The following is a 112,922-nucleotide window of genomic DNA, read 5'->3' on the forward strand; positions in this document are numbered from 1 at the left end:
GCGGAACGATCCAGCAGCTCCTGGTGGGTACCGCAGTCGGTGTGCGGCCCGTCCATCACCAGGACGCGGCCGGCCCGGCGGGCGGAGGCGATCCGGTGCGCGACCACGATGAGCGTTCCCCCCGGGCGAGCGGCGAACGCCCGTTCCGCCCGCGCCTCGGCGGCCGGGTCGAGGTGGCAGGTGGCCTCGTCGAGAAGCACGACGGGGGCGGGTGAGAGGAACGCCCGTGCCAGCGCGATCAGTTGGCGTTCACCCGCCGCCAGCGCGGCCGGGTCGAGCGGCGCGTCCAGCCCGCCGAGCCGGTCGATCAGCCGGGCCGCGCCCACCGCCTCGGCCGCCGCCCGCGCCTCGTCGTCGGCCACCGGGTCCTCGCGCAGGTAGCCGAGGTTGTCGCGGACGGTCCCGGTGAACACGTACGCCTCCTGCGGGATGAGCACCCGGTGCGCGGGCGGACCGGGCGGCGCCCCGCACACCCGGATCCGTCCCGCGTCCGCCACCAGCACCCCGGCGATCAGCGCGGTCACCGTGGACTTGCCCACCCCGGACGGCCCGACCACGGCGAGGTGTCCGCCGTGCGGCACCGTCAGGTCCAGCCCGCGCACCACCGGCTCCGCCCCGGGGCCGTACCCGAAGGTGACCCCGCGCAGTTCGACGGCGGGGGCGCCGGGAGGCGGCCCGCCGGGGGGTACGGGGGCCGGGCGCGGGGACGCGTCCGCGCCGCGCAGCAGCCGGCGCAGCACCACGGTGAGCCGGGAGCCGCCGGTGCCCAGGCCGTGGGTGAGGGTCTGCAACGCGGGCTGGAGCGACTGCGTGAGGTAGGTCAGCGCGCCGACCAGGGCGCCCGGGGTGACCCCGCGTCCGGTCAGCCACGGCGCCAGGGCGAGCAGCAGCACCACCGGGAGGCGACCGCCGGCCACCGGGGCCGCCGCGCGCACCACCGACCACCAGGCCAGCCGGCGCGCGGCGCGGTACTCGGCGTCGATCAGCGCCCCGGCCCCGGCGGCCACCCGGTCCTCCGCGCCGGCCGCGGTGACGTCCCGCAACCCGCCGCTGACCAGGGCGAGTTCGGCCGCGATCGCCTCGTCCGCGGTGAGGAACGCCTCCTGCCGCCGGGCCATCGGCCGCAGGGTCGCCGCGAAGAGCGCCAGCCCCACCGCGAGCGGCGGCACGACGACCACCAGCAGTAGCGGATCGAGCAGCAGCAGACCGGTGAGGGCGCCCACCGCGGTGAAGACGAACGAACGAGCGAGCAGAACCAGCCCGGCGAACGTGTCCCGGGCGATCTCCACCTGATGGGTCAGCCGGGAGACCGCCGCCGCCTCGGCCCGCCGCACCCCGCGCGCGACGACCCGGCGCACCAGGGCGTCCCGCAGCGGTTCGGCGAGGGCGGCCACGTTGCGGTACACCCGGCCGGTGCCGTACGCGCCGGCCGGCACCGCCACCGCCGCCACCCCCAGCCACCCCAGCCCCGTCAGCGGCCGGTGCGCCAGGAACCCCGCGTCCAACGCCCGCGCCGGCGCGTACCCGGCGAGCAACGTCTGCCCCGCCTCCAGCACCGACCACGCCGCCAACCGCCCCACCACCCCCCGCCGCCGCCGAAAGAACCCCCACCCCTCCCGCACCCCCGCGAACCGTCCGCCGTCCACGCCTTCGTCGGCGTGTGACGCCCGGCTGGCCGCGCCCCCGGATACGTTCACCTCGCCGTTGAGGTGTGGCGCCCGTGACCCCCCGGAGGCGTGCGCCCCGCCCGAACGCCCCGCGTCCGAGCCGACATTGGGGTGGGGCGCCCCGGTGCCACCGCTCGGGACCGCGCCCGCAGACGCCCCGCCGTTGACCTGCGGCACCCCGACGGCAGCGCCCCCGGAGGCGTGCGCCGTGCCCGAACGCCCCACGCTCGCCCCGTCGTTGGGGTACGGCGCCCCGCCGCCAACGCTCGGAGCCGGCTCTCCGTCGACGTGCGGCACCCCGCCGCCACCGCTCGGGACCGCGTCCGCGGACGCCCCGCCGGAAAGCCCGACGCCCGCGCCGTCAGCCTCCGGCCCCGGACCCCCCTCGCCCCCCGCCACCCCGCCGTTGACCTGCGGCCCCCCGGCGGCATCGTCCGCGTCCGCGGACGCACCCGTCGCACCGGCCCCCCGGCGTTGCGCGGGGGCGGCGGGGCGGGCGGGGTCAGGGCGCATGGGGGGGGCTCCTGCGGGGTGGGGGGGTCGTCGGGGGCGAAGACGGCGCGGTAGTCGGGGTGGCGCCACAGGACGTGGTGGGGGGCGAGGCGGCGGAGGCGGCCGGAGTCGAGCCAGGCGACGAGGTCGGCGCCGGCGGCGGTGGTGGCGCGGTGGGCGACGACCAGGCGGGTACGGGCGCGTACGTCCCGCAGGAGGGCGTGGGTGACCTGGCGTTCGGTGACGGTGTCGAGGCTGGAGGTGGCGTCGTCGAGGATCAGCAGGCGTTGGGCGTGGGCGAACGCGCGGGCGAGGCCGAGGCGTTGGAGTTCGCCGCCGGAGAGCGGGGCGTCGGCGCAGGCGGTGGCGTAACCGGCGGGAAGGCGGCGGACGAAGTCGTCGGCGCGGGCGGCGCGGGCGGCGGTGCGGATCCGTTCCGGAGGGGGCTCGTCGGCGCCGAAGGCGATGGTGCCGGCGATCGTGCCGCCGAGCGGCGCGGGGCGGGCGAAGGCGTAGGCGACCTGGCGGCGCAGTTCGTCCCGGGTCAGTTCCGGCAGCGGGACGCCGTCGAGCACGGCGACCCCGCCGTCCGGGTCGATCAGCCGGCCGGCCACCGCGGCCAGGACGGACTTTCCGGCCCCGGAGCGGCCGACGACGGCCACCGTGCTGCCGCCGGGCACCAGCAGGTCGACGTCGCGCAGTACGGGGGCGCCGTCCCGCAGCACGGTCACCCCGCGCAGTTCCAACGCCCCGTCGCCGGGCGGCAGTTCGCGCGTTCCGTGGCGCGGGGCGGGACACGCCAGCACCTCGGCGAGGCGACGGCCGGCCGCCCGTCCGCGTACCACGGTGGACAACTGGCCGACCAGCACGCCGATCCCGGTGGCCAGCACCGCGTAGCGGGCCACCGCGAGCACCTCCCCCACCGTGAGCGCCCCCGCCGCGAGCCGGCAGCCGGCCACCGCGACCACGGCGAGCTGCAACAGCGGGACGACCAGCAGGGATTGCGCGGTGGAACGTCCCTGCACCCGCCACATCCGGTGGCCCTGCCGGGAGAGTTCGGGCAGCGGGGCGAGGATCCGGCGGGTCTCGCGGGTGGCGGTGCCGGCCGCCGCGATGGTACGGGCGCCGTCCACCGCCTCGATCAGCCGGGCGGCGATCCGCCCCTGCACCTGCTGGTAGCGGGCGGCGCAGTCACCGGCGGAACGGGCGAAGGCCCGCAGCACCACGGCGAGCACCGGCACCCCGCCCAGGAACGCGGCGGCGGTCCACGGGTCGATCAGCACCAGCGCGGTGATGGCGCCGGCCGGGACCACGACCGCCGACAGCGCGGTGGCGAGCGCGGCGGGCACCGCTCCGGCGTCGGCCGCGTTGCCCACCAGCCGGGTCACCAGGTCGCCGGAGGAGAACCGGGCGCCGGAGGGGCCGGCGGCGAGCACCTGGCGCAGCAGCCGGTGGCGCAGCGACGCCGTGCCGCGCGCGGTCACCGTGGCGGTCAGCCAGTCCTCCGCCGTCTCCAGCAGCGCCGAGACGGCGATCAGCACGGCGCAGCCGGCCGTCCACGACAGCGTCCGGCCGCCGGCGGCGCGGCCGAGCAGCAGGTCGAGGGTGTGGCCGAGCACCAGCGGCAGGGCGAGGGTCGCGCCGGCCGCGGCGGTGGCCACCGCCCAGGCCACGGCGGTCCGTCCGGCGGTGTGCCGCAGCAGCCACCGCAGCGGTTCGGCGGGGGCGGCACTCGGCGTGGCGGTCACCGGCGTCAGCTCCGTACGGATCGGTCGGGTCGGTCGGATCGGGGACGTGAGAAGGGCAAGGCGGGCCCTCCCGGAGGAGGGCCCGCCTTCCAGGTCATACCCGGAGCGTGGTCACACGCAGAGGATGACGCTGCCCGCGCTCACGCACGACAGCAGGCTCACGGTGCTGGCGCCGCCGCCGTTGAGCTCTTCGGACTCCATGTTCTGCAGGTCGAGGAGTGCCATGGTGTTTCCTTTCATCGTGGGGACGGGATTTTCCTGCTACGGCTCCACCACGTGGTGGGGCCGGTCGGTGGGCCGCGGTGGCGGCGGGAGGAACGGCAGGTGGGCCCCGGTGTCGCCGAGGGCCGCGCCCAGGGCGAGCAGGACGCCCGCGGTTCCGGTGCCGAGGTCGGTCGACAGGCGCATCATCTGGTGGCCGGGGAAGGCGATGTGCCCCTGGTAGGACATCCGGTACCAGTCGAGCGCGCGGACCTGCGCGGCGAGGTCGCCGGGCGTGGCGCCCGGCGCGGTGGTGCGGTTCAGGTGGAGGACCATTCCGGCGCGGCCCTGGAAGAGGCCGGGCTGGGCGTAGAACCGGGAGCGGGCGGCGAGCAGGATGCCGTCCCGGGCGCGGGCGAACCCCTCGTCCTGACGCGCCGTCAGGTAGTCGTCGAGCACCAATCCGACACCCACGCTGCCGTCACCGAGGTACGGCATGGTGCGCCAGCCCTCGTCCACCTCCACGGCGCCGGTGTCCCGGGTGACGCAGCGGGCCAGGTCGGCGCGGAGCGCGTGGGCGGCGAGGTCGAGCAGGGCGGGGTCGCCGGTGCGTTGGTGCAGGCGGAGGAAGAGCAGGGCGGGGCCGGTGACGCCGCGCATCAGTCCGGCGCGGCGGGCGGCGCGTTTGCCGGCCGGGACGTCGCCGGTGACCTCGGGGTCGGTGGTGATCCGGTCCGCGATGGTCTGGGCGGCCTCCATGGCCCGGGTGCGCAGTTCGGTCTCGCCGGTGGTGTGGGCCAGGTGGTCCAGGACGAGGCCGAGGCCGGCGAGTCCGCCGTGCAGATCGGAGCCGAGGCGCTGCCACTTCTCGCCGAGCACGGTCTCGGTCAGGTCGAGGGCGCGTTGCCGGTGGCCGAGGCGGTCGAGGAGGTAGGCGACGCCGGCCAGTCCGTCGTAGAGGCCGAGCGGGGTGCCGGGCGGCACCGGGTCGGTATGGCGCAGCAGCCATTCCTCGCCGTCCGGGTACCGGGGTGCCCCGCTGGCGTCGAGCGCGTAGAGCACTCCGGCGGCGCCGTACGCCAGCCCGAGGCCGCCGCCGTCGGAGAACTGGGCGATGTCGCCGGGGAAGAGCCGGTCGTCACGGCCGGGCGTGGCGGCGGCCAGGATGCCGGCCACCATGGAGTCCCGGCCGGCCGGCCACGCCTGCGGGGTGGCCGGGATCGCGGGCGCCGCCGGGGCCGGGACGAACGCCGCGCCCTCGGCCGGACCGCGGGTGATCTCCCGTACCGCCTCGTCCAGGAAGGCGGCCGGCACCGCCGGGAACTGGCCGGCGATCACCTCCGCGAGGTGGGCCGCCTTGCCCCGGTCGACCACCAGCAAGGTGGTGATCGGCAGGAAGAGGGCGAGCCGCAGACACGCCAGGGCGTAGCGGTCGACGTCGGCGCCGGTGCGGTCCGGCGGCGCGAAGAAGCCGGGATGGGCCACCACCTGCCGGCCGCGGTCGGCGGCGGGCGCGGCGGCCTCGAAGTCCAGCAGGGCGACCGAGGACTCGTCCGGGCCGACCATGATGTTGAACATGTGCAGGTCGTTGAAGACCAGCCCGCGGCCGTGCACCGCGGCCACCGCCTCCTCCACCGCCCGGTGGATGCGCAGCGCCCACTCGGTGTAGGCGGCCACCGCGTCCGGGTCCGGGTCGGCGGCCAGCAGCGGATGGCGTTCGGCGAAGAACGAGTTGAGGGTGCGCCCCTCCAGGAAGTCCATCACCAGGAAGCGGTGGTCGCCGAGGGTGAACCAGTCGCGTACCTCGGGGGCGACACCGAGCCCGGCGAGCCGGTCGAGGGCGGCCTTCTCCCGTTCCAGCCGGGTGACCGCGTCGGCGCCGTCGGCGGCGAGCCCGGCGTACGGGCGGCCCTCCTTGAGCACCACCTTGCGGCCGTCGCGGGTGTCGGTGCCCTGGTAGACGCCGCCGCCGTTGGAGAAGTGGAGCGCCTTCTCGATGCGGTACGGCAGGTCGCCCACGGTGGTGGCGTTGCGGGCGGCGAGCTGCGGGGCGAGGAAGTCGGGCAGGGTGACCCACGGCGGGGTGCGGAACGCCGGGTCGCGCGGGTCGGGCACCAGCCGGCCCTGGTCGTCCTCGATGGCGGGCACCAGCTTGCCGCGCTCGTTCACGCAGAAGCGGCGGGCGAAGGCGCCGTACCGCACGTACAGCGGGCCGTCCATCCAGCGCAGGTCGGTGAGGATGTAGGGGCCGGGCTGCCCGTCGAGCAGAGCGCCCAGTTCCCGCAGCACGGTGTGGAGTTGCTCCTCGTCGCGCGGGTAGACGGTGACGAACTTGCCGCTGCCGTCGCGTCCGGCGTACTTGTTGTTGCGCAGGTGCAGCAGGTGCGGCGCGGGAACGAACTTGAACGGCAGCGCCCTGGGCACGCAGTAGTCCCACACCTGGGCGGCGACCTTGTCGGCGTTCTCCCGGGTGGCCGAGACGTGGATCTTCCAGCCTTGCAGCGGTTGTCCCGGCAGCGGGTTGCCTTCGGCGTCCACCGGGTTGAGGTGGAGCCAGTCGCCGCTGCGGGCGGAGCGCCATCCGGCGGGGACCTCACGCCGTGCGGTGTCGAACTCCTGGGTCTCGCCGCCGCCCAGGCCGGCGATGCGGTCGGGCGTCTCGTAGAAGTGCCGGTCGGCGAGGCTGTAGACCTCGTACCGCTGATCCATCGGATGTCCCCCTCGGCAGCGCGTGGCTCAGAGATTTCCACGCGGCCCCCGAGGGGGAACAGTCATGACTGTCACGATGCGGCCGTGACGAACGCACGAGTTCGGCCGAGGGCACGGTTCCGTACCGACGGAGCGTCAGAGGCCGGGCCCGCCAGGCCCGTCCACAGCACGAACCCCCACCCGCTCCGGCCGCACGACAGCGCGCCCACCGCCACCACGGGCGGCTTCGCCGCACCCCGCCCCGCACCGAAGCCGACCCGTCCGCCGACGGCCCCGGCACGCCGGTGGCCCCACCGGCGGAGCCGACCCGCCCGACGCCGGAGGCGGCCCGCAGCACGAGGTGCCCAACCACCACAGCACCGCCCGCCGACGGCCCCGGCACGCCGGTGGCCCCACCGGCGGAGCCGCCCCGCCCCACGGCACGGCCGCCACGGCCCCGGGCGGGGCGGCTCCCGCTACTCCTCCGGAGGGAAAACCGGCTCGCCCGTCTCCGCCCGGGTGAGCCGGATCGCTTCCACCGGGCAGTGTTCGGCGGCGGTCAGGACGTCGGGGGCGGGGTCGGTGTGGGGGGGTCAGGGGGTGGGAGCGGCGGGTGGGGTCGAGGGCGAAGACGTGGGGGGCGTGGCCGGCGCACATGCCGGAGCCGACGCAGACGGCGGTGTCGACCTCGACCCGCCAGCGTCCGGCGGTCACGCGGCGCCCTCCCCGGCCGGCAGGTGGATCATCTTGTGCTCCAGGTATTCGGCGAACCCCTCGGGGCCGAACTCCCGTCCCAGGCCGGAGTTCTTGAAGCCGCCGAAGGGGCCGAGCATGTCGAGGCTGAAGGTGTTCACCGAGTAGGTGCCGGTACGGATCCGGCGGGCGATCTCGACGCCGCGTTCCACGTCGGCGGTCCACACGCTGCCGGAGAGCCCGTAGTCGGAGTCGTCGGCGATGCGGACCGCCTCCTCCTCGTCCTCGTAGGGCACCAGGCAGACGACCGGGCCGAAGATCTCCTCGCGGGCGACGCGCATGGTGTTGGCCACGTCGCCGAAGAGGGTCGGCTCGACGTACCAGCCCTTGGGCAGGCCGGCCGGGCGTCCGCCGCCGGTCAGGACGGTGGCGCCCTCGCGTCGGCCGAGTTCGACGTAGTCGAGGGAGCGCCGCTGCTGGCGGCGGGCGACCAGCGGGCCGACCTGGGTGGCCGGGTCCAGCGGGTCGCCGACCACCAGCGCGCGGGCGGCGGCCGTGAGGCGGTCGGCGATCTCGGCGTAGTGGCGGCGCGGCGCGAGGATGCGGGTCTGCGCGACGCACGCCTGGCCGTTGTTCATCCAGGCGTTGGGGACGATGCCGGCCACCGCGGCGTCCAGGTCGGCGTCGGGGAGGACGATCGCGGCGGACTTGCCGCCGAGTTCCAGCGTGACCCGGGTCAGGTTGCGGGCGGCGACCTCCATGACGCGTTTGCCGGTGGCGACCGAGCCGGTGAAGGAGACCTTGTCGACGCCGGGGTGGCCGACCAGGTACTCGCTGGTCTCCCGCCCGGCCGGCAGCACCGAGAGCACCCCGGGCGGCAGCCCGGCCTCGGCGGCGATCCCGGCCAGCAGATACGCGTCGAGCGGGGTCTCCGGGGAGGGCTTGAGGATCACCGGACAGCCGGCCAGCAGCGCGGGCGCGAGCTTGGCGGCGGCCACGAACTGCGGGACGTTCCACGGCACCACCGCGGCCACCACGCCCACCGGCTCCCGGCGCACCAGCAGCGGCCCGAGCACCCCGGCCCTCGGTTCCTCGGCCACGAAGTCGCGGGCCACGGTGAGCGCCGCGTCCCACACCAGCACCGCGCCGAGCGCCTGCGCGAAGACCCCCCAGCCGTACGGGGAGCCGTTCTCCGTGCTGATCAGCCGGGCGACCTCCTCGTGGCGCGCGGCGAGGGCGTCCTTGATCCGGGTCACCACCGCGATCCGCTCGCCGATCGGGGTACGCGGCCAGGGCCCGTGGTCGAACGCCTCGCGGGCGGCGGCCACCGCCCGGTCGACGTCGGCCGGGCAGGCCGCGGGGACCCGTCCGACGGCCTCCTCGGTGTGCGGCGAGATCACCTCGATCACCTCGCCGCCCGCGGGGTCGGTCAGCTCCCCGCCGATGTAGAGCTGCTTGTACTCCATGACGGCCGCTTCGGTCATCGCCCCTCCGCCTCACCAAAGTTTCTGACGACTAGTCAGAACTGTTACCAGTTCCGGTTATAGTGGGCAATGCGCGGGGCCCGCCCCCGGCCGGGCGCGAAGGGGGACCGCCGATGCCACCGCCGACGAACGGCAGCCCCGGCCCCGTCCCGCCCCCGCCCGGCGTCGTCGACCACCACGGCGGGGTGTGGAGCCTGCCGGTCCCCATCCCGGACAACCCGCTCGGCCACACCCTGGTGCACGTGGTGGCCACCGACCGCGGCCCGGTGCTGGTGGACACCGGCTGGGACGACCCGGCCTCCTGGGACGCGCTCACCGAGGGACTGCGGGCCTGCGGCACCCGCGTCGAGGACGTGTACGGGGTGCTGGTCACCCATCACCACCCCGACCACCACGGACTGTCGGCCCGGGTCCGGGATGCCTCCGGGGCGTGGATCGCCATGCACCCGGCCGACATCGAGGTGATCCGGCGTTCCCGGGCCACCGGGCCGAACCGGTGGCTGGAGTACGTGATCGCCCGGCTGGCCGCCGCCGGGGCCCCCGAAGCGCACCTGGCCCCGCTGCGTACCGCCCTCGCCGCCGGCACCTCCCGCGGCCCCGCCGCCGCCCGCGCCGCGCTCCCGGACCGCGAGCTGACCCCGGGCGAACTCGCCGACCTGCCCGGCCGCCGACTGCGGGTGGTCTGGACCCCCGGCCACACCCCCGGCCACGTCTGCCTCCACCTGGAGGAGGGCCGCCGGCTCTTCTCCGGCGACCACCTGCTGCCGGGGATCACCCCGCACATCGGGCTCTACGAAGACGACGACGGCCCCGAGCAGGATCCGCTGGGCGACTACCTCGCCTCGCTGGACACGGTGGCCGCCCTCGACCCGGCCGAGGTGCTCCCGGCCCACCAGTACGCGTTCCGCGACGCCCCGGCCCGGGTGCGGGCGATCCGGCGCCACCACGCCGCCCGGCTCGCCGGGGTACGGACGCTGCTCACCCCGGCCCCGCTGACCTGCTGGCAGCTGGCCGCCGCCATGGAGTGGAACCGGCCCTGGGAGAAGATCCCGTCCGGCTCCCGGACCATCGCCGTCTTCGAGGCCGCCGCCCATCTGCGACGACTGGTCAGGTCGGGGCTGGCGGCCCCCGTGCCCGGCACCGACCCGGTGGCCTACCGCGCCGTGTGACCGGTCACATCGGGGGCGCGGGACCGGGCCCGGTACGAGGGGCGCGGGCACAGCGACGACAATAGGGGGGCCGCGCACGCCGCTGCCGCCGCGCCGGCCGCCGCCGGCTTCCCGTTCGTCGAAAGGCTCCCCGCTCGCCATGGCTGTCCCGTTCGCCGTGACCACCCGCCGCGTGGCCGCGGCCCTGGCCACCGCCGTACTCGGCATGGCCACGGCCGCCAACGCCACCGCCGCCCCGGGCCTGTCCGCCGCCCCGCGAAAGCCCCCCGCCGCGCTCTACGGCTCCGCCGACCCGACGTACGACGGGGTGTGGCGGCAGTCCACCGCGCTGCTCGCGCTGCACGCCGCCGGGGTGACCCCGGCCCGCGAGGCGGTGGCGTGGCTGGCCGGACAGCAGTGCGCCGACGGCGGGTTCGCCGCCTACCGGGCCGACACCGGCAAGCCGTGCGACGCCAAGACCGAGGACGTCAACTCCACCGCGCTGGCCGTGCAGGCGCTCACCGCGCTCGGCGGCCACCAGGACACCGTGCACCGCGCCACCGGCTACCTCACCTCCATACGCCACGCCGACCACGGCTGGGGCTTCCAGCCGAAGGCGCCGACGGACGCCAACTCCACGGCCGTCGTCATCGGCGCGCTGGCCGCGGCCGGCGCCCCCGACCCGCGGGCGGTCACCGCGCTGCGCGCCTTCCAGATCGACTGCGACACCAAGGGCGCCCAGGCCGCCGACCGCGGCGCCTTCGCCTACCAGCCCGCCCCCTCCGGCGCCCTCGCCGCCAACGACAAGGCCACCGCGGACGCCGCCTTCGCCCTGCTCGGCAAGGGCTACCTGCTCACCGCCCCGGCCACCGACCGGGCGCCGAAGCCGTTCTCCTGCCCCGGCGGCCACGGTGACGCCTCCGCCGCCGCCGACGCCGCCTCGGCCTACCTCACGGACAAGCTCACCAAGGGCGGCGGCCATCTGACGGCCGCCCAGCCCGGCTCCGACCAGCGGACCCCCGACTACGGCACCACCGCCGACGCGGTGCTCGCCCTCGCCGCCGGCGGCCACCTGACGGCCGCCCGCACCACCTACGACTGGCTGGCGAAGAACGCCACCAGCTGGGCCAAGGGCAACCCCGCCGCCCTCGGCTCGCTGGTGCTGGCGGCCGGCGCGGTCGGCTCCAGCCCGCACGACGCCCACGGCACCGACCTGGTGCGGGAGCTGACCGCCCTCGGCCCGCGCCCGGCCGCCGCCACCCCCTCCGCCGCGCCCGAGCAGGCGTCCGCCAAGTCCGGCGGCGTGCCGGTGTGGTGGTTCGTCGGCGCCGGACTGGCGGCCGGCGCCGGCATCGGCTGGGTGCTCAGCTTCCGCAACCGGAAGCGGCGGTGACGGTGCGCGTACGGCACGCGGTCGCGGCGACCGCCCTGGCGACGGCGGCCCTGCCGGTCCTGGCCGCCCCCGCGCACGCCGCCGGCTACCGCTACTGGTCGTTCTGGGAACGCGACCACGCCACCTGGCGGTTCGCGCAGAGCGGCCCGGCGACCACCACCCCGAAGGACGGCGCGGTGGAGGGGTGGCGGTTCGCCGTCACCGCCGACTCGGCGAGCGCCGCCAAGCCGCGCGGCCCGGCCGACTTCGACACCATCTGCGCGGGCACCGCCGCCAAGGACGGCATGAAACGCGTCGCGCTGGTGCTGGACTTCGGGGTGCCCGAGGACGCCCCGGCCGGCGACACCCCGCCGCAGGAACACACCGCCTGCGCCCGGCTGCCCGTCGACGGCACGGCCGCCGAGGCGGTGGCGACGGTGGCCAAGCCGCTGCGTTACAACTCGGCCGGCATGCTGTGCGCCATCGCCGGCTATCCGCAGACCGGCTGCGGCGAACAGGTCTCCAGCCCGGCCCCGGCGCACCCCACCGCGTCGGCGGCCCCGCCCCGCCCGGGTGGCTCCGGCGGTCCGTCGGCCGGGCTGCTCGCCGGGATCGCGGTGGTCGTGGTGGTGGGCGGCGCGGCGGTGTGGCAGGCCCGCCGCAGGCGACCGTGACCGGCCGCCCGTCCGCCGGCCCGGCCCGCTCCGCGACGCACCCGGGCGCCTGGTGGCTGTGGGCGCTCGGGCTGGCCACCGCGGCCTCCCGCACCACCAACCCGGTGCTGCTCGCCGTGCTGGCGGCGGTGGCCGGGTACGTGGTCGCCGTCTGCCGCACCCGGGCGCCGTGGGCCCGCTCCTACGGTGCCTTCCTCAAGCTGGGGCTGGCGGTGCTGGTCCTGCGGCTGTTCTTCGCGGTGGTGCTCGGCTCGCCGATCCCGGGCACCCATGTGCTCTTCACGCTGCCGCACGTGCCGTTGCCCGGGTGGGCGCACGGGGTGCGGATCGGCGGCCAGGTCACCACCGAGGCGCTGGCCTTCGCCGGGTGCGACGGGATGCGGCTGGCCGTGCTGCTGGTGTGCGTGGGCGCGGCCAACGCGCTGGCGTCCCCGTCGCGGCTGCTGAAGTCGCTGCCGGGCGCGCTCTACGAGGCCGGGGTGGCGGTGGTGGTGGCGATGACGTTCGCCCCCAACCTCGTCGCGGACGTCCGGCGGCTGCGGGCCGCCCGCCGGATGCGGGGCCGCCGGGACACCGGGCTCCGCGCGCTGGCGCAGGTCGGGCTGCCGGTGCTGGAGGGCGCGCTGGAACGGTCGGTGGCGCTGGCCGCCGCGATGGACGCGCGCGGATACGGCCGCACCGCCCAAGTGCCGCCCGCCGTCCGGCGGTTGACGGCGGTGCTCACGGTGGGCGGGCTGCTCGGGGTGTGCGCCGGGACGTACGGGCTGCTGGCCGCCGAGGGCGCCGGGTTCGGGCTGCCGGTGCTGGCCCTCGGCCTCGCGGCGGCGCTCGGCGGGCTGTGGCTGGGCGGACGGCGCAGCGTACGCACCCGTTACCGCCCGGACCGCTGGGGGGTACGCGCCTGGCTGGTGTCGGCCTCCGGGGTGGCGGTCGCCGCGCTGACGATCTGGGCCGCCGGTTACGACCCGGCCGGGCTCGATCCGCCGGCGGTGCCGCTGACCGCCCCGGCGGTGCCGTTGTGGCCGCTGCTGTCGCTGCTGGCCGGGCTGGTCCCGGCGTTCGCCGCCGCCGGGCCGCGTACCGTCGCGTACCGCACGACCACCCCCCACCTGGAGAAGGGAGCCACCCGGTGATCCGCTTCGCGGACGTCTCCGTCACCTACTCCGGCGCCGCCGCACCCGCGCTGCACGGCGTCGACCTCACCGTGCCGGAAGGCGAACTGTGCCTGCTCGTCGGCGGATCCGGCACCGGCAAGTCGACCCTGCTGGGCACGGTCGGCGGACTGGTCCCGCACTTCACCGGCGGCACCCTGCACGGCCGGGTCACCGTGGCCGGCCGCGACACCCGCACCCACAAGCCGCGTGAACTGGCCGACGTGGTGGGCACCGTGGGCCAGGACCCGCTGGCGCACTTCGTCACCGACACCGTGGAGGACGAACTCGCCTACGGCATGGAGTCGTTGGGCCTGCCCCCGGAGGTGATGCGGCGCCGCGTCGAGGAGACGCTGGACCTGCTGGGCCTGGCCGCGCTGCGGGACCGGCCGATCGCCGAACTCTCCGGCGGCCAGCGGCAGCGGGTGGCGATCGGCTCGGTGCTCACCGTCCACCCCCGGGTGCTGGTGCTCGACGAGCCGACCTCGGCGCTCGACCCGGGCGCCGCCGAGGAGGTGCTGGCGGTGCTCCAGCGGCTCGTGCACGACCTGGGCACCACCGTGCTGCTCGCCGAGCACCGGCTGGAACGGGTGGTGCAGTACGCGGACCAGGTGATCTGGCTGCCCGGCCCCGGTGAGCCGCCGGTGACCGGGACCCCCGCCGAGGTGATGGCGCGCTCCCCCATGGTGCCGCCGGTGGTCGAGCTGGGCCGGGTGGCCGGCTGGTCGCCGCTGCCGCTGTCGATACGGGACGCCCGGCGTGCCGCGGGTCCGCTGCGCGAGCGGCTGGCCGGACTCGCCCCGGTGCCGCGCCCGCGTCCCGCCCCGGGCGATCCGGTGGCCGAGGCGGCCGGGCTGGTGGTGCGCCGCGGTGCCCTGGAGGCGCTGTGCGGGGTGGGGCTGACGGTGCGGGCCGGCGAGGCGGTGGCGCTGATGGGACGCAACGGCGCCGGGAAGTCCACGCTGCTGTCGACCCTGGCCGGACTGCACGAGCCGGCGTCGGGCACGGTACGGGTCGGCGGCCTCGTCCCGCACCGCAGCCGCCCGCGTGACCTGGTGCGCAAGGTGGGCCTGGTGCCGCAGGAGCCGCGCGACCTGCTGTACGCGGACACGGTGGCCGCCGAGTGCGCGGCGGCCGACCAGGACGCGCAGGCCGCCCCGGGCACCTGCCGGACGCTGGTGGCCCAGCTGCTGCCCGGGGTCGCCGACGACGTCCACCCCCGGGACCTGTCCGAGGGCCAGCGGCTCGCGCTCGCGCTGGCCGTGGTGCTCACCGCGCGCCCGCCGCTGCTGCTGCTCGACGAGCCGACCCGGGGCCTGGACTACCCGGCGAAGGCCCGGCTGGTGGCCGAACTGCGGCGGCTGACCGCGCTGGGCCACGGGATCGTCCTCGCCACCCACGACGTGGAACTGGCCGCCGAACTCGCCGACCGGGTGGTCGTCCTGGCCGACGGCGAGGTGGTCGCCGACGGCCCCACCGCCGACGTGGTGGTCTCCTCCCCCGCGTTCGCCCCGCAGGTGGCCAAGGTCGTCGGCGAGGGACCGTGGCTGACGGTACGTCAGGTCACGGACGCGCTGGAGGCCCGGCCGTGACGGGCACCAAGGCGCGCGGCGGGCGCCGGGTGCGGGCGGTACGGCTGGGCGCCCGCTCGGTGGCGGCGCTGGTGCTGGTCTCGGCGATCGGCGTGGTGGCGTTCGGCTGGCCGCTGCTGGCCGCGCCGGGGTCCGGGCTGGCGCACAGCACCGACGCGCCGTGGCTCTTCGCCGCGCTGCTGCCGCTGCTGCTGGCGGTCGTGGTCGCCACCATCGCGGACACCGGGCTGGACGCCAAGGCGGTGGCGATGCTCGGGGTGCTGGCGGCGGTGGGCGCGGCGCTGCGTCCGCTGGGCGCGGGCACCGCGGGCATCGAGCCGATGTTCTTCCTGATGGTGCTCTCCGGCCGGGTGCTCGGCCCCGGCTTCGGCTTCGTGCTCGGCGCGCTGTCGATGTTCGCCTCCGCGCTGCTGACCGGCGGGGTCGGGCCGTGGATGCCGTTCCAGATGCTCTCCATGGGCTGGGTCTCGATGGGCGCGGGCCTGCTGCCGCGTCCCGAAACCCTGCGCGGCAAGGGCGAACTGGCGCTGCTCGCGCTGTACGGGGTGGTCTCCTCGCTGCTGTACGGCACGGTGATGAACCTCCAGGGTTGGCCGTACATCGCGGGCCTCGGCTCCGGCGTGTCGTACGTCCCGGGCGCGCCGCTCGGCGACAACCTGGTCCGCTTCCTCACCTACTGCCTGGCCACCTCGCTCGGCTGGGACGTCCCGCGCGCCGTGGTCACCGCGGTCCTCACCTTCGTGCTCGGCGCGCCGATCCTCGCCGCGCTGCGCCGCGCCACCCGCCGCGCCGCCTTCGCCGCCCCGGTCTCCTTCGCCCCCGAGGGATCCGACGCGCCGTAGGCGTCCTTGCGGCACGCCGTGGTCATGGGGGACGTTGAGCGTCACGACGGCTCGCTCGTACGACCCCGTAAGGCGGTGCGTGACCATGACGGTGAAGGTCCTGCTGGTGACCGGCGACGCGGCGGAGTCGCTGGAGGTGCTCTACCCCTACCAGCGGCTGCGCGAGGAGGGGTACGAGGTGCACATCGCGGCCCCGGCGCGCAGGAAACTGCGGTTCGTGGTGCACGACTTCGAGGACGGCTTCGACACCTACACCGAGAAGCCCGGCTACACCTGGCCCGCCGACCTCGCCTTCGCCGAGGTCGACCCCACCGGCTACGCGGCCCTGGTGGTCCCCGGCGGCCGGGCCCCGGAATACCTGCGCAACGACGCCGACCTCCAGCGGATCGTCCAGCACTTCTTCGACGCCGGCAAGCCCGTCGCCCAGATCTGCCACGGCCCCCAGATCACCGCCGCCGCCGGCGTCCTCACCGGCCGCCGCACCGCCGCCTACCCCGCCCTCCACCCCGACATCACCGCCGCCGGCGCCACCTTCGAAGACGCCCCCGCCGTCACCGACGGCCCCCTCGTCTCCGCCCGCGCCTGGCCCGACCACCCGGCCTGGATGCGGGCCTTCCTGGAGGTGCTCCGCAAGACGGCGCCGGTGACGGAGTGACGTCCGTCCGCGGTCGGGACAATTGTCCCGGCCGAGTCGGGACACGCTGATCTGGGAACCGGCCTCCGGGGCCGGTGAGACTGGCGGGGTGAAGACATCCTCGCAGCGGACGGAGTCCGAGGCCCGGCCCGTGGTGCGGCTGCGGGCGCCGGTGGAGACGGTGAGCCGCCGGGCGCCGGTGTTGTGGGCGGTACGGGCCGGGATCGGCTGGGCCGTGGTGTCGCTGGGCCAGGTGGGGTGGGCGCTGGGGGACCGGGTGCGCCCGTGGCAGGCGGTGTTGATGGGGGTCACCGTGGTGCTGGCCGCGAGCCCCGGCAGGGTGAGCCTGGACGGCACCGCGACCTGTCAGCGACCGCGGGGTCGGCCCAGCACGATGTCGGCGGCCATGGCGCGGACCTCGGCGGGGGTGCGGCCGGGGTGCTCGGCGGCGAGGAAGTGGCTGCCGATGGCCAGGCTGAACGCGAGCAGGCCGCGGGCCTCGATCTCGTCGCGGTCGTCGCAGAAGGTGCCGATCATCTCGCGCAGCAGCGCCATGCGTGCGTTGTCCACCCGGCGCAGGCACGCGGCGGCGGCCTCGTCCCGCCGGGCCCAGTCGCGGACGGCGAGGTCGATCGGGAGCAACCGGTCGGCGGACAGGGTGAGTTGGCCAGCCAGCCGGATCTTCTCCCGCGGGTCGCCGTCGAGTTCTCTGACGCGTTCGAGGACGTCGGCGGTGCTCTCCCGCTCCCAGGTCTCCAGCATCGCCGCCAGCAGCGCGTCGCGGTCGGCGAAGTACCCGTAGAACCCGCCCTTGGTAACGCCGAGCGCCTTGGCGAGGGCTTCGACCCGTACGGCGTCCACGCCTCCGGAGGCGAGCGCCCGGAGCCCCTCCTCGACCCAGGCATCGCGCGGTGTGCGCCTCGCGCCCACGGTGTGTCTCCTCTCACGGCCCACCCCCGCTGTACGCCACCGTACAACCGGGCTAGCTTGACTGTTGTACGCAACCGTATACAACGACGTCGGGAGAGACACCGATGACCGTCGAATCCGTCGCGTTCCCACCGTCCCGGCTCCAGCCGGGGCGGGCCGGGCGATGAGGCTCCCGAAGGCCGCCCACACCTCGTTACCGTGGCGGATCCACGACCTCGCCCCCGACTTCCGGGTCGAGGACGTGTGGTCCTACCGCGCCCCCGGCGCCGGCCCCGACGACTTCCCCGCGATGCTCGCCGCACTACGGGCGGCCGGCGGCCTCAGCACCCAACCACCTCTCGTCCGCCTGCTGTTCGCGGCCCGCTGGAAACTCGGCGCCCTCCTCGGCTGGGACGCCCCCGGGGCCGGCCTCGACGGTCGGGCACGGCCCCTGCGCGACCGCCTCCCCGACGACCTGCGCGGGCCCCTGACCGGAACGGCCGCGCCGGACACCCCGTTCACCATCGTGTACCAGCTCCACGACGAATCCGCCGACGAGTTGGCCAACAGGACCGTCCACACCATCTGCCACCTGGGATGGGCCCCGGCCGACAACGGTGACCACGAACTGCGGATGGCCGTCCTCACCAAGCCCAACGGCCTCTTCGGCCGGGTATACATGGCCGCGATCAAGCCGTTCCGGCACCTGATCGTCTATCCGGCGCTGACGCGCCAGTGGGAACGCGCCTGGCTCGACCGAGGGCGCCCGCGCGCCCGGGCGAGGTAGCGGGGCCGTGCGCGGTAGCCGGACGCGAGCCCACACGGGCGTGCGGGGGCGCTTCTTCCGTCCGGGGCGACGTCTCAGCTTGACTCTGTCGGGGATCTTGGTTGCCGTCCTCTCAGCTGACGGCTCGCCAGGAACGTAGGCGCGGGATGCCTTGCTGGTCGAGGTGGTCCTGGAAGGCTGTCGGCGGTCGTGGGGGCGCGCTTTCGCCGGGGGCCTGCTTGCTGAGGCGTTCGACGTTGACGGCGATGGCGGTGAGTACGTGCTGTAGGTGTGCCTTGGCCTGCCCGCGGTAGCGGCAGTGGCGCATGCCATGGCCGTGGGCGAACTCGCAGATGGTGCCCTCGATTCCGGAGCGGACCGCATATCGCTTGTGCCAGGCCGGATCCTGCTGGTCGGCGCGGTTGCGCAACTGCAGTTCGAGCAGCTCGCGCGGAGGGAAGCCCACGGAGCGGTGGGCGTCGCGGGAACTGGTGCACTTGGCCCGGACCGGGCAGGGCTGGCACTGGCTCTTGGTGAAGCGGGCGATGATCAGTGGAGCGGCGGTCGGTGAGGAGGTCGGGTAGGGGCCGTGCCAGCCGGCGCTGACCTGGCCCTGCGGGCAGGTGACCTCCTTGCGGTCGAAGTCGATCCGGAAGTCGTCGCGGGCGAAGCCCTCGCCGCGGCGGTGCTGGCGGGTGGGGTTGCCCGGCAGTGGCCCGACGACGGTGACACGGTGTCCACGCTGGGCCTGTTCCAGGTGGGGCAGGGAGGTGTAGCCGCCGTCGACCAGATGCTCGTCGGGCAGCAGGCTCCGCCGCTCCAGCCGGCTGTGGATGCCGGGCAGGACCTCGGTGTCGGCGCTGGTCGCCGGCATAGTGGCCACGTCAGTGATCACATTGGGTCCGTCGTCGGAGCAGGTCTCGGTCACATGGGCGAGGAACCCCGTCCAGCGGGTGACCTGCCCGCGGCGTGCGTAGCGGGCCGTCGGGTCGTAGGGCGAGACGATCCGCTGGGCCGAGGGCGGCAGGCCGCTGGCGTCGTCATCGTCGCGCCAGCGCAGGCGCCCGACGGGGTCCCAGTAGTAGTTCTGCACCAGGATCTGCCGCAGGACCTGGACTTGGGGCCTGCCGAGCAGGGAGGGGTGGTTGCGGCCGAGGTGTTCGAGCAGGCGGCGGGCGTCGTCGCCGGTGGTGTTGATCCGGGTCTTGGGCCGGGTGGGGTTCTTGCCCAGGCGCACCGGTCGGCCGTAGCGGCGGCCCCAGTCCTCGCCGACCAGGCCGTCCAGCGCGTGGTCGGCGGTGCGGGCGAGTTCTTCCAGGGCCGCGCGCACGGCCTCGGTGACCAGTTCGAGGCGGGTCAGGTCGCGGACGGTGGCCAGGACGTGGGTGGAGTCCGTGCGCTGGGTGGTGCGCTCTCGGACCAGGCCAGCCCCTTTCAGTCGTGCCAGGGCGAGGTCGAGGAGGCGGTCCGCCCGGCCGTCCTGGAGCAGGCGGTCGCGGAAGTCGGTCAGCACGCTGTGGTGGAAGCCGGGGTCGTCCAGTTCGAGGCCAAGGGCGTATTTGAAGTCGATGCGGCAGCGCACGGCCTCGGCGGCATCGCGGTCGGACAGGCCCAGCACGAACTGCAGCACGCTCACCGTGGCCAACTGGGCCGGCGACAGCCCGGGCCTGCCGTCGCGCGGGTACCAGTCGGCGAAGTCCTCGTCCCGCCACAGGCCGTCGAGACGGTCACGCACCCACATCGCCGTCGTACCAACGGGGTTGCTGGCCCGCGCCATCCTCGCTGTCAAATCCGGGACCTCGGCACCCGGACGGGGACGGACCGACATCTCGCACTCCTCGGACATCTCGCGATCATCATGCACCCGCGAGACTGGCGCACCACCATGATCACCCGCAGCCGAACACCAAGATCCCCGACAGAGTCAAGCTCAGAAAGTGTTGGGTAAGCGGGTGACTACTCGTTCATGAGGTCGTCGGCGAGGCGGCGTGCTGCTTCGGTCTCGATGGGGCCGTGTGGTTCGATCTCCTCGCCGGCGAGACGCGCGGCCATCAGCCGGATCATCGCGACCTTGATCATCGCCTCTGCGTGCGCGGTCTTGCGCTCGTAGTCCCGTGCCAACCGTCTGCACCGCCCCAGCCAGGAGAATGTCCGCTCCACCACCCACCTGCGGGGCAGCACCTGGAAGCCTTTCACATCCGCGTTCCGGGGTACCGCGACGATCTCCAGGCCCTCGTGTTCCGCTGCCCAGCCGACCAGGCCGGCGTCGATCACATTGACGTAGCCGCCATCGACCCAGACCAGCCCGACCTGCGGAAACAGCTCACGAACACCCGCCAGGACCAGCTTCGCACCCGCCCGGTCCTGGACCGAGGCCGAGTGCACGACGGCCCGCAGCACCAGTCCGCAGGTGTCCACGAGCAGGTGCCGCTTGCGACCCCGGACACGCTTGCCCGCGTCGTAGCCGATCGCCTGCCCGCCCTGGTGACTGCGGGCCGACTGGGAGTCCAGCACCGCCGCCGAGGGCTGCGGATCCCGGCCGTCGGCCACTCGGACCCGATCGCGCAGCGCGTCGTGGACCCGGTCCCACGTGCCGTCCGCCGTCCAGGCGCGGAACCACCGGTAGGCAGCGTCCCACGGGGCCAGATCGTGCGGCACCAGCCGCCAGGCACATCCGCTGACCAGCACGTACAACACGGTGTCCACGATCAGCCGCCGCGGGAACTTCAGCGGACGGCCACCCCGTCGCGGATCCCGCTCCGGCAGCAGCGGCTCGATCACCGCCCACTGAGCATCCGTCAACGACGAGTCATACGAAGGCTTACACGAACAGACACACGTGCCGGTGATCTTCATGGGCCTCCAGAGCGCGAAGACCACCGGCACCGCATCACACCAAGCAGTCGATCAATTACCCAACACTTTCTCAGGCGAGGGGGACCCCGGCCTGGGCCTTGATGGTGGCCACGGCCTGACACGGGCGTCCGGGTCGGTCACCTGGTCCTGGTTGGCTTCCGGATCCCAGGCTTCTCCCGCGTTCTCGAATTCCCTTTTACCCATTGTTACCCACTCCCGCCTGTTGAGTACCGGGACGGCACCGGGCCGCCCCCGCACCATCGTCGGCGGACGACGAGCGAGGCACTACCATGTTTCCCGTTCCCGCAAGAAGTCGTCGCGGATGCCCTCGACCAAGCTCCGCATGCCGTCACCGGACAGCGCCACCCGTTCGAACCCGGCGAATTTATCGACGTAGAGCCCTACGTCCCGGGGGTCCGTGACGACCACTTCGGCATGGACCGTTTCCACGGTGACCACGCGATCGTCGCGGATGACGAACGCGTGGTTCGCGATGTCGTTCTGCGGGATTTCCAGCGGGACCACACGGATGTCGACATGGGCGAGGCGTGAAACGAAAAGGAGGCGGTCGAGCTGCGCCGCCATCATCTGCGGCGGGACGATGCGCCATCGCAGGACCGGTTCCGTGACGATGAACCGCAGCGACTTTCCCTCGCCGTAGAGGACTGTTTGCCGTTCAAGTCTGCCGTTGATCGTGCGGGTGAGGGCGTCGTCGCTCAGACGGTGCCGCCGAAGGACTGCCCGGATGTACTCCGGCGTCTGGAGCAACCCCGGCACCAAGGCCGGTTGGAACAACCGGAGCGAGGACATCTGGGCCTCGTGCGCCTTGACGGCCAGCTGTCCCTTGTGGACACCCATGCGCTTCAGAAGACGCCATGCCGTCGCTTCCGTCGCCGACGCCCGGGCCGCCTCCGAGTACTCCGCCTTGACCTCGTCCGAGACACCGATCGCGGACAGGATGCGCTCCACATCCGTCGCGCCGACGGCCAGCTTCCCGTTCTCGATCTTGGACAGCTTGGACGGAGACATGAGGGCGCTGCGGGCCACCGCTTTGGCTTCCTTGCCGGATGCCACACGCAGTGCCCGCAGCGCGGACCCGAGATGCGCCCCGTTCACGCCCCGTACGTGGCCCACCAGTCGGTGAACGGCTCCGCTCGGGCGAGCGCCATGTCCCGGTACCGGACGAATTCCCGGGTGCGTTCCGCCGGCTGGACCTCCGAACCGAGGTACGTGCCAGTTCCGTCGTAGCTCATGACGACGGCCGAATCGGCGTCGAAGAGCCAGAAGTCGGGAACGCCGTCCAGGGGGTTCGGTCCGTCGGTCGTGTCCAGGATGAAGAACTCCTCACCGCCGGACATGTTCTTCCGGTAGCCCCAACCCAGCTCGAACCGGAGGTAGTCGGTGAGTGGGCGTGAGAGTACGTGGACCCGGTAGACCCGTTTTCCTCTTTCGGTGTGCGAACGAAGTTCTTCGACCCAGTCCGCGTTGTAGTCGAGCGGCTGCGGGTCTCCGGCGAGAAAGGAGCGATAGGCTCCGCTGTTCCCGGAGTTGCTGTAGTCGTCAAGGGTTTCGAGGCGGAACGCCTCACGCTCGAACGTGTCGAAGAGGTCGCCGAGGTTCCTAGATGAGGTTGTCACGGACGGCCTTCCGGATCAGTTCCACCGGGATCTCGACAAGCGCCTCGTGAGCGGGAATCCGAAGCCCGTGATCGGTGGGCGTCCCGCCCTGCACCAGAAGGGTGCCTCGATCCGTGGCGTAGATCGTCGGGCACTCCTTGATGTCGCACGTGCTGACCAGCTTGGTGACCTTCATGGTCCAGGTTCCCTTCCACCCGCTGCCGTCAGTACCCCGTGTCCGGCTCGATGCTCCCGAGGGCGCGGCACGCCGGTCAAGCGATCTCGGTTGACGTAACGGGAAACCGGGCACGGGCCGACGCGGGGCTCGTGACCGAAACCGAGGCATCGCGTCGTCGGCCAACAGGCCGGCCAGCACAGCAGGGGTTCCTTCGGCCGACCCACAGGCATGTTCGAGAGAAGACCAATCGGTTGTCGCCAACAGATCCCGCGGGTCCGGCAGCAGACCGTCAACGTCCGTGATCTGCACGTACTCGTCCACGACCGTCGTGCCCGGCTCCCGCATCCTTCGGCCGATCCCCGGCCCTTCTTCGCGTCCCTGTAGCATGCCCCACGCCCCGCCCCGACGCGAAGCCGGATGTCATCGACGTTTTTACGGAGCAGCCTCATGATCCGCGTAGACACCGACGACCCGGAACTCGAAAGCCAGCTGGACTCCCGCGTCACCTATCGCGGCGAGTACTTCACCGGCGAGGTGACCGAGATGAACGGCGACGTCATGGTGGCCCTGACGACCTACCGGGACGGGTTCGAGGACGGGCCGAGTGTGGAGTGGTTTCCGGGGGGCGGGAAGTTGAGTGAGGGGGTGGTCCGGAAGGGGATTCCGGTGGGGCCTTGGCGGATGTGGCACGTGAACGGGGAGTTGGCCGAGGAGAAGGTGTTCGACGAGGCGGGCACGGGGTGTGTCGTGCGGATCCGGCGGTGGTCCGAGCGGGGGGATCCGCTTCCGCAGCGGAGTTCGCAGGGGTGATCACACTCAAGCTCACGGGCATCTCCAGCGAGGACGAAAACGCGTCGCCGGGCGGACCGCGACCATCGCCATGGGCCCCGCCGCCGACGGTGTCCGGCGGCGGGGCGATCGCACTTACGGCAGCTGGTCCAGGAACCAGGTGGCCAGTTCCTCGGTGACCAGGGTGTGCGTTTCGCTCTGCGAGGCGAATTTGACGGCGTGGAAGGGCCCCTCCTCCAGTTCATCATCGCTGATCGGGGTGTAGAGGTCGTCGTGGGTGTCCGGCTGCCGTAGGGCGGCGGCGCTGACGGCGGGGACGAAGCAGTGTTCGCGGATGGGGTTGCTGACGCGGAGGCCCAGCAGGCCCGGGAGGTCGTTCAGTTTGTCGGCGAGGAGGCCGAAGCCGGGGAGGGTGCCGCCGGGGGCGCCGTCGATGTCGGGCAGGCCGTTGGTGTGGACCTCGCGGTTGGGTTTGGTCAGGACGCGGAGGTTGGCGACGAGTTGGCTTTCGCCCTCGGACTGGGTGCGCAGTTTCGTACCGGAGATGTTGGCCCCTTCTCCGACTGAGGGCGTCGGCTCCGGGGCGGATGCCGTTGCCGACACCGGTGTCCGGGCCGTTGGCGAGGGCGATCAGTCGCGTTTGCCTCGCCCGGGGCCAGTTGCTGACTTCCTCCAGCGCGCGCAGGAACGCGAGGCGCCGCTCGCTGGTGGCGGCCTTGTCCTCCCAGTTCGCGATGTGCTGCGAGAGGAGTTCCTGGGCGGCCGGGCTGTTGATCTGGTTCGAGAAGCCCGCGTTGAGCTTCTTGATGTAGTGCGCGAACGCCTGGAGGGCGATGGGGATCCAGGCGCCGGTGTGCGGGCTGTCCCAGGAGTAGTAGAGCTGCGTCTGGTGGTCGATGCCGACCGTCTCCAGTTTGGCGAGGGCGTACCGGGTGACCAGGCCGCCCATGCTGAAGCCGCCGACGGTCAGCGGGTGGTCGCCGGTACGGCGGTCGATCACCTCGATGACGGCCGCCATCGCCGTCTCGGCGTTCTCCAGGATCGACGCGCTGCGCTCGCGGTAGCCGACCAGGACGACGTCGCGGCCCCGGCGGCGGATCTCGCTCAGGAGCGGAAACGGGCCGTACTCCAGGAGTTCCCAGGTGAGGTTGAGGTCGGTGGGACCGACGCTGAAGCCGTCCGCGATCAGGACGGGGCGGGTGAGGTGGGTGTTGCCCTCGCCGTGGTAGATCCGGGCGATGCCGCTGGGGAGGTCCCAGACCTCGTCGGGCTCGGGCGCGGTGCGCTCGGTCGTGCGTGGACCGGGCGCCAGGATGATCGGGGGACCGGACTCGAAGGCTTCGGCGACCTGCTCTTCGGTGATGCTCACGGCATTCCCTCCTGGACGTGGGGGCGGTGCCCCCCCACGCGAATCGGACGCCGGGGCGGTGTGGCGTCGCGTCCATCCCCGGCAAGACAATGCCGTCATCCTGCTGTCCGTAATCATCCAGGAGCGGAACGTAACGGCTACGCGTGCCGTGATGCGTCGGATCACGTGACCGCGGGGGCCGGCCCGGCGTGTCGGACGGTGTCTCGACACACCTCCTGCCAACGCTGCGACGTTGTCGGACACACTCCCCGCCAAGGATTTCAAGGATCTCCCCGGCACAGAAATGCTGAACACAGAGAATCGTGAACGAAGTTGCCTGATGACCGTATTCAGCTTCGGCGCCGAGCCGTTGGGGTGAATGCGCGTTCCGGGGGGCGGCCGTCGGGGAGTTGGGGAGGAAGCCGCCTGGTACACCGACGTGCAGGTCATCCAGCCCCCCCCAGCTACACCCACTGGTCGGTGTCGCCCGCCCTTCAGATCCTCGCCGACCGAGTCCGCCCGCACATCACGCAGCATTGGGCGAACTGGGTCGTGGACGACCTCGAAAGCCGACTGCGGAGTGGCGGCGGTGGGCCGCCGGACAGCGGAGACGGGCCCCCCGGATCAGTCGGAGGCGTCCCTCTCCAGCCGCTTCGCCGCCATGCGCGCCAGCGACTTCGCCCGCTCCACGAAGATCGGGTCAAGGTTCTTCTCGTCCAGCGGCGGCGGATACAGCACCGTGTCGACGAACTCCGGAAGCTCGTCCCGCAGAGCCACCAGAATCTTGTGCCGCACCTCGGGAGGAAGATGTTCGACAAAGATGTAGCCGGACACCTTTTGGGCCCGCATCTTCTCCCGGAGGGCGCCGTCCTCGATCCGCTGGAGAATGGACTCGGCGATAGGCTCGAACAGGCCACGTGTCGCGAACCAGTCGAAGTCGTTCGGCGTTTCGTCATTGGTGAGCGCAATGAGCTTTGTCATGCCGCTGCTTCCGTCTTCGTGGAAGGGCCTGCCATGGGGACCCTACGGCAGGCGATGGGCGGAAGCCGTACGAATTTCGGAGGGCACCGGTGCGGGCGTCCGTGCGCCCGCCTGTGGTGCGGATCCGGCGGTGGTCCGCCCGCGCTGGCCTCTGCCTCGGGCCGCCGCTGACCGGACTCCTCGGCCCGGCATGGCAGCGGGACGAAGCGGGCGCCGCGCTGTCCCTGACGGGTGCCCGCTCGATGAGATCCGCATCGGTACGGGCCGGCATGGCAATGCCGCGTTCTTCCGACTACGCCGAGGAGTAACGACCCGGTCAACACAGGCGAGTTGAGCGCTGACCCACGCACTGTCTCGGTCGTCTTCTAGGGTCGTCCGTATGACGATCGACACTGGCGTCGCCGGCTCGCTCTTCGAATCGCTCCGGGCGGACGCCCTCACCGGTCCGGACCAGTTGCGTGAGCTCTACCCGCCGCCGGGCCCGAGCGCGCTTCGCAAGGAGATCGACCGCCTGACGGAGGAGACCCGGGCGCTGATCGGCTGTTCGTCGCTGGTGTTCATCGGCAGTGCGGACGCCGAGGGCCGGGCGGATGTGACGCCGCGTGGCGGCCCGGCGGGGTTCGTCTCGGTGCTCGACGAGCGGACCGTGGTCATCCCCGACGCGACGGGCAACAAGCGGCTCGACACGATGCAGAACGTGTTGCAGTCCGGACGTGTCGGACTGCTCTTCCTCATTCCCGGCCGCCCGACCACGCTGCGCGTCAATGGCCGTGCCTGCGTCTCGGCGCGCCCGGAGCTGCTCGCCCAACTCACACCCGTGGGGAAGCCGCCGGTCACGGCGATCGTGGTGCAGGTGGAGCAGGTCTATCCACACTGCCCGAAGTCGCTGATGCGCGCCAACGCCTGGCAACCGGAGCGGTGGGTGCCTGCTGAGGCCCAGCCGACCAGCGCCGAGGTGACGTTGGCTCAGCTGAACATGCCGGGCTTGACCACCGACCAGATCGAGGAGGCCGAACGGGAGTCGCTGCGCCTGCGTTACGAGTGATCGCCGCCCTGTCTTCGCGGCCTGGGCCACGGCCGCCGCCAGGGTGTTGTTGTGCAGGACGTGGGCGAAGCCGGGTGCCGCGGGCTTGTCGGGAACGTCGAAGGAGGCGCTGGAGGCCAGGGGCTCAGCCGGAGTTGCGGGGGTCGGCGGTGCGTTCCGCGGTCAGGAGCGCGTATCCGACGATCTTGGTAACGTCGGCTTCACACAGGGACTCCATAAGGCGTACGAAGGTTCCCCGCCCCAGGACGCGGGCGAACTCCGCCGAATCCCCTTTCAGGGTTTCGGTCAGGCGGGCCATCGAGTGCCGGGCGTGACGGGAGAGGTCGGTGCTCTCCGTGAGCCGGAGCCCGGCGGAGGCCAGCAGATCCTCATATCCCGCCAGGGTGGGTGGGGAATGCATCCGGAACGCGGCGCACATGCTGTCCATGACGGGGTTGCTCGGTCCTGTGCCGGTCCCGTGCAGGAATCCGTCGGCGATCACGAGTCGGCCCCCGGGGCGCAGGCCCCGGGCGATCTCGCCCAACGCCTTCGCGCGGTCCGGCATATGGCTCATCGACTCGATGGCCCACACCGCGTCGAAGGACGCCGTGGCGTACGGCAGTGCCATGGCGTCCGCGTGGTCGAAACGCACTCGTCGTGCCAGGCCCGCGCGCCGACTGCGCTCGTTGGCGCCGTCGGTTTCGCGCCGGCTGATGGAGATGCCGACGACCTCCACGCCACGGGCCCGGGCCAGGCGCAGCGCCGGGGTGCCGGTGCCGCAGCCGACATCCAGCACGCGCTGTCCGGGATTTACCCGGATGCGCTCGATCACCTGGTCCGTCATGCGTTCGGCGGCTGCGGCCAGCGACCCGTTCCCGAAGTCGTCCCAGTAGCCGAAATGGAGATTCGCATCGTACGATTTGGCCAGCAGTTCTGAGGCCGTGTCATAAAGCCGCTCGACCGGACGCTCGTGGTCCTCGGAACGTCGGACCATGTCGCCCTCCTTCGATGGGAGGCGGAGCAAGCAATACCTGCCACGATAGGCGCCTGGAGCGAATGCGGCGAGTGCGGACACGGCACCTCGCCTTTTCCCGCGTGGAGCCCTTTACGTCCGGATCAACAGATCGGCAGCCGCACCCTTGCCCACACCGTCTTGCCGGTCGGGCAGGGGCGCCAGCCCCACTTTTCGGCGTTGGCGGCTACGAGGAGGAGGCCGCGGCCGGATTCGGCGTCGTCGTCGGGGTACGTCTCGCGGGGGTGGGCGGTGCTGGGGTCGGAGACGTCGCCGAGGTAGTGCAGCCGGACCTCGAACAGCCGCCCCCGGGCGCGGGCGTGGCGGATCGCGTTGGTGGCCAGTTCGCTGACGACCAGGACGACCGCCTCGGCGTCCTCCCTCCGGCAGCCCCAGCCGCGGAGCGCGTCGCGGGCTTCACGACGGGCCCGGCCGGCCGAATGCGGCAGCGGCGTGAACCACATCCGCCACTCGTAGAGGTGCTGGCTTCCCGAATCCATGGGACCACTGTCGGACCCCGCCGCTAGCCTTGGGAAGTGACGGAGCGCTGATCGTCCGCTACTCGCGGTTGTGCTCGAACGGCGCTTGGGACCACTTGAGGGGGTGTCCGAAATGACCCGGGCCGACAACGAGGAAACGGCGTCGCCGACCATGCAGTACCTCGCCGCGATGACCCGAACACTACGACAACAGGCCGGACTCTCGCAGGAGGACCTCGGCAAGCGCATCAACTACACGGGCTCGGCGATCAGCGCCATCGAGACCTGCAAGAGCGCGCCCAGCGAGAAGGCTCTCGCCGGGCTGGACGAAGTTCTGACCGGCGGCACCGGCGTCCTGAAGCTCGCTGGCAAGTACCTCGTGCTGGACCGGTACCCGGCGCAGTTCAAGGACGCGGCGAAGCTGGAGATGTCCGCGCTGAGCCTGTCGACGTACGAAGTGCTGGTGGTCGAGGGCCTTTTGCAGACGGAGGAGTACGCGCGAGCGCTCATCTCCTGCGGCTATCCGCCGCTGCCCGACGAGCGCGTCGAGGAACTGGTCGAAGCACGCATGGCTCGCAAGGCGCTGTTCGACCGCGATCCGGTCGCATTGCTCAACTTCGTGATGGACGAGTCCGTGCTGCGGCGGACGATCGGCAGCGCGGAGATCATGAAGCGGCAGCTTCTCCACCTCGCCGAGTGCTCGAAGCGGCGCAACGTAACGATTCAGGTGATGCCGCTGGGACGCGGCGCCCGAGGCGAACACGCGGGCCTTGGAGGCGCTATGAGGCTCATCGAGACCCCGGACCACGAGCACCTGGTCTACATCGAGTCGCAGCGCCAGAGCATCCTGGTACGCAAGCCGGAAACGGTAACCGAGCTCTTCCAGCGGTATGCGATGATCCAAGCGCAGTGCCTGAGCCCGGACGAATCCCTGGCCCTCATCGAGCAGTTGGCGGGAGAACTATGAGCGACAGCTTGCAGTGGTTCAAGTCCAGCTACAGCGACGACAGCGGTGGCGCGTGCGTCGAGGTCGCCTACGACTGGCGCAAGTCCTCCTACAGCGACTCCGACGGCGGCCAGTGCGTCGAGGTCGCCATACACCCCCACACCATCCACGTCCGCGACTCCAAGGACCCCGACGGCCCCGCCCTCGCGTTCCCGGCAAGCGCATGGGCCGCGTTCGTGGAGTTCGCCGCCGCGCAGGCGTAACGCAGTTGGCGGGAGAACTATGAGCGACAGCTTGCAGTGGTTCAAGTCCAGCTACAGCGACTCCAGCGGCGGCAACTGCATCGAAGTCGCCTACGACTGGCGCAAGTCCTCCTACAGCGACTCCAGCGGTGGCGACTGCGTCGAGGTCGCCATACACCCCCACACCGTCCACGTCCGCGACTCCAAGGACCCCGACGGCCCCGCGCTCGCCTTCCCGGCGAGCGCCTGGGCCGCGTTCGTGGAGTTCGCCGCCGCGCAGGCGTAACGCGGCGGTCGGGGTCAGAGCCGCTGGAGGATCGTCCCGGTCGCCAGTGCGCCGCCGGCGCACATGGTGATCAGGGCGAACTCCTTGTCGGTGCGTTCGAGTTCGTGCAACGCCGTGGTGATCAGGCGGGCGCCGGTGGCGCCGACGGGGTGGCCGAGGGCGATGGCGCCGCCGTTGACGTTGACCTTGCCGAGGTCGGCGTCGAAGACCTGGGCCCAGCTCAGGACGACGGAGGCGAAGGCCTCGTTGATCTCGACGAGGTCGATGTCGCGTAAGGACATGCCCGCCTTGCCGAGGACGGCCCGGGTGGCGTCGATCGGGCCGTCGAGGTGGTAGTGGGGGTCGGTGCCGACGAGCGCCTGGGCGACGATGCGGGCGCGTGGGCGGAGTTTGAGGGCGCGGGCGGCCTTGCGGGAGGCCCAGAGCACGGCGGCGGCGCCGTCGGAGATCTGGGAGGAGTTCCCGGCGGTGTGGACGGCCAGGGGCATGACGGGTTTGAGGCCCGCGAGCGCTTCGGCGCTGGTGTCGCGCAGGCCCTCGTCCCGGTCGACCAGGCGCCACATGCCCTGTCCGGCGAGTTGTTCGTCCTCGGTGGTGGGCACCTGGACGGGGTAGGTCTCGCGCTTGAAGCGTTCCTCGGCCCAGGCGCGTTGGGCGCGTTGCTGGGAGATCAGTCCGAGGTCGTCCACGCGTTCGCGGGTCAGGCCGCGGCGGCGGGCGATGCGTTCGGCGGCCTCGAACTGGTTGGGCAGGTCGACGTTCCACTCGTCGGGGAACGGCTTGCCGGGGCCGTGTTTGGAGGCGCTGCCGAGCGGTACGCGGGACATCGCCTCGACGCCGCAGCCGATGCCGATGTCGATCACCCCGGCGGAGACGAGGTTGGCGACCAGGTGGTTGGCCTGCTGGGAGGATCCGCACTGGCAGTCCACCGTGGTGGCCGCGGTCTCGTAGGGCAGCCCCATGGCGAGCCAGGCGGTGCGGGCCGGGTTCATGGACTGCTCCCCGGCGTGGGTGACGGTGCCGCCGACGATCTGCTCGACGCAGTCGGGCTGGATGCCGGTGCGGGCCAGCAGTTCGCGGTAGGTCTCGCCCAGCAGGTAGGCGGGGTGGAGGTTGGCGAGCGCGCCGCCGCGCTTGCCGATGGGGGTGCGTACGGCCTCGACGATGACGGGTTCAGCGGCCATGAATCTCGTCCTCTCCTCGGCTGCCGGCGTCCCGGCGCCCGCAGCCCACGGGAAGAACTAGTACGCGTTCTAGTTCTCCGGCAGTTGTATTACCCGCGGTACGGTCGCGCAAGGGGCCCGGTTCGGACACCGGGGCGAGGCCGGGCAAGGCGACACGCCGTAGGGTGGAGGGGATCGCGGCGTGACCCTTGCCACCCGGGGCGGGGCAAACTACCTTCGGCAAGAATCTGATGGCTCGTCAGTTATGGCGCCGGTCCGCCCTGGAGGCCGCGATGTCCTGCCCCGCCATGCCCGACGGCGTCCCGCCCGCGGGCTTCGACTTCACCGACCCGGACGTCTACGCCACCCGGGTCCCGCTGCCGGAGCTGGCCGCGCTGCGCGCCACCGCGCCGGTGTGGTGGAACGCCCAGCCGCACGGGGTGGCCGGTTTCGGCGACGACGGCTACTGGGTGGTGACCCGGCACGCGGACGTCAAGGAGGTCTCCACCCGGCCGGAGGTGTTCTCCTCGGCGGCCAACACCGCGATCATCCGCTTCCACGAGGCGATGACCCGCGAGCAGATCGACGTCCAGCGGCTGATCATGCTCAACATGGACCCGCCGGAGCACACCCGGGTCCGCCAGATCGTGCAGCGCGGCTTCAGCCCACGGGCCATCCGGAGCCTGAACGACGCGCTGCGCGAGCGGGCCGCGCGCATCGTGGCCGACGCCCGGCGGACCGGCAGCGGCGACTTCGTCACCGACATCGCCGTCGAGCTGCCGCTCCAGGCGATCGCCGAACTCATCGGGGTCCCCCAGGAGGACCGGGCCCGCATCTTCGACTGGTCCAACAAGATGGTGGGGTACGACGACCCGGAGCTGGCCATCACCGAGGAGATCGGTGCACAATCCGCCGCCGAACTGATTTCATACGCCATGAACCTGGCGGCGGCGCGTAAGGAGTGTCCCGCCAAGGACATCGTCAGCACCCTGGTCGCCGCCGCCGACGAAGGCAATCTGGGCGCCGACGAATTCGGTTTCTTCGTGCTGCTGCTGGCGGTGGCCGGGAACGAGACGACCCGCAACGCGATAACCCACGGCATGCACGCCTTCCTCACCCACCCGGAACAGTGGGAGCTGTTCAAGCGGACGCGTCCGGCCACCACGGCCGACGAGATCGTGCGCTGGGCGACGCCGGTGGTCTCGTTCCAGCGCACCGCCACCCGCGACACCGAACTGGGCGGGGCGCGCATCGCGAAGGGGCAGCGGGTGGGCGTCTTCTACTCCTCCGCCAACCACGATCCGGAGGTCTTCGACCGCCCCGAGGTCTTCGACATCACCCGCGACCCCAACCCCCACCTGGGCTTCGGCGGCGGCGGACCCCACTTCTGCCTCGGCGCCAGCCTCGCCCGGCTGGAGATCGACCTGATCTTCGGCGCCCTCGCCGACACCGTCCCGGGCATCCGGCAGGTAGGCGAACCACGTCGGCTGCGCTCCTCCTGGCTCAACGGGATCAAGGAGATGCGGGTGACGTATGAGTGAAATGCCCGATGTAGGATCGTGACAAAGATCACCGGAAACCCTCTTCCACCACGCCCGTCCGCTCCCGCGTTTCCCGAGTTCACAGCGGCATTCACAACTTTTCTCCGGCGACCTCCGGAGAAAAACGCCCAGGCATGATCCCTGTCTATCGTCGGTAGCTGTCCTTCCGAAACCCGGAAACCCGAGACAGGAAGCAGGCACCGAGCGTGACCACGCATCCCGATACGTTGAAGGCCGAAACCCGATGGCCGCCGAACCGGGGCGTGGGGGGAACCGCGGACCGGGCCCGCCCGGTCACCGTGGTGGATCAGAAGATGGTCAAGCGGGCGGTCACCGCCGCCGCGCTCGGCAACGCCATGGAGTGGTTCGACTTCGGCGTCTACAGCTACATCGCGGTCACCCTCGGCGAGGTCTTCTTCCCGTCCGGGAACCCCACCGCCCAGCTGCTCTCCACCTTCGGCGCCTTCGCCGCCGCCTTCCTCGTCCGCCCCGTCGGCGGCATGGTCTTCGGCCCGCTGGGCGACCGCATCGGACGGCAGAAGGTGCTCGCCATCACCATGATCATGATGGCGGTCGGCACCTTCGCGATCGGCCTGATCCCCTCGTACGCGGCGATCGGGGTGGGCGCCCCGCTGCTGCTGCTCGCCGCCCGGCTCGTGCAGGGCTTCTCCACCGGCGGTGAGTACGGCGGCGCCTCGACGTTCATCGCCGAGTACGCGCCCGACAAGCGCCGCGGATTCCTCGGCTCCTGGCTGGAGTTCGGCACCCTGGTCGGCTACGTGGCCGGCGCGAGCATCGTCGCCGTGCTGACCGCCGTGCTCAGCCATGACGCGCTGCTGGCCTGGGGCTGGCGCATCCCGTTCCTGGTGGCCGGTCCGCTCGGCCTGATCGGCCTGTACCTGCGGCTGAAGCTGGAGGAGACCCCGGCGTTCGCGCGCCTGGAGCAGGAGGCCCGGGCCAAGCAGGTCGAGCAGTCCGCGAAGAAGTCGCTGCGCGAGATCCTGCTCGGCCAGTGGCGCGCGATGCTGCTGTGCGTGGCGCTGGTGCTGGTCTTCAACGTCACCGACTACATGCTGCTGTCGTACATGCCCAGCTACCTCACCGGCCAGCTGCACTACGGGGCCACGCACGGGCTGATCGTGGTGCTGGTGGTGATGGTCGTGATGATGGCCGTCCAGCCGCTCGCCGGCCGGCTGTCGGACCGCTTCGGCCGCCGCCCGGTGATCGGCGCCGGCTGCGCCGGTTTCCTGCTGCTGTCGATCCCGGCGCTGCTGCTGATCCGCCAGGGCAGCCTGGCCGGGGTGTACGCCGGTATGGCCGCGCTCGGGCTGCTGCTGGTCTGCTTCACCGGTGCGATGCCCTCGACGCTGCCCGCGCTCTTCCCGACGCGGATCCGCTACGGTGCGCTGTCGGTCGGGTTCAACATCTCCGTCTCGCTCTTCGGCGGCACCACGCCGCTGGTGGTCACCGCGCTGATCAGCGCCACCGGCAACCTGCTGATGCCCGCGTACTACATGATGGCCGCGGCCGTGGTGGGCGGCGTCGCCGTCCTGCTGATGTCCGAGACCGCCGGCCGCCCGCTGAAGGGCTCTCCCCCGGCCGTCGCCACCGAGGCCGAGGCGCGCGAGCTGGCCGCCACCCCGCAAGCCGCCTGAGCACACCGGGCGGTACGGGCGCACGTCCCCGTACCGCCCACGCACCGTCCCGCGTCGTCACAGCCGGGACAGGCGCAGCAGGAGGTCGCGGTATTCGGCCAGGGCGTGGCGGAGGTCGTCGGGGCCCACGGTGGTGGAGGCGGAGCCGCCTTCGCCGCGCCAGTGCTGGCGCAGCGCGTGGCGGCGGTCGGTGAGGGCGTCGGTGAACCAGCCGCACGCCTCGGCCAGCAGGGTGTCGAGTTCCTGGACGGCACGCCTGGGGTGGTCGGCGAAGTCGTCCAGGGCCTGCCGGGTGCGGCGTTCGGTCTCCGCCGCGCGCACCTCGTCCAGCACCCGCCGGGGGCCGGAACCGGAATCCGGGGCGGCGTGCCCGTCGTGCTCGTTCATCGCCGGCTCCTCACCGTTGCGCTGGGTTCCTCCGCGGCGGAGCCGCCACGCCCGGACAGGTTGCCCGATTGAGCGGAACCAAACGCGGATGTGCCCCCAAGGGGTGACTGCTGGTAGCGTCCCGTGGGCCGTTAGCGTCCCCCACAGCCGGCTCACATCGAATCGGAGTGCCGAGGCCCATGGGCACCGCCATGCCTGTTCACGACAGCCCACCGCTGCCGCCCGTCGCCGTCACCGCCGCGACCCCGTCCGCCGCCGCCCCCACCGGCCCCGGACGCCGACCACGGCTGTACGTCCTGGACGGCCTGCGTCTGCTGGCCGCCCTGTACGTGGTGGCGTACCACTACACCGCGTTCGCCGAGCACGACCCGCATCCGTGGGGCCGCCCGGTGCACGAGGTGTTCCCGGTCTTCAACCGGTTCAGCTCCTACGGCTTCCTCGGGGTCCAGCTCTTCTTCCTCATCAGCGGCTTCGTCATCTGCATGACCGCCTGGGGGCGCACCCCCAAGGACTTCCTGATATCCCGGGTGACCCGGCTGTTCCCGGCGTACTGGTTCGCCATCGCGGCCACCACCGTCTTCGTGCTGCTGGCCGGCGGCCACTGGCTGCGCTACGGGCGCGGCATCGACCAGTTCCTCACCAACCTGACGATGCTTCAGGACCCGTTGAAGGTCTCCGACGTCGACGGGGTGTACTGGACGCTCTGGTGCGAACTCGTCTTCTACCTGCTCTTCCTGGTCGTGGTGCGGGCCGGGCTCAGCTACCAGCGGGTCGTCTCGTTCTGCGGGATCTGGCTGGTGGCCGGGGTGATCTCCACCGGCAGCGGTGACTCGATCGTCAGGACGCTCACCATGCCCGGCCAGGCCCCGTACTTCGCCGGGGGCGTCGCCATCTACCTGATGCACCGCTACGGCCCCGACCTGTTGCTGGCCGGCCTCACCGGGCTGTGCTGGCTGCTCAGCCTGCACCAGCTCGCCACGCAGCTCCCGGAGGTGAGCGGACACGTCGGCCACCACCTCCAGTTCGGCTACGCCGCCGCCTTCGTCACCGCCTGCTACGCCGTGCTGATCGCCGCCGCGCTGGGCCGGCTCGACTGGATCCGCTGGCGCGGGCTGACCACCCTGGGCGCCCTGACCTACCCGCTCTACCTGCTCCACGAGGACATCGGCTGGGGCGTCATCCTCCACCTGCACGACACCGTCCCGGCCTGGGCCCTGGTCGGCGGGGTGACCGCGTTCTTCCTGTACGCGGCGTGGCTGGTGCACCGGTACGTGGAACGCCCGCTCGCCCGCTACCTCAAGCGGGGCCTGAGCAAGCCGCGTCCGGCGCGGTGACCGGCGGGCCGTGGCCGCCGCCTTCCGCTCAGGTGGTGGCCGCGGCCCGCCTCGGCGGTGCCTGCCGGGGCATCGGGCGGTCGGAGTCGTCACCGCACAGCTGACCGCTCAACTCCCGCAGCAGACCGTGCAGATCGTCCCGGGCCCGCTTGGGATCCCACCAGTCGCCGAGGAGTTCGGCCAGGACGCTGGTGCGCACGTCCACCAGCCGGCCGGCCACCTCGCGTCCGGCGTCGGTGAGCACCAGCACCAGCCCCTCCCGGCGCACCAGATGGGCGATCTCCAGCTCGGCCGACGCCTGGTAGACCACCTCCGGCGGTACGTCGGTGCGTTCCCCCAGCAGTTGCGGCGCGGCCGACCCGTACCGGTTGATGCGCAGCAGCAGCCAGCTCGCCGCCGGATGCAGGTCGAGCCCGGCCAGCTCGGTGATCCGCCGGTAGAGCCCGCGCCGCCCCTCCCGGGTGCCCAGCCACGACAGCGCCCGGGCCACCTCGTCCCGCGAGGAGCGCTCAACCGGGTTGGAGGCGTACGTCTCGCTGACGTCCGGCGCCGTCACCGAGGCCCGCAGCGGCTGCTCGCGCAGGAACCAGGCGAGCGCGAACGCCACCGCCGCCACCGGCATCGCGTACAGGAAGACATCGGTGATCGCCACCGCGTACGAGTGCAGCACCGCACCGCGCACCGCCGGCGGCAGCGCGGCCACCGTGTGCGGATCGGACTGCAACGCCTGCGGGGTGAGCCCCGGCGGCAGCGCACGCCCCGCCAGCGCGCCGGTCAGCTGGGTGCGCAGCTCGCTGGAGAACACGGTGCCGAAGATGGCCACGCCGAACGAGGCGCCGATGGACCGGAAGAACGTCGCCCCCGAGGTGGCCACCCCCAGGTCCGCGTACCCCACCGCGTTCTGCACCACGAGCACCAGCACCTGCATCACCAGGCCGAGCCCGAAACCGAAGACGAAGAACGCGGCGCTCATCGTCCACGTCCCGGTGAACTCGTCCAGGGTGTGCAGGAAGTACAGCCCGCCGATGGTGATGCCGGTGCCCAGCACCGGGAAGACCTTGTAGCGCCCGGTGCGGCTGACGATCTGCCCGGACCCGGTGGACGAGATCAGCATGCCGAGCACCATCGGCAGCATGTGCACCCCGGACAGGGTGGGCGAGATGCCGTGCACCACCTGGAGGAAGGTCGGCAGGTACGTCATCGCGCCGAACATCGCGAAGCCGACGATGAAACCGATCACCGAGCACAGGGTGAAGGCACGCAGCCGGAACAGCCGCAGTGGCAGCACGGGTTCCGCCGCCCGGCGTTCGATCGCCACGAAGAGCGCCAGCAGGACGACACCGGCCACCGCGAGCACGACGATCTGCCACGACGCCCACGGCCAGGTGGTGCCGCCCAGCGAGGCCACCAGCACCAGGCAGGTGGCCACCGCCGCGATGGCCGCGGTGCCCGCGTAGTCGATGGTGTGCTTGGTGCGGTGGACGGGGATGTGCAGCACCGCCGCGATCACGCCGAGCGCGACCACCCCGATCGGCAGGTTGATGTAGAACACCCAGCGCCACGACAGGTGGTCCACGAAGAGCCCGCCGAGCAGCGGCCCCAGCACGCTGCTGGCGCCGAACACCGCGCCGAAGAGCCCCTGGTAGCGCCCCCGGTCCCGGGGCGGCACGATGTCGCCGACGATCGCCATCGACAACACCATCAACCCGCCGCCGCCCAGCCCCTGAAGGGCCCGGAAGACGATCAACTCGCCCATGTTCTGCGCGATCCCGCACAGCGCGGAGCCGATCAGGAAGATGACGATGGCGGTCTGGAAGAGCCGCTTGCGCCCGTACTGGTCGCCCAGCTTCCCCCACAGCGGCGTGGCCGCCGTCGACGCCAGCAGGTACGCCGTGACCACCCAGGACAGATGGTTGAGCCCGCCGAGGTCGCTGACGATGGTCGGCAGCGCGGTGGAGACGATCGTCTGGTCGAGCGCGGCCAGCAGCATCCCCATGAGCAGGGCGCTCATGGCCACGAGTACGATCCGGCGCGGGGTGTCGCCGGGGACGTCGCCGGGGACGTTGCCGGGGCCGGACGGCTCGGCGGTTCCGGCGCCGGTCGGTGGACGCCCGGCGGGGACCCCGGAGGCCGGGCGGTCCGGGTGGTCGGGGACGGAACCGCCCGGGCTGCCGGGGGCGGTCCCTTCGGGCCTGATCGCGTCGTCGCGCGCCATCGCGGCTCCTCGGTCGAGGATCAGCGGTTCGCCGGGGTGGCCGTTGGCCATCGCGGGATGACCGTTCACGTCATCTAGTCGTATGTGCCCAGGTTTGCCCCATTCAGTCAGCCCGATGGCCGTCTGGCAGGATCGAGGGCGTGGCGACGGAATTCGGACCCCGGGGACTCCAGCTCGTCCTGCTCCGCCGGATGGCCGACCACCGGCCGGAGCTGGTCGAGGAGGCGCTCCGCGAGCTGGGCGCCTCCCGTTCCGAGATGCGCGAGGCCAACCGGCATTGGCAGGCGACGCTGCGCGCCCGCACCTTCCCGCGCGGCGAGGCCCGCCACCGGCTCCTGCTGGGCGCCCCCGAATCGGTCGCCGAACGCCGGATCGGCGATGTGACCTGCCGGGCGCTGCGCTGGCCGGTGCCGCTCTGGCCCGGTCTGCGCTTCGAGGTGATGTCCGGCCCCGGCGGACGGGTGTGGAACGAGTGGCTGGTACGCGCCCCGGGGGCCACCCCGCCCGCCCCGCGCGAGGTGGCCGACCTGCGGCCCTGGTCGTACGTGGTCGACGAGGTGGCCCGCGCCTTCCCCGCCGCCCGCCCGCTCGAAGGCGACGCCCCCACCCGCTGGCGCCTGGCCTTCGCCGACCCCGGCACCGGGGAACGCCACGTGGCCCACTTCACCTACGGGCTCCTCCAGACGGTGGAGCCGCAGGTCGGAGGGGTCGGCTAGGTCCGCCGGACGGCTTGCGGCCAGGGGGGCGGTTGGCGTGGGCGCCACTCGTTTTGTATCGTTGAGGAACAAAGTGGCTCCGCCCGTTTCCCCTGACCGGCGGGCGGGGCCACTGCTCTTCCCCCCGCGTCCGTCGAGCTTCAGGAGTGGCAGCATGACGCGCAGGTCGCAGACCCTGGGTGTGTTCAAGGCCGCGCTGCTGGACATGGACGGCACGCTGGTGAACTCCGACGCCGTGGTGGAACGCTGCTGGCGCCGCTGGGCCGACGAGCACGGGCTCGACCCGGCCGAGGTGCTCAAGGTCGTCCACGGCCGCCAGGGGTACGCGACCATGGCCGTGCTGCTGCCGGAGCGGCCGATGGCCGAGAACCACGCCGACAACGCGCGCATGCTCGCCGAGGAGACCGCCGACGTGGACGGGGTCGTCCCGGTCCCCGGCGCCCCCGAGTTCCTCGCCGCCCTGGCCGGCCTCCCGCACGCCCTGGTGACCTCCGCGGACGAGGCCCTGGCCCGGGCCCGGATGGACGCCGCCGCGCTCCCGATGCCGGAGGTTCGCGTGACGGCGGAATCCGTCAGCGCGAGCAAGCCGGATCCCGAGGGGTTCTTGAAGGGGGCGGCGGAACTGGGGTTCGCCCCCGAGGAATGCGTCGTCTTCGAAGACTCCGAGGCCGGCATCTCCGCCGGCCTCGCGGCCGGCATGACCGTCATCGGCGTCGGCCCCCGCGCCGCCGCCCTCTCCCCCACGGCCCACGTCCCCACCCTCGAACAGGTCGCCGTCTCCCCGGCGGCCGAGGGTGGGTTCACCCTCGCTCTCCTCTCCTGACGGTTCGCTCGCGCTGGCGGCCAGCCATTACGTCCTCGGGGTGGGCCCGGTCCCCCGTCACGTCGTGGCTGACGTCACAGATGTTTCCCCCCGCCCACCCGTGGCTGTGTTCGTACAGTGCGGGGTGCGCACTGTCTGCCTTGGGTCCGGGGGCCCTCCGGGGTGACTCCTCGCTCCACGTTTCGTTGTCGGCTCTCCCCCGCCCCGCCGGGTCGCTGCGGGGACACCCCTGCACGCCCCCGTTCCGCATCGTTCCGCGCTGCGGCACGGGGTGGGTAAGAAAGGAGATCGGGGGCACCCCAACCTTCTCCTTACCCTTCCTCCGCGAAGAGAGGCACCCGCGTGACGGCGGGAGGGGGAGGCCGGGGTGGTCGGGTGGGGGTATCGCTCCCTCCCACGCCAGGTGGTGACGCGCCTACCGTCGACGCCATGACCAGTTACCCCGACACGGCGGATCTCGCGCCGGAAACACACCGGGCTTCCGCCCTCCGTCCGCTCGCCGGGACGGTCGCCCTCGTCACGGGAGCCAGCAGCGGGATCGGCGAGGGCACGGCGCTCGCGCTGGCGGCTCTCGGCGCGAGCGTGACGGTCGCGGCCCGCCGGACCGGCCGTCTCGACGCGCTCGTCGAGACGATCGAAGGCACCGGTGGTCGCGCCCTGGCCGTGACCGCCGACATCACCGACGAACGGCAGGCCGACGCGACCGTCGCGCGGGCCGTCGAGACCTTCGGCCGTCTCGATGTCGTCGTGGCCAACGCGGGCGTCATGCTCCTGGGGCCGCTCGCGGGCGCCGACACGACTGAATGGCGCCGGATGATCGAACTGAACACACTCGGCCTCATGTACACCGCCCACGCCGCCGTCCCGCACCTGCTCGACTCGGCGGCCCACGGTCCGCGTCAGGTCGCCGATCTCGTGCTGGTCAGCAGCACCGCGGGCCGCCAGGTCCGCGACGGCAGCGGTGCCTACAACGCGAGCAAGTACGCCGTGACCGCCTTCGGTGAGGCCCTCCGCAGGGAACTCACACGGCGCCACGTACGCACCTCACTCGTCGAACCCGGCGCCGTGGAAACAGAACTGCCCGAGCACAACCGCCCCGAGATCCAGCAGCGGATGCGCGAGCGGTACTCCACGATGGAACGCCTGACCCCCGCGGACGTGGCGGACGCCATCGCCTTCGTCGTCACCCGGCCCCGCCACACCGCGGTCAACGAAATCCTGATCAGACCCACCGAGCAGCAGGACTGACCCGCGCGGATCCGCGTGGGTGCAGCGCACCCACGCGCGGGCAGCCCAACCGCACTAGTGTCCTGATCGTGGACAGCAAGAACGAACTCGGAGACTATCTGCGCGCCCGCCGCGCACTGATCCGGCCGGAGGACGTGGGTCTGCCCGACTACGGACCACGGCGGGTGCCGGGACTCCGGCGGGACGAGGTGGCCCTGCTCGTGGGTGTGAGCACGGACTACTACATCCGGCTGGAGCAGGGCCGGGAACGGCACCCGTCCGACCAGGTGCTGCGGGCCATCGCCGGCGCACTGCGACTCGACGACGCCGCCGCCGCGCATCTCTACCGGCTCGGCATGCCGGTGTTCGGGACGAAGACGTCCACATCGACGACCGTCGCCCCGGAGCTGCTGCGTCTGATGGAAGGCATGCAGGACGTGCCGGCCTTCCTGGTCGGCGCGGCGCAGGACGTCCTGGCCGCGAACGCGATGGCGCGCGAGCTCTACTGCGGCTTCGCCCGGTACGACAACCTGCTGCGGATGATCTTCCTCGATCCGTACGCGAAGGAGTTCTACGCGGACTGGGAGGCCGCGGCGCGGATCGCGGTGGGCAACCTGCGGGCGTCGTCCTCACAGTTCCCGGAGGACGAGCGGATCCAACGGGTCGTCGGCGAACTGACCTTGCGCAGCCCGGCGTTCACCAACCTGTGGGCCCGCTACGAAGTACGTCCGCGTACCCACGAGGACAAGCACTTCCGCCACCCGCGGGTGGGGGAACTACGCCTGCACTTCGAGGCGTTGGCCGTCGCCAGCGCCCCGGGACAGCACCTGTCGGTCTACAGCGCCGAACCCGGCAGCGCCAGCGCCGACGCCCTGGTCCTGCTGCGACGCCTGGCCGAGCAGAGCGCCACCGCCGCTGATCCCTCCAACGAAGACATACCCATACAGAAGGAGTGATTTTCCATCATGACCACGTCCCTGGCCGACAGCGTCGGCACCTTCGAGATAGCCGGCAAGAAAGTCGCACGGCTGGGCTTCGGTGCCATGCGGCTGACCGGGCTCGGGGTGTGGGGGGAGCCCGATGATCGCGGAGAGTGCGTGCGTGTGGTGCGCCGCGCCGTCGAACTCGGTGTTCAGCTGATCGACACCGCCGACTCCTACGGGCCGTACGTCAGCGAGGAGATCATCCGGGAGGCCATCCACCCCTACTCGGACGACGTACTCATCGCGACCAAGGCGGGTCTGACCCGTAACGGCCCCGACGTGATCAGGCGCGGCGGAGAGCTGGTGCGCCTCGGCCCCGCGGCGTGGCCGCCGGTCGGCCGTCCCGAGTACCTGCGCCAGCAGGCGCTGATGAGTCTGCGCCGGCTCGGACTGGACCACATCGACCTGTTCCAACTGCACCGTGTCGACCCCAAGGTCCCACTGGAGGACCAGGTCGGCGAGCTGAAGAAGCTCCAGGACGAAGGCAAGATCGTCGCGATCGGCCTGTCGCAGGTCACGGTCGACCAGATCGAGCGGGCGCGGCGCGTCGCGGACATCGCCACCGTCCAGAACCGCTACAACCTCACCGACCGCACCTCCGCCGACGTCCTGGCCTACTGCACCCGTCACGGCATCGGTTTCATCCCCTGGGCTCCCGTGGCCGCGGGCGAACTGGCCCGACCCGGCGGAACGGCCGACCGCATCGCCTCCGCGCACGGCACCCGCCCGTCCCACGTGGCCCTCTCCTGGCTGTTGGCTTCCTCCGAGGTCATGCTGCCCATCCCCGGCACCTCCAAGGTGGCCCACCTGGAGGACAACGTGGCCGCGGCCCACCTCCGCCTGAGCGAGGCGGAGATCGCCGAACTCGACGCCGCCGCGTGACCCCTGCCGTGGGCGTCCCACCATCCGCACTCTCCGAAGAAGGTCACTCCAGCCGTGCTACTTCCCTTTGACGAGGCAGGCCAAGGCCAACCGGTCGTCCTGCTGCACGCCCGACCCACCGACCGCACCATGTGGCGGGCGCATCTCCCCCTGCTCGCCGAAGCCGGTGTCCGGGCCATCGCCCTGGACCTGCCCGGTCACGGCGACTCCCCCCTCCCCGACCACCGCGAAGTGGCCCCCTGGGCCGACGTCCTCGACACCCTCGACCACCTCGGCGTCGACCGCTTCGTCCTCGCCGGGAACTCACTCGGCGCCCTGGTGGCCCTCCAGACCGCGGTCACGGCCCCCGAACGCGTACGGGGCTTGGCACTGATCGGTTACCGCCCGCACGACCTGCCGCCGTCTCCCCGCCTCCAAACCGCGTGGGACAGGGAGAAGACCGCGCTGGACGCCGACGACATCGAGGCCGCTGTCCAGGCCGGCGTCGACTCCTGGACGTCCCCCAACGCGTCGGACGAGGTACGCGCCCACGCCGCCGACATGCTGCGCCGCCAGCTGACCTCTCAACTCGCCCATGGCGAGCCGAACTTGGCGACCGACCCGCTGAGCCAAAACGCGGACGCCTTGCGCACCCTGGCGATCCCCGCCCTGGTCGGCGTCGGAGAACTCGACATGCCTGACTTCTTCCAAGGCGGGAAATCCCTCGCCGACGAACTCGACGCGGGCGACCTGGTAGTCGTCCCCAACGCCGGACACCTCGCTCCACTGGAGCAGCCCGAGGCGTTCTGCGCCCTGCTCCTGAACGCGTTTCGCTCGCGCTAACGGTCAGCCATTACCTCCCCGGGGTGCCCCCGATCCCCCGCACAGGGCGTTCCCCCCGGCCCCGGACTCCCGGGGGTGCCCCCGGGCCCCCGTCTCGTCGTGGCTGGCGTCACGCTCGCGCTGGCGGTCAGCCATTACCTCCCCGGGGGTTCGCCCGGTCCCCGTCTCGTCGTGGCTGGCGTCACAGCTGTTTCCCCCGCCCACCCGTGGCTGTACGCGTATAGCGCGGGGTGCGCACTGTCTTCCTGGGTTTCCGGGGGCCCTCCGGGGTGAGGGTTCGCTCGCGCTGGCGGTCAGCCATTACCTCCCCGGGGTGCCCCCCGACTCCCCCGTCTCGTCGTGGCTGGCGTCACGGATGTTTCCCCCCGCCCACCCGTGGCTGTGTTCGTCTAGTGCGGGGTGCGCACTGTCTGCCTGGGGTCCGGGGGCCCTCCGGGGTGACTCCTCGCTCCGCGTATCCGCCAAGGCTTGGCTCCGGCTGCTGGGTCGCTGCGGGGACCCCCCTGCACGCCCCCGTTCCGCATCGTTCCGCGCTGCGGCACGGAGGGGGTGAGTAAGGAGATCGGGGTGACCCCAACCTCCTCACTCACCCCCACCCGCGAAGAGAGGCACCCGCGAACGGACCGGAGGGGGTGTGCCGGGGGTGTCCCCGCAACGACCCAACAGCCGGAGCGCAACTGTGGCGGATACGCGGAGCGAGGAGTCACCCCCGGCGCGCCCCCGACCCCGTACCGGCAATAGGCGAACCGGCCCGGTGCCGAACCAAACCAAAACCCACCCCAACCCCCCACCGGGCAGGGGCGAACGGGGGCCACCCCGGAAACCTGAAACGGGCGAACCGGGCCACGGAGTAATGGCTGACCGCCAGCGCGTAGCGGGCCCGCGCGAGCGAACCGTTAGGAGAGCGCCTCGTACAAGCTGAAGCCCGCCAGGGCAACCATCACCGCCGCCGCGATCTTCGTGATCAACCGCAACGGCACCCGCTTCATCAACGCCCGTCCGCCCAGGATCCCGATCCCGGCCACCGCCCACAGGGCGAGCACCGCGCCGATGCCGACGGAGAGCGGGTCGCCGTAGCGGGCGGCGAGGTTGGCGGTCATGATCTGGGTGAGGTCGCCGAACTCGGCGACGAGGATGAGCATGAAGCCGCTTCCGGCGACCTTCCAGAAGCTCTGGTCGGCGGGGGGCTTCATGGTCTCCTCGTCCTCGTCCCCGGAGTGCTGCCAGAGGATCATCGCCGCGCCGGCGAGGAAGAGCACCCCGACCACGCCCTGCACCCACCGGTGCGGCAGCAGGGTCAGCAGGCTGCCCGCCGCGATGGCGACGACGACGTGGACCGCGAAGGCGGCGGCGATGCCGCAGAAGACGTATCCGGCGCGGTAGCGGGTGCCGAGCATCAGGCTGGCGAGCGCGGTCTTGTCGGGAAGTTCGGCGACGAAGATCACGCCGAAGACGATCGCGGCGATGGTGAGGCTGAACACGGTCTCACGGACTCCTGGTGGGCGGTGCGCCGCGCCGGAGCTCCAAGGGGTCGCTTCGGCACGGCAGTGTCGGACACTGCGGCCGAAGGTCTCGCTGGCCAGGCCGGTGGACGGCGTGGCTCCGGGCGCCGGCTGGAGCGTTCCAGCAGTATGTCGACGGTCCGGCGGAGAGCTACTCCCCTTCTGCTCGCACCAGCGTAACCGATCCGTCCGGGCCGGCCGCGTTCCCGCCCGGCGCCGCCGCGTCCTCACCGGGGCCGGGTGATCCGTCCCCGGGCCACCAGTTCCAGTACCACGGTGACCGCGACCGCCTGCACGGCGAGCAGGGCGACCAGGACGAAGAGCTGCACCGCGCCGGCCATCACCGGGGAGGCGCCGCCGATCAGCATGCCGACGAAGGCGCCCGGCAGGGTGACCAGGCCCACCGTGCGGGTCTGGTCGAGGCCGGGGATCAGGGCGGTGGCGGCGGCCGGGCGGGCGATCTCCAGCCGGGCGTCCCGCTCCAGCAGCCCGAGCGCCAGCGCCGCCTCCACCTCGCCGTGCCGGGAACGCAACTCGTCCAGGGCCCGCTGCCCGGCGAGCACGGTGGCGGTGAGCGCGCCGCCGATCAGGATCCCGGCCACCGGAATCAGCGCCACCCCCTTCAGCGGCACCAGCCCCACGGCCACCAGCAGCGCCACCACCGGCAGCGCGCCCACGGCGATCGGCACCGACGCCCACCACCACGTGCCGTTCCGGGTGATCCGGCGGCCCGCGGTGCGTACCGCGACGGCGTACATCACCAGGACGAAGGCGAGCAGCGTCGGCAGTCTGCGCACCACCCACCCGATGACCAGGGCGACGACGGCGAGCTGGACGACCGCGCGCAGCCCGGCGTAGGCGATGGCCCTCGGGTAGTTCTCCCGGTCGTCGACGAAGCGGGCGTAGCAGGCGACGGCGACCGCCGCGAGCAGCAGCGCGGCCAGCACGACGCCCAGCATGGCGTTGACCGGCAGCAAGGTGGTGGCGGAAGCGGCGGCGGACACGGCCATACGGTACGTCGGCGCCCGGCCGGGACGGGGCGGTGAAACAAACTCGAAATGCTTGAAAGTTGCAGAGTTTAATTAGGTCTGCCTAATGTGGTCCGCGATCGGTGCGTCCCCCACAGCCGACCGAAGGAGCCTGCCCATGCGCCTGTCCGCCGACACCGCCAAACCTCACGTCCTCGCCCTCTTCCGGGTCGTCACCGGCCTGCTCTTCGCCTGCCACGGCGCCGCCTCGCTCTTCGGCGTCCTCGGCGGCGCGGCGGGCACCCACGGCGGCACCCTGCCGGCCGGCGCGTGGCCGGGGTGGTACGCGGCCGTGATCCAGTTCATCGGCGGCGTCCTCGTCGTCCTCGGCCTCGGCACCCGTGCCGCCGCCCTGATCTCCTCGGGGTCGATGGCGTACGCGTACTTCAGCGTGCACGCCAAGCTCGCGCTGTGGCCGTTGCAGAACGGTGGCGAGCCGGCCGCCCTGTACTCGTGGGCGTTCCTGCTGCTCGCGGTCACCGGGCCGGGCGCCTGGGCGCTGGACGGGATATTTTCCGCCGCCCGCCGCCGTCGTCCGGCCGCCCCCGCCGAGGCCGGCAGCCCGGCCTGACCCGGCGCCGCTGAACGCCGGGGAAACCGGGTCGAAACGTATGAGAACCTTCTCACCCCGTCCGGTGTGATCACCGCACAGATTCCAGGCGTACGCTGTACGGCGGCGTACCGGGAGGCTCCGGCCCCTGGTCGCCGCCTACAACGCACGGGCGATCCGGGAGAGAACGACGGTGGTCGACAGACTGACTGCGCTTGTCGACTCCCCGTGGGCGTTCGCGCTGGTGGCGCTGAGCGTGCTGCTCGACGTCTTCCTGCCCGTGCTGCCCAGCGGCGTGCTGCTCACCTCCGCCGCGACCGTGGGCACCGCGGGCGCCGACGGCGCGAAGGACGCCACCGACATCGTGGCGTTGCTGCTGTGCGCGTCGGCCGCCTCCTGTCTGGGCGACCTCGCCGCCTACCGGCTGGCCTGGCGCGGTGGCGCCTGGCTCGACCGCCGGCTGGAACGCTCCCGCCGGCTCGCCGCCGCGCAGGAACGTCTCGGCCAGGTGCTGACGCAGGGCGGCGGAGCCCTGGTGGTGCTGGCCCGGTTCGCCCCGGCCGGCCGTTCCGTGGTGAGCCTCGGCGCCGGCGCGGCCCACCGCCGCCCCGCCGAATTCCTCCCCTGGTCGGCCCTGGCCGGCTTCGTCTGGGCCGCCTACGGGGTGGGCCTCGGCTACATAGGCGGCCACTGGCTGGGTGCCTCCTGGGTGTCCACCGCCATGTCCCTGCTGGCCCTGGCCGGCGCCGGTGCCGTCGCCGCCTACGTCTTCCGCCGCGAACGCCGCACCCTCGCCACCCCCGACCTCCCGGTCCCCGCCCAGGACCTCCCCGTCCCCGCCGACCTCCGCTGACCCCTCACGCCCCGCGCAGCCGCCACCCCGTCACCGCGGCGTCCACGTACCCGGCGTCCAGCGCGTCCCCCGATCGCCATCATCACGCTCACAGCGCTTCCCGGCGGCGTTCCGCGCTGTCGCGGGCGGTGGTCTCGTCGAGGTAGACCTCGCAGACGGGGTAGCCGTCGGGCGGGAAGTGCTCCACCTCCCACAGGCTGAGTTCGCTGTCGTCGGCGAGGAGGAAGGCGTGTTCGTACAGGGCCCATTCGACGGCCGGGCCCTCGTCGCGGGCGTGCCTCATGGCGACCAGGGTGGTCTCGTGGCCGACGGCGGTACGCAGCAGGCGGCGGATGCGGGCGCCGGGGCGGTCGGGGTTCTCGGCGCGGCGCAGGACGCGCCAGGCGTGCTCGGCGGAGCGGTCGTGCTCGTAGGTGTGCCGGGACCGGCTGCGGCCGGGGATGGCCAGGTCGTCCAGGATCCCGGAGAGCAGGTCCTGGAGGGCGGCGTCGGCGTCGGTGTCGGCCCTCGGGTACGGTTCCGTGCCGCACCAGGCCGTCATCCGCCGCTCGGCCTCGGCCGCCTGGGCCTGGTCGGCGTAGACCTCGTGGAGCGTGCGGCTGCCCGGGCCGGTGGTGTACTCGATCTCCCAGAGCACCAGGTCGGCGCCGTCGGGCAGGAGGAAGACGTGGCGCAGCGTGCGGTGGCCGAGGGGGTACGGGGGGCCGTTGCGGCGGTGCAGCGAGTGCAGCTCCACGCAATGCATCAGCGCGCCGCGCAGCCGCGCCACCACGGCGTCGTCCAGCTCGAACGCGTTGTGGGCGCGGTCCAGCAACCGCTCCACGTGCTCGCGCGTGTCGTCCATGAGGGCCTCCCCAGTGCGCGCGTGCGGTACCGAGTGCTGCGCGCGCACTTACGGTAGCGGTGCGCGCGCAGCGCGTGTCGGGTTTTCCGCGATTCCGCCCCTGAATCGCGGAAAACCCCCGCCCCGCGGTGGCCGGCTCAGCCCGACTTCACACTGCCGGGGCGGCCCCGTCGGCCCCGGCGTGGCGGGGGCACCCCCGGACCCCCGCACCGCGCGCCGGCATTGGCCTTGCCGTGGTGCCCGGTTCGCCCGGTTCGGGGTTCCGGGGTGGCCCCCGTTCGCCCCTGCCCGGTGGGTGGTTGGTGGGGTTTTGGTTTGGTTCGGCACCGGGGGCTTCGCCTACTGCCGGTACGGGATCGGGGGCGCGCCGGGGGTGACTCCTCGCTCCAGGTTTCGTCGTCGGCTTTCCCCCGCCCCGCTGGGTCGCTGCGGGGACACCCCCGACACACCCCCTCCTGCCGTCGTGCGGGTGCCTCTCTTCGCGGGTGGGGGTGAGTGAGGAGGTTGGGGTCACCCCGATCTCCTTCTCACCCACCCCGTGCCGCAGCGCGGAACGCAACAGAACGGGGGCGTGCAGGGGTGTCCCCGCAGCGACCCAGCAGCCGGAGCCAAGCCTTGGCGGATACGCGGAGCGAGGAGTCACCCCGGAGGGCCCCCGGAAACCCAGGCAGACAGTGCGCCCCCCGCACTGTACGAACACAGCCACGGGTGGGCGGGGGGAAACAATCCGTGACCTCAGCCACGACGAAGCGGAAACGGGCGCACCCCGAGGAGGTAATGGCTGACGTCAGCGCGAGCGAACCGTCAGCGCGAGCGAACCGTCAGCTTGGCGCAGCCACGTAGTCTTCGAGGCGGGCCACCGTGAAGCCCTGTTCCTCGATCCGCCGGATCAGGTTGGCGAACATTTCCGTCATCGTCGTCCCCTTCAGCTCACTGGGACCACGGAAGTGGGCGAGGATGATGTCACCGGGGCGGAGTTTCTTGTCGGGCGCCTGGTATTGCATGTTGGTGATCTGCATGGACTCGCGCCACCAGACGATGGCGCGGGGACCGCATGCGTTCACCGCCGCCTTGGTGGCGGTGTCGTACGCCCCGTAGGGGGGACGGAAGAGCAGCGGGGCGGTGCCGTACTGCTTGGTGAGGATCTTCTGGTCGCCGCAGACCTCCTCGGTCTGCCGGGCGAGCGGGATGGTGTTCATCGCCGGGTGGTGCAGGGTGTGGTTCTGTATGTGGTTCCCGAGCGCCTGGAGCGGCTTGAAGTAGCCGTAGTCGGACTTGATGGCGTCGTTCATCAGGAACATGGTGACCGGGATCCGCAACTCCCGCATCATGGCTATGAACTTGGGGTCCTTCTCCTGCCCGTCGTCGAGGGTGACGAAGACGACCTTCTGGTGGGTGGGGATGTGCGCGAAGACCGGTACCGGGCCGTGCGCGGTGAGTTTGACGGGCTTGTCGGCCGGCGGGGCGGGCGGTGCGGGCAGCGGCTTGAGGCCCCACTTGTGCCAGACGGCGGCGGGCACCGATGCCGTACCGTCGCCGCCCGCCGGGGCGGAGGGCGTACCGGACGCCGGGGCGCCGGAGGCCGTCGGGGCCGGCGACGGCTTGCCCGCGGCGTCGGCGCCCCCGCCGCATCCGGTCGCCAGCGTGGCCACCGCGGCGAGCGCCGCCACCCCCGCCGTCGTGCTGTGGACCCTGCTCAACCCGTTGTGCCGCTTCACCGCGTCGTGCTCCCGACAGTCGCCGTACCTACGCCGGTTAAGAGCGACTGACGGCCGGATCCGTTCCCTGCCCGGCGCCCGGAGCGCCGGCGTCCGCGCGGCCCGGGAACTCCGTCGCCGTCAGGGCGAGCAGCGGGGCCGCCTTGACAGCCGTCTCCTCGAACTCGGCGGCGGGGTCGGACAGGGCCACGATCGCCCCGCCGGTGCCGTACCGGATGCCCCGTTCGGTGACGACCGCGGTGCGGATGACGATGCTGAGATCGGCGGCGCCGGTCAGCGAGAAGTACCCGATCACCCCGGAGTAGACGCCGCGCGGGCCGCCCTCCAGCCGGTCGATGATGCGCATCGTGCGCACCTTGGGCGCCCCGGTCATCGAGCCGCCGGGGAAGGCGGACCGTACGCAGTCCACCGCCGACGCGCCGGGCCGCAGCCGGGCCCGTACCGTGCTCACCAGTTGGTGCACGGTACGGAAGCTCTCCACCCGGAAGACGTCGTCGGCGACCACCGAACCCGTCACCGCGCAGCGGCCCAGGTCGTTGCGGACCAGGTCGACGATCATCAGGTTCTCCGAGCGGTCCTTCTCGTCCGCCGCCAGGCCGGCCCGCAGCGCCTCGTCCTCGGCCGCCGTGGCGCCCCGCGGCCGGGTGCCCTTGATGGGACGGGATTCGGCCACGCCGTCCGCGCCGATCCGCAGGAAGCGCTCCGGCGACGTGCTGAGCACCGACAGCCCGCCGAAGGAGAGCAGCGCCCCGAACGGGGCCGGGCTCAGCCGCCGCAGCAGCCGGTACGCCTGCCACGCGTCCACCGGGCCGGGGATGTCGGCGGTGTTGGTCAGACACACCTCGTACGTCTCGCCGGCCGCGATCTCCTCCTGGGCCTCGGCGATCAGTTCCAGGTAGCGGGCGCGGTCGTGGCGCAGCCGGATGCCGTGCGCGGCCGGCTGCGGCCGGGGGGCGGGGCCGGGGGCGGCCCCGGCCAGGGCGGCGAGGCGGCGCCGGGTCTCGCGCAGCCAGGCGCGGGCCTGGCTGCGGGCGCCGCGTTCGGCCAGCGCGAGCAGGTACGTGGTGCCGGTGGCGTGGTCGAGGACGATCGCGCGGTCGGTGAAGACCAGCACGGCGTCCGGGTCGGGCGAGCGGTGCGCCCGCTCGCCGCCGCACTCGGCCTTCAGCTCGTAGCCGAGGTAGCCGACCCAGCCGAGGGCGAAGTCGCACGGCAGCTCGGGGCAGGTCGTGCGCAGCCCGCGCAGATCGGCGTCGAGCCAGTCGAGGAAGGAGCCGGTGACCAGCTGCTCCCGGCCGCGTTCGCGCACGGTGACGGTGCCGGTCCACACGTCGGCGGTGGCCACCCGGGCCAGCGGGCCGGTGGCGTCGCCGAGTACGGAGAACCGCCCGGTGCCGTCGGCGGACAGGCCGGAGCCGGGGCCGCCGCCGTCCAGCCAGTACGCGTACGGGCGCTCGCGGAAGAGCCGGTCGAAGACGACTTCGGCGTCCCAGCGGGTGGGTATCCGCTCGGCCAGGACCTCCAGTTCGCGCGGGGGCGCGGCGGGGGCGGGGGTCGGTTCGGGGGCGCGTACGGTCACCGGGGGGCGCGGGTGCGCGGCGCGTTCGGCGCGGGCGAGCGCGGTGAAGTTGCGCAGGAGCAGGTCGCCGTGGCGGGTGCAGATCGACTCGGGGTGGAACTGCAGCCCCCACACCGGCCGTTCCCGGTGGGCGAGGGCCATCAGGACGCCGTCCTCGGTCCAGGCGGTGGCCCGCAGCTCGTCGGGCAGGTCGGTGACGGCCAGCGAGTGGTAGCGCACGACCTCGAACGGCGAGGGGACGCCGGCGAAGAGGCCGGTGCCGTCGTGGAGTACCGGTGAGGTGCGGCCGTGCCGGGGCTCCGGCGCGCGTTCCACGGTGCCGCCGTGCCGGGCGGCTATCCCCTGGTGGCCGAGGCAGATGCCGAGCAGCGGCAGCCGGGCGCGTTCGCAGCGGGCGATCACCTCGTCGCAGATGCCGAAGTCCGACGTCCGCCGCGGGGTGCCCGGCCCCGGCGAGATCACCACGGCGTCGTACCCGTCCAGCCGCCCCGCCCGCCACCCCGGATCGTCGTTGCGCACCACCTCCGGCTCCTGGCCGGTGGCGGCGGCGATCTGGTGCACCAGGTTGTAGGTGAACGAGTCGTAGTTGTCGATCAGTAGCGTGCGCATCGGCCGGGTGGTGGGAGGGGAGGGATGGCCTTCCAGTCTCCCATGCCCCCTCGCCCCCTGTCAGCGCTGCCGATGCCGCACAAAACACCGCGGAACGGACGGCCGGCCGCCGGTGGGAGGGGAGTTGGACGTCGAACGCCCCGGAGCGCGATCGCTCCGGGGCGTTTCCGCTGGTGGGCACAGACGGATTCGAACCGCCGACATCTGCTTTGTAAGAGCAGCGCTCTACCGCTGAGCTATGCGCCCTCGGGCCTGATCGGTGATCGGCGTGGGAGAGGACAGGTTACCGTGTCATGCCCCCTGCTCCACAAATCGAACCGGGGGGCGGGGGTAATCCCCACCCGCGCGCGGGTGGCAGCGGGGTTCCGGGGTGGGGAGCCGGGGCCGTAGCGTCGGGTTGGACGGCGGTGCGCGGGGTGCCGCCGAGGACGAGTTGCTTACGGAGAACTGAATCGTGGCCAGCGCACACCGCATCCGGATGGGCTTTCGCGCACCACTGCTCGCGACGGTGCTCGGGCTGGCGCTCGCCGGGTGTGGCCACGCCGTGGCGGACCGGGGGCCCGCCGAGCACCGCTCCTTCGCCTTCACCGGCAAGCGGCTGACCATCGAGACCACCGAGGGGTCGTTGGTGGTGGAGGCCGCCGACGTGCGCAAGGTGGAGGTCACCCGGTGGTTCCGCGGGCGCGCCGTGCTGGGCGTCACGCCGCGCGCCACCTGGGACCTGACGGGCGCCACGCTGGCGTTGCGCACGCACTGCGCGGGGGTGGTCAGCTCCTGCTCGATACGGCACAAGGTGCTGGTCCCGCGCGGTCTCGCGGTGGCGGTACGGGCCGGGGACGGCAAGGTGGAGGCCGAGGACATCGGCACGCCGCTGAACATATCCACCGCCAACGGCTCGGTGCAGGTCAAGGACTGCTCCGGCGACCTGACGCTGACCAGCCACAACGGCAAGGTCACCGCCACCGGCACGGGTGCCCGCACGGTCCGGGCGCGCAGCGGCAACGGCTCGGTGCAACTGGGCTTCGCCACCGTGCCCGACCGGGTGGACGTCACCTCCGGCAACGGCAAGGTCACCGTCGAGCTGCCGCCCGCCTCCTACGACGTCACCGCCCGTTCCAGCAACGGCAGCACCCACGTCGACGTACCGGTCAAGCGCCACAGCGGCCACGTGGTGACGGTCCGGGTCAAGAACGGATCGGCGACGGTGCGCACCGCCACCTGACGGTCCGGCGGCGGCGCCGGGTGGGAGTATGGGACGGCAGCAGACCGGCCGGACAAGCGGGGAGACTTCAAGTGGCGACGGCACGTTCGTGGTGGCGGCGGGACGACGACAGTCACCGTGCCGCCGCCCGCTCCGCGAAGGACGCCGCCGCCGAGTCCTTCTACGAGCTGGACACCGCGCAGCGGGAGCTGACGCTCACCATCGAGACGATCACCGCGGTGGACCGTTCGCCGGGCGGGCGCAAGGCCAAGGCGGACTACGACTCCCTGGCCCGCCGGATCGACGAGGTCAGCGGGGGCTACATCGCCGCCGTGGACGCCCACGACCTGGACGCCGAACAGCTCGACCTGGCCGCGGCCACCCGGGCCCGTAACGCGTTCACGCTGGCCCGGGACGAGATCGTGAAGGTCAGGGCCGACCTGGACCGCTTCGCGCGGAGCCTGGGGCCGATGCTGACCCGGGCGGAGAACGAGTTGTCCCGGCTGGCGCCCGCCGTGGAGCAGGCCCGGCAGGCGTTGCTGGGCGCCACCGGCGCGCTGGACGAGGTGCGGGCGGCCGGGCTGCGCGCCGACGACCTGGCCGCCCGGCTGGCGGCGCTCGGCCCGGAGCTGACCAAGCTCAACGCCGGTGCCAAGGCGCACGGGGTGCGGGAGACGATCCAGCGGGCCGACGCGATGCGCCGCGCGGCCGGGGAGATCCGCGCCGAGGCCGAGGCGCTGCCGCAGCGGGCCGCCGAGATCGACCGCCGCCTGGTGAGCCTGCGGACCCGGGCGCAGGCGCTCACCACCCGGGCCGGGCAGGTCGGGCCGACCCTGAGCGAGTTGCGCCGCCGGTTCAGCGCCGCCTGCTGGCAGGACCTCCAGCAGGTGCCGGAGCGGGCCGCCGACGCGGTCGCCCGGGCCGAGCGGCGGCTGGCCGAGGCGGAGCGGGCCCGCGCCGAGCAGCGCTGGCCGGACGCCACCGCCGCCCTGACCGCGGTACGTGACCTGCTGGCGGAGACGGACGCGGCGGTGTCGGCGGCGGGCGACCGGCTGCGGCGGCTCGACGAGGTCAGCCGGGACCCGCAGGGCGAGATCGAGCGGACCCGGTTCGCGCTGCGGGACGCCCAGCGGCTGGCGATGCAGGGGCGTGCCACCCCCGACCCCCGGCACGCCGGGCCACTGGACGACGGGGTGGCCCGGCTGCAACGGGCCGTCGACGGCCTCACCGGGCGCCACCCGGACTACTGGGCGTTCCTCACCGAACTCGCCGCGATCCGGGAGACCGCCGAGGACGTGGTCGCCGCCATCCGCGAGGAACGCGCCCGCACGAGCTGAACGCACCGGCTGACCGCCTCCGCCGCCGCGGCTATCCTGCCGCCATGCCTCGTTACGAGTACCGATGCCGCGCGTGCGGCACCACGTTCGAGATGAACCGGCCGATGGCGCAGTCGTCGGATCCGGCGGCCTGCCCGCACGGGCACGACGACACGGTGAAGCTGCTGTCGACGGTGGCGGTCACCGGGACGGCCACGAGCGGGGCCGGGGCGGCGCGGGCCCCGCAAGGCGGCGGGGGCGGCTGCTGCGGCGGCGGGTGCTGCGGCTGAACCGGCCTCCGCTGGCCTGACGCGCCGGGCGGACGGATGCTGGAAGGAGGTACGCGTACCGCGACCTCATCCGTCCGAGGAGGCCGGGCCCATGTTCAAACTCAACGAACATCTGCCCATGGACCACAGGCTCAGCAAGGTCTACCGGATCGGGGCGGGGCTGACCGGGCTCGTCCTGGTGGCCTTCGGCGTGCTGGGGCTCACCGATCACGTGGGCTTCTTCTCGCTGCACGGCCACGGTGTGGCGGCCCTGAACTCCAACGGCGCGCTGAGCGTGCTGTCGATCGTGATCGGCGCGATCCTCTTCGTCGGCATGGTGATCGGCGGCAACTTCGCCTCGACGCTCAACATGGTGCTCGGGGTGCTCTTCGTGCTGAGCGGCTTCGTCAACCTCGCCATCATGGACACCGCCTGGAACTACCTGGCGTTCCGGATGCCCAACGTGCTCTTCAGCTTCGTGGTCGGGCTGATGCTGATGACGTTCGGGATGTACGGGCGGGTGCACAGCAACCTGCCGCACGACAACCCGTACTGGCGGCAGCGCCACCCGGAGGCGGCCGAGCGGGAGGAGGAGGCGGTGGCGGCCGGTGCCTCCCCCTCCGGCCGGCGGCGGCTCAGCCCTGGTCCAGCCTCCGGGCCACGGTCACCCCATCCGCAACTGTGAGCAGGACCGCCTCCACCCGGTCGTCGTCGCGCACCAGGTCGTTGAAGGCGCGGACGGCCGCGGCGGCGCCGGTGGCGGCGGGGTCGGCCACCTGGCCGCGGTAGAGGGTGTTGTCGGCGACGATCAGCCCGCCGGGGCGGGTGCGACGCACCAACTCCTCCCAGTAGGCGGGGTAGTTGCCCTTGTCGGCGTCGAGGAAGGACAGGTCGATCCAGGGCTCGTCGGGCAGGGCGCGCAGGGTCTCCAGGGCGGGGGCGATGCGCAGGTCGACGCGGTCGGCGACGCCGGCCTTGTGCCACGCCTCGCGGGCCACCGCGGTCCACTCCTCGCTGACGTCGCAGGCGATCAGCCGGCCGTCCGGCGGGAGCGCCCGGGCCATGGAGAGCGCCGAGAAGCCGGTGAAGGTGCCGACCTCCACCACGTTGCGGGCGCCGACGAGGCGGACCAGGAAGGCCAGCAGCGGGCCCTGTTCCTCAGCGGTCTGGAGCCCGGCGGAGTCGGCGAAGCGGGTGCGGGTGAGCTCGACCAGGTCGCGCTGGACCGGGTCGAGCGGCGGGTTGTGGGCGAGTATGTACGCGTACAGCTCGGGGGTGAGGACGGGGTTCTTGGTCTCGGCCACCGGTGACTCTCCTCGCGGGACGGTCGGTGCGGTACGGGGTTCCCGGGGCCGTCGCGCGGCGCCGGGGGAACGCATCGCCCAGCATGGCAGGCCGCCGGGTCAGCCGACCTCCTCCACCCAGGCCGCCATCCGCCGCAGGATGCCCTCGCCGGCCAGCACGCCGACCGTGTCGAGCGCGGTGACGTGGGCGGCCGTCCAGCCGGTGGCGGCGAGTTCGCCGTGGCCGGGGCGCCACGCCTTGTCGGCGGCGAGCAGCAGGTCGGCGTCGAGGAGGGAGTCGCCGGCCGCGAGCACCCGGTCGGCGCCGGTGCGCCGGACCACCTCGGCCAGCCCGGCGCTCTTGGTGAGCGGTGCCGGTACGGCGTAGACCTTGCGGCCCTGCGCGGAGACGGTCCAGCCGAGCGGGGCGGCCCAGTCGGTGAGTTCGGCGAGCCAGCCGTCCGGCAGCGCGGCGCGGTCGACGACGGCGTAGACGAAGAGGTCCTCGGCGACCCGGACGGTGTGCAGCCACGGCGCGGCGGCGTCGCGCACCACGCGGTCGAGGATCTCGGCGAGCGGCGCGCACGAGGCGCTGAGGCGGGCGCGTACCTGGTCGTGCCAGGCGTGGTCGGTGCGACCGTGCACCAGCAGGTGGCCGCCGTTGGCGCAGACCGCGTAGGCGGGCGGCGGGCCGGGCAGCCGGACGCGCCGGTACTGCTCGCGGGTGCGGGTGGTCACCGGGACGAAGGCGGCCGAGGCGGTCAGCCGGGTCAGCAGGTCGGCGGCGCGTTCGGTGACGTAGCTGAGCGGCCGGCCCTGGTGGACCTCGACGCACAGCAGGCGCGGCGCCTGCTCGTCCGGCATGGGCAGGGCGAGGGCGGTGGCGGAGTAGATCAGGGTGCGGTCCAGGTCGCTGGCGATGAGGGTGCGGGTCACGCGGATCTCACCGCCAGGCCGTCGGCTCCGGTGGCTCCGCGGGTGTAACGGGGGTGGACCAGGCCGACGCAGGCGTACGGCAGCCCCTCGGTCTCCACCAGCGGTACGCCGCGCCGCCGGGCGAGCAGCCGGACGTGGTCGAGTTCGGGGCCGGCGCCGGGGCGGACGAGGACGCGCCAGGGCACCCGGCGCAGCAGCACCCGGGTGGTCTCGCCGACGCCGGGCTTGACCAGGTTCACGTCGTGGATGCCGTACTCCTCGCCGATGCGTTCGACGGCGGCCCAGCCGGCCCAGGTGGGGGCGGCCGGGTGGTGCGGGGCGACGGTGCCGGCGACGGCGGGGAAGCGGGCGGCGACGGCGTCGAGGAAGAGCCGGGAGACGTCGGCGGCGGCCAGTCGGCGGTAGAACTTGGCGCCGTGGAAGTCGTCCGGGCCGATCAGGTCGGCGCGCAGCACGGTGCGGGAGACCAGCCCGGAGACGGTGGAGTTCAGGCACGCGGAAGGGATCAGGAAGTCCTCGCGGGTGCCGTAGGCCCAGGCGCAGCCGGCCGGGTCGGCGAGGACCGCAAGGCGTGGGTCGAACCGGGCCCGGCCGGTGAACTCGGCGACGGCTCGGGCGAGTTCGCGGGTGATGGCGCCCTTGCCGGTCCAGCCGTCGACGAAGACCACGGCGGCCGGGTCGTGGTGGGCGGCGAGCCAGCGCAGCGCGGTGGTGTCGATGCCCCGGCCGCGCACGATGGAGACGGCGTAGTGCGGCAGTTCGGCGCCGTGCGCCCAGGCGGCCCAGCGGCGCATCAGGATGCCGACCGGGGTGCCGGCCCGGGCCAGCGAGACGAGGACGGGCGCGGGGCCGCGTTCGGCGAGCACGGTCTCGGTGACCACGCCGACGGCGTGCGCGAGGCGGTCGGCGCCGGTGTCCAGGGCGGCCCGGAAGAGCGCCTGGTAGTCGTCGTCGGGGAGGAGTTCCTCGGGCAGCGATTCGGCGTAGTGGGCGCCGCCGTTCTGCACCGCCTCCTCGCGTTCCTCGGTGGGCGCCTCCAGGGCGACGCCGGTCAGGTCCTTGAGCAGCCAGCCGACCTCGTCGGGGGCGTAGGAGGAGAAGGCGGGTCCGCGCAGTGGTTCAGGCATCGCCGTCCCCCTTGTGGTGTATGACGGCGAGCAGCGGGTGCGGGGTGTGGGCGGCCAGGTGGGACAGGAGTCCGCCGGGGGCGTGCAGCGCGCCGGTGTCGCCGGCGGTGTCGGTGACGGCGACGACGGCGTCGAAGCCGGCGCCGGCCACGTTGTAGGCGTAGCGGTCGCCGGGGCCGTCGGCCGGGTCGTCGTGGCTGGGGAAGACGAGGCGGCTGCGGATGGGGTATCCGGGGTGGTCGACGGCGAGCACCGGGGAGCGGGTGGTGGCGGAGAAGCGGACGTCGGTGCCGGGCAGCCGGTCGGCGAGGGCTTCGGCGAGCCGCAGCGGCACGTACATCAACTCCTCGCTGCCGAGGACGAGTACGCGCCGGGCGCCGGGCGGCAGGGCGGCGCGCAGTTGCCCGGTGAGGGCGGGCAGCGCGGCTTCGAGGCGGTCGCGGTGGGCGGCGGTGAAGCCGTGGCGTCCGCCGTCGGGCAGCCCGGCCGGCCAGTCGAGGGTGATCCGGGGCGCCCGGTGGCCGTCGGCCGGGGTGGGCGGGGCGGTGGTGTGGTCGGCGACCAGGCGCCGGCCGCGGGCGAGGACGTCGGCGGGGAGCGCCACCCGGCCGTGCGCGAGGCTGACGACGTCGACGGTGGTGCCGAGGTCGGCGGCGGCCTTGGCGAGGTCGTCGTGGCCGGCCGGGTCGCGGACGTCGACCAGGGCGGCGACCACGTAGCGTTCGCGGGGCGCGCGGCGGTGCAGGGCCTCGACGGTGTTGCGGATGGTGCGGCCGGTGGACAGTTCGTCGTCCACCAGGACCAGCGGGGCGCCGTCGGTGAGCCAGCCGGGGTCGGCGGGGAGCAGCCGGTGGGAGGTGGCGTGGCTGTGTTCCTCCTCGAAGCCGCCGGCGTCGGGCATGCCGGGCACCCGGCGCCGGGTGGAGTGCAGGCAGCGGGCGGCGCCCAGGCCGTCGGCGACGCAGTGGCCGAGGCCGGTGGCGGTCTCGGCGTACCCGAGGACGAGGGCGCGGGCGGCGTCCTCCTCACCCAACAGCGCCCGTACCCGGTGGCCGAGGGTGAGCCCGGCGTCGCGGACCGTCTTCGGGTGCTGCGGTACGTGCTTGCCGAGCACGGTGGAGACCAGCAGATGGGCCCGCCGGGGGTTGTCGCGGACCGCCAGGCCGACGAGCCCGGGCAGTCCGGGGGAACCGGTGAGGGTGACGCCGAGCCGGTCGGTGACCCACTGGCCGGGCCATATGTGCTCTGCTGCCATGCGTGGAGTGCTCCAAGGGGTGGGGGCGGCCGGTGGTCAGGCGCCGGGTGCGGGGGTGCCCGCGGCGAGCAGGTCGGCGAGGGTGACGTCCGGGCGGGCGACGCCGAACGCCCGGGCGCGGCGCAGGGTGCGTTCGGCCCAGGCGCGGTGCGGCTTCACCTCGTTCATCTTGTTGGTGTAGGCGGAGCGCAGCACCCCGCCGCCGTTGCCGGGGCCGGTGATGTCGGTGGCGTCGCAGAACTCCTCGTGGGTGACGACGGAGAGCGCGTGCACCGGGGCGATGTGGCTGGGGTGGATGCAGGTCTTGCCCAACAGGCCGTTGGCGTGGTCGAGTTCGACCTCGCGCAGCAGTCCGTCGAGGTGGCCGCCGGGCGGCCGGGGTCCGGGGGTCCGCGGCCGGCGCGGGAAGTACTCCCAGACCGGGCCGGTGAGGGTGAAGCCGGTGCCGTCGGCGCGGCCGAGGACGTTGACGACGTCGCCGATGAGGGCGGCGAGCAGGGCGATGTCGTAGGCGGTGGTGCCGGGGGCGCGGCGCAGCCCGTAGGCGGCGCACAGGTCGGTGACGCCGAGCCGCAGGGCGAGGACCCGGTCGCGGTACTTGGTGACGGTGCGGGCGATGCCGTCGAGGGTGGCGGTACGGGTCTCCAGGTGGAGCAGGTCGGGGGATTCCAGCACCGGCATGGCCAGCAGGCGCCGTCCGCAGGCGGCTTCGGCCTCGGTGAGCGCTTCGAGGAACGGTATCCCGCTGCACTCGGTGAACTTCGGCAGGACGAATCCGGTCAGGACGCGGACCGCGGGGCCGAGCCGGGTGACCAGGGCGGTGATCTGGCCGGGGGTGCGTACCCGGACGAAGAGCAGCGGCAGCGGGCCGGATCCGGGGGCGCCGGTGGGCTCGGCGGCGAGCGCGGTGAGCTGTGCGACGAGGTTGGCCTCGGCCCGGCCGACCTCGCCGTCGGGTATCGCGTCCTCCAGGCAGAGCACCATGGAGACCACGCCGCGGGCGGCCTGGCGGCGTACGTCGGCGGCGAGGCGGGGCCGGGTCGCGGGGCTGTAGAGGGTGGCGCCGAGGGCGGGGGCGAGGACGTCGAGCGGGGCGGCGGCGTCGAACTCGGCGGGTGGGAGGTGGAAGAGTTCGTCGCGCACGCGCGGCGCGAGGTGTCCGAAGTGCCGCATACGCTCCCCGGTGGGTCGTGGTGTGCCGTCCCCGCGCCGCGCCGAGGACCACCTCGCACGACGCCTGGCCGACAATCGTACGCAGGCTTATGGGACGGTCTTTACCAACCCTTGTGCGACCCCTTGCTACCGCCCGGGTACCGGGCGGCCCCTGCGTTGTCGGCCCGGGTGGTGGTTGGCAGGATGACGGACATGACGCACGAGATGGTGAAGGGGTCGAACATCCCGCTGGAGGCGTCCGCGGTGCGGGCGGTGCTGAGCTGGACGCCCGGCTCCGGGGTGCCCGACGTCGACCTCTCGGCGCTGCTGGTGGGCGGGGACGGCAAGGTGCGTTCCGACGCCGACTTCGTCTTCTACAACCAGCCGCGGCACCCCTCGGGCCTGGTCGCGCACGGCCCCAAGGAGCCCGTCGGGGACGGCCTCGCGGACCGGGTGGAGGTGCGGCTGGCGGCGCTGGAGCCGTCGGTGGCCCGGGTGGTGCTGGCCGCCTCGGCGGACGGCGGACGCTTCCGCGCGGTCGCCGATCTGCGGCTGCTGCTCTTCGACGCCGCGGCCGGTCGGGACGCCGCGCCGCTGGCCCGTTTCGCGGTGGTGCCGGACACCGGCGCGGAGTCCGCGCTGATCTGCGGTGAGCTGTACCGGCGGGAGGGCGGCTGGAAGTTCCGCGCGCTGGGCCAGGGGTACGCCAGCGGGCTGGTGGGGCTCGCCACCGAGTTCGGCATCGCGGTGGAGGGGGACGACACGGACGGTGCCGCTGCGCCGCCGACGGTTCCGGCGCCCGCCGCGCCCGTTCCCACCGGTCCGGTGCCCACGGTGGCCGCCGCTCCCCCGCCGCTCCCGCCGCGGCCCGCCACGTACCCCCAGGCGCCGGTGGCCACCCAGCCGATGGCCGTGCCGGGGTACGGCTACCCGTCGGCCGGTTACGGGTATCCGGCACCGCCGTCCTACGGTTACCCGCCGCAGCCCGGGGCCCCGGGGTATCCGCCGCCGGGCTACGGATACCCGCCGCCGCACGCGGCCGGCTATCCCCCGCAGCCCACCGTGCCGGCCTTCGTCATGCCGCCGCAGGGGCCGCAGTTCCAGCGCGGCCGGTGACCGCCCGGGGGCGCCGCGGTCAGACCTTGGACTTGTAGCCGCGTCCCCATTGCAGGCCCCACCCGTACAGCCGGTCCAGCTCGGCCTGGAACCCGTAGACGTAGCGCACCTCGCGGCGCACGTACAGCTCGCCCTTGCGGTTCTCGATCAGCACCACCGCGCACGAACGGGCCTGCGGGGCGCGCTCGTTGAGCGCGATCTCGATCTGCGGGCCGCTGCTGGGGTAGAGGGTGACCATGCCGTGGGTCCGGTCGAAGGCGGGGGTGCCGTCGTAGATGTAGACGAAGACCAGCAGCCGGGTGAACTGGTCCTTGTGGTCCAGGTTGATGGTCATCGTCTCACCCGAACCGGAACCGAACCGGTCGTCACCGCTGAGGTGAATGTAGGGCGGCTCGTTGACGTTGCCGTAGAACTCGCCCAGCGGCTGGACGACGCCCTTGCTGCCGTCGGCCAGCTCGTACATGCACGCCAGGTCGAGGTCGACGTTGACCATGGCGGGGCCCTGGGCCTGCACCAGTTCGGGGTTGAAGACCGAGAACGGGCGGCGCCAGGCGGAGCTGCGCGGGTACTGGTCGCCGATGTCCGAAGTGCGCATCCGCCAGGTCAGGTTGACCCGCAGGTTGCCGCCCGCGGAACCCTGCTGGTTGAGCGAGACCACCGGGCGGCGTTTGGTGAGGGTCACCGTGTGCGAGGTGCCCATGTCGAACCCGGATCTGCCGCCGCGCAGGAACTCCCACATGCCGCCCCTCCCCTGGGCCATGTCGCCGCGCGCCCGCCCCGGCGGGGCCGCGCGGCGCCTTCCGTACGCCGGACCGGGACGGTCAGACCTTGGTCGCCACCTCGGCCTGCCGGTCCGGCTGTCCGGAGCCTTCCCCGAGTCGGCGGTTGCGTACCACCGAGGAGCCGAACGAGGCCGCGATGAGCACCACGCCGATCAGGCCGGTGACCACCTCGTTGACCTCGAACTTGATGGTGAGCAGCAGGATGACGGCGAGCGCGCCGATCGCGTAGTGGGCGCCGTGCTCCAGGTAGACGTAGTCGTCCAGGGTGCCCTTGCGGACCAGGAAGACGGTGAGCGAGCGGATGTAGAGGGCGCCGATGCCCAGGCCCAGCGCCATCTTGAAGATGTCGTTGGTGATGGCGAAGGCGCCGATGACGCCGTCGAAGGAGAAGGAGGCGTCGATGACCTCCAGGTAGAGGAACATGAAGAAGGCCGCCTTGCCGGCCAGCCCGATCACCGAGCCGGTCCGCGGGGCCGGCGCCGCCTCCTCGGACTCGTCGTCCTCGGCCTCCTCCAGCCGGTCCTCGAAGAAGCCGGAGACCCCGCCGACCACCAGGTACGTGATGAGCCCGGCGACCCCGGCCAGCAGCACGGTGGCGGTCTTGTCGACCGTGCCGCCGCCGTGCACCGGGACCTCGGTGGCCACCGTCATGGCGGCGACCAGCAGCACCACCAGGGCGACCACGACGGAGAGCGACTCCAGCTTGCCGAGCCGGGCCAGCGGACGCTCCAGCCAGCCGAGCCAGGAGATCTCCCGCTCCTCGAAGAGGAAGTCCAGGAAGATCATCAGCAGGAAGACCCCGCCGAACGCGGCGATCGCCGGATGGGCGCTGGTCACCAGGTGTTCGTAGCGGGTGGGCTCGTTCACCGCGACCTTGACGGCCTCGATCGGCCCGATCTTGGCGGTGATGGCCACGATGACCACCGGGAAGACCAGCCGCATGCCGAAGACGGCGATCAGCACGCCGAAGGTGAGGAAGATCCGCTGCCAGAACGGGCTGAGCTTGCGCAGGATGCCCGCGTTGATGACCGCGTTGTCGAAGGAGAGCGAGATCTCCAGGACCGACAGGATGGCGACGACCGCCAGACCCTCCCACCCCCAGACGACCGCGGAGAAGGCGAGCGCCACCGCGGTGACGGCGAGCGACCAGCCGAAGGTTCTGACGAGCACTGTGATCCCATCCTGTTGAGGTGCGCCCCGCGATCGGCACCGCGACTTTACGAAACGTTGACCCCGAAGTCCAGGGCGATCCCGCGCAGCCCGGAGGCGTACCCCTGGCCAACCGCCCGGAACTTCCACTCGCCCTTGTGCCGGTAGAGCTCGCCGAAGATCATCGCCGTCTCGGTGGAGGCGTCCTCGGTGAGGTCGTAGCGGGCGATCTCCTTCTGGTCGGCCTGGTTGACCACCCGGATGTAGGCGTTGCTGACCTGGCCGAACGTCTGCGCGCGGGCTTCGGCGTCGTAGATGGAGACCGGGAAGACCACCCGGTCGACCCGCTCGGGGACGCGGGTGAGGTCCACCAGGATGGTCTCGTCGTCGCCGCCGGTGCCGCCCACCAGCTCGTCCCCGGTGTGTTCGACCGATCCCTCGGGGCTGGTGAGGTTGTTGTAGAAGACGAAGTACTCGTCGCCCAGCACCCGGGGTCCCGAGCACAGCAGGGCGCTGGCGTCCAGGTCGAAGTCGGCGCCGGTGGTGGTACGGGCCTGCCAGCCGAGGCCGATCTGCACATGCGTGAGGTTGGGCGCCTCCTTGGTCAGCGAGACGTTGCCCCCCTTGGCGAGCGTGACACCCATCCGCTGCTTCCTCCCCGGTGCTGGTGGTCTACGTGGCCGTCCGGCGCCCGGCCGTCCCGCGCGGAGCGGGGCGCCGGACGGCCCAGGTGGTCCGTCCCGCCATGTGATGACGCCTGGAGCGGGCCGTGGGGTTGAGCCCGCCGGCCCGCGCGGGGCCGGCGCCGTGCCCGTGCTCGCGGCCGGCCGCTAGACGTTGACGCCGAAGTCCTGGGCGATGCCGCGCAGTCCGGAGGCGTACCCCTGGCCGATGGCCCGGAACTTCCACTCGGCGCCGTTGCGGTACAGCTCGCCGAAGACCATGGCGGTCTCGGTGGAGGCGTCCTCGGTGAGGTCGTAGCGGGCGATCTCCTTCTGGTCGGCCTGGTTGACCACCCGGATGTAGGCGTTGCGCACCTGGCCGAAGCTCTGCTGGCGGCTCTCGGCCTCGTAGATGGAGACCGGGAAGACGATCTTGGCGACGTCGGCCGGGACGGCGGCCAGGTCGACGTTGATCACCTCGTCGTCGCCCTCGCCCTCACCGGTGAGGTTGTCCCCGGTGTGCTCGACCGAGCCGTCCGGGCTCTTGAGGTTGTTGAAGAAGACGAAGTGCTGGTCCGTGAGGACCTTGCCGGCCGCGTCGGTCAGCAGGGCGCTGGCGTCCAGGTCGAAGTCGGCGCCGGTGGTGGTGCGCGCGTCCCAGCCGAGGCCGACGTGGACGGCGGTGAGGTTGGGCGCCTCCTTGGTCAGCGAGACGTTGCCACCCTTGCTGAGGCTGACTCCCACGAGTCCTCCCAATGGTCCGAGGGGAACGTTGAGCCCAGCGCTCCCGTTGTGCGGTGTCCTTTGAGGAACGAGCCGATCCTAGTGACCGGTTCCCGCCCGGGGCAGCGGTCGTAACGCACCCCGGGCCGCCGGTGAGGCGGACGGCTCACAGCGTGGCGAGGGCCTTGGCGTACTCGCCCAGGTCGCGGGCGTCCGGCAGCCCGTTGACCACCGTCCAGCGCACCGTGCCGGCCTTGTCGACGATGAAGGTGCCGCGCAGCGCGCACCCCTTCTCCTCGTCGAAGACGCCGTAGGCCCGGCTGGCCTCGCCGTGCGGCCAGAAGTCGGAGAGCAGCGGGTAGTCGAGGCCCTCCTGCTCGGCGAAGACCCGCAGCGCGAACGGGGAGTCGTTGGAGATGGCGAGGAGCTGGACGTCGTCGTTGACGAACGTGGGCAACTCGTCGCGGAGCGCGCACAGCTCGCCGGTGCACACCCCGGTGAAGGCGAACGGGTAGAAGAGCACGACGACGTTCTTCTCGCCGCGGAAGTCCGAGAGCCTGACGGTCTCGCCGTGCTGGTTCCGAAGCGCGAAGTCGGGGGCCTGGGAGCCGGCCTCGATGGCCATGGGGCACTTCCTTCCGGTTGCGTCTCGCCGGTGGCGCCGCGCCGTCGGTGGCGGGCGGCGGTCACAGTCTTTCACTGCCCCGGCCGGGCCCGGCAGGCACACCGCCCCCCGCGGTCCGGCGGCGCCGGTCCACGGGGGGCGGGAGAGGGATCGGATCGAGGTGCGCCCTGGGCACTCACGGCACTCCGGCGCGCGGGGCGGCCCGGTTCACGCCGGGCGCGTCAAGGAGCGCGCCACCGGCGCCCGAGGGGCACCACGGCGGCCGTGGGCACGACGCGGCCGGAGCCGGCCGGACGGGCCTGGGGTGTCCGCGCGGCGCCGGAACGCCGGTCCGCTCAGCGGCGACCGCTCTTGGCGGCCTTGGGCGTCACCAGACGGCTGCCGCTCCAGTCCTTGCCGGCGCTGAAGGTCTTGGTCTGGGCCAGTCCGGCGGTCTGCGCGGCCTCCCCGATGTCGCTGGGCTCGACGTAGCCGTCGCGGCCGGTCTTCGGGGTCAGCAGCAGGATCTCACCGCCCTCCTCGATCAGGCCGATGGCGTCCACCAGCGCGTCCGTAAGGTCGCCGTCCTCGTCCCGGAACCAGAGCAGCACGGCGTCGGCCACGTCGTCGTAGTCCTCGTCGACGAGGTCCTGACCGATGATGGCCTCGATACCTTCACGGAGCTCCTGCTCGACGTCGTCGTCGTAGCCGATCTCCTGGACCACCTGTCCGGGCTCGAACCCCAGCCGTGCGGCCGGGTTGGTCCGCTCCTCCGCGTGGTCCGCGGTCGCGCTCACGGATTGCCTCCTGTCTTGGGGATGTCTGCCACCCCGCGCAGTGCAGGGTATTGGCCGTAGTCCACACGGACCGGGCGGATCGCGCAAGTACCCGGCTCCCGATCCCGCCCAAACGTTGACGTGTCGCCGCACAACGCACCGGGTATGTGATGCCAGTCACTCCATTTTGCCCTTGTTGCGACGATAAGCGGCCGGGCGAGCCGACGGAAGCCGAACGGCCGTACCTCGCCAGGACGGGTGTCCGCTCCGCTCCCGGCTGGGCGTAGAGTTGCGATTTGGCCGTCGGCGATCACAGGTCGGCCGGCGGCGGTCGCAGCACAGCCGGTCTCGCCGGGTGGTGGTTACCACTCAGTAGAGGTGACGGATCTCCAGCCGCGGTACACGATGGAGGCGGCGCGACACAACAGAGCAAGACCTAGTAGCGAAGGAACAGCGTGGCTTCCGGATCCGATCGCAACCCGATCATCATTGGCGGCCTTCCCAGCCAGGTCCCGGATTTCGATCCCGAGGAAACGGCGGAATGGCTCGACTCGCTCGACGCGGCCATCGACGAACGCGGCCGTGAGCGCGCCCGCTACCTGATGCTCCGCCTCATCGAGCGTGCCCGTGAGAAGCGGGTGGCCGTGCCCGAGATGCGCAGCACGGACTACGTGAACACCATCGCGACCAAGGACGAGCCGTTCTTCCCGGGCAACGAGGAGATCGAGCGCAAGATCCTCAACGCGACCCGCTGGAACGCCGCCGTGATGGTCTCGCGCGCCCAGCGGCCCGGCATCGGCGTCGGCGGCCACATCGCGACCTTCGCCTCCTCGGCCTCCCTGTACGACGTGGGCTTCAACCACTTCTTCCGCGGCAAGGACGACGGCCGCGGCGGTGACCAGATCTTCTTCCAGGGCCACGCCTCGCCGGGCATCTACGCCCGCGCCTTCCTGCTGGACCGCCTCTCCGAGCGGCAGCTCGACGCGTTCCGCCAGGAGAAGTCGAAGGCCCCCGACGGCCTGTCGAGCTACCCGCACCCGCGGCTGATGCCGGACTTCTGGGAGTTCCCCACCGTCTCGATGGGCCTCGGCCCGCTGGGCGCGATCTACCAGGCGCGGATGAACCGCTACCTGCAGGCGCGCGGCATCGCCGACACCTCCGACTCGCACGTGTGGGCGTTCCTCGGCGACGGTGAGATGGACGAGCCGGAGTCGCTCGGCCAGCTCTCGCTCGCCGCCCGGGAGGGCCTGGACAACCTGACCTTCGTGGTCAACTGCAACCTCCAGCGCCTCGACGGCCCGGTGCGCGGCAACGGCAAGATCATCCAGGAGCTGGAGTCGGTCTTCCGCGGCGCGGGCTGGAACGTCATCAAGCTGATCTGGGACCGCAGTTGGGACCCGCTGCTGGCGCAGGACCGGGACGGCGTGCTGGTCAACAAGCTCAACAGCACCCCGGACGGCCAGTTCCAGACGTACGCCACCGAGACCGGCGCGTACATCCGCGAGCACTTCTTCGGCGGCGACCACCGGCTGCGCAACATGGTCGAGGGCATGACCGACGACCAGATCCTGCACCTGGGCCGGGGCGGTCACGACCACCGCAAGATCTACGCGGCGTACAAGGCGGCCAAGGAGCACAAGGGCCAGCCGACGGTGATCCTCGCCCAGACGGTCAAGGGGTGGACGCTGGGCCCCAACTTCGAGGGCCGCAACGCCACCCACCAGATGAAGAAGCTGACGGTCGAGGACCTCAAGCGCTTCCGCGACCGGCTCCACCTGCCGATCTCCGACAAGGAGCTGGAGGACGGCCTGCCGCCGTATTACCACCCTGGCCGGAACTCCGAGGAGATCCAGTACATGCACGACCGCCGCAAGGAGTGCGGCGGCTACGTGCCCACCCGGGTGGTCCGCGCCAAGCCGCTGAACCTGCCGGACGACAAGGTCTACGCGGCCGTCCGCAAGGGCTCCGGCCAGCAGTCCATCGCCACCACGATGGCGTTCGTGCGGCTGCTGAAGGACCTGATGCGGGACAAGGAGATCGGCAAGCGCTTCGTGCCGATCGCCCCGGACGAGTACCGCACCTTCGGCATGGACTCGCTCTTCCCGTCCGCCAAGATCTACAGCCCGCTGGGCCAGCTGTACGAGTCGGTCGACCGCGAGCTGCTGCTGGCGTACAAGGAGGCGCCGACCGGCCAGATGCTGCACGACGGCATCTCGGAGGCGGGGTGCACCGCCTCGCTGATCGCCGCCGGTTCGTCGTACGCCACCCACGGCGAGCACATGATCCCGGTGTACGTCTTCTACTCGATGTTCGGGTTCCAGCGCACCGGTGACCAGTTCTGGCAGATGGCCGACCAGCTCGCGCGTGGTTTCGTCCTGGGCGCGACCGCCGGACGCACGACCCTGACCGGTGAGGGCCTCCAGCACGCCGACGGCCACTCGCAGCTGCTGGCCTCGACCAACCCGGCCTGCGTCGCCTACGACCCGGCGTTCGGCTACGAGATCGCGCACATCGTCAAGGACGGTCTGCGCCGGATGTACGGCCCGGACAGCGAGGACGTCTTCTACTACCTCACCGTCTACAACGAGCCCATCCAGCACCCGGCCGAGCCGGAGGGCGTGGACGTCGAGGGGATCCTCAAGGGCCTGTACCGGTTCAAGGCCGGTGAGGCGGGCGCCGTCCCGGCGCAGATCCTGGCCTCCGGTGTCGCGGTGCCGTGGGCGGTCGAGGCGCAGAAGATCCTCGCCGAGGAGTGGAACGTCAAGGCCGACGTGTGGTCGGCGACCTCCTGGAACGAGCTGCGCCGCGACGCGGTGGCGGCCGAGCAGCACAACCTGCTCCACCCGGAGGAGGAGCAGCGCGTCCCGTACGTGACCCGCAAGCTGAGCGGCGCCCAGGGCCCGTTCGTGGCGGTCTCGGACTGGATGCGTTCGGTGCCGGACCAGATCGCCCGCTGGGTGCCGGGCACCTGGCAGTCGCTGGGCGCCGACGGCTTCGGCTTCGCCGACACCCGTGGTGCGGCCCGCCGCTTCTTCCACATCGACGCCCAGTCGGTGGTGCTGGCGGTCCTGACCGAGCTGGCCCGGGAGGGCAAGGTGGACCGCTCGGTGCTCAAGCAGGCCATCGACCGCTACCAGCTGCTGGACGTGGCGGCGGCCGACCCGGGCGCGGCCGGCGGCGACGCGTAACGCCTCTGGGCGACCGCGAAGGCCGGCCGGGATCATCTTCCGTTCTAGTGGTCGTCGCAACACCCCAGTTCAGGGGATGCTGCGATGGACTTCAAGATCCGGGAGATCCGGACGGTGGCTCAGGGGCCCAAGAAGCTGCTGCGTGAGCGGGAGGCATACTCCCAACTCATGCAGCAGGGCCTGAGCAACAAAGAGGCGTGCCGGATCGTCGGTATCAACGAGAAGACCGGCCGGCGATGGCGGAACGGCCGCAGCGCGGACCGCCGGCAGAAGGCGGCGCCACCGATCCACGCGGTGGTGCCGCCTTCTGGTCCGTCCCGGTACCTGCGCGAGGACGACCGGATCTACATCGCCGACCGGCTGCGGGAGAAGGCCACGGTTCGGGCGATCGCGGCCGAGCTGGGCCGCAGCCCGTCGACCGTCAGCCGCGAGATCCGCCGCAACCGGCATCCGGGCAACGGCCAGTACCGACCACACGCAGCCCAGGCCCGTGCCGATGCCCGCCGGCCCCGCCCCAAGCCGGGGAAGATCAGCCAGAACCCCGAACTGCGGCGCTTCATCCAGGATCGCCTGCATCTACGGTGGAGCCCCGAGCAGATCTGCCAGGCTCTGCGGGCACAGTTCCCCCAGCGGCCGGAGATGCACGTGGTCCACGAGACGGTCTACCAGGCCCTCTATGTCCAGGGCCGGGGAGAGCTGCGCCGCGAGCTGGCCCGCGCCCTGCGGACCGGCCGCGCCCGGCGCAAGCCTCGCCGCCAGGCCCAGCAGCGCCAACCGCGGTTCTCCACTCCCATGGTGATGATCAGCGAACGGCCCGCCGAGGCGGAAGACCGGGCCGTGCCCGGCCACTGGGAGGGCGACCTCATCATCGGCAAGGACGGAGCCTCCGCCATCGGCACCCTGGTCGAACGAGCCACCCGCTACGTCATGCTCCTGCACCTGCCCGACGGCCGCAGCGCCGAGCACGTCCGTGACGCCCTGACTGACACCGTCCAGACGCTGCCCGCCCACCTGGTGCGCTCGCTGACCTGGGACCAAGGCGCGGAGATGGCCGCGCACGGCGCGTTCACCATCGCCACCGACATCCCGGTCTACTTCTGCGATCCGGCCAGCCCCTGGCAGCGCGGCTCCAACGAGAACACCAACGGCCTGCTGCGGCAGTACTTCCCCAAGGGCACCGACCTGTCCGTCCACACCCGCGAGCACCTGGACGCCGTCGCTGCCGAACTCAACGGCCGCCCACGCAAAACGCTCGGCTGGGAAACCCCAGCCGAGCGCCTGCATAAACTGCTCGCGGCCTGATCAACACGACCACGTGTTGCGACGACCCCTAGAAACCGCCCATCCCCGGCCGGGCCTTCGGTGTTTTGTCGGCGTCAGATGTGCACGCCGCCGCCCGAGGCGGCGTTCTCGCCGCGCTTGGTGAAGACGGCGACCACGGCGGCCACCGCGGCCACGATCGCGGCGACGGTGAAGGCCAGGGCCATTCCGGAGACGAACGTCTGGTGGGCGACCCGGGTGATCACCGGGACGAGCTGGCCGGGGACGCCCTTGCCGATCGGGGCCACGCCGACGGCGACCGCGTCGGAGGCCTGGGCGGCCTGGCCGGGCGGCAGCTCGGGCAGCCCGGCGGCGGCCCAGTTGCGCGGCAGCAGGTCGTCCACCTTGGCGGCCATGACCGCGCCGAGCACGGCGGTGCCCAGCGAGCCGCCGACCTGCATGGCGGACTGCTGGAGGCCGCCGGCCACCCCGGACAGCTCCAGCGGGGCGTTGCCCACGATGACCTCGGTGGCGCCGACCATCACCGGGGCGAGCCCGAGGCCGAGCAGCGCGAACCACACCGAGGTGGCCGCCGTGCCGCTGTCCGCCGTGAGGTTGGCCATGCCGATCATCGCGACGGTGGTGAAGACCATGCCGCCGACCAGCGGGATGCGCGGGCCGAACTTGGTGATCAGCGCGCCGGCCACCGGCGAGGAGACGATCATCATCGCGGTGAGCGGCAGCAGGTGGACGCCGGCGGAGACCGGGGACATCCCGTGCACGTTCTGCAGGTAGAAGGTGACGAAGAACAGGCCGCCCATGAAGGCGAAGGCCATCAGCACCATCAGCACGACGCCGGCCGACAGCGGCACCGAGCGGAAGATCCCCAGCGGGATCAGCGGCTCGCGGGACCTGGTCTCCCACAGCGCGAAGAGCAGGAAGAGGGCGACCGCGCCGCCCAGGAAGCCCAGCGTGGCCGCGTCGCCCCAGCCCCACGCCGGGGCCTTGATCAGACCCCAGATCAGGCAGAACATCGCGCCGGAGAGCAGCGCGATGCCGGGGATGTCGAAGGACTTGGCGGCGTTCTCGGCGCGCATGTCCTTGAGGATCACCAGGCCGAGGACGAGCGCGAGCACGCCGACGGGGACGTTGATGAAGAAGACCGACTCCCAGTTGACGTGCTCGACGAGCAGGCCGCCGATGATGGGGCCGGCGGCGGTGGAGGCGCCGATGACCGCGCCCCAGATGCCGATGGCGGTGTTGAGCTTCTCGGCCGGGAAGGTGGCCCGCAGCAGGCCCAGGGCGGCGGGCTGGAGGAGCGCGCCGAACAGGCCCTGGAAGACCCGGAGCACGATGACCATGGTCACGCCGTCGGACAGGCCGATCAGTCCGGAGGTGAGGGCGAAGCCGGCGATGCCGATGAGGAAGGTCTGGCGGTGGCCGAACCGGTCGCCGAGCTTGCCGGCGGTGATCAGGGAGACGGCCAGCGCGAGCAGGTAGCCGTTGGTGATCCACTGCACGTCGGCAAGGGAGGCGCCGAGGTCCTTCTGGATGGCCGGGTTGGCGATGGCGACGATCGTTCCGTCCAGCGCCACCATCATCACGCCGATGGCGACCGAGAACAGGGTCAGCCAGGGGTGGCCGCGCAGGGACTTGCGGGGCGCCGGTATTCGGTCCGACGCCTTGTCGGTGACGACAGGAGCTTGGGTCATGGCGTGAGATTATGTCAGCGGCTGACAATTGACAAACACATTCAGTAGCAGGTAACTGACACATCTGCCACGGGTAGGGTGACCAGCGGCAAGAGCACAAGGAGGTGGCCTGAGGTGACGAAGACCACGGCGTCCGCGCACCCGGCACCCGGCGTCTGCGGACTGCGCGAACGCAAGAAGCAGCGCACCCGGGACGCACTTGTCCGGGCCGCCATGCAGTTGTTCACCAGCCAGGGTTTCGAGCGGACCACGGTGGACGAGATCGCCGAGGCGGTCGAGGTCTCGCAGCGCACCTTCTTCCGCTACTTCACCAACAAGGAGCACGCCGCGCTCGCCCTCGACGACCTGATCGAGGAGCGTTTCCTGGCGGCGCTGCGGGAACGCCCCGCGGACGAGCCGCCGTTGGAGGCGCTGCGCCACGCCGTGCTCGGGGTCTGGGACGACGTGTCCACCGCGATCCACGAAGTGGTGCCGATCGACCTGTACATGCGGATGTACCAGGTGATCGAGTCCACCCCGGCGCTGCTCTCCGCCCGGTTGCGGCGCGAGGCGCAGATGGAGACCAGGATCACGGCCGAGATCGCCCGGCGCACCGGCCTCGATCCGCGCACCGATCTGCGGCCCAGGGTGCTGGTGGCGGCGTTCGGCGGGGTGATCCGGGCCGCGTCCGAGCACTGGGGCCACTGCTCGGAGGGGAGCGTCGCCGCGATGCGCAGCAGCTTCCGGCGGCATCTGGAGACCCTGGGCCCGGCGCTGGCCGGGAGTTGGCAGTCCGTCACCCCGTAACACCGCGCCTACGCCACGTCAACACGTTTTCTGGTCCATTAAGAGCACTTCTGACCGTTTTAAACGTGAGGTGCGTCACCGTATTCACGTCCGGGGACCACGATCTCCTATGGTGGCCCGCGGTGAATGTCTTCGACGAGCGCGCCGGCGCTCCCTCTCCCCGATCCCTCGGCTGGTACTGGCTGCGCGTCATCACGCAGGACCTGAGCTCGCCGGGGCGCGCTGCGTTGGCGGTGGTGGTGGTCTTCGTGCTGCTGGCCACCAGCGGCTGGACCGCGATGCGCCATCAGAAGGCGCCGCAGGACCCGCGGGCCGCGGCCGTCTCCGCCTGGCTGCACGGCTCGGTGGCCGGACGCCGGCTGCCCGACCCGCAGACCGCCGGGGCCGGCACCGTGGCACGGTTCCTGGCCTCGCTGACCACGGCCCAGCGGCTGCGGCTGGCCGACCGCTACCCGCTGGTCGTGGGCAACCTCAACGGCGCCCCGGCCGCCCTGCGTTACCGGGCCAACCGGATCGCGCTGGGCGAGGCGCAGCGGCAGGCCGAGGAGCGTTCGCACGCCGCCGACCTGACCGCCGACGGCCGCCAGTCCGCGGCCCAACTCGCCCACCGCTACGCCTCGTTGCGCTCCCCCGGGCGGCAGATCCTGGCGTTCGACCCCGGCGGCCAGGGGCGGGTGGCCGAGGTCTTCGGCGACCTGGCGACCGCCCGGCGCACGGCGGTGGTGGTGCCCGGGGTGGACACCAACGTGATGACGTTCGAGAAGACCGTGAAGGCGTACTCCACCCCGGTCGGCATGGCGCAGGCGCTCTACGACTCCGAGCGCGCCGCCGACCCGCACGCCCGGGTGGCCGTGATCGCCTGGGCGGACTACACCACCCCGCAGGGCGTGGGGCTGGACGCCTCCACCGGCGAGCTGGCCGAGGCGGGCGCGGTGCGCCTCAACGCCCTGGTGCGCGGGCTGCCGGAGGGCTCCCGGGTGCAGCTGTTCTGCCACTCCTACGGTTCGGTGCTGTGCGGGGTGGCCGCCGCCCGGCTGCCGCAGCGCAAGGTCACCGACATCGTGGTCTACGGCAGCCCGGGGATGCGGGCCGACAACGTCGCCGGGCTGCACACCCGGGCCCGGGTGTGGGCGGCGCGGGACGCCACCGACTGGATCCAGGACGTGCCCTACCTGGAGGTGGCCGGCCTCGGCCACGGCACCGACCCGGTCTCCACCGCCTTCGGCGCCCGGGTGGTCTCCGCCGCCGGGGCCCGGGAGCACACCGGCTACTTCGTCTCCGGCACCGAGAGCCTGCGGAACTTCACGCGGATAGCGCTGGGCCGGTACTCCGCCGTGCGGTGCGCCGGCGGCGGCCGGGCGTGCGTGGCGGGCGCGGCGGCCTGAGCCGGGCCGCGCCCGCCGTCACGGCACCGGCGGCTACTCGCGGACGGTCGAGGTGAGGGACATGTCCGGGTAGCGGTCGCCGGCCACCTGGGCGGCGATCGGCTCCAGCGCCGCCAGCTCCTCCTCGGTGAGGGTGACGCGGGTCGCGGCGGTGTTCTCCAGCACCCGCTCGGCCTTGCGGGTGCCCGGGATCGGGACGACGGTCAGGCCGTGCGCGGCGGCCCGGCCGTGCACCCAGGCCAGGGCGATCTGGCCCAGGGTGGCGCCGTGCGCCGCGGCGGCGGCCCGTACCGGCTCCAGCAGTTCCGCGTTGCGCCGGGCGTTCTCGCCGGTGAAACGGGGCTGGCCGCGGCGGAAGTCGCCGTCGCCGAGGTCGGCGGTGGCGTCGGTGAACGCCCCGGTCAGGAAGCCGCGGCCGAGCGGCGAGTAGGGCACCAGGGCCACCCCCAGCTCGGCGGCGGCGCCGGTCAGCGAGACCTCGACGTCCCGGCTGAACAGCGACCACTCCGACTGCACCGCGGCGATCGGGTGGACCGCGTGGGCCTCGCGCAGCTCGGCGCCGGTCACCTCGGAGAGGCCCAGGTGCTTGACCTTGCCCTCGGCGACCAGCTCGGCCATCGCGCCGACCGACTCCTCGAACGGCACCTTCGGGTCCCGCCGGTGCATGTAGTACAGGTCGATCACGTCCACGCCCAGCCGGCGCAGGGACTCCTCGACCGCCTGCCGGACGTAGGCGCGGTCGTTGCGGACGCCACGGGTCTGCGGGTCGGCCGGGTCGCGGACGATGGCGAACTTGGTGGCCAGGGTGATCTCGTCGCGGTGGGCCCGGACGAACGGGGCGAGGAAGCGCTCGTTGGCGCCGAGGCCGTAGATGTCGGCGGTGTCGAAGAGCGTGACCCCGGCCTCCAGGGCGACGTCCAGCGCGGCGCGCGCGGCGGCCTCGTCGGTGGGGCCGTAGAACTCGCTCATGCCCATGCAGCCCAGGCCCTGGAGGCCGACCCGCGGGCCGTTCCCGCCGAGCGTGACGGTGGGGATCTTCTCGGTGGTCATCGGGTGCGCTGACCCTCTCCGGCGCCGCTGCGGGCGCCCGCGTAGACATCGATCTTGTAGTCGAGCACCGCGAGGGTGTCCTGGAGCTCGGCGATCCGGCGGCGTACGTCCTCCCGGTGCGCCTGGAGCAGCCGCAGCCGTTCCGGGTGGGTCTGCTCGCCCTGGCGGGCCAGTTCGGCGTAGCGGACCATGTCGGCCACCGGCATCCCGGTCAGCCGCAGCTTGCCGACGAAGGCCAGCCAGTTCAGGTCCCGGTCGCGGTAGCGGCGCTGGCCGGTGTGGGAGCGGTCGACGTGCGGCAGCAGCCCGATCCGCTCGTACCAGCGCAGGGTGTGGGCGCTGAGCCCGGTGTGGGCGACCACCTCGCTGATCGTGTACTGGTCGCCGCCGGTCGTCTCCGCCACTGTCGCGGTCATCGTCCGTCGCCCCCTTTCCGGTCCTCACCGTCGCGGTGGGCCCCACGCTAGAGAGTTGGAGTGCACTCCAGGCAAGCGTGCCCGACCGGCGGTTCCGGGGCCACGTTAGGCTCCCCGGCATGGAGTCTTTGCGGTTGATCGACGACTGGCCGGTGACGAGGGCGGCGGTGGGCGTGGTGCGGGCGGACGGCACCCTCGCCGGGACGCACGGCCCCACCGGGGACCGTTTCGCGCTGGCGTCGGTGACCAAGCCGCTGGTCGCCTACGCGGCCCTGGTCGCCGTCGAGGAGGGCGCGGTGGAGCTGGACGAGCCGGCCGGGCCGCCCGGGGCCACCGTGCGCCACCTGCTCGCCCACACCTCCGGCTACGCCTTCGACGCCGCGCGGGTGATGGCCGCCCCGGGCACCCGCCGGATCTACTCCAACGCCGGTTTCGAGGCGCTCGCCGCGCACATCGAGCGGGCCACCGACATGCCCTACGCCGAGTACCTGCGGCAGGCGGTGCTGGAGCCGCTGGGCATGCGGGCGACCGCGCTGACCGGCTCGCCCGCGGCCGGGGCCGTCTCCACCGTGGACGATCTGCTGCGGTTCGCCGCCGAACTGCTGGCGCCGCGGCTGCTGGACCCGGCCACCCACGCCGAGGCCACCTCGGTCGCCTTCCCGGGCCTGAAGGGCGTGCTGCCCGGGTACGGCGCGCAGAACCCCAACGACTGGGGGCTGGGCTTCGAGATCCGGGACGGCAAGTCCCCGCACTGGACGGGCGCCGCCTCCTCGCCGGCCACCTTCGGCCACTTCGGCCAGTCCGGCACGTTCCTGTGGGTGGACCCGCGGGCGAAGGCGGCCTGCGTCTGCCTGACCGACCGCGACTTCGGCGACTGGGCGGTCCCGGTGTGGCCGGCGCTGACCGACGCGGTGCTCGCCCAGTTGTGACCGGGCGCGGTCAGCCGTACGACGGCTCGCCGCGCATCTCCCACACCAGGTATTCGGCGGCCCCGGACGCCTCGGCGGCGGTGGCCGTCCCGCCGGTGATCCGGGCGGCGTCGCCGGGGCCGAGCCGGTGGCCGCCGACGGTGACCTCGCCGCGTACCACGTGCAGGTAGACGTAGGGCGCCGCGGGCAGGGCGGCGCCGGCGTGGTGCACATGGAGGAGGGCGCCGGGCTGGCGGCGCGGGCGCAGCGGCGAGCGCCCCCGGGTGACCTCGTACCCCGGGGCGCCGCCGAACTCGGCCGGGTGGAGCCACATCTGCACGAAGCGCAGCGGCTCGGACCCCGCGTTGCGTTCGGTGTGGCGTACCCCGGCGCCCGCGCTGAGCCGGGCGGTCTCCCCGGCGTACACCCGGCGCGGGTGCGCGGCGGTGTCGTCCGCGTGCTCCAGTTCGCCCTCGACGACGTAGGTGACGATCTCCACGTCACGGTGGGGGTGCTCGGCGAAGCCGGCGCCGGGGGCGAGCCGCTCCTCGTTGCAGGCGATCAGGTACCCGAAGCGCAGGTTGTCGGGGTCGTAGTGGGGTCCGAAGGAGAAGGCGTGCCGGGTGTCGACGCCGGATTCCGGATCGCCGCCCCGGTAGCGCTGGTGTGCCCGTCTGACGTCGATCACCCGTTCACGGTAGCGGCTCGCCGCGGGGGGCTGGTCGCCGCCCCGGGTGACCCGCTCCGCACACGCCGCGTCCGATGAGGCACGCTTGTCCCGTGCCTGACTCCACGGATCCCCCGAAGCCCACGCGCGGCGAACACCCGCACAGCGCGACCCTGCGTCGCCTGGAGAAGTCGTCCGGACGGCTGTCGGCGGCGGCGATCGCGCGCATGGACGAGCAGTTGCCGTGGTACAGGGCGATGCCGCCGGAGCACCGGTCCTGGATCGGGCTGGTCGCCCAGGCCGGTATCGCCGCGTTCACCGAGTGGTTCCGCCGCCCGGAGACCCCGCAGGCGATCAGCACCGACGTCTTCGGCACCGCGCCGCGGGAGCTGACCCGGGCGATCTCGCTGCGGCAGACCGTGGAGATGGTGCGCACCACGATCGAGGTGGTGGAGGCCGCCATCGACGAGGTGGCGGCCCCGGGGGACGAGGCGGTGCTGCGGGAGGCGCTGCTGGTGTACGCGCGGGAGATCGCGTTCGCCACCGCCCAGGTGTACGCGCAGGCCGCCGAGGCCCGTGGCGCCTGGGACGCCCGGCTGGAGTCGCTGGTGGTCAACGCGGTGCTCTCCGGTGAGGCGGACGAGGGGGTGCTCTCCCGGGCCGCGGCGCTCGGCTGGAACTCCCCGGAGCACGTCGTGGTGGTGCTGGGCACGGCGCCGGACGCGGACAACGAGCTGACCGTGGAGGCGATCCGGCGGGCCTCCCGGCACGCCAAGCTCCAGGTGCTCACCGGGGTCTTCGGCGACCGGCTGGTGGTGGTGGCGGGCGGTTCGGCCGATCCGATCCGGGTGGCCAAGGATCTGATCGGCCCGTTCGCGGCCGGTCCGGTGGTGGCCGGTCCGGTGGTCGGCGGGCTGCTGGCGGCCACCCGCTCCGCCCAGGCGGCGACGGCCGGGCTGAAGGCGTGCGCGGCCTGGCCGGACGCCCCGCGCCCGGTGCTCGCCGACGACCTGCTGCCGGAGCGCGCGATGGCGGGAGACCCGGTCGCTCGTCAACAATTGGTGGAGGAGATCTACAGACCGCTGGCGGAGGCCGGTTCCGCGCTGCTGGAGACGCTCAGCGTCTATCTGGAACAGGCATCGTCGCTGGAAGGCGCCGCGCGGATGTTGTTCGTTCATCCGAACACCGTCCGCTACCGGCTGCGACGTGTGACGGACGTCACCGGGTGGTCACCGTCGGATGTGCGTTCCGCCTTCACGCTGCGGATCGCGCTCATCCTCGGGCGCCTGTCCGAAACCGAGCAGCCTCGATAGGAATTTGTGGGACACCCACAAATCCGCTGACAGTTATTGGTCCCTGTCGTCACCGGCGGTGACCACATCCCGCGAGAGAGAGTGTGAAGGTGCTCGTACTCGTCGCTCCCGGCCAGGGCGCCCAGGCGCCCGGCTTCCTGACCCCCTGGCTCGACCTCCCCGGTGTCGAGGACCGCCTGCGTGAGTGGTCCGACGCCATCGGCCTGGACCTGGTGCACTACGGCACGAAGGCCGACGCGGACGAGATCCGGGACACCGCGGTCGCCCAGCCGCTGCTGGTGGCCGGGGCGCTGCTCTCCGCCCGGCAGATCTTCCCGTCCGGCGCCGACCTCGCCGCGGGCACCGGCGCGGTGGCCGGCCACAGCGTCGGCGAGCTGGCCGCCGCGGCGCTGACCGGGGTGCTCACCGACACCGAGGCGATGACGCTGGTCCGCACCCGGGGCCTGGCCATGGCCGAGGCCGCCGCGGTCACCGAGACCGGCATGTCGGCGCTGCTCGGCGGCGCCCCCGAGGTCGTCCTCCCGCACCTGGAGCGGCTCGGCCTGACCCCGGCCAACGTCAACGGGGCCGGCCAGATCGTGGCGGCGGGCACCAAGGAGCAGCTGGCCGCGCTCGCCGAGGACCTGCCCGAGGGCAGCCGCAAGGCGATCGCGCTGAAGGTCGCCGGCGCCTTCCACACCCGCCACATGGCCCCGGCGGTCGCCGTCCTGGAGGCCGCGGTCAAGGAGCTGCGGCCGGCCGACCCGCACACCGTCTACGTCTCCAACAAGGACGGGCGCCCGGTCGCCGAGGGCGCCGAGGTGATCCGGCGGCTGGTGGGCCAGGTGGCCAACCCGGTGCGCTGGGACCTGTGCATGGAGACCTTCAAGGAACTGGGCGTCACGGCGATCGTCGAGGCGTGCCCGGGCGGCACCCTGGTGGGCCTGGCCAAGCGCGCCCTGCCCGGGGTGAAGACGCTCGCCCTCAAGACCCCGGACGACCTGGAAGCGGCCCGCGCGCTCGTCGCCGAGCACGCCGGGGATGCCGCACCGGACCAGGCCCGATAAGGAGCAGCGCAGCATGACCGCGAAGATCCAGCCGAGCAAGGGCGCGCCGTACGCCCGGATCCTCGGCGTCGGCGGCTACCGTCCGACGCGTGTGGTGCCGAACGAGGAGATCCTCCAGCACATCGACTCCTCCGACGAGTGGATCCGCTCCCGTTCCGGGATCGCCACCCGTCACTGGGCCGGGCCCGAGGAGACCGTGGCCGAGATGTCGGTCGCGGCGGCCGGCAAGGCGATCGCCGACGCCGGTATCGCCCCGGAGGAGATCGGCGCCGTCCTGGTCTCCACCGTCTCGCACTTCAAGCAGACCCCGGCGATCGCCACCGAGATCGCGCACCGGCTGGGCACCGGCAACCCGCCCGCGTTCGACATCTCCGCCGGCTGCGCGGGCTTCACCTACGGGCTGACGCTGGCCAAGGGCATGGTGGTCGACGGCACGGCGAAGTACGTGCTGGTGATCGGCGTGGAGCGGCTGAGCGACCTGACCGACCTGGAGGACCGGGCGACCGCGTTCTTGTTCGGGGACGGCGCGGGCGCCGTGGTGGTGGGACCCTCCAAGGAGCCGGCCATCGGCCCGACGGTGTGGGGCTCGGAGGGCGACAAGGCCGAGACCATCAAGCAGACCCTGCCGTGGGACGTGTACCGTGCCGCCGAGCCGGGTTCGGTACGCTTCCCCGCGATCACCCAGGAGGGCCAGGCGGTCTTCCGCTGGGCGGTCTACGAGATGGCCAAGGTGGCCCAGGAGGCGCTGGACGCCGCCGGGATCTCCGCGGACCAGCTCGACGCGTTCATTCCGCACCAGGCCAACATGCGCATCATCGATTCGATGATCAAGGCGCTCAAGCTGCCGGAGCATGTGGCGGTCGCGCGGGACATCGAGACCACCGGGAACACCTCGGCCGCCTCCATCCCGCTGGCCATGGAGCGGCTGCTCGCCACGGGCAAGGCCAGGAGCGGGGACACCGCTCTTGTCATCGGGTTCGGGGCGGGTCTCGTGTACGCGGCAGCTGTCGTTACTCTCCCCTAGGCAAGATCCCAGGGCGCGCTTCCGCGTCCGTTTCACTACCGTACATATCGAAGGAGCGCCGATTATGGCCGCCACGAAGGACGAGATCGTCGAGGGTCTCGCGGAGATCGTCAACGAGATCGCCGGCATCCCGACCGAGGACGTCAAGGAGGACAAGTCCTTCACCGACGACCTGGACGTCGACTCGCTCTCCATGGTCGAGGTGGTCGTCGCCGCCGAGGAGCGGTTCGAGGTCAAGATCCCGGACGACGACGTGAAGAACCTGAAGACCGTCGGCGACGCCGTCGACTACATCCTGAAGCACCAGGACTGAGCTACCCCCAGGTAGACGCGTCTGTCGCCACCCGTCGCGGGTGGCACCGCGTTGCCTTCGCCCTCATTACGTGGAGACAAGAATTCCTGTGAATCCGACCAATCGCACCGTGGTCGTCACCGGTATCGGCGCAACCACACCCCTGGGTGGCGACAGCGCATCGACCTGGGAAGCGCTGGTCGCCGGCCGTTCCGGCGTTTCGGCGCTGGAGCAGGAGTGGGCCGCCGCGCTGCCGGTACGGATGGCGGCGCAGATCGCCGTCGAGCCGTCCGAGATCCTGCCCCGGCCGCTCGCCCGCAAGCTGGACCGCTCGGCGCAGTTCGCGCTGATCGCCGCGCGTGAGGCGTGGGCGGACGCCGGCTTCACCGCCCGTGCCGGTGAGACCACCGACGGGCCCATGGTCGACCCGGACCGGCTCGGTACCGTGGTCGCCTCCGGCATCGGCGGCGTGACCACGCTGCTGGGCCAGTACGACATCCTGCGCGAGCAGGGTTACCGCAAGGTGTCGCCGCACACCGTGCCGATGCTGATGCCCAACAGCCCGGCGGCCAACGTCGGCATCGAACTCAACGCCCGGGCCGGGGTGCACACCCCGGTCAGCGCCTGCGCCTCCGGTGCCGAGGCGATCGGCTACGCGGTCGAGATGATCCGTACCGGCCGCGCCGACATCGTGGTGGCCGGCGGTACCGAGGCGGCGATCCACCCGCTGCCCATCGCCGCGTTCGGCAACATGCAGGCGATGTCGAAGCGGAACGACGACCCGCAGGCCGCCTCCCGCCCCTACGACACCGCGCGCGACGGCTTCGTGCTCGGTGAGGGCGCCGGCATCGTGGTGCTGGAGTCGGCCGAGCACGCCACGGCCCGCGGGGCCCGGGTGTACGCCGAGGCGGTGGGCCAGGGCGTCTCCGGTGACGCGCACCACATCGCCCAGCCCGAGCCGTCCGGCCGCGGCATCTCCAGCGCGCTGCAGAACCTGCTGGACCGCTCCGACCTCAAGCCCGCCGACATCGTGCACATCAACGCGCACGCCACCTCCACCCCGCTGGGTGACATCGGCGAACTGCGGGCGCTGCGCAAGGTCTTCGGCGACGACCTGGACCACATGGCGGTCTCGGCCACCAAGTCGATGACCGGCCACCTGCTCGGCGGCGCCGGCGGTGTGGAGACGGTGGCCACGGTGCTCGCGCTCCACCACCGGCTGGCCCCGCCGACCATCAACATCACCGACCTGGACCCGGAGGCGGAGGCCGACATCGTCCGCGACGAGGCGCGTGCGCTGCCCGAGGGCCCGATCGCCGCGCTGAACAACTCGTTCGGCTTCGGCGGCCACAACGTGGTGCTCGCCTTCCGCCGGTCCTGACGCCCGCGGTACCGGGCCTCGTGGCGTTCCCGGCGGGGTCAGGGGCAGCGCACCACCTGGCCGGCCCAGGACAGTCCCCCGCCGAAAGCGAAGAGCAACGCCGGGGCGCCGGAGGGGAGTTCGCCGCGTTCGGCCAGCTTGGACAGGGCCAGCGGGACGGAGGCGGCCGAGGTGTTGCCGGACTCGGTGACGTCCCGGGCGACCACCACGTGCTCGGGCAGGTCGAGCCGGCGGACCAGGGCCTCGACGATGCGCAGGTTGGCCTGGTGGGTGACGACGGCGCCGAGGTCGGCGGGGGCGAGGCCGGCCCGCTCGCAGGCCTCCCGGACCAGCGGGACGAGTTCGGTGGTGGCCCAGCGGAAGACGGTCTGGCCTTCCTGGGCGAACTTCGGGTGCCAGTCGTCCACCAGGCGCACCGCGTCCGCCCGGGTGGGGTCGGAGCCCCACACCACCGGCCCGATCCCGGCCTCGTCGGCGGCGCTCACCACGGCCGCGCCGGCGCCGTCGCCGAGGATGACGCAGGTCCTGCGGTCGGTCCAGTCGGTGACGTCGGACATCTTCTCGGCGCCGATGACCAGGGCGTGGCGGGCGGCGCCGGCCCGGACGGCGTGGTCGGCGGTGGCCAGGGCGGTGCAGAAGCCGGCGCAGGCGTTGTTGAGGTCGAAGGCGACGGCGCCGGGTATGCCGAGCCGTCCGGCGACCTGGGCGGCGGTGCTGGGGCAGCGGTCGATCGCGGAGCAGGTGGCCACCGTGACCAGGCCGATGTCGGCGGGGTCGAGGCCGGCCGCGGCCAGCGCCTTGCCGGCCGCCGCCGCGGCCATGTCGGTGACGGATTCGGAGCCCGCGATGTGCCTGGTGACGATGCCGGTACGGGTCCGGATCCACTCGTCGTCGGTCTCCACCATGGCGGCGAGGTCGTCGTTGGTCAGCACGCGCTCGGGCTGGTAGTGGCCCAGGGCGGCGATGCGGGTTCCAGGCACGAGGTGGCTCCTTCGTCTCGGTCGTCTTCGCTTCGGTCGTTCGGTCGCTGCGCGAGCAATATAGCGACCGATCGATCGGAAGTTAAAAGTGGGTGGCGTTCAACCGGGGGCATTACGATGGCCGTCATGAGTCCCCGCAGTTCCGCCGCCGAGGCCCGCCGCACGCGGGACCGCATCGTCGACCGCAGCGTCGCCGTCGCCTCGGTGGAGGGACTGGAAGGGCTCACCATCGGACGGCTCGCGGCCGATCTGGGCATGAGCAAATCGGGCGTGCTGGGGCATTTCGGCACCAAGGAGACGCTCCAACTCGCCGCGCTGGAACGGGCGTCGGCGATCTTCACCCGCGCCGTGTGGGACCCGGCCGCGGAGGCCACGCCGGGGCTGACCCGGCTGCGGGCGGTGTGCGAGGGGTGGATCCGCTACCTGGAGCGGGAGCGGGCCGCCTTTCCCGGCGGCTGCCTGTTCACCACGGCCGTCGTGGAGTTCGACGGCCGCGACGACGGCCCGGTCCGCGACGCGGTCGCCCGCCTCTTCCGCACCTGGCGCCGGCGCCTCATCGTCGACCTCCGCATCGCCGTCCGCGCCGGCGAACTCCCGCCCGACACCGACCCCCGCCAACTCGCCTTCGAGCTCATCGGCCTCTACATGGGCCTCAACCAGGCCATCCAACTCCTCCGCGACCCCCAAGCCCCCACCCGCACCCGCAAAGCCCTCACCCGCCTCCTGACGTAACCCTCCGGGGGTGAGCTGGAGGATTCGGTTCGCCCGCGGGGGTGGGCCACGGTCGCGGTGGACGCGATGGCGGATGCGCCCGGCCCGACGGGGCGAGTGGGCCCCCTGAGCCCGGGGCGGCCCGGCATCGCGGCGCGGGGCCCCGCTTACGCGGAGGGGCGAGCGTCGGCATCGACGCCGGAGCGACCGGCACTCACCGGCACATCGAGGCGGGGCGTGGGGGGGGCGGACGGCACCGCTCGACCACGGAGGGCCCTGGCCTCACCCCGTCACCGCCAAGCCGGGCGGGCACCGCCAACGGCGGCCGGGGCCGACCCCGGGCCGCACCCGCCACGGACCGCCTGCGAACGGGGCGCGGGGCCGGCCTACTCCGTCGGGCGGAAGCCGCTCAGGTAGGCCGCCGCGCCGTCCTTGTCGCCGTGGCCGTCGTGTTCGGCGCGGGAGAGGCGTTCGGCGGCGGCGTTGGTGAGGTCCATGTGGACGCCGGCTTCCTCGCCGGCCCGGGCGATGAGGCGGGCGTCCTTGAGGACGCCGGAGACGGTGAAACTCGGCGGGTAGTAGGCGCCGTCCATGATGACCTTGCCCTTCATCCGCAGGTAGGGCGAGTCGATGAGGGTGCCGTCGAGCGCGTCGAGGAGGTGTTCGGGGCGCACCCCGAGGCCCTCGGCGAGCGCGAAGGTCTCGGTGGCGCCGTTGATGAGGGTGAGCACCCAGGCGTTGACGACGAGCTTGAGCTTGCTGGCGTAGCCGGTGGCACCGTCCTCGGCGAGCCAGAACGTCTTCTGGCCGATGGCGTCGAAGATCCGGTCGGCGACCGGACGGCTCTCCTGGGCGCCGGCCGCGAGCACCTGCAACTGGCCCTTCTCGGCGGGCAGCCGGGTCCCCAGCACCGGGGAGTCCACGAAGTGCACCCCGTGTTCGGCGGCGAGCCCGGCCAGCTCCCGCTGGGCCTGCGGGCCCACCGTCGCCGCCTGGCACCACACGGTGCCCGCGGCGAGCCCGGGCGCCGCCGCCCGGATGGCCTCCAGCGTGGCCGGCCCGTCGAGCAGCACGGTGAGCACGGCGTCCGCCCCGCGCACCGCGTCCGCCGGGTCACCGGCCACGTACGCCCCGTCGTCCGCCAGCGGTTCGGCCCGGGACCGGGTGCGGTTCCACGCCCGTACGCCGTGGCCTGCCTTGAGGAGGTTGCGGGCCATGGCGGCGCCCATGATGCCGGTGCCGAGCACGGCCACAGTGATCTTCTGCTGCATGCGGCAACGCTACGCCCGGCCCGCGTCGTCCGGTCAACGACTCAGCCGGGTGCTCACACCACCTGGTGAAGCCAGCGCACCGGCGCGCCCTCGCCCGCGTAGCGGAAGGGCTCCAGCTCGTCGTCCCACGGCTTGCCGAGCAGCTTGGCCACCTCCTCGGCGAGGTCGGCCTCCCCGGCGGCGGCCCGGGCGAGCGCGGCGCGCAGCCGGTCCTCGGGGATCAGGATGTCCCCGTGGATGCCGGTGACCGCGTGGAAGATGCCCAGCTCCGGCGTGCTGCTGTAACGCTCGCCCTCGGCGGTGGCGCACGGCTCGGCGGTCACCTCGAAGCGCAGCAGGTGCCAGCCGCGCAGCGCCGACGCCAGGCGTGACGCGGTGCCCGGATCGCCGTGCCAGGAGAATTCGGCACGCCAGGTGCCGGGGGCGGCCGGCTGGCGGATCCAGTCAAGGCTGACGCGCACCCCGAGCACCCCCGCCACGGCCCATTCGACGTGCGGGCACAGTGCGCGTGGGGCGGAGTGCACGTAAAGAACTCCACGTGTCGTCACCGGGACCTCCAGTGTGGGACGAGGTTCGCCTTCCCCAGCGGCCTCGCGCCCCTTCCGTTCGTTCCGGGACGGCACCGACATTCTGCACCATTTTTACCAAACGGGACAAGAACTGATCGTTCGCCCCCACCGAGGATCCAGAATCCGGCCGACCGCCCCTTCCCTTCCGACCTGGCCTATCTGTCAGGGGAAAAGCTACCGTGCGCCGTCCCCGCCGGGGTGACGTACCGTCGGGCTCAGCGAGATATCACCCAGTCATCCGAGGGGACCCGACCATGCGCCAGCCGTGCAGCCGCCCGAGGACGGCCGCCACCGCGGCGTTGACCGCCGTCACCACGGCAGCCGCCGTGTTCACCCTGGCGGGCTGCGGCAACACCGCGGCCCGGCCGCAGCACGCCGCCGGGCCGGCCGCCACCCGTTCCGCCCCGAACGCCTCCGGACCCGCGACCTCCACCGCCCCCGCGGACACCGCGTGGGACCCGCACCCGCGCTCGATCGCCGCCCTGGGCGACTCCATCACCCGTGGTTTCGACGCCTGTTCACTGCTGGAGGACTGTCCGGACGCCTCCTGGGTCACCGGAAACCGGCCGGACGTCAAGAGTCTGACGTACCGTCTGCTGATGGGTGATCAGTCCAGGAGCTGGAACCTCGCGGTCACCGGGGCCCGGGTCGCCGACCTCCCCCGCCAGGCCGCAGCCGCCGCCCGGCACCGTCCCGCCCTGGTGACCGTCCTCGTCGGGGCCAACGACGCCTGCCGGCCCACGACGGCCGCGATGACCCCGGTTGGGACCTTCCGACGTGACTTCACCGAGGCGATCCGTACGCTGCGCCGCACCTCGCCGTCGACCGAGGTCTACGTGGCCTCCATCCCCGACCTCGCCCGGCTGTGGGCGGCCGGCCAGGGCAACGCCGCCGCGCAGAAGGTCTGGAAGCTCGGCATCTGCCCGTCGATGCTCGCCGCCGACGCCCCCGGCGAGGCCCCCCAGGCCGCCCAGGCCCGCCGCACCGCCGTACGCGAACGCGTCATCGCCTACAACACCGCCCTGCGCGACGCCTGCGCCGGGCTCCCCCGGTGCCGCTACGACGCCGGCACCGTCTTCGCCCAGCCCTTCACCCGGTCCGACCTCAGCCCCTGGGACTGGTTCCACCCCGGCGTCCCCGGCCAGGCCCGCCTGGCCCAACTGGCCTACACCGCCATCACCCGCCCCTGACCAGGGACGGCCCGCCTTCGACCGGTTGATCGACGGCCCGGATACTTGGACGGTGCGGATCGGGCGGGACGTGGTGGCGGGAGGCGGACGGTGAGCGGAGGGGCGGCCGAGGCGGTGGCGGTGGCGCTGCTGCTGGCGGTGCTGGCGTTCGCCGTGGCCCGGCCACGGGGGTGGCCGGAGGCGGTGGCGGCGGTGCCGGCCGCGGTGGTGGCGGTCGCGGCCGGCGCGGTGCCGTGGCGGGACGCCTGGGCCCAGGTGCACAGCCTGCTGCCGGTGACCGGCTTCCTGGCCGCCGTGCTGATGCTGGCCCAGCTCTGCGACGACGAGGGGCTCTTCGCGGCGGCCGGCGCGCTGGTCGCCCGGGTCTGCCGGGGCCGGCCGGAACGGCTGCTGGGCGGGGTCTTCCTGGTGGCCGCGCTGGTCACCGCCGTGCTGAGCCTGGACGCGACCGTGGTGCTGCTGACCCCGGTGGTCTTCGCCACCGCCGCGCACGCCGGCGCGCGGGCCCGGCCGCACGTGTACGCCTGCACCCACCTGGCCAACTCCGCCTCGCTGCTGCTGCCGGTCTCCAACCTCACCAACCTGCTGGCGTTCTCGGTCACCGGGCTGTCGTTCACCCGGTTCGCCGCCCTGATGGCGCTGCCGTGGCTGCTGGCGATCGGGGTGGAGTACGTGGTCTTCCGCCGTTTCTTCCGCACCGACCTGGCCGCGGCCGGCGGTGCCCCGGGCGGGGCGGAGCGGCCGGAGGTGCCGGTCTTCACCCTCGTCGTGCTGGGCGGCACGCTGGCCGGGTTCGCCCTCACCTCGTTCGCCGGGGTCAACCCCGCGTGGGCCGCGCTGGCCGGCGCGCTGGTGCTGGCGGTACGGGCGCTGGCCCGGCGCCGGACGACGGTGCCGGAGCTGGTGCGCTCGGCCAACCTGCCGTTCTGCCTGTTCGTCCTCGCCCTCGGGGTGGTGGTCGAGGCGGTGGTGCGCGGCGGACTGGACAGCGCGCTCGGCCAGGTGCTGCCGCACGGCGGTTCGCTGCCGGCGCTGCTCGGGGTGGCCGCGGTCGCCGCGGTGCTGGCCAACCTGATCAACAACCTGCCCGCGGTGCTGGCTCTGCTGCCGCTGACCGCCCCCGGCGGCCCGGGCCCGGTGCTCGCCGTCCTCATCGGGGTCAACCTGGGCCCGAACCTGACGTACGTGGGCTCGCTGGCCACCCTGCTGTGGCGGCGCATCCTGCACGAGCACGAGGCGCGCCCGGCGCTTCGCCACTTCACCCGGCTCGGCGCGATCACCGTGCCTGCCACGCTGCTCGCCTCGACCGTGGCACTGTGGGCGATGCTTCAGGTGCTGCCGGGAGGGTGATGCGGCGATGGGCGTGCTGGTGTGGGTCACCGAGGGCACGTGGCCGGCCTGTGTGGACGCGGCCCGCGCCCGTACCCGCGACGACGAGGAGCTGACGCTGCTGTACGTGGCCGACGACGAGGTGACCGGGGCGGCCGGCGGCGCCGTCGCCGGGCTGCTGGGCCGTGGCCGTCCGGACCCGGCCGCCCGGCTGGCCGCGCTGGAGGCCGGCGCGGCGGGCGAACTGCTCGACGCGGCGGCGGCGCGGCTCGGCCGTCCGGCGGCCCGGCGGATCGGTCACGGCCGGGTGGAACGGGAGGTGGTCCGGGCGGCCGAGGGCGCCGCGCTGCTGGTGTGTGCCCGGGACGGCGACCGGTCCCGGCCGGGCCCGCACAGCCTGGGCCCGGCCACCCGGTTCGTGGTCGACCACGCGCCCTGCCCGGTGCTGCTGGTGTGGCCGCCGGGGCCCCCGCCGTCGGCTCAGGGCAGGTAGTACATCGGGTTGGGCAGCTTGAAGCCCTTGTCGGCGTGGCCGCCGGACAGATCGCTGTACTGGTCGCCGAAGTTGGCGACGATGTCGTACCCCAGCGACTCGATGTGGGCGCGGGTGCCGGACTTGTACCCGACCGTGCTGCACGTGGCGCCGCACGGCAGGTAGGCGGGCGGGTTGGCCGGGTTCTTCAGGAAGAAGTGGGTGGCGTCGGCGGCCGGCTTGTACCCGGCGGCGGCGAGGTTGGCGGCGCTCGGCGCGCGCTGCGCCTCGGGGCGACCGGTGACGTAGAACACCGTGATGCCGTGGTCCGCGGCCCAGTTGACGAGCTTCGGCATGCCGAAGACCGGCTTCATGGTCCTGGTGCGGATGTAGGTGTCGCTGGAGGCCGGGGTGTAGTTGAAGCCCACCTCCAGCTCGTAGTTGTAGGTGAGCAGGGTGGTGTCGTCCACGTCGAGGACGATGGCCGGCTTGGCGGCGCCGTGGTGGCCGCGCACCTTGTGCTCCAGGTAGGTGTGGGCCTTGGCCTCGATGCCGGCGAGCTGGTGGGCGTAGGAGCTGTCGGCCGAGGCGTAGTGCTCGCCGTTGGTCACGGTGTCGCCGTAGTACGCCTTGATCTTCGACTCGACGGTCGTGAGGTTCGGGATCTCCTTGTCGGAGCGGGGCACCGAGTTGTCGGCGGTGGCGGCTCCGGCGGCGTACAGCGCGCTGCCGGCGAGGACGGCGGCGAGGACCGACGTCACGGCGGTGACGCGCGTAGAACGGAAGACGGACATGCCGGACCGGCGCATGAAGACTCCTTCGTGGTGGCGGTGTCCGCGAACCTAGGGCTGTTGACAGCTCCTGGTCAAGGGGGGTCTACGCGCGTCGGCGGAACGGACGGCCCGGGGTCCGTCCCGCACCGGGACATGCGGAGCGGGGCGCGTCAGGACGCCCCGCTCCACCTCCTCACCGTACCCCCGCGACCCCTCCGCCCCAGCATCCGGGCACGCCAAAGGGCCTGTACGGCCAGGGAGTTGGCGGCGACGAAGAGGGCGCGGCGGCACATGGCGGGCGTTCGGGGCGGGGCCGTCGTCCGTACCGGTACGGGTGAGGGGCGCGCCCCGATGGGACGCGCCCCTCACCGCCGAACCGTCGTCAGGCGACGTCGAGCGTCACCTCGATGTTGCCGCGGGTGGCGTTGGAGTACGGGCAGACCTGGTGGGCCTTCTCCACCAGCGACTTGGCGGTGGCGGCGTCCACGTTGGGGATGGACGCGGAGATCGCCACCTTCAGGCCGAAGCCTCCGGCGGGGGTCTTGCCGATGCCGACCTTGGCGGTCACCGTCGAGCCGGAGATGTCCGCGCCCTCCTTGCGGGCGACCACGCCGAGGGCGCCCTGGAAGCAGGCGCTGTAGCCGGCCGCGAAGAGCTGCTCGGGGTTGGTGCCGGCGCCGCTGCCGCCCATTTCCCTCGGCGGGTTGACCACCACGTCGAGCTTGCCGTCGTCGCTGGCCACCCGGCCGTCCCGGCCGTTCTCGGCGGTCGCGACGGCCGTGTACATCACGTCGATGGTCTCGATGGACATGAACGATCCTCCGTAGAGATCACGCACCTGGGTGCTTCCGCCGGGCTCGCGCCCACGACCACGGCGGCCGTCGACGAGCCTATCCCCCGAGCCCCGGCCGCCACGCGGGCGGGGCGGGGCGGCCGGGGCGCGGCGCGGCTCAGGCGTCGGCGAGCTTGACGACCATCTTGCCGGTGTTCGCGCCACGCAGCATGCCGAGGAAGGCGTCCACGCCGTTCCCGATGCCGTCGACCACGGTCTCCCGGTACCGCAGCTTGCCCTCGCGGATCCAGCCGCCGACCTCCTGGACGAACTGCTCCTTGAGGTCGAAGTGGTCGCCGACCAGCAGGCCCTCCATGCGCAGCCGCTTGCCGATGACGAGGGCGAGGTTGCGCGGGGCGGCGGGCGGCTCGGTGCTGTTGTACTGGGCGATCATGCCGCACACGGCGATCCGGCCGTGCACATTCAACGCGCTGATGGCCGCTTCGAGGTGGTCGCTGCCGACGTTGTCGAAGTAGACGTCGATGCCGTCCGGGGCGGCCTGCTTGAGCTGCTCGGCCACCGGGCCGTTCTTGTAGTTGAACGCGGCGTCGAAGCCGTACTCCTCGGTGAGGAGCTTGACCTTCTCGTCCGAGCCGGCCGAGCCGATCACCCGGGAGGCCCCCTTGAGCTTGGCGATCTGGCCGACCTCGCTGCCCACCGCGCCGGCCGCGCCGGAGACGAAGACGGCGTCGCCCGGCTGGAAGGCGGCCACCCGCAGCAGGCCCGCGTAGGCGGTGAGCCCGGTCATGCCGAGGACACCGAGGTAGGCCGGGAGCGGCGCGGCCTGCGGGTCGACCTTGGTCGCGTGGTCGGCGTCGAGCACCGCGTACTCCCGCCAGCCGAGGCCGTGCAGCACGTGGTCGCCCTCGGCGAGGCCGTCGGCGTTGGAGGCGACGACCACGCCGACCGCGCCGCCGTCCATCGGCTGGTCGAGCTGGAACGGCGGGACGTAGGACTTGACGTCGTTCATCCGGCCGCGCATGTAGGGGTCGACCGACATGTACAGGTTGCGCACCAGGATCTGGCCGGCGGCGGGCGCGGGGACCTCGGCCTCGCGCAGTGCGAAGTCGTCGGGGGTGGGCCACCCGTGGGGGCGGGCGGTCAGGTGCCATTCGCGGCCGGTGGTGGGGGTTGCGGTCATCGCTGGGGGATCTCCTTCCGCCGGGCTGGGGGGTGGCCCGGCAAAAGCGGGGTACGCCGGCCGCGCGCCGGGCACGGCACGACGTCCAGGTACTTCATGTTCTCAACTAACGATGCCCCTGGATATTTCATGTTGTCAAGTAAATGGGTATCCTCGTGTCATGGCCGCCGAACCCACCGACCCCCTCACCCTGGAGGTCGTCGACCTCATCGCCACGATCGTGGTCCGGTACCACGAGGAGTACGACGCCGTAGCGGCCGGACACCAGCTCACCGGTGCCCAGGCCCGGGTACTGGGACTCCTTGCCCGCGAGCCGCTGCCCATGCGCCGGATCGCCGAGCAGCTCAAGTGCGAGCCCTCCAACGTCACCGGCATCGTCGACCGCCTGGAGGTCCGCGGCCTCGTCCAGCGGCGGCCCGACCCGGCCGACCGGCGGGTCAAGCTCGCCGCCGCCACCCCGGCCGGCCACGCCACCGCCGAGCGCCTGCGGGCCTCACTCGGCTTCGCCCGGGAACCGCTCGCTGCGCTCTCCCGGGAGGACCGCACCACCCTGCGCGACCTGCTGCGCCGCATGCTGGGCTGAGGTCCCGACGGAGGACGCCGGGACGGACGGCCGCGGTCCGGCGTTACGGGCGCCGGGGCGGACGGCCGCGGGTCGTCGTACCGACGCCCGGCGCCGTTCCGTGCCGCTCAGCGGCGCGAGCGGGAGTTGCCGAAGAAGATCCGGTACAGGATGAGCAGGAACAGCGAGCCGACGATCGCCGCGATCCAGGTCTTGACGTCGAAGAACTGGTGCGGGATGGGCCGGTGCAGGAACTTGGCCGACAGCCAGCCGCCGAGGAAGGCGCCGACGATGCCGGTCAGCGTGGTGCCGACCAGGCCGCCCGGGTCGCGCCCGGGCAGCAGGATCTTCGCTATCGCCCCGGCCAGCAGTCCGAGGATGATCCAGCCGATGATGCCCACGTCAGTGTCCTGCCTTTCCACGGGCCGCCTGCGACCCGGTCAACGGGCCCGCGCCTTGTCGCGGAGCCCTGCCACGGGGCCGGACGGCCCGGCCCCGCACGGTACGCCATCGAGGACGCGTCGGACGGCGCCCCAGGTTGCTTCGCGGCCCACCCCGGATCGCACCTGACGATCCGTCACCTCGCAGGTCACACCGGTCACGTGGCCGTCACGGCCGCGGATCGCGGGCGTCGTACCGGGCGAAGTCCGGCCAGCGCAGCGCCAGCAGCCCCAGCACCACCACGCAGGCCACTCCCCCGGCCACCACGGTGACCCCGGCCGAGGTGAGGTCGGCGGCCGAACCGGCCAGGAAGTCACCGAGCCGGGGGCCGCCCGCGACCACCACGATGAAGACGCCCTGGAGCCGGCCGCGCATCTCGTCCGGGGTCGCCGCCTGGAGCATGGTGCTGCGGAACACCATGGAGATGGTGTCCGCGCACCCCGCCACGGCCAGGAAGAACAGCCCGAGCCACAGATACCGGGTGAGCCCGAACAGCGCGATCGCGGCGCCCCAGGAGGCCACCGACAGCAGGATGGCCAGCCCGTGCCTGCGGATCCGGGAGAGCCACCCGGAGAAGAGCCCGCCGAGGATCGCGCCCACCGCCGGCGCGGCCACCAGCAGCCCCACCGTCCTGGCGTCGCCGCCGAACCACAGCGCCGCCACCGCCGGGAAGAGCGCCCGCGGCTGCGCCAGCACCATGGCCGCCAGGTCGGCGAAGAACGTCATCCGGACGTTGGGCCGGGTGCCGAGGAACCGCAGCCCGTCCACCACCGAGGCGCGGCGCGGCCGGCCCGCCCCGGCGCCCCGGTCCGGACGCATCGACGGCAGCCGCCACATGGCGTACAGCGACGCGGTGAAGGCGACCACGTCGACCAGGTACGCGGCCTGGTACCCCCACCAGCCGACGATCACGCCGCCCAGCATGGGTCCGGCCATCTGCCCGACGGTGTTGGTCAGCGAGGAGAGCGCGTTGGCGGCCGGCAACTGCTCGGCCGGGAGCAGCCGCGGGATCATCGCCGTACGGGCCGGGGAGTTCATGGCGAAGCACACCGCCTGCAACGCCACCACCGAGTACAGCAGCCACACCTGGTGGAAGCGGGCGAACGCGGCCACCGCCAGCGCCACCGAGAGCAACGTCGCCCCGGTCGCGCTCACCAGCCCCAGCCGGCGCCGGTCCACGGTGTCCGCGATGGAGCCGCCGTACAGCCCGAAGACCACCAGCGGCACCAGCGAGCACAACCCCACCAGGCCGACCGAGAACGTCGAGCCGGTGATCGCGTACACCTGGAGGGAGACCGCCAGCGCGGTCATCTGCTGTCCGAGCGAGGAGACGGTGTTGCCGGCCCACAGCCGCCGGTAGTGCGCGGAGGTGCGCAGCGGGGTGAGATCCGCGAGCAGCCGGCGCCGCGCCGGAGTACCAGCGGCGCCGTTCGCCCCGGTCGCGCCGTTCGCCCCGGCGGCATCGGTCGCCCCGGTCGGGTCCGCCGTCGTCGCCGCCACGCCGGTCCCCCCGGCGGCGCTGGTCGCCCCGGCCGAGTCCGCCGTCGTCGCCACGGCGCGGGTCGTCCCCGCCGAGTCCGCCGACCCCGTCGCATCCGTCGCCCCGACCGCGCTGATCGTCCCCGCCGCGCCGAGCGCTGCCGCCACGTCCGTCGCCCCGGTCGCGTTCGCCGTCGTCGCCATGTCCGGCGGCCCGGCCGTAGTCGTGGACTTCGGCGGTCTTTCCGGGGCGCTGAGGTCGGGTCGCTCGGGCTCGCTGGATATCGCTGGCACACCGCACGCTAACAAGTCGTTCGCCGCGGCTCCGAACGGATGTCGCCAGATGCCCGCCCCGTGGCCGACCGGCCGGGCGGCGGTCCTGGCGCGCCACATCGGGCGATCCGTGATCCCCTGTCACTTACCGGACATGGGGAAGTCGCACCGGAGGTCGCCCATGCCGCCCGTGAACAACGCCCCCGAGGCCCCTGACGGCCCGTCGGACCGCAACGGCCGGGCGGACGCCGCCGTGCCGGGACCGGAGCCGCCGCGCGAACGTCGGCGGCGCCGCGCGTCACCCGTCCGCCGGACGCTGCTGCCGCCGCCGTACCGGGGACGTCCGTCCGACGGCGGTGCGCGCCTGGCGCTCGTCACGGCCGGCGCGGTCGTCGTCCTCGCCCTGGTCTTCGGCGTCTGGCTGCTGCACGACGGCGCGCGGCTGCGCAGACCGCCGGCGCCGGCGAGGGCCGAGGCGGTCTCGGCGGGCCGGGCGACCCCGAAGGCCGCCGGGAACCGGGCGCCGGCCCCGTTGCCGTACGCGGTGCCCACCCGGGTGCGGATCCCCGCCATCGGGGTGGACGCACCGCTGATCCGGCTCGGCCTCGACGCCCGGCAGCACCTCCAGGTGCCGCCCCCGGACCGGCGCAACGTGGCCGGCTGGTACGACCAGGGGCCCGCGCCCGGCTCGGCGGGGGCCTCGGTGCTCGCCGGACACGTCGACACCATGACCGGCCCGGCGGTCTTCTACGGGCTCGGCGCCCTGCACAAGGGCGACACCGTGCAGGTGGTCCGGGCCGACCGGCGCACCGCGGTCTTCACCGTCTACGGCATCGAGGTCTACCCCAAGGCCGAGTTCCCCACCGACCGGGTCTACGGGCCCACCCCCGTCCCGGAGCTGCGGCTGATCACCTGCGGCGGCGGTTACGCCAAGGGCCGCGGCTACCTGGGCAACGTGGTCGTCTACGCCCGGCTCACCCGTACCGCCTGACCGGGCGGGCCGGGGTACGCCGGTCCCCGCCATGATCGCGGAAGGCGTACCCTGCCCGCCTGGGGGCAGCTCACGGGGTACATCCGGCGCACGAGTCGTCCGCCGCCGGGCCACCGGTCACGAGCCGGGCGCGGCGGCGGCGCCCCGGCGACGGTGCGCCACGGGGAGGAGGTGACGCGGGCGATGGTCGAACTGCGGATCACGCTCGGTCAGCGGCAGGCGCTCTTCCTGCTGCTGCTCGGGCTGATCGGATCGTTCGTCTTCATCCGCTTCAGCGTCCGGATGATCCGCCGCGGGGTGCGGTGGTGGCCGGGGAACATCAAGCCCGGCGGGCTCCACATCCACCACGTGGTCTTCGGCCAGGTGATGATGCTGGTGGGCGGGATCGGGTCGTTCGCGCTGCGCGGTGAGGCGCACACCGCGCGCAACGTCCTCGCGGTGATCTTCGGCATCGGCTGCGGGCTGGTGCTCGACGAGTTCGCCCTCGTGCTCCACCTGGAGGACGTCTACTGGAGCGAGGAGGGCCGCAAGTCGGTGGACGCGGTCATCCTCGCGGTGGCCGTGGTGGGGCTGCTGGCGCTGGGGGTGGCGCCGCTGGGCGGCATCCACGGCCGGGTGACCGGGGCGCAACTGGTGGTCGCCGCGATCCTGCTGGTCTTCGTGGTGGTCAGCCTGCTGAAGGGCAAGGTCTGGACCGGGCTGATCGGCGTGATGCTGCCGCCGCTGGCGATGGTGGGCGCGGTACGGCTGGCCCGGCCCAACAGCCCGTGGGCCCGCTGGCGCTACTACTCGCGGCCCCGCCGGCTGGCCCGCGCCGAACGCCGGGAGGAACGCGTCCACCAGCGGATACTCGCCGCCAAACGACGGGTGTACAACGCGCTGGCCGGCGCCCCGCACATCGAGACGCCCAGGGCCGCGGAGGCGATCCGGGCGCTGCGTCCCGGTCCGCCGCGTCCGCCGGTGCGGCCGGTGCGGCCGGCCGGCCCGTCCCGGCGGGAACGCCTGCTGCGGCCGGTCAGCGAGGGGTGCGCCACCGCCGTCGTCCAGTACCTGCGGCTGGCGGCCACGGTGGACGTGGTCACCGGGCTGATCGCGCCGTTCCGGGCCCGGGTGCACCGGGCCAACAGCGGCGACTTCTTCACCCCGTTCCTGGTCACCGCCGGCTTCACGGCGGCGCTCTTCGCGTTCCTGCTCGCCGTGATGCTGCGCCGCCGCAAGCGGGCCGCGTGGCTGGTGGCGCTGGTGCTCTCGGCCGGCAACGCGCTGCTGTACTGGCTCGCGCTCGCCGTACTGCCGCAGGTGCGCGCCCACGCCTTCAACTGGGGCTCGGCGGCGGTCACCACGGCCGTCCCACTCGCCCTGCTGGCCGCCGAGCCCGCCTGCCGGGTACGCGGCGAACGCGGCAACATCGCCCGCGGGGTGGCCTACTTCGTGCTCGGCGGGGTCGTCGCCGCCGGGATCGGCACCGTGCTGGTGCACCAGACCGACACCATGCCGCCGGTCTCGTGGGAGGCGTGCCTGCGGTACGCGCTGCTGCGCATCCTGACCCTGTCGACCCTGTTCGACCTGCCGGAGATCACGGTGCCGGGCTGGACCGGGCTGCTGATCAACCTGCTGAGCGTCGCCTTCTTCCTCCAGGTGCTGCGGGCCTTCTTCCGCTCACCGCGCGGCCGGGCCCGGCTGCGGCCCGAGGACGACCAGCGGCTGCGCCACCTGCTGGCGGACGGTGCGACGGACTCGCTGGGCTACTTCGCGCTCCGCGGCGACATGGCGGCGAGCTGGACGCCCTCGCGCACCGCGGCCGTGCTCTACCGGGTGGTCAACGGGGTCGCCCTGGCCTCGGGCGACCCGGTCGGCGATCCGGCGGCCTGGCCGGAGGCGATCGCCGGGTGGCTGCGCACCGCCCGCGAACACGGCTGGGTGCCGGCCGTCGCCGCGGCGGGCGAGGCGGCGGCCGGGGCGTACGAACGGGCCGGGCTGAAGGTCCTCGCCTTCGGCGCCGAGGCCGTGGCCGACACCGCCGCGTTCTCCCTGGCCGACCCGCGCCACCAGGGGTTGCGCGCGGCCCACCGGCTGATCCGGGACGCCGGTTACACCATCGTGGTACGCCGCCACCGCGACATCCCGGGGCCCGAACTGGACCGGCTCGCCCACCTGGCCGACGCCTGGCGCCACGGCGGCGAGTCCGACCGCGGCTTCACCATGACGCTGGGGCGCCTCGGCGACCCGGCCGACGGCGACTGCGTGATGGTCGAGTGCCGCGACCCCCGCGGCCGTACCTGCGCCCTGCTCAGCCTGGTGCCGTGGGGAACGGACGGGCTCACCGTGGACGTACTGCGCCGCGACCGGGAGTCGGCGGAGGGGCTGACCGACTTCATGATCACCGAACTGCTGCTGGCCGCCGACGTCTCGTCCGCCCCGGCCGGTGCGGACGCGGTGGCGGACGCGGTGGCAGGCGTACGCCATGTCTCGTTCAACGTCACGATGTTCCCCGCCACCCCGCAGGACGGCGGCGGCACGCTCGGCACCGGCCTCGTCCTCCGCCTCTACCAGGGCATCGTGCGACTGCTCTGGCGCCGCAACCGGGCCGAACCGGCGCACCGCGCCAGCGCCCTGTTCCGCTCCCGCAGCCGTCCCCGTTTCCTGCTGTACGAACGCGCCACGGAACTGCCCCGCATCGCCATCGCCGACGCCGTCTCCGCCGGCCTCACCACCGCCCCCCGCCTGTCCCCGCCCCGCCCAGCCCCACCGCCGCTGCCTCCGGTGGACGGGTGAGGGGGGTGCGGTGGGGGTGGGTTGGTGTCGTTCGGGTGCGCGTCCGCGCCGGCCCCGGTCTCAGGGGTTGGTGTCGTCCAGATGCTCGGCGAGGCGGAACAGGGCCGGCAGCGCGGCGCCGACGATCGCCCGGTCCTCGTCGTCCAGCGCGTCGAGCGCCGCGTCCAGGCGGCGCTCGTGCGCCTCGGCCCACGCGGTCAACTGCGCCCGGCCCGCCTCGGTGAGGGTCACCGCGGACGCCCGCCGATCAGCCGGATCGACGGCTCGCGCGACAAGCCCCGCACTGATCATCTGCCCGATCAGCCCGCTCACCGTACTCGTCGCCAACCGCTGCCGCCCCGCCAGATCCCCGATCCGCGCCGGCGAATGCTCGGCCAGCACCTGGAGCAACTCCACCTGGGCCATAGGCAACGTCTCCCACGGATAATCCGTCCGGATCGACGCCCGCAACGCCCGCCGCAACCGAGTGACGACCTCGGTGAGCCGCCGAGCGTCGTTGGCCTCGGGCCGACGGGGGACCGTGGGCCCGGGGTCGGCGGAGGCACGGGGTACCGGACCGGTGGCCTCGGCGTCGGTCGTGTCGGGCCGACGGGGGGTCGTGGGCCCTGATTCAGCGGAAGCACGGGCCATCGGGCCGGGCTCGACCGAGGCACGGGTCACCGGGTCGGGACCGCCGGAAGCGCGTTCCGGGCCCGAGCCGACGGAGCCACGGGCTGTCGCACCGGACTCGGCAACGGAACGGACCGCCGAACCGGAACCGGCGGAGACGCGGGACCGAGGGCCAGACCCGGCAGAAGCACCGTCCGCACGGCCGGACTCGGCGGCGGCGCGAGCCACCGGGCCACCCGCCGCCGACGCGTTCGACACGGGCGACGCGAGGCGAACCTCCCCGCACGCCGCCCCCGCGCCGGCCGGGGAGGGCGGAGTCTCGGGACGTGGCTGCGTCGGCATGACACGACGATACCGGCGCGCCGGCACCGTCCTCACCGCCGGACGCGGCGCCAACCGGGCCGCGACGCCGCCACGCAGACCAGCGACGCGGCGAGCAGCACCAGCAGCGCCCACCGGGCGCCCCCCGGCGTACCGCCCTGGTCGCCGTGGCCGCCCCCGCCGAGGTGCAGCGCCAGGGTGACCAGCGCGACGCCGAGCGCGGTACCGAGGCCACGGGCCATGTTGACCAGGCCGCCACCGGTGCCCGCGGACCCCGTCGGCACAGCCTGCATGATCACGGTGTTGTTGGCCGGGGTGAACGTCCCCAGGCCCAGCCCTAGTACGGCCAGCAGCGACGCCGTCCACGGCACCGAGGCGACCGGCGTGACCAGCAGCGCGGCGAGCGCCCCGGCGCACACCACGGCGCCCAGCAGACACCGGCCGCGATCCGTGGCGGCCCGGGGCAGCACCCGGTCGGCGACGGTGGCGGCCACCGCGAACCCGGCCGGCAACGCGGTCAGTACCAGCCCCGACGTAAGCGCGGAACGACCGGCTCCGGTAAGCACCACCGGCACCAGCACCAACGGACCGAAGAGCACCAAGTAGCCACTGAGCGCGCCCACCAGACCCGAGGCGATCGCCGGCCGCCGCAGCAACGACAACTCCAGCAGGGGTGCCGCGACCCGCCGTTGCCGCACCACGAACGCGTAACCGGCGACCACCGCGGCGACCCCCAGCACCGCGACACCCCAGCTCGGCACCGGCAGCCCGGAGGCGGCGGAGACGGCCAGCAGCGCGGTGGTGGTCGCGGTGGCCAGCAGGACGAGCCCGAACCCGTCGAAACCGGCCAGCCGACTACGGCTGCGCGTCCTGGGCAGCAGATAGTGGCCGCCGATCAACGCGACCACCCCGATGGGGACGTTGATGCCGAAGACCCAGCGCCAGCCGAGCGTACTGACCAGCGCGCCGCCCACCGTCGGCCCGAGCGCGAGCCCCAACGCCTGCGCCGCCGCCTGCACCCCGAGCGCGGTACGCATCTTCTCCCGCGGCGCACTGGTCGCCACCAGGGCGACGCTGTTGGCCTGCATCATCGCCGCCCCGACGGCCTGCACCACCCGGAACGCGACCAGCGCGCCCAGCCCCGGCGCCAGCCCGCACGCCGCCGACGCACCGGTGAAGACGACGAAGCCGTAGAGGTAGAACAACTTGCGGCCATACGCGTCGGCCAACCGCCCGACCGGCACCAACAACGCCACGAGCGCCAGCAGATACGCCAGCGACACCCACTCGACCGCGGCCAGCGAGGTGTGGAAACGGGCCCGCAGCCCGCCATACGTCAACGTGACGATACTGGCGTCGAGCTGGCCCATGAACGCCCCGAAGCACACCGTGGCGACCGCCAGCCACCACGCCCCGGGCCGCCGCCGTATCCGCTCCGGCCGAGGCCGCTCCTCCACCAGCACCGCCGCCCAGCCCCGCCGCGCCCCCACCCCCGGCACCACCGCCGACCGACCCCGCACGTCTCCTCCTGCCCCTGACCCCGTTGCCCCTTCCAGGTTACATCGGTCACCGAACTATTCGGTAGCCGACGCAAAGCGTGAGGAGACGGCAACGGAACGGTGGACGCGCCCGAGCCGCACAGCAGCGGGGCGGAGGAGGTCACCGCTGGGGACGAGGCGCGGCGGTACGGAAACCAGGCGGAGCGGAGGGTATCGGGGCCGAAGGCATTGGGAGGCGGGGCCGGGAAACGCGGCGGACATGCGTGTGGGCGGGCCGGATAGGTCCGGCCCGCCCACGTGATCGCTGCCGCGTGACGGTATCTCGGCGTCCGTCGCGTTCTCCCGCGCCACCGGCGCGGCGAACGCGCTCAGGCGCTGACGACGTTGTACGCCTGCGGGCCCTTCGGCCCTTCCTGCACGTCAAAGGTGACTTGCTGGTTTTCCTCCAGCGACCGGAAACCCGTGGCGTTGATCGCCGAATAGTGCACGAAGACATCCGGGCCCCCACCGCTCTGCGCGATGAACCCGTAGCCCTTCTCAGCGTTGAACCACTTGACCGTACCCGAAGCCATGCTCGGCCTTTCTTCTCCTCCAGGGCGGGCCCGCCCCACGGCGTGCACCACGACGACCCGACGGGATCTTTCCCACCCGCGACGGGCGGTTACACCTGCCGCGAGTGTGACCGTACGGCCCCGTGTTCACCCCGCCGCGCTGTCGGCCCCCGGAGGCAGCGGCGCACGCCGGGCGGACGCGGCGCCCAACTGGATGGCGATACGGCGCTTCGCCGCCCGCCCGCAGGAACGAACCGTGCTCCGCCCCAGCCCCAGCAACTCCGCGACCAGTTCGTCGTCGTAACCGAGCCCGTACCGCAGGACGATCACGTCACGCTGCCGCTCCGGCAACCGCGAGATCGCCGAGAACAAAGCCTCCCGGCTCCCGGTCGGCGGCACGGAACACACCTCCCCGTCGCACAACGCGCTGGACACCGCCTCGAAAGCCGCGGCCCCGGCCAACGTGACGCACCGCTCGTGCGCCGACAACCAACCGGCCACCTGCTCCTTGAGAATCCGCCAGGTACAGGCCGGCACCGACTCCTGCCGCAGGACATCCAGCCAGGTGACCGCCAACCGGAAGGACACCGCCCCCGCGATCTCCTCGGCGGCCTCCCGACTTCCCGTGTGCAGCAACGCGTACCGCACCCAGGACTTGTACTCGCTGTCGTGGAACGCCTCGTACGTCACCGCCAGCCGCCGGTCCGGCAACATCCGCGGCGCCGGCACCACCTCCCGCGCGGGCTCCGGCACGACCACCCGCCCCGCCGACGCCAGCGCCGGCGCGGATACGGATGCGGACGCGGACGCGGACGGGCGACCTGACGGCGCGGACCGCGGCCCGGGTAACCCGGAACGTCCACCGTCGCCCCTGCCACCGGACCCGGTGCCGGGGTCGCCGTCGGCCGTGATCTCGGGGACGCCGCCGGTCATCACTCGGCGTCCGCTGGTGTGTCGGGGGCGGCCCGTCGTGGACCGAAGGCGGCCTGCCGCGCTCGGGGGGCCGTTACGCCGTACTGGGTGGGTGTCACAGGTACTCGGTCCTCGTTCCACGTCATGACCGCGCCGGTCCCCCGAGGCGCGCCGCGGCGCTTCAGCAGTCGTCAGCCAATCGGACATTGGGCCCTGATCTGTCACGCTCGCCCGGAAAACCCTCCAGACCACCAATCGTAGGGCCGCCATGTAGGGCCTGCGTCAAGGCGGTTGGCCCGGTGTCCGGAACAACGCCCTTGCCTACCGGACACCCTCGCCCCACCGAGCCCACCCACTCGCCACCCGCACCGCCCCTCCCTGCTCCGACCAGCGAACTCGGCCGCCCGGCCGGTCCTGACCCCGACACCCAGAACCAGCCAACCGCCCACCGCCGACGACGTATCACCCGTGTGAGCGAGCCATCACTCAGCGGTTCGGCCACCTCACGCGTTACCCCCGGCGTCCGTCCCCACTACCTCCTCAGCCGCTCCTCCCTGTGCTCCAGCCATCGCGCCCACCTCACGTCCTCGGGCGCTCACCCGTTGAACCCCAAGACCCGTCGAACCCCCAAGACCTGGAACGCTCACCACCCCCTCCTCGATCCGCGCCCCCTTTCCCACCTCGGTGACGTCTCCCCCTCCCAGCCGCCCCGCCTCACTCGACGCCCTCGCCGACGTCGTTCAAAGTTCCCCACGTGGACTGTCGCGGTCGGCCTACGGGCTTGATCTCCGAAAGCGCCGAGTTGAGGCCGCATCCCGTCGAACACCTCGCTTCCAGACCGGAGTTCGGCCTCCGCCCTTGCCCCTGCCGCTCGCCCAAGGCGCCGTCCCCCCGGCCGCAGCAGATGCGCATCACGCCGGACGACTCACTCTCCCGGTCAACGTACGGTCCACTCGGCGTGCAGGGCGTCAACAACTTCCGCCGGCTACCGCACCACTTCACGGGCTTTCTGGGCGGCCGAGGCGCACGAGCCCAGCCTGCCGAAGGCATGAACGTCGCTCGCCATGCCGGGGAAGGGACGCACCGTTGCCGGCAAACGGTGCGCGCTCGCGCGCCTCCCCGATGAGGCCCTGGCCATGGAATTGGCCTCTGTGTTCACGCGTCAGCGGTCACTTGCGTCCTCCCTTCACCACTGGCCCGTGACCCCCGCCAGCGGACCAGCGGCTTGATCGTTCCCAGTCGAGTCTCGGACCGTGCTGTACCACCGGAACCATCCGAACCCCTGTCCCCCGCCGCCCCGACCGCACCGGACCTGTACCTGCCTCCGCGTCAGAAAGTGTTGGGTAAGCGGGTGACTACTCATTCATGAGGTCGTCGGCGAGGCGGCGTGCTGCTTCGGTCTCGATGGGGCCGTGTGGTTCGATCTCCTCGCCGGCGAGACGCGCGGCCATCAGCCGGATCATCGCGACCTTGATCATCGCCTCTGCGTGCGCGGTCTTGCGCTCGTAGTCCCGTGCCAACTGTCTGCACCGCCCCAGCCAGGAGAATGTCCGCTCCACCACCCACCTGCGGGGCAGCACCTGGAAGCCTTTCACATCCGCGTTCCGGGGTACCGCGACGATCTCCAGGCCCTCGTGTTCCGCTGCCCAGCCGACCAGGCCGGCGTCGATCACATTGACGTAGCCGCCATCGACCCAGACCAGCCCGACCTGCGGAAACAGCTCACGAACACCCGCCAGGACCAGCTTCGCACCCGCCCGGTCCTGGACCGAGGCCGAGTGCACGACGGCCCGCAGCACCAGTCCGCAGGTGTCCACGAGCAGGTGCCGCTTGCGACCCCGGACACGCTTGCCCGCGTCGTAGCCGATCGCCTGCCCGCCCTGGTGACTGCGGGCCGACTGGGAGTCCAGCACCGCCGCCGAGGGCTGCGGATCCCGGCCGTCGGCCACTCGGACCCGATCGCGCAGCGCGTCGTGGACCCGGTCCCACGTGCCGTCCGCCGTCCAGGCGCGGAACCACCGGTAGGCAGCGTCCCACGGGGCCAGATCGTGCGGCACCAGCCGCCAGGCACATCCGCTGACCAGCACGTACAACACGGTGTCCACGATCAGCCGCCGCGGGAACTTCAGCGGACGGCCACCCCGTCGCGGATCCCGCTCCGGCAGCAGCGGCTCGATCACCGCCCACTGAGCATCCGTCAACGACGAGTCATACGAAGGCTTACACGAACAGACACACGTGCCGGTGATCTTCATGGGCCTCCAGAGCGCGAAGACCACCGGCACCGCATCACACCAAGCAGTCGATCAATTACCCAACACTTTCTGAGTCGGATCCGCACTACGCGGCGTTCGAGGCGTACCGGCGCCACACCAAGGACACCGCGGTGTGCTACGTCGGCGAGCGCGCCGGCGCCGCCGCGTGCTCGCCCGGGCCGCTGGAGCTGCATCACGCCGTGCTGGAGTTCGCAGTCGCCAACGCCGCCGATCCGCGCGCTCTGCACCGCGACTTCCCGGAGATCGCCGCCGCCGCGTCCCCGGACGAGATCGCCGCGTGGCTGGAGAGTTCGCCGGGTGAGTTCCGCTGGCTGTGCGCTTTCCACCACCGCGGGCACGGCGGCGCCCACACCGCGAGCCATGCGGACTGGACGGCGCAGCTGTACGTCCCGGGGCTGATCAGCTGATGGCTGGGTGGCTGTGGTGGGCCTGGCTCCAGATCTGGCCGAACTTGGCCGCGAACGTGCTGTGGGTGCCGCTCGCCGCGCTCCACCACCGCCGCGTGAAGCGACACCTGCACGAGCAGCAACGCGCCGTTCAACAGCTCATCGAGGAGGGCTCGCCGTGACGTCCGGAGTCGACTACCCCTGGAGCCACCCGGCCCCAGCACAACTACGGGCCGCCGGCGTTCGCTTCGCCATGCGGTACCTGTCCGCCGACCCGACGAAGAACCTCACCCTGGCCGAGGCCAAGTCCCTGGCTGCCGAGGGCATCTGGGTCGGTGTGGTGTGGGAGACCACCGCCGACCGCATGCTCTCCGGCCGCCCGGGCGGCATCGCCGACGCCAAGGCTGCCCTGGCTCAGGCGAGAGAGTGCGGCATGCCGGAGGACCGGCCGATCTACTTCGCCGCCGACTTCGACGTCACGCCCGAGCAGCAGGGCCCGGTGAACGCCTACTTGTTCGGTGCTGCGTCCGTCCTCGGCGCGGCGCGGGTGGGTGTGTACGGCGGCTACTACACGGTGAAGCGGGCCCTCGACCGCGGCGCCGCCCGCTGGGCCTGGCAGGCGTCGGCGTGGTCTGGCGGCCAGTGGGACCCGCGGGCCCACATCCAGCAGCCCATCGACACGGTGACCATCGGCGGCGTCGAATGCGACCGCGACACCGCCATGACCAGCGACTTCGGGCAGTGGATGCCCGGCCTATCCCCGGAGGACGACATGCCTCTCACCACCGACGACATCAACAAGATCGCCCTCGCGGTCAACGCCTACAAGAACCCCTCCACCGGCCCCGACCTGTGGGCAAAGGTCGGCGACATCCACAAGGCCGTCGTCGAACGCTCCATCCCGTCGCTGGTCGACGGCGCCGCTCACAGCCTCGGCGAGCACGAGCGGGCGACGAACGCCGCCGCGCTGGCGACCCGGGCCGAGGTCGCCGAGCTGTCGCAGAAGGTGGACAAGCTCGCGACGACGCTGGCCGCGATCGCCAAGAAGGTGGGTGCCTGATGATCAGCCGACGCTGGCTCGACCTCGGCGAGCGGACCATCTCCACTTACGTCCAGGCAGTGCTGGGCCTCCTACTGGCCGATTCCACCGGCCTGATGTCCCTCGGCTCGCTGCGGGCCGCCGCGGTCGCCGCGCTCCCTGCCGCCCTGGCCGCTGTGAAGGCGGCCTTCGCGCTCGGCCTCGGCAGCTCCGGCACCGCCAGCCTGCTCCCGACGCCGGGCACCGCGGCGCCGGCCGGGATGGGCCCGCAGGCCGCCGAGCCCGACGTCGAACCGGCCGCCGGGTGACCCCCGCCACGCCGATCCCGGACGGCTCGGTCATCGTCACACCCACCGAGGTCTACGCCGAGGTTCGCGCGACCCACGATGAGGTCAAGGCCGTGTCGGCCAAGCTCGACGCGCTGCCGCAGCATGCCGCGCAGATCGCCGACCACGAGACACGCCTGCGGGTCCTGGAACGCGCCCGCTGGCCGCTCCCGTCCATCGGCGCCCTGTGCGGCATCGCCGGGGTCATCGCCAGCGTGATCGCCATCTACCACCACTGACACAAGCGCCCCCGTCCGGTCCTCCGGGACCAGGCGGGGGCGCCTTTTCCATGTGACCACGTCGCCGAGGTCTCCTCGCGTAGGGGACTCCACACCGGGTTTCCCTCCTGGGTACCTTGCATGTGTGGAAGCCCCTACGGATGGAGCACGGATGCCTCGCCGCTCGCTTGCCCGCTGGCGCCTCGCACTAGAAGGGGCGCACTGATGGTGGAAGAAGCTGAAGAGATTGGCCGCCGTGTGCGGCGTGCACGGCTTCGCCTCGGTAAGACACAAGCTGACCTCGCCGCCGCACTGGGCAAAACTCAAGGCTGGGTCTCGAAGATGGAGAGCGGCCACATTGAACTCGACCGCGTGGGGCTGCTCAACTTGCTTGCTTCGGAGCTGCATGTTCATCCGAACGACCTGATCGGGCGCCCGTACAATAGCTCGCCCGCAGAGAATCAGTGGCAGGTCGCCGCCACCTCCATTATGCGAGAGTTGCGCCGGTACGATCTTGCCCCTGTGTTCGATGGCACTCCCCGATCTTCCTCTCAGCTCTGGCAGGAAACTACCCGGCTCCATCGCCTACGCGACGCCGCCGCCAACGTGGCGATCATGGAGGTACTTCCCGATCTGTTTCGGGAAGCGCGCGCGCTCGCCGAGGTCGCGACAGGACGCGAGCGTGAGGAGGCTTTCGCGATCTACGCCGTGTGCTGCAAGTTCGCCCACACCGCAGCGCACGCCCTGGGGCACCCCGAGCTGATCGCTATGGCCTGTGAACGGGCCGCCTGGTCAGCGCGCCTGTCTGGTGACCCCATGATGCCGGCCGTGGCTGACTGGATGCGCGTGTGGGACATGTGGGCCACAGCGGACTGGGACGATGCCGTGGCGCTGTCCGACAAGGCCATTCAAGGCATCCAGCGGGAGTACGACCGAGGGGAACCCCTCGCGGTACGCACCTGGGGTTCGCTGCAACTTCGGGCAGCCGTGTCGGCGGCGCGCGGGGGACGCCATGCGGAAGCAGAAGATCGGGTTGCGCAAGCCAAGGCTGCCGCCGAACGGTTGAGCGCGTGCGGCGGTCCTCCGGTGTACGACCGACACAGCCTGACCTTCTCCCCGGGGAACGTGAAGATCCATGCGATCAGTGTTGCCCTTGAGATGGGCCAACAACGGAAGGCGTTGGCCATAAATCGAAAGACATCGAAAGAGCTGATTGCCTCTCTGCCCAACTCGCGCCAAGGCCACCACCATATGGACCTCGCCAGGGCATGGCTGTGGGACGGGAACCGGGACAAGGCGCTCAAGGAGTTGGAGGAGGCCGAGCGAATCGCCCCGCAACTCATCCGGAATCATCCCATCGCCCGGTCAACGTTGCGCAGCATCGTCTACGCGGAACGCGCGAGCACCCGCGAGAAGCTCCGCCGCATGTCAACGCGGTTCCACCTCGACGGCTGAAGGCCATATTCCTCTGATTCATATTGAGCGGCTGCCAGCGTCCTAGCTTGCACGCATGGCCGAGCAGACCGCGAAGCAACCGTCCGCCGCACGGGGCGCTGGATTAACGGCTGGCGCCTCGTTTCACCCCCGACTCGGAGACCTCGCGCACGATCTCGCCAGGGGCAAAGTCGGTGTCGTCGTCGCCGTGCCCAGTGAAACCTCGGCGTCATACCATCTGCGTCCTCCTGGTGGCGGCTCAGAGTGGACTGCCAAGTCCAACGGCACCACCTTGCGCCCTGTTGCTGTGGGGGTGACCCATGTGGTCCCGCAGCGCCAGGACGCGGTGTACGACCATCGCGCCCAACACGTCTCCCTGCCCGTGACCGTCCACTACGAGGACGGTGGCGCATCGGAGTCGGTACTGATTCTCAGCCCTTCACATGTCGAGCAGTACTACACCCAGCTTGGACGGCTCATCGAGCGTCGGAAGCAAGCTCGGGAGCGGAACAAGTGAGCGCGGCCACGCCGTCATGGATCCGCCACGGCGTCCCGGCCTACGACCCCGCCACCGGCATGTACGGCACCGTGGCCGGGATCGGCGAGCCGTACACGCTGCCCGGGCCGCCCGACGTGGTCTACCTGCGACCCCTCGGTGGCGGCATCGAATGGCGCGCCGACATCCACCAGGTGCAGCCGGCGCTCACGCCGGTCCGCGGGGGGCTGCGGTGACCGGCCACCCGCCGCGGCTCCCCGGCGGCACGCTCACCGCCCGCACCGCCCCGGTGCCCAAGGCGGTGCTCCCCGACCTGACGCTCGTGCGCCGCGTGGCCGAGGCTTTGCGCGCCTGGGCCGCGGAGCCGCCACCGATCGCCCCGGACGCCGCTCGGCCGCGCACCCCGTAAGCCGCCGGCGCCCCGGCGGAGAGCATCGGCCCGCACGGGGCGTCGGCCATCAGCACGACCACCGAAATCCCAGACCGAGGAGAAGGCCGACCGTGGCCGACAGGACAGGCACCAGCCCGCGCAGGTACATCTACCAGGGGCGCACGGTGCCCTACATCACCACCTGGTCCACCGAACTCCGCCACGCCCGGCCCCTCGTTGTCCGACGCGGCCGGGACGGAGGGGAATACCTGGGGTACCAGGATGAGACCCGGTACGACCGGGACACCTGGGGCGCGTTGTGGGTCCGGCAGGGCATCGCCCGCGGCAAGGGGGCGCCGGAGTGGGCCGCCGTGCACGCGCTGCGGCAGCGCCGCGCCATGTACGACCTCCTCTGCCAGGTGTGCGGCGCCACCACCCTCGACGGCGTAAGCGAGCAGCAGTTGTATCTCCTGCACGCCGCCGGCGGACGGCAGATCGAGGAGGGCGAGCGCACCGCGTCGCCTCCGGTTCACCCGGCCTGCGCGGTCGAGGCGATCGAGGCGTGCCCAGCCCTGCGCGCCGGCGGCTACGTGGCGGCCTGGGTGCGGGACTCTCTGCCGTGGGGCGTTGTCGGCATGTTGCACGACTGGCGGGACCCCACCTCCTTCAGCCCCGCCAAGGTCGCCTTCGGTTCTTCGGGGATCCGCTGGATGGTTGCCCATAGCAAGATCGTGACCCTCGAAGGCGTCACCCCCGTGTCCCCGGACGAGCTGTGCGACCTCGCCGCGCCCACCCCATGACTCCGCCGTCGCCCGGCGTACCTGGGGAGGCGGTCGGGCGACGACGGTCCCGGGCCTGACGGCCCACGTGAGCACCCGGTCCGGCCGGAGAGCCCTGCGCAGGTCAATCAGCCGGACCGGGCCGACCAATCCCGAAAGACTGATCAGGAAGGACACGCTACATGACAGTGTGTGATCAACTGGGTGTGCGCGAACTCCTGCCCGCCACCGACCGGGCAGGGGTGATCGCTACCGTCCTGCGCGCGAACCCGGGGATGGACCACGGCACGGCCGAGCGCATCGTGGACGAGGCGATCAAGTTCGTCGTCGCCGCCACCACCTCCCCGGGGCGCGGGCTGCGCCCGTCGCGGATCGTGGACGAGGGGTGGCACGCGCTGATCCTGCACACCCGCGTGTACGCCGCGCTGTGCGGCCGGCTCGGCGGCTTCGTCCACCACGTCCCCGAGCCGCCGAACGCGGCGCGGCACGACCCGGGCGCGCTCGCCCGTACCCAGGACGCCATCCGCGCCGCCGGCTACCAGCCGGACCCCGCGCTGTGGTTGCCGCCGAGCGACACGTCAATCCCGGTGGCCGCGTCGTGCGAGCACTCCCCGCCCGGCCCGGAGGGGACGTGCACGGAGAGCTGCGCCCCCAGCGGCCCGAACTGACCGATCCGGCCGTGTCAGCGGTCGATCCCCCGTACCGTCGAGGTAGAGCAAGGAGGCACGATGGCTGACTGGATCAATTCGGACCGCGCCACGCAACTGCGCGCGTACCGCGAGGCCCAGACCGCGCACAGCTACACCCGCACGGTCGGCCGTTGGCGCAAGCGCGTGGTCCACCACGACGGCTTCACGATGGTGACCGACCCCGAAACCGGCACGGTCTACACCAGCGTCTACGGCCGCCCTGCGCAAGACACCGAGTAACCCCGCGGCGCCATCGGCTCCGGCGCCGCATCGGCCCCGCCCGCGCGCTGTCTCGTGCAGTGCACGGGCGGGGCCATCCGCCGACGGAGACCCGATGACCTATTACGCCTGGTGCGCCGGGCACCGCTTCCCGGCTCAGCCCGCCCCCGGCTCTGATCTGGTCCTCGTGGGCGTACTGAACAGCGGACCGGGGCCGCCGTGGGCTGCGTTCGCCTGCGGCAGCCACTTCGCGGCCTACGGCATGGTGCCGCTGAGCAGCCACCCGACCGGCGCCCACACGCTGCCGGCCGACCACGACGGGCGCCCGATACCCGTGCCGGCCCCGGACGTGCCCAGGCTCCACCGGAATCTGATGGGCCGCTGCGAGTAAGGCATGGCGCTGCTCGTCACCCCGCCGATGGCTGACTGGCTGGAGCGTTGACGACGGCCAACCAGCTTGGGTCGGCCCCTTCTTGGGGCCGACCCTTCTGCTTTCGTGATCCTTTGCACTTCGGCCGAGCATGGGCCGAGCTATCGATCTTGCACTGCCGTTCGGGTGAACCTTGGGCTTTGCGCGCCGTGCCTGCGTCGCAGGTGAAAACCTTCCTGCGATTCTGCGGTGGAGTGGGGCGGGTGGGACTCGAACCCACGACCGACGGATTATGAGTCCGCTGCTCTAACCGGCTGAGCTACCGCCCCTCACGGCGTGCCGTGCTGTGTCGTGCACATCGTCTGCCGCAGCATAGCCGCTCATACGATCTGTCGCCCTCGCGGGTAACAAACACACGTGCAGACGTTCTTGGAAGGCGGCTTCGTCCTGGAACGCCCGGTTTCCGGCGCGGTGGGCCGCGTGACGGGGGTCACTGGAGGGGGCTCCGGGGCGGCACACCAAAAAGGACCCCGGGTGGGGTCCTTGCGCTGGGCTCCCCCGACTGGACTCGAACCAGTAACCTGCCGGTTAACAGCCGGCTGCTCTGCCAATTGAGCTACAGGGGATCGAGCTCCCCCGACTGGACTCGAACCAGTAACCTGCCGGTTAACAGCCGGCTGCTCTGCCAATTGAGCTACAGGGGAACGCTCCGGTGCCTCGAATGCGCCCCGTTCCGGTTCCCCGGACGGCGCGCCCTCGGTGCGAGACATACATTAGCGCAAGTGGGGGGGTGCTCCGCCAACCGGTTCCGCCGGGGTTGTCCCGCGGTCACCGCGGGTAGGCGGCGGGCGTCCCCAGCATCCGAGGCGAGGGAAGGGTGGAGCCATGCGCTACCGGCTGACGTTCATCACCGGGGTCGCGGTGGGTTACGTGCTCGGGGCCCGGGCCGGGCGGGAGCGTTACGAGCAGCTCCGCAAGGCCGCGCAGGGGGTCGCGCAGAACCCGGCGGTCCGCAACAGCGTGGAGGCGGTCGGGCTGCAGGGGCGGGCGCTGGCCGGGAAGGTGGGCGCCAAGGTCGGCGACCGGCTGCCCGGGTCCGTCACCGATCGCGTGCGTCACCTGCGGGAACGCGCCACGGCCGAGGACGACGAGTGGGGCACCAGCAACACCTGAGGACGGATACGGCATGATCTGCCCCTATGGGGATAGTCGCCGGCTTGGACAGTTCGACCACAGGCACCACCGTCGTCGTCTGCGACACGGACACCGGTGCCGTACTGCGGCAGGGCTACGCCCCGCACCCGTACGACGGTGAGGGCGAGGGCGGCCAGGGCAGGCGGATCGAGGCCGATCCGCAGTCGTGGCTGCTCTCCCTGGGCGAGGCGGCCAAGGACGGGCTGCTCGAAGGGGTCCAGGCGATCGGGGTCTCCGGGCAGCAGCACGGGATGGTGGCGCTGGACGCGGGGGGTGTGCTCGTCCGCCCGGCGATGCTGTGGAACGACAAGCGGGCGCAGGCCGCCGCCGCCGACCTCACCGAGGCGCTGGGCGGCCCGACCGGCTGGGCGGAGGCGGTCGGCTCGGTTCCGCAGGCCGCGCACCCGGTGGCCAAGC

The 112,922-nt window shown here is 72.6% G+C and carries 109 protein-coding genes, 4 tRNA genes and 3 pseudogenes (2 of these 116 only partly in view); 61 read left to right on the plus strand and 55 right to left on the minus strand.

Annotated elements, in window-relative coordinates; genetic code table 11:
- The 6 genes and pseudogenes from SCATT_RS06540 to SCATT_RS06560 form a co-directional block, all read right to left on the minus strand.
- Positions 1-1,646, minus strand: the 5' portion of a protein-coding gene (locus SCATT_RS06540; RefSeq protein WP_014627603.1) for an ATP-binding cassette domain-containing protein. The gene continues 130 nt to the left of window position 1, outside the view; only the first 1,646 of its 1,776 coding nucleotides appear in the window; it begins with the start codon at positions 1,644-1,646; the stop codon falls past the left edge of the window.
- Between the two features lie 572 nt (positions 1,647-2,218).
- Positions 2,219-3,907: pseudogene (locus SCATT_RS06545) on the minus strand (ABC transporter ATP-binding protein); the annotation flags it as partial.
- Positions 3,908-4,018: 111 nt separating this feature from the next.
- Entirely contained in the window at positions 4,019-4,132 is a 114-nt protein-coding gene (locus tag SCATT_RS06550) for a SapB/AmfS family lanthipeptide (protein ID WP_014142172.1), read from the minus strand.
- A gap of 36 nt (positions 4,133-4,168) precedes the next feature.
- A complete protein-coding gene (lanKC, locus tag SCATT_RS06555; RefSeq protein ID WP_014142173.1) occupies positions 4,169-6,817 on the minus strand; it encodes a class III lanthionine synthetase LanKC in 2,649 nt (882 codons plus the stop codon).
- Between the two features lie 455 nt (positions 6,818-7,272).
- Positions 7,273-7,453, minus strand: a pseudogene (locus SCATT_RS39355) (ferredoxin).
- 53 nt (positions 7,454-7,506) lie between these two features.
- Positions 7,507-8,973: an aldehyde dehydrogenase gene (locus tag SCATT_RS06560; protein ID WP_014142175.1), complete on the minus strand. Its 1,467-nt coding sequence runs from the start codon at positions 8,971-8,973 to the stop codon at positions 7,507-7,509.
- Between the two features lie 113 nt (positions 8,974-9,086).
- Between SCATT_RS06560 and SCATT_RS06565 the strand changes: the two genes are divergently transcribed.
- From SCATT_RS06565 to SCATT_RS06595, 7 genes are all read left to right on the plus strand, one after another.
- Positions 9,087-10,142, plus strand: coding sequence for an MBL fold metallo-hydrolase (locus SCATT_RS06565; RefSeq protein ID WP_014142176.1), 1,056 nt, complete (start codon positions 9,087-9,089; stop codon positions 10,140-10,142).
- Between the two features lie 139 nt (positions 10,143-10,281).
- Positions 10,282-11,514, plus strand: coding sequence for a prenyltransferase/squalene oxidase repeat-containing protein (locus tag SCATT_RS06570; RefSeq protein WP_014142177.1), 1,233 nt, complete (start codon positions 10,282-10,284; stop codon positions 11,512-11,514).
- Positions 11,511-12,167, plus strand: coding sequence for an SCO2322 family protein (locus tag SCATT_RS06575; RefSeq protein ID WP_014142178.1), 657 nt, complete (start codon positions 11,511-11,513; stop codon positions 12,165-12,167). The genes SCATT_RS06570 and SCATT_RS06575 overlap by 4 nt, the downstream gene beginning before the upstream one ends.
- Complete coding sequence (locus SCATT_RS06580) at positions 12,140-13,300, plus strand: energy-coupling factor transporter transmembrane protein EcfT (protein ID WP_231905042.1); 1,161 nt, start codon at positions 12,140-12,142, stop codon at positions 13,298-13,300. The genes SCATT_RS06575 and SCATT_RS06580 overlap by 28 nt, the downstream gene beginning before the upstream one ends.
- On the plus strand, positions 13,297-14,910 hold the full coding sequence (locus tag SCATT_RS06585) for an ABC transporter ATP-binding protein (protein WP_014142180.1): 1,614 nt from the start codon (positions 13,297-13,299) through the stop codon (positions 14,908-14,910). The genes SCATT_RS06580 and SCATT_RS06585 overlap by 4 nt, the downstream gene beginning before the upstream one ends.
- On the plus strand, positions 14,907-15,752 hold the full coding sequence (locus SCATT_RS06590; RefSeq protein WP_014142181.1) for an ECF transporter S component: 846 nt from the start codon (positions 14,907-14,909) through the stop codon (positions 15,750-15,752). The genes SCATT_RS06585 and SCATT_RS06590 overlap by 4 nt, the downstream gene beginning before the upstream one ends.
- A gap of 85 nt (positions 15,753-15,837) precedes the next feature.
- Entirely contained in the window at positions 15,838-16,407 is a 570-nt protein-coding gene (locus SCATT_RS06595; protein ID WP_014142182.1) for a DJ-1/PfpI family protein, read from the plus strand.
- A 345-nt stretch (positions 16,408-16,752) separates the two neighbouring features.
- On the opposite strand, the gene SCATT_RS06600 is transcribed toward SCATT_RS06595, so the two are convergent.
- Positions 16,753-17,316 carry a TetR/AcrR family transcriptional regulator gene (locus SCATT_RS06600; RefSeq protein WP_014142183.1) on the minus strand — a complete coding sequence of 188 codons (564 nt, stop codon included), beginning with the start codon at positions 17,314-17,316 and terminating at the stop codon, positions 16,753-16,755.
- 163 nt (positions 17,317-17,479) lie between these two features.
- Here SCATT_RS06600 and SCATT_RS06605 point away from each other — a divergent pair, with 163 nt between their 5' ends.
- The gene (locus SCATT_RS06605; RefSeq protein ID WP_014142184.1) at positions 17,480-18,082 is read left to right on the plus strand and encodes a DUF2867 domain-containing protein; all 603 of its coding nucleotides are present in this window, start codon (positions 17,480-17,482) and stop codon (positions 18,080-18,082) included.
- Between the two features lie 112 nt (positions 18,083-18,194).
- Here SCATT_RS06605 and SCATT_RS06610 read toward each other — a convergent pair whose 3' ends face one another.
- From SCATT_RS06610 to SCATT_RS06630, 5 genes are all read right to left on the minus strand, one after another.
- Positions 18,195-19,802, minus strand: a complete 1,608-nt coding sequence (locus tag SCATT_RS06610; RefSeq protein WP_231905207.1) for an IS1182 family transposase — start codon at positions 19,800-19,802, stop codon at positions 18,195-18,197.
- Between the two features lie 215 nt (positions 19,803-20,017).
- On the minus strand, positions 20,018-20,917 hold the full coding sequence (locus SCATT_RS06615) for an IS5 family transposase (protein ID WP_203232773.1): 900 nt from the start codon (positions 20,915-20,917) through the stop codon (positions 20,018-20,020).
- 285 nt (positions 20,918-21,202) lie between these two features.
- A complete protein-coding gene (locus SCATT_RS06620) occupies positions 21,203-22,033 on the minus strand; it encodes a helix-turn-helix domain-containing protein (RefSeq protein ID WP_014142187.1) in 831 nt (276 codons plus the stop codon).
- Complete coding sequence (locus tag SCATT_RS06625; protein WP_014142188.1) at positions 22,030-22,554, minus strand: DUF6879 family protein; 525 nt, start codon at positions 22,552-22,554, stop codon at positions 22,030-22,032. Before SCATT_RS06625 ends, SCATT_RS06620 begins: the two co-directional genes overlap by 4 nt.
- Positions 22,538-22,729 carry a hypothetical protein gene (locus SCATT_RS06630; protein ID WP_014142189.1) on the minus strand — a complete coding sequence of 64 codons (192 nt, stop codon included), beginning with the start codon at positions 22,727-22,729 and terminating at the stop codon, positions 22,538-22,540. The genes SCATT_RS06625 and SCATT_RS06630 overlap by 17 nt, the downstream gene beginning before the upstream one ends.
- A gap of 399 nt (positions 22,730-23,128) precedes the next feature.
- Here SCATT_RS06630 and SCATT_RS06635 point away from each other — a divergent pair, with 399 nt between their 5' ends.
- A complete protein-coding gene (locus SCATT_RS06635) occupies positions 23,129-23,521 on the plus strand; it encodes a toxin-antitoxin system YwqK family antitoxin (RefSeq protein WP_231905043.1) in 393 nt (130 codons plus the stop codon).
- A 114-nt stretch (positions 23,522-23,635) separates the two neighbouring features.
- Here SCATT_RS06635 and SCATT_RS38900 read toward each other — a convergent pair whose 3' ends face one another.
- Together SCATT_RS38900 and SCATT_RS06645 are read right to left on the minus strand one after the other, a co-directional pair.
- Positions 23,636-24,103: a hypothetical protein gene (locus SCATT_RS38900; RefSeq protein WP_014142191.1), complete on the minus strand. Its 468-nt coding sequence runs from the start codon at positions 24,101-24,103 to the stop codon at positions 23,636-23,638.
- 1,369 nt (positions 24,104-25,472) lie between these two features.
- Entirely contained in the window at positions 25,473-25,829 is a 357-nt protein-coding gene (locus SCATT_RS06645; protein ID WP_014142194.1) for a hypothetical protein, read from the minus strand.
- A gap of 379 nt (positions 25,830-26,208) precedes the next feature.
- Between SCATT_RS06645 and SCATT_RS06650 the strand changes: the two genes are divergently transcribed.
- The gene (locus SCATT_RS06650; RefSeq protein WP_014142195.1) at positions 26,209-26,874 is read left to right on the plus strand and encodes an MSMEG_1061 family FMN-dependent PPOX-type flavoprotein; all 666 of its coding nucleotides are present in this window, start codon (positions 26,209-26,211) and stop codon (positions 26,872-26,874) included.
- A gap of 124 nt (positions 26,875-26,998) precedes the next feature.
- Here SCATT_RS06650 and SCATT_RS06655 read toward each other — a convergent pair whose 3' ends face one another.
- Together SCATT_RS06655 and SCATT_RS06660 are read right to left on the minus strand one after the other, a co-directional pair.
- Positions 26,999-27,847 (minus strand): class I SAM-dependent methyltransferase, encoded by an 849-nt coding sequence (locus tag SCATT_RS06655; RefSeq protein WP_014627611.1) that lies wholly within the window; start codon positions 27,845-27,847, stop codon positions 26,999-27,001.
- Between the two features lie 122 nt (positions 27,848-27,969).
- On the minus strand, positions 27,970-28,365 hold the full coding sequence (locus SCATT_RS06660) for an ATP-binding protein (protein WP_014142197.1): 396 nt from the start codon (positions 28,363-28,365) through the stop codon (positions 27,970-27,972).
- A 112-nt stretch (positions 28,366-28,477) separates the two neighbouring features.
- Between SCATT_RS06660 and SCATT_RS06665 the strand changes: the two genes are divergently transcribed.
- The 3 genes from SCATT_RS06665 to SCATT_RS06675 are packed head-to-tail and all read left to right on the plus strand — an operon-like array spanning position 28,478 to position 29,818.
- Positions 28,478-29,311: a helix-turn-helix domain-containing protein gene (locus SCATT_RS06665; RefSeq protein WP_014142198.1), complete on the plus strand. Its 834-nt coding sequence runs from the start codon at positions 28,478-28,480 to the stop codon at positions 29,309-29,311.
- Positions 29,308-29,553: a DUF397 domain-containing protein gene (locus SCATT_RS06670; protein WP_014142199.1), complete on the plus strand. Its 246-nt coding sequence runs from the start codon at positions 29,308-29,310 to the stop codon at positions 29,551-29,553. Before SCATT_RS06665 ends, SCATT_RS06670 begins: the two co-directional genes overlap by 4 nt.
- A gap of 19 nt (positions 29,554-29,572) precedes the next feature.
- Positions 29,573-29,818, plus strand: coding sequence for a DUF397 domain-containing protein (locus tag SCATT_RS06675; RefSeq protein WP_014142200.1), 246 nt, complete (start codon positions 29,573-29,575; stop codon positions 29,816-29,818).
- A 14-nt stretch (positions 29,819-29,832) separates the two neighbouring features.
- Here SCATT_RS06675 and SCATT_RS06680 read toward each other — a convergent pair whose 3' ends face one another.
- On the minus strand, positions 29,833-31,002 hold the full coding sequence (locus SCATT_RS06680; protein ID WP_014142201.1) for a steroid 3-ketoacyl-CoA thiolase: 1,170 nt from the start codon (positions 31,000-31,002) through the stop codon (positions 29,833-29,835).
- Positions 31,003-31,274: 272 nt separating this feature from the next.
- Between SCATT_RS06680 and SCATT_RS06685 the strand changes: the two genes are divergently transcribed.
- Both SCATT_RS06685 and proP read left to right on the plus strand, forming a co-directional pair.
- Complete coding sequence (locus SCATT_RS06685; RefSeq protein WP_014142202.1) at positions 31,275-32,522, plus strand: cytochrome P450; 1,248 nt, start codon at positions 31,275-31,277, stop codon at positions 32,520-32,522.
- A 314-nt stretch (positions 32,523-32,836) separates the two neighbouring features.
- Positions 32,837-34,177, plus strand: coding sequence for a glycine betaine/L-proline transporter ProP (gene proP / locus SCATT_RS06690; protein WP_231905209.1), 1,341 nt, complete (start codon positions 32,837-32,839; stop codon positions 34,175-34,177).
- Between the two features lie 57 nt (positions 34,178-34,234).
- On the opposite strand, the gene SCATT_RS06695 is transcribed toward proP, so the two are convergent.
- Complete coding sequence (locus SCATT_RS06695) at positions 34,235-34,564, minus strand: hypothetical protein (protein ID WP_014142204.1); 330 nt, start codon at positions 34,562-34,564, stop codon at positions 34,235-34,237.
- Between the two features lie 191 nt (positions 34,565-34,755).
- On the opposite strand from SCATT_RS06695, the gene SCATT_RS06700 reads away from it, so the two are divergent.
- A complete protein-coding gene (locus SCATT_RS06700; protein WP_231905044.1) occupies positions 34,756-35,898 on the plus strand; it encodes an acyltransferase family protein in 1,143 nt (380 codons plus the stop codon).
- A 28-nt stretch (positions 35,899-35,926) separates the two neighbouring features.
- Here the strand turns inward: SCATT_RS06700 and SCATT_RS06705 are convergent, their stop codons facing one another.
- Positions 35,927-38,113 (minus strand): MFS transporter, encoded by a 2,187-nt coding sequence (locus SCATT_RS06705; protein WP_456114974.1) that lies wholly within the window; start codon positions 38,111-38,113, stop codon positions 35,927-35,929.
- Between the two features lie 140 nt (positions 38,114-38,253).
- Here SCATT_RS06705 and SCATT_RS06710 point away from each other — a divergent pair, with 140 nt between their 5' ends.
- The 6 genes from SCATT_RS06710 to SCATT_RS06735 all read left to right on the plus strand — a co-directional run bounded on the left by SCATT_RS06710 (position 38,254) and on the right by SCATT_RS06735 (position 43,566).
- A complete protein-coding gene (locus SCATT_RS06710) occupies positions 38,254-38,829 on the plus strand; it encodes a hypothetical protein (RefSeq protein ID WP_014142207.1) in 576 nt (191 codons plus the stop codon).
- A gap of 154 nt (positions 38,830-38,983) precedes the next feature.
- Positions 38,984-39,652 (plus strand): HAD-IA family hydrolase, encoded by a 669-nt coding sequence (locus SCATT_RS06715; RefSeq protein WP_014142208.1) that lies wholly within the window; start codon positions 38,984-38,986, stop codon positions 39,650-39,652.
- A gap of 429 nt (positions 39,653-40,081) precedes the next feature.
- Positions 40,082-40,900, plus strand: a complete 819-nt coding sequence (locus SCATT_RS06720) for an SDR family NAD(P)-dependent oxidoreductase (protein ID WP_014142210.1) — start codon at positions 40,082-40,084, stop codon at positions 40,898-40,900.
- 68 nt (positions 40,901-40,968) lie between these two features.
- Positions 40,969-41,835 carry a helix-turn-helix domain-containing protein gene (locus SCATT_RS06725; RefSeq protein ID WP_014142211.1) on the plus strand — a complete coding sequence of 289 codons (867 nt, stop codon included), beginning with the start codon at positions 40,969-40,971 and terminating at the stop codon, positions 41,833-41,835.
- A 9-nt stretch (positions 41,836-41,844) separates the two neighbouring features.
- Positions 41,845-42,744 (plus strand): aldo/keto reductase, encoded by a 900-nt coding sequence (locus SCATT_RS06730; protein ID WP_014142212.1) that lies wholly within the window; start codon positions 41,845-41,847, stop codon positions 42,742-42,744.
- Positions 42,745-42,798: 54 nt separating this feature from the next.
- On the plus strand, positions 42,799-43,566 hold the full coding sequence (locus tag SCATT_RS06735; protein ID WP_014142213.1) for an alpha/beta fold hydrolase: 768 nt from the start codon (positions 42,799-42,801) through the stop codon (positions 43,564-43,566).
- Positions 43,567-44,462: 896 nt separating this feature from the next.
- Here the strand turns inward: SCATT_RS06735 and SCATT_RS06740 are convergent.
- Positions 44,463-45,047 (minus strand): TMEM165/GDT1 family protein, encoded by a 585-nt coding sequence (locus tag SCATT_RS06740; protein WP_014142214.1) that lies wholly within the window; start codon positions 45,045-45,047, stop codon positions 44,463-44,465.
- Positions 45,048-45,295: 248 nt separating this feature from the next.
- Positions 45,296-46,078, minus strand: coding sequence for an ABC transporter permease (locus SCATT_RS06745; RefSeq protein WP_014142215.1), 783 nt, complete (start codon positions 46,076-46,078; stop codon positions 45,296-45,298).
- Positions 46,079-46,214: 136 nt separating this feature from the next.
- On the opposite strand from SCATT_RS06745, the gene SCATT_RS06750 reads away from it, so the two are divergent.
- Both SCATT_RS06750 and SCATT_RS06755 read left to right on the plus strand, forming a co-directional pair.
- Positions 46,215-46,667 (plus strand): DoxX family protein, encoded by a 453-nt coding sequence (locus SCATT_RS06750; protein ID WP_014142216.1) that lies wholly within the window; start codon positions 46,215-46,217, stop codon positions 46,665-46,667.
- A gap of 172 nt (positions 46,668-46,839) precedes the next feature.
- Complete coding sequence (locus SCATT_RS06755; protein ID WP_014142217.1) at positions 46,840-47,499, plus strand: DedA family protein; 660 nt, start codon at positions 46,840-46,842, stop codon at positions 47,497-47,499.
- An 88-nt stretch (positions 47,500-47,587) separates the two neighbouring features.
- On the opposite strand, the gene SCATT_RS06760 is transcribed toward SCATT_RS06755, so the two are convergent.
- The 4 genes from SCATT_RS06760 to SCATT_RS06775 all read right to left on the minus strand — a co-directional run bounded on the left by SCATT_RS06760 (position 47,588) and on the right by SCATT_RS06775 (position 52,495).
- Positions 47,588-48,343: a DUF6227 family protein gene (locus SCATT_RS06760; RefSeq protein WP_014142218.1), complete on the minus strand. Its 756-nt coding sequence runs from the start codon at positions 48,341-48,343 to the stop codon at positions 47,588-47,590.
- Between the two features lie 821 nt (positions 48,344-49,164).
- A complete protein-coding gene (locus tag SCATT_RS06765; protein ID WP_014142219.1) occupies positions 49,165-50,061 on the minus strand; it encodes a polysaccharide deacetylase family protein in 897 nt (298 codons plus the stop codon).
- 37 nt (positions 50,062-50,098) lie between these two features.
- Complete coding sequence (gene pabB / locus SCATT_RS06770; RefSeq protein WP_014142220.1) at positions 50,099-52,249, minus strand: aminodeoxychorismate synthase component I; 2,151 nt, start codon at positions 52,247-52,249, stop codon at positions 50,099-50,101.
- Positions 52,250-52,420: 171 nt separating this feature from the next.
- A tRNA-Val gene (locus SCATT_RS06775) sits at positions 52,421-52,495 on the minus strand.
- A 208-nt stretch (positions 52,496-52,703) separates the two neighbouring features.
- Here SCATT_RS06775 and SCATT_RS06780 point away from each other — a divergent pair.
- The 4 genes from SCATT_RS06780 to SCATT_RS06795 all read left to right on the plus strand — a co-directional run bounded on the left by SCATT_RS06780 (position 52,704) and on the right by SCATT_RS06795 (position 55,720).
- On the plus strand, positions 52,704-53,471 hold the full coding sequence (locus SCATT_RS06780; RefSeq protein WP_014142222.1) for a DUF4097 family beta strand repeat-containing protein: 768 nt from the start codon (positions 52,704-52,706) through the stop codon (positions 53,469-53,471).
- Positions 53,472-53,542: 71 nt separating this feature from the next.
- Entirely contained in the window at positions 53,543-54,787 is a 1,245-nt protein-coding gene (locus SCATT_RS06785; protein ID WP_014142223.1) for a hypothetical protein, read from the plus strand.
- A gap of 44 nt (positions 54,788-54,831) precedes the next feature.
- Complete coding sequence (locus tag SCATT_RS36100; RefSeq protein ID WP_014142224.1) at positions 54,832-55,056, plus strand: FmdB family zinc ribbon protein; 225 nt, start codon at positions 54,832-54,834, stop codon at positions 55,054-55,056.
- Positions 55,057-55,147: 91 nt separating this feature from the next.
- Positions 55,148-55,720, plus strand: coding sequence for a DUF4383 domain-containing protein (locus tag SCATT_RS06795; protein WP_014142225.1), 573 nt, complete (start codon positions 55,148-55,150; stop codon positions 55,718-55,720).
- On the opposite strand, the gene SCATT_RS06800 is transcribed toward SCATT_RS06795, so the two are convergent.
- The 4 genes and pseudogenes from SCATT_RS06800 to SCATT_RS06820 form a co-directional block, all read right to left on the minus strand.
- Positions 55,671-56,339, minus strand: coding sequence for an O-methyltransferase (locus tag SCATT_RS06800; protein ID WP_014142226.1), 669 nt, complete (start codon positions 56,337-56,339; stop codon positions 55,671-55,673). The two genes, SCATT_RS06795 and SCATT_RS06800, sit on opposite strands and share 50 nt — an antisense overlap.
- Positions 56,340-56,438: 99 nt before the next feature.
- On the minus strand, positions 56,439-57,254 hold the full coding sequence (locus SCATT_RS06805) for an HAD family hydrolase (protein ID WP_014142227.1): 816 nt from the start codon (positions 57,252-57,254) through the stop codon (positions 56,439-56,441).
- Positions 57,251-59,636, minus strand: a pseudogene (locus SCATT_RS39360) (phosphoribosyltransferase). Before SCATT_RS39360 ends, SCATT_RS06805 begins: the two are co-directional and overlap by 4 nt.
- Positions 59,637-59,672: 36 nt before the next feature.
- Positions 59,673-60,809: an HpcH/HpaI aldolase/citrate lyase family protein gene (locus SCATT_RS06820; RefSeq protein ID WP_014142230.1), complete on the minus strand. Its 1,137-nt coding sequence runs from the start codon at positions 60,807-60,809 to the stop codon at positions 59,673-59,675.
- Between the two features lie 192 nt (positions 60,810-61,001).
- On the opposite strand from SCATT_RS06820, the gene SCATT_RS06825 reads away from it, so the two are divergent.
- Positions 61,002-61,904: a TerD family protein gene (locus SCATT_RS06825; RefSeq protein WP_014142232.1), complete on the plus strand. Its 903-nt coding sequence runs from the start codon at positions 61,002-61,004 to the stop codon at positions 61,902-61,904.
- 19 nt (positions 61,905-61,923) lie between these two features.
- Here SCATT_RS06825 and SCATT_RS06830 read toward each other — a convergent pair whose 3' ends face one another.
- The 6 genes from SCATT_RS06830 to SCATT_RS06855 form a co-directional block, all read right to left on the minus strand.
- Entirely contained in the window at positions 61,924-62,643 is a 720-nt protein-coding gene (locus tag SCATT_RS06830; protein WP_014142233.1) for a TerD family protein, read from the minus strand.
- A gap of 82 nt (positions 62,644-62,725) precedes the next feature.
- Complete coding sequence (locus tag SCATT_RS06835; RefSeq protein ID WP_014142234.1) at positions 62,726-63,856, minus strand: DUF475 domain-containing protein; 1,131 nt, start codon at positions 63,854-63,856, stop codon at positions 62,726-62,728.
- Between the two features lie 47 nt (positions 63,857-63,903).
- Positions 63,904-64,479 (minus strand): TerD family protein, encoded by a 576-nt coding sequence (locus SCATT_RS06840; protein WP_014142235.1) that lies wholly within the window; start codon positions 64,477-64,479, stop codon positions 63,904-63,906.
- 186 nt (positions 64,480-64,665) lie between these two features.
- Positions 64,666-65,241, minus strand: coding sequence for a TerD family protein (locus SCATT_RS06845; RefSeq protein WP_014142236.1), 576 nt, complete (start codon positions 65,239-65,241; stop codon positions 64,666-64,668).
- A gap of 145 nt (positions 65,242-65,386) precedes the next feature.
- Entirely contained in the window at positions 65,387-65,845 is a 459-nt protein-coding gene (locus SCATT_RS06850; RefSeq protein WP_014142237.1) for a peroxiredoxin, read from the minus strand.
- 335 nt (positions 65,846-66,180) lie between these two features.
- Positions 66,181-66,621 carry a DUF3052 domain-containing protein gene (locus SCATT_RS06855; RefSeq protein ID WP_014142238.1) on the minus strand — a complete coding sequence of 147 codons (441 nt, stop codon included), beginning with the start codon at positions 66,619-66,621 and terminating at the stop codon, positions 66,181-66,183.
- Between the two features lie 434 nt (positions 66,622-67,055).
- Between SCATT_RS06855 and aceE the strand changes: the two genes are divergently transcribed.
- Positions 67,056-69,788: a pyruvate dehydrogenase (acetyl-transferring), homodimeric type gene (gene aceE / locus SCATT_RS06860; RefSeq protein WP_014142239.1), complete on the plus strand. Its 2,733-nt coding sequence runs from the start codon at positions 67,056-67,058 to the stop codon at positions 69,786-69,788.
- A 168-nt stretch (positions 69,789-69,956) separates the two neighbouring features.
- Positions 69,957-71,090 carry an IS30 family transposase gene (locus tag SCATT_RS06865; RefSeq protein ID WP_407696650.1) on the plus strand — a complete coding sequence of 378 codons (1,134 nt, stop codon included), beginning with the start codon at positions 69,957-69,959 and terminating at the stop codon, positions 71,088-71,090.
- Positions 71,091-71,164: 74 nt separating this feature from the next.
- Here SCATT_RS06865 and SCATT_RS06870 read toward each other — a convergent pair whose 3' ends face one another.
- A complete protein-coding gene (locus SCATT_RS06870; protein WP_014142241.1) occupies positions 71,165-72,760 on the minus strand; it encodes an MFS transporter in 1,596 nt (531 codons plus the stop codon).
- A 114-nt stretch (positions 72,761-72,874) separates the two neighbouring features.
- On the opposite strand from SCATT_RS06870, the gene SCATT_RS06875 reads away from it, so the two are divergent.
- On the plus strand, positions 72,875-73,546 hold the full coding sequence (locus SCATT_RS06875; RefSeq protein ID WP_014142242.1) for a TetR family transcriptional regulator: 672 nt from the start codon (positions 72,875-72,877) through the stop codon (positions 73,544-73,546).
- A gap of 122 nt (positions 73,547-73,668) precedes the next feature.
- Positions 73,669-74,931 (plus strand): alpha/beta hydrolase, encoded by a 1,263-nt coding sequence (locus SCATT_RS06880; protein WP_014142243.1) that lies wholly within the window; start codon positions 73,669-73,671, stop codon positions 74,929-74,931.
- Between the two features lie 33 nt (positions 74,932-74,964).
- Here SCATT_RS06880 and SCATT_RS06885 read toward each other — a convergent pair whose 3' ends face one another.
- Together SCATT_RS06885 and SCATT_RS06890 are read right to left on the minus strand one after the other, a co-directional pair.
- Positions 74,965-75,981: an aldo/keto reductase gene (locus tag SCATT_RS06885; RefSeq protein WP_014142244.1), complete on the minus strand. Its 1,017-nt coding sequence runs from the start codon at positions 75,979-75,981 to the stop codon at positions 74,965-74,967.
- Positions 75,978-76,397, minus strand: coding sequence for a MerR family transcriptional regulator (locus SCATT_RS06890; RefSeq protein ID WP_014142245.1), 420 nt, complete (start codon positions 76,395-76,397; stop codon positions 75,978-75,980). The genes SCATT_RS06885 and SCATT_RS06890 overlap by 4 nt, the downstream gene beginning before the upstream one ends.
- Before the next feature lie 77 nt (positions 76,398-76,474).
- On the opposite strand from SCATT_RS06890, the gene SCATT_RS06895 reads away from it, so the two are divergent.
- Complete coding sequence (locus tag SCATT_RS06895) at positions 76,475-77,326, plus strand: serine hydrolase domain-containing protein (RefSeq protein ID WP_322972937.1); 852 nt, start codon at positions 76,475-76,477, stop codon at positions 77,324-77,326.
- Positions 77,327-77,336: 10 nt separating this feature from the next.
- Here SCATT_RS06895 and SCATT_RS06900 read toward each other — a convergent pair whose 3' ends face one another.
- Entirely contained in the window at positions 77,337-77,993 is a 657-nt protein-coding gene (locus SCATT_RS06900; protein WP_014142247.1) for a pirin family protein, read from the minus strand.
- A 74-nt stretch (positions 77,994-78,067) separates the two neighbouring features.
- Here SCATT_RS06900 and SCATT_RS06905 point away from each other — a divergent pair, with 74 nt between their 5' ends.
- The 5 genes from SCATT_RS06905 (at position 78,068) to fabF (ending at position 83,028) form a co-directional block, all read left to right on the plus strand.
- Complete coding sequence (locus SCATT_RS06905; protein ID WP_086010088.1) at positions 78,068-79,285, plus strand: PucR family transcriptional regulator; 1,218 nt, start codon at positions 78,068-78,070, stop codon at positions 79,283-79,285.
- Positions 79,286-79,374: 89 nt separating this feature from the next.
- Entirely contained in the window at positions 79,375-80,331 is a 957-nt protein-coding gene (locus SCATT_RS06910) for an ACP S-malonyltransferase (RefSeq protein ID WP_173405627.1), read from the plus strand.
- A gap of 13 nt (positions 80,332-80,344) precedes the next feature.
- Entirely contained in the window at positions 80,345-81,355 is a 1,011-nt protein-coding gene (locus SCATT_RS06915; RefSeq protein WP_014627619.1) for a ketoacyl-ACP synthase III, read from the plus strand.
- Between the two features lie 64 nt (positions 81,356-81,419).
- Positions 81,420-81,668, plus strand: coding sequence for an acyl carrier protein (locus SCATT_RS06920; protein ID WP_014142251.1), 249 nt, complete (start codon positions 81,420-81,422; stop codon positions 81,666-81,668).
- Positions 81,669-81,756: 88 nt separating this feature from the next.
- Positions 81,757-83,028 carry a beta-ketoacyl-ACP synthase II gene (fabF, locus tag SCATT_RS06925; RefSeq protein ID WP_014142252.1) on the plus strand — a complete coding sequence of 424 codons (1,272 nt, stop codon included), beginning with the start codon at positions 81,757-81,759 and terminating at the stop codon, positions 83,026-83,028.
- A 38-nt stretch (positions 83,029-83,066) separates the two neighbouring features.
- Here the strand turns inward: fabF and SCATT_RS06930 are convergent, their stop codons facing one another.
- The gene (locus SCATT_RS06930) at positions 83,067-84,008 is read right to left on the minus strand and encodes a beta-ketoacyl-ACP synthase III (RefSeq protein ID WP_014142253.1); all 942 of its coding nucleotides are present in this window, start codon (positions 84,006-84,008) and stop codon (positions 83,067-83,069) included.
- 126 nt (positions 84,009-84,134) lie between these two features.
- Between SCATT_RS06930 and SCATT_RS06935 the strand changes: the two genes are divergently transcribed.
- Positions 84,135-84,740, plus strand: coding sequence for a TetR/AcrR family transcriptional regulator (locus tag SCATT_RS06935; protein WP_014142254.1), 606 nt, complete (start codon positions 84,135-84,137; stop codon positions 84,738-84,740).
- A gap of 365 nt (positions 84,741-85,105) precedes the next feature.
- Here the strand turns inward: SCATT_RS06935 and SCATT_RS06940 are convergent, their stop codons facing one another.
- A complete protein-coding gene (locus SCATT_RS06940) occupies positions 85,106-85,990 on the minus strand; it encodes an NAD(P)-dependent oxidoreductase (RefSeq protein ID WP_014142255.1) in 885 nt (294 codons plus the stop codon).
- Between the two features lie 53 nt (positions 85,991-86,043).
- Entirely contained in the window at positions 86,044-86,538 is a 495-nt protein-coding gene (locus SCATT_RS06945; protein WP_041824488.1) for a DUF3145 domain-containing protein, read from the minus strand.
- Positions 86,539-86,813: 275 nt separating this feature from the next.
- Here SCATT_RS06945 and SCATT_RS06950 point away from each other — a divergent pair, with 275 nt between their 5' ends.
- The 3 genes from SCATT_RS06950 (at position 86,814) to SCATT_RS06960 (ending at position 89,571) form a co-directional block, all read left to right on the plus strand.
- Positions 86,814-87,749, plus strand: a complete 936-nt coding sequence (locus SCATT_RS06950) for a GDSL-type esterase/lipase family protein (protein ID WP_014142258.1) — start codon at positions 86,814-86,816, stop codon at positions 87,747-87,749.
- Positions 87,750-87,839: 90 nt separating this feature from the next.
- A complete protein-coding gene (locus tag SCATT_RS06955; protein ID WP_014142259.1) occupies positions 87,840-89,099 on the plus strand; it encodes an SLC13 family permease in 1,260 nt (419 codons plus the stop codon).
- A gap of 7 nt (positions 89,100-89,106) precedes the next feature.
- The gene (locus SCATT_RS06960; protein WP_014142260.1) at positions 89,107-89,571 is read left to right on the plus strand and encodes a universal stress protein; all 465 of its coding nucleotides are present in this window, start codon (positions 89,107-89,109) and stop codon (positions 89,569-89,571) included.
- On the opposite strand, the gene SCATT_RS06965 is transcribed toward SCATT_RS06960, so the two are convergent.
- From SCATT_RS06965 to SCATT_RS06975, 3 genes are all read right to left on the minus strand, one after another.
- Entirely contained in the window at positions 89,559-90,359 is an 801-nt protein-coding gene (locus SCATT_RS06965; protein WP_014142261.1) for an HAD family acid phosphatase, read from the minus strand. The genes SCATT_RS06960 and SCATT_RS06965 overlap by 13 nt on opposite strands.
- Positions 90,360-90,705: 346 nt before the next feature.
- Positions 90,706-91,134, minus strand: a complete 429-nt coding sequence (locus SCATT_RS06970) for an organic hydroperoxide resistance protein (protein ID WP_014142262.1) — start codon at positions 91,132-91,134, stop codon at positions 90,706-90,708.
- Between the two features lie 139 nt (positions 91,135-91,273).
- Positions 91,274-92,296: an NADP-dependent oxidoreductase gene (locus SCATT_RS06975; RefSeq protein WP_014142263.1), complete on the minus strand. Its 1,023-nt coding sequence runs from the start codon at positions 92,294-92,296 to the stop codon at positions 91,274-91,276.
- A gap of 160 nt (positions 92,297-92,456) precedes the next feature.
- Between SCATT_RS06975 and SCATT_RS06980 the strand changes: the two genes are divergently transcribed.
- Positions 92,457-92,879, plus strand: coding sequence for a MarR family winged helix-turn-helix transcriptional regulator (locus SCATT_RS06980; protein WP_014142264.1), 423 nt, complete (start codon positions 92,457-92,459; stop codon positions 92,877-92,879).
- A 107-nt stretch (positions 92,880-92,986) separates the two neighbouring features.
- Here the strand turns inward: SCATT_RS06980 and SCATT_RS06985 are convergent, their stop codons facing one another.
- Both SCATT_RS06985 and SCATT_RS06990 read right to left on the minus strand, forming a co-directional pair.
- A complete protein-coding gene (locus tag SCATT_RS06985; protein ID WP_014142265.1) occupies positions 92,987-93,259 on the minus strand; it encodes a GlsB/YeaQ/YmgE family stress response membrane protein in 273 nt (90 codons plus the stop codon).
- Between the two features lie 208 nt (positions 93,260-93,467).
- Positions 93,468-94,982, minus strand: coding sequence for an MFS transporter (locus SCATT_RS06990; protein WP_014142266.1), 1,515 nt, complete (start codon positions 94,980-94,982; stop codon positions 93,468-93,470).
- A gap of 250 nt (positions 94,983-95,232) precedes the next feature.
- Between SCATT_RS06990 and SCATT_RS06995 the strand changes: the two genes are divergently transcribed.
- Both SCATT_RS06995 and SCATT_RS07000 read left to right on the plus strand, forming a co-directional pair.
- Positions 95,233-96,042 carry a class F sortase gene (locus tag SCATT_RS06995; RefSeq protein ID WP_014142267.1) on the plus strand — a complete coding sequence of 270 codons (810 nt, stop codon included), beginning with the start codon at positions 95,233-95,235 and terminating at the stop codon, positions 96,040-96,042.
- 171 nt (positions 96,043-96,213) lie between these two features.
- Complete coding sequence (locus SCATT_RS07000) at positions 96,214-98,817, plus strand: phosphatidylglycerol lysyltransferase domain-containing protein (protein ID WP_231905045.1); 2,604 nt, start codon at positions 96,214-96,216, stop codon at positions 98,815-98,817.
- Between the two features lie 60 nt (positions 98,818-98,877).
- On the opposite strand, the gene SCATT_RS40570 is transcribed toward SCATT_RS07000, so the two are convergent.
- The 5 genes from SCATT_RS40570 to SCATT_RS07025 all read right to left on the minus strand — a co-directional run bounded on the left by SCATT_RS40570 (position 98,878) and on the right by SCATT_RS07025 (position 104,964).
- A complete protein-coding gene (locus tag SCATT_RS40570) occupies positions 98,878-99,222 on the minus strand; it encodes a MarR family winged helix-turn-helix transcriptional regulator (protein ID WP_014142269.1) in 345 nt (114 codons plus the stop codon).
- Positions 99,223-99,800: 578 nt separating this feature from the next.
- Positions 99,801-101,267 carry an MFS transporter gene (locus SCATT_RS07010; RefSeq protein WP_014142270.1) on the minus strand — a complete coding sequence of 489 codons (1,467 nt, stop codon included), beginning with the start codon at positions 101,265-101,267 and terminating at the stop codon, positions 99,801-99,803.
- A 347-nt stretch (positions 101,268-101,614) separates the two neighbouring features.
- Complete coding sequence (locus SCATT_RS07015) at positions 101,615-101,818, minus strand: cold-shock protein (RefSeq protein WP_014142272.1); 204 nt, start codon at positions 101,816-101,818, stop codon at positions 101,615-101,617.
- A 126-nt stretch (positions 101,819-101,944) separates the two neighbouring features.
- Complete coding sequence (locus SCATT_RS07020; RefSeq protein ID WP_157894812.1) at positions 101,945-102,550, minus strand: sigma factor-like helix-turn-helix DNA-binding protein; 606 nt, start codon at positions 102,548-102,550, stop codon at positions 101,945-101,947.
- 1,514 nt (positions 102,551-104,064) lie between these two features.
- Complete coding sequence (locus SCATT_RS07025) at positions 104,065-104,964, minus strand: IS5 family transposase (protein WP_173405628.1); 900 nt, start codon at positions 104,962-104,964, stop codon at positions 104,065-104,067.
- A gap of 131 nt (positions 104,965-105,095) precedes the next feature.
- Here SCATT_RS07025 and SCATT_RS07030 point away from each other — a divergent pair, with 131 nt between their 5' ends.
- The 13 genes from SCATT_RS07030 (at position 105,096) to SCATT_RS07080 (ending at position 111,332) form a co-directional block, all read left to right on the plus strand.
- Positions 105,096-105,392, plus strand: coding sequence for a hypothetical protein (locus SCATT_RS07030; protein WP_014142275.1), 297 nt, complete (start codon positions 105,096-105,098; stop codon positions 105,390-105,392).
- The gene (locus SCATT_RS38480; protein ID WP_014627627.1) at positions 105,392-105,553 is read left to right on the plus strand and encodes a hypothetical protein; all 162 of its coding nucleotides are present in this window, start codon (positions 105,392-105,394) and stop codon (positions 105,551-105,553) included. Before SCATT_RS07030 ends, SCATT_RS38480 begins: the two co-directional genes overlap by 1 nt.
- Positions 105,550-106,431, plus strand: a complete 882-nt coding sequence (locus SCATT_RS07035; RefSeq protein WP_014627628.1) for a glycoside hydrolase domain-containing protein — start codon at positions 105,550-105,552, stop codon at positions 106,429-106,431. Before SCATT_RS38480 ends, SCATT_RS07035 begins: the two co-directional genes overlap by 4 nt.
- Positions 106,431-106,718 (plus strand): holin, encoded by a 288-nt coding sequence (locus SCATT_RS07040; protein ID WP_014142277.1) that lies wholly within the window; start codon positions 106,431-106,433, stop codon positions 106,716-106,718. The genes SCATT_RS07035 and SCATT_RS07040 overlap by 1 nt, the downstream gene beginning before the upstream one ends.
- Positions 106,715-106,975, plus strand: coding sequence for a hypothetical protein (locus SCATT_RS07045; RefSeq protein ID WP_014142278.1), 261 nt, complete (start codon positions 106,715-106,717; stop codon positions 106,973-106,975). Before SCATT_RS07040 ends, SCATT_RS07045 begins: the two co-directional genes overlap by 4 nt.
- 204 nt (positions 106,976-107,179) lie before the next feature.
- Entirely contained in the window at positions 107,180-108,409 is a 1,230-nt protein-coding gene (locus SCATT_RS07050) for a helix-turn-helix domain-containing protein (RefSeq protein ID WP_041824494.1), read from the plus strand.
- A 55-nt stretch (positions 108,410-108,464) separates the two neighbouring features.
- On the plus strand, positions 108,465-108,905 hold the full coding sequence (locus SCATT_RS39365) for a hypothetical protein (protein ID WP_202446620.1): 441 nt from the start codon (positions 108,465-108,467) through the stop codon (positions 108,903-108,905).
- On the plus strand, positions 108,902-109,120 hold the full coding sequence (locus SCATT_RS07060; protein WP_014142281.1) for a hypothetical protein: 219 nt from the start codon (positions 108,902-108,904) through the stop codon (positions 109,118-109,120). Before SCATT_RS39365 ends, SCATT_RS07060 begins: the two co-directional genes overlap by 4 nt.
- A complete protein-coding gene (locus SCATT_RS38905) occupies positions 109,117-109,293 on the plus strand; it encodes a hypothetical protein (protein ID WP_014142282.1) in 177 nt (58 codons plus the stop codon). The genes SCATT_RS07060 and SCATT_RS38905 overlap by 4 nt, the downstream gene beginning before the upstream one ends.
- Before the next feature lie 92 nt (positions 109,294-109,385).
- Positions 109,386-110,054, plus strand: a complete 669-nt coding sequence (locus SCATT_RS07065) for a hypothetical protein (RefSeq protein WP_014142283.1) — start codon at positions 109,386-109,388, stop codon at positions 110,052-110,054.
- Positions 110,055-110,215: 161 nt separating this feature from the next.
- On the plus strand, positions 110,216-110,701 hold the full coding sequence (locus SCATT_RS07070; RefSeq protein ID WP_014142284.1) for a glycine-rich domain-containing protein: 486 nt from the start codon (positions 110,216-110,218) through the stop codon (positions 110,699-110,701).
- A gap of 60 nt (positions 110,702-110,761) precedes the next feature.
- Positions 110,762-110,962, plus strand: a complete 201-nt coding sequence (locus SCATT_RS07075) for a hypothetical protein (RefSeq protein ID WP_014142285.1) — start codon at positions 110,762-110,764, stop codon at positions 110,960-110,962.
- A 94-nt stretch (positions 110,963-111,056) separates the two neighbouring features.
- Entirely contained in the window at positions 111,057-111,332 is a 276-nt protein-coding gene (locus SCATT_RS07080) for a hypothetical protein (protein WP_014142286.1), read from the plus strand.
- Between the two features lie 234 nt (positions 111,333-111,566).
- Here SCATT_RS07080 and SCATT_RS07085 read toward each other — a convergent pair.
- The 3 genes from SCATT_RS07085 to SCATT_RS07095 all read right to left on the minus strand — a co-directional run bounded on the left by SCATT_RS07085 (position 111,567) and on the right by SCATT_RS07095 (position 112,015).
- A tRNA-Ile gene (locus SCATT_RS07085) sits at positions 111,567-111,640 on the minus strand.
- 224 nt (positions 111,641-111,864) lie between these two features.
- Positions 111,865-111,937 (minus strand) — tRNA-Asn (locus SCATT_RS07090).
- A 5-nt stretch (positions 111,938-111,942) separates the two neighbouring features.
- Positions 111,943-112,015 (minus strand) — tRNA-Asn (locus SCATT_RS07095).
- A gap of 181 nt (positions 112,016-112,196) precedes the next feature.
- On the opposite strand from SCATT_RS07095, the gene SCATT_RS07100 reads away from it, so the two are divergent.
- Complete coding sequence (locus tag SCATT_RS07100; protein WP_014142288.1) at positions 112,197-112,484, plus strand: hypothetical protein; 288 nt, start codon at positions 112,197-112,199, stop codon at positions 112,482-112,484.
- Positions 112,485-112,510: 26 nt separating this feature from the next.
- Positions 112,511-112,922, plus strand: the start of a protein-coding gene (locus SCATT_RS07105) for an FGGY family carbohydrate kinase (protein WP_014142289.1). 1,049 nt of this gene lie beyond the right edge of the window; the window shows 412 of its 1,461 coding nt (coding positions 1-412); the start codon lies at positions 112,511-112,513; its stop codon lies off the right edge, out of view.

The organism is Streptantibioticus cattleyicolor NRRL 8057 = DSM 46488 (genome assembly GCF_000240165.1).
GTDB classification, from domain to species: domain Bacteria; phylum Actinomycetota; class Actinomycetes; order Streptomycetales; family Streptomycetaceae; genus Streptantibioticus; species Streptantibioticus cattleyicolor.

Coding starts and splice junctions, on each gene's coding strand:
- SCATT_RS06750 (WP_014142216.1), top strand. CDS start 46,215: ATGCGCCTGTCCGCCGACACCGCCAAACCTCACGTCCTCGCCCTCTTC.
- SCATT_RS06950 (WP_014142258.1), top strand. CDS start 86,814: ATGCGCCAGCCGTGCAGCCGCCCGAGGACGGCCGCCACCGCGGCGTTG.
- SCATT_RS06680 (WP_014142201.1), bottom strand. CDS start 31,002: ATGGCCGCTGAACCCGTCATCGTCGAGGCCGTACGCACCCCCATCGGC.
- SCATT_RS06980 (WP_014142264.1), top strand. CDS start 92,457: ATGGCCGCCGAACCCACCGACCCCCTCACCCTGGAGGTCGTCGACCTC.
- SCATT_RS06745 (WP_014142215.1), bottom strand. CDS start 46,078: ATGGCCGTGTCCGCCGCCGCTTCCGCCACCACCTTGCTGCCGGTCAAC.
- SCATT_RS06820 (WP_014142230.1), bottom strand. CDS start 60,809: ATGCGGCACTTCGGACACCTCGCGCCGCGCGTGCGCGACGAACTCTTC.
- SCATT_RS06685 (WP_014142202.1), top strand. CDS start 31,275: ATGTCCTGCCCCGCCATGCCCGACGGCGTCCCGCCCGCGGGCTTCGAC.
- SCATT_RS07080 (WP_014142286.1), top strand. CDS start 111,057: ATGACCTATTACGCCTGGTGCGCCGGGCACCGCTTCCCGGCTCAGCCC.
- SCATT_RS06595 (WP_014142182.1), top strand. CDS start 15,838: ATGACGGTGAAGGTCCTGCTGGTGACCGGCGACGCGGCGGAGTCGCTG.
- SCATT_RS06915 (WP_014627619.1), top strand. CDS start 80,345: ATGACCGCGAAGATCCAGCCGAGCAAGGGCGCGCCGTACGCCCGGATC.
- SCATT_RS06830 (WP_014142233.1), bottom strand. CDS start 62,643: ATGTGGGAGTTCCTGCGCGGCGGCAGATCCGGGTTCGACATGGGCACC.
- SCATT_RS06825 (WP_014142232.1), top strand. CDS start 61,002: ATGACGCACGAGATGGTGAAGGGGTCGAACATCCCGCTGGAGGCGTCC.
- SCATT_RS06975 (WP_014142263.1), bottom strand. CDS start 92,296: ATGACCGCAACCCCCACCACCGGCCGCGAATGGCACCTGACCGCCCGC.
- pabB (WP_014142220.1), bottom strand. CDS start 52,249: ATGCGCACGCTACTGATCGACAACTACGACTCGTTCACCTACAACCTG.
- SCATT_RS06850 (WP_014142237.1), bottom strand. CDS start 65,845: ATGGCCATCGAGGCCGGCTCCCAGGCCCCCGACTTCGCGCTTCGGAAC.
- SCATT_RS06570 (WP_014142177.1), top strand. CDS start 10,282: ATGGCTGTCCCGTTCGCCGTGACCACCCGCCGCGTGGCCGCGGCCCTG.
- SCATT_RS06905 (WP_086010088.1), top strand. CDS start 78,068: ATGAGGCACGCTTGTCCCGTGCCTGACTCCACGGATCCCCCGAAGCCC.
- SCATT_RS06695 (WP_014142204.1), bottom strand. CDS start 34,564: ATGAACGAGCACGACGGGCACGCCGCCCCGGATTCCGGTTCCGGCCCC.
- SCATT_RS06865 (WP_407696650.1), top strand. CDS start 69,957: ATGCAGCAGGGCCTGAGCAACAAAGAGGCGTGCCGGATCGTCGGTATC.
- SCATT_RS06720 (WP_014142210.1), top strand. CDS start 40,082: ATGACCAGTTACCCCGACACGGCGGATCTCGCGCCGGAAACACACCGG.
- SCATT_RS06885 (WP_014142244.1), bottom strand. CDS start 75,981: ATGACCACCGAGAAGATCCCCACCGTCACGCTCGGCGGGAACGGCCCG.
- SCATT_RS06630 (WP_014142189.1), bottom strand. CDS start 22,729: ATGAAGGTCACCAAGCTGGTCAGCACGTGCGACATCAAGGAGTGCCCG.
- SCATT_RS07040 (WP_014142277.1), top strand. CDS start 106,431: ATGATCAGCCGACGCTGGCTCGACCTCGGCGAGCGGACCATCTCCACT.
- SCATT_RS06675 (WP_014142200.1), top strand. CDS start 29,573: ATGAGCGACAGCTTGCAGTGGTTCAAGTCCAGCTACAGCGACTCCAGC.
- SCATT_RS06870 (WP_014142241.1), bottom strand. CDS start 72,760: ATGACCCAAGCTCCTGTCGTCACCGACAAGGCGTCGGACCGAATACCG.
- SCATT_RS06730 (WP_014142212.1), top strand. CDS start 41,845: ATGACCACGTCCCTGGCCGACAGCGTCGGCACCTTCGAGATAGCCGGC.
- proP (WP_231905209.1), top strand. CDS start 32,837: ATGGTCAAGCGGGCGGTCACCGCCGCCGCGCTCGGCAACGCCATGGAG.
- SCATT_RS06660 (WP_014142197.1), bottom strand. CDS start 28,365: ATGGATTCGGGAAGCCAGCACCTCTACGAGTGGCGGATGTGGTTCACG.
- SCATT_RS06610 (WP_231905207.1), bottom strand. CDS start 19,802: ATGTGGGTGCGTGACCGTCTCGACGGCCTGTGGCGGGACGAGGACTTC.
- SCATT_RS06650 (WP_014142195.1), top strand. CDS start 26,209: ATGACGATCGACACTGGCGTCGCCGGCTCGCTCTTCGAATCGCTCCGG.
- SCATT_RS06795 (WP_014142225.1), top strand. CDS start 55,148: ATGTTCAAACTCAACGAACATCTGCCCATGGACCACAGGCTCAGCAAG.
- SCATT_RS06920 (WP_014142251.1), top strand. CDS start 81,420: ATGGCCGCCACGAAGGACGAGATCGTCGAGGGTCTCGCGGAGATCGTC.
- SCATT_RS06645 (WP_014142194.1), bottom strand. CDS start 25,829: ATGACAAAGCTCATTGCGCTCACCAATGACGAAACGCCGAACGACTTC.
- SCATT_RS06615 (WP_203232773.1), bottom strand. CDS start 20,917: ATGAAGATCACCGGCACGTGTGTCTGTTCGTGTAAGCCTTCGTATGAC.
- SCATT_RS06935 (WP_014142254.1), top strand. CDS start 84,135: ATGAGTCCCCGCAGTTCCGCCGCCGAGGCCCGCCGCACGCGGGACCGC.
- SCATT_RS06760 (WP_014142218.1), bottom strand. CDS start 48,343: ATGGACGACACGCGCGAGCACGTGGAGCGGTTGCTGGACCGCGCCCAC.
- SCATT_RS06960 (WP_014142260.1), top strand. CDS start 89,107: ATGGGCGTGCTGGTGTGGGTCACCGAGGGCACGTGGCCGGCCTGTGTG.
- lanKC (WP_014142173.1), bottom strand. CDS start 6,817: ATGGATCAGCGGTACGAGGTCTACAGCCTCGCCGACCGGCACTTCTAC.
- SCATT_RS06635 (WP_231905043.1), top strand. CDS start 23,129: ATGTCATCGACGTTTTTACGGAGCAGCCTCATGATCCGCGTAGACACC.
- SCATT_RS36100 (WP_014142224.1), top strand. CDS start 54,832: ATGCCTCGTTACGAGTACCGATGCCGCGCGTGCGGCACCACGTTCGAG.
- SCATT_RS06700 (WP_231905044.1), top strand. CDS start 34,756: ATGCCTGTTCACGACAGCCCACCGCTGCCGCCCGTCGCCGTCACCGCC.
- SCATT_RS06965 (WP_014142261.1), bottom strand. CDS start 90,359: ATGCGCCGGTCCGGCATGTCCGTCTTCCGTTCTACGCGCGTCACCGCC.
- SCATT_RS06560 (WP_014142175.1), bottom strand. CDS start 8,973: ATGACCGAAGCGGCCGTCATGGAGTACAAGCAGCTCTACATCGGCGGG.
- SCATT_RS06990 (WP_014142266.1), bottom strand. CDS start 94,982: ATGGCGACGACGGCGAACGCGACCGGGGCGACGGACGTGGCGGCAGCG.
- SCATT_RS07025 (WP_173405628.1), bottom strand. CDS start 104,964: ATGAAGATCACCGGCACGTGTGTCTGTTCGTGTAAGCCTTCGTATGAC.
- SCATT_RS38480 (WP_014627627.1), top strand. CDS start 105,392: ATGGCTGGGTGGCTGTGGTGGGCCTGGCTCCAGATCTGGCCGAACTTG.
- SCATT_RS07050 (WP_041824494.1), top strand. CDS start 107,180: ATGGTGGAAGAAGCTGAAGAGATTGGCCGCCGTGTGCGGCGTGCACGG.
- SCATT_RS06565 (WP_014142176.1), top strand. CDS start 9,087: ATGCCACCGCCGACGAACGGCAGCCCCGGCCCCGTCCCGCCCCCGCCC.
- SCATT_RS06605 (WP_014142184.1), top strand. CDS start 17,480: ATGAGGCTCCCGAAGGCCGCCCACACCTCGTTACCGTGGCGGATCCAC.
- SCATT_RS06670 (WP_014142199.1), top strand. CDS start 29,308: ATGAGCGACAGCTTGCAGTGGTTCAAGTCCAGCTACAGCGACGACAGC.
- SCATT_RS06840 (WP_014142235.1), bottom strand. CDS start 64,479: ATGGGTGTCACGCTCGCCAAGGGGGGCAACGTCTCGCTGACCAAGGAG.
- SCATT_RS06665 (WP_014142198.1), top strand. CDS start 28,478: ATGACCCGGGCCGACAACGAGGAAACGGCGTCGCCGACCATGCAGTAC.
- SCATT_RS06715 (WP_014142208.1), top strand. CDS start 38,984: ATGACGCGCAGGTCGCAGACCCTGGGTGTGTTCAAGGCCGCGCTGCTG.
- SCATT_RS06655 (WP_014627611.1), bottom strand. CDS start 27,847: ATGGTCCGACGTTCCGAGGACCACGAGCGTCCGGTCGAGCGGCTTTAT.
- SCATT_RS06890 (WP_014142245.1), bottom strand. CDS start 76,397: ATGACCGCGACAGTGGCGGAGACGACCGGCGGCGACCAGTACACGATC.
- SCATT_RS06550 (WP_014142172.1), bottom strand. CDS start 4,132: ATGGCACTCCTCGACCTGCAGAACATGGAGTCCGAAGAGCTCAACGGC.
- SCATT_RS07100 (WP_014142288.1), top strand. CDS start 112,197: ATGCGCTACCGGCTGACGTTCATCACCGGGGTCGCGGTGGGTTACGTG.
- SCATT_RS40570 (WP_014142269.1), bottom strand. CDS start 99,222: ATGGCCCAGGTGGAGTTGCTCCAGGTGCTGGCCGAGCATTCGCCGGCG.
- SCATT_RS39365 (WP_202446620.1), top strand. CDS start 108,465: ATGGCCGAGCAGACCGCGAAGCAACCGTCCGCCGCACGGGGCGCTGGA.
- SCATT_RS07075 (WP_014142285.1), top strand. CDS start 110,762: ATGGCTGACTGGATCAATTCGGACCGCGCCACGCAACTGCGCGCGTAC.
- SCATT_RS06940 (WP_014142255.1), bottom strand. CDS start 85,990: ATGCAGCAGAAGATCACTGTGGCCGTGCTCGGCACCGGCATCATGGGC.
- SCATT_RS07070 (WP_014142284.1), top strand. CDS start 110,216: ATGACAGTGTGTGATCAACTGGGTGTGCGCGAACTCCTGCCCGCCACC.
- SCATT_RS06995 (WP_014142267.1), top strand. CDS start 95,233: ATGCCGCCCGTGAACAACGCCCCCGAGGCCCCTGACGGCCCGTCGGAC.
- SCATT_RS07015 (WP_014142272.1), bottom strand. CDS start 101,818: ATGGCTTCGGGTACGGTCAAGTGGTTCAACGCTGAGAAGGGCTACGGG.
- SCATT_RS06970 (WP_014142262.1), bottom strand. CDS start 91,134: ATGTCCATCGAGACCATCGACGTGATGTACACGGCCGTCGCGACCGCC.
- SCATT_RS06705 (WP_456114974.1), bottom strand. CDS start 38,113: ATGGCGCGCGACGACGCGATCAGGCCCGAAGGGACCGCCCCCGGCAGC.